Below are 115,343 nucleotides of genomic sequence, written 5' to 3'. Positions count from 1 at the left end.
GACGGTCTCGTCGCGGTCGAGCAGGTGTGCGTACCGGGTCACCTTCGCGTCGTCGCGCCGGATGCCCGGGAACGAGAGGGTGACGCCGCGAGCCTCGAACGGAGCGCCCGTCTCTTCGAGGTGGGCCGCAGCGAGCGGGGCGTCGAACTCGGGGAGGGTTTCGAAGCCGACGAGCAGCGTCTCTCGCGGATCGCTCGCGAGCCCGGGCGCGACACCGGCGGGGTAGCGGGCGGTGGGCTTGATCGCGCCGCTCGAGGTAGGGACAAGCGCGTTGGCGTCCGTGTGCTCGCCCGCGTAGGCATCCCCGACGATCGCGTCGAAGAAGAGCAGCGCCTCGCGAACCGCATCGCTACCCACGCGCTCGTAGGGGTGGCCCTCCGGGAGTGTCTCGAGTGTGTCGAAGGGGTCGGCGAGTGGTCCCTTTCCACTAGGCGCGTACCCGAGCACGTCGATGAGCCCGCTAGCGTGTCGAAGCGTGCTCTGCTTGTAGGTGAGCAGGCGAACCTGGACGCCCCGTTCGGCCGCGGCGAGGGCTGCCGTGGCGCCGGCGAGTCCGCCCCCGATGACGAGCACGTCGTCGGTGATAGCCATCTCAGCGATCACCTCCGTCCGGGTCTTCGCCGCGCCGCTGGAAGTCTCGAGGACCGCCGTCAGTCACTACGCCGCCGGTGGCCCCTCGAGCCGAGTCCGGCCGTCCGCGGTCGAACGCGCCGAAGTCGACAGACTGGTCGCCATCGACTCGAGCCGGATCGCCGTCAGCGTTGAACGTCGTCGCGTGGAGCGCGTAGGTGAGCATCGCCTGGGAGAGCTGTTCGCCCCAGAGGGCGTGGCGTTCGCCCTTCCAGCGCTCCTGGAAGAGTTCGTCGTAGGCGGCTCGTGCCGTCGGCTCGTCGTACTCGGGGTGGAGCTCGTTTGCCATGACGTGACAGCAGAAGCCGCCCTGGCAGTTGCCCATCGACGCCCGGGTCCGGATACGCACGGCGTTCAGGTCCGAGCCGGACTGCTCGATGGCGTCCTGGATCTCGGCTCGCGTGACCCCCTCGCAGTTGCAGACGACCGGGTTCGGGTCGGTGGTCCCGAGCACCTCCTGTGAACGACTCCCGAGGCGCTGTTTGCTCCGCCGGGCGATCGGCGAGCGCAGGCCGAAGTCGTCCATCGCGTCCTCGAGGGTCTCGAGGTTCTCGCTTCCCGGGAGCGGTTCGCTCGCAGTTTTGCAGGTAGCCCGATGGCCGAGCTTTTCGCAGACGTGATCGGAGATCTGCTCGGCCATCATTCGGTAGGTAGTGAACTTGCCGCCGACGATGCTGGTGATTCCCGAGACGCCATCGCGCTCGGCGTGGTCGAGGAGGAAGAAATCCCGGGTGATGTCTGTGGGATCTTCGGTCCCGGTTCCCGGCGGTTCGTACAGTGGTCGAACCCCCCAGAACGAGCGGATCGTGCGGGCCTCCGAGAGGATCGGCACCAGTTCCGAGAGGGTGTCGATCATCAGGTCGACCTCCCAGCCAGCCTCCGGGTAGTCGTCGGGGTCTTCGACTTCCTCGTCCGTGGTGCCGAGGATGGCCGTCGTCTCGTGGGGTACGACGATGTCGGCGTCGCCCTTCGGTCGACAGCGGTTGATGACCGTGTCGACCTGGCGGACGTTCATGATGGTCATGACGCCCTTCGAGGGGCGGACGGCGACCTCGAGGTCGGCCATCTCGCCGATCTGCCCGGCCCACGCGCCGGTCGCGTTGACGACGTACTCGGCGGTGATCTCCTCGGTCGTTCCGGGTGCCCGGTGAGTCCGCTTTCCGGGGCCGGAGTCGTGGCGAACCTCGACGCCGTAGACGTCGTCGCCCTCGCGGAGGAGGTCGATCACCTCGGCGTGGGTTTCGACGCGCGCCCCGTAAGATTCGGCGTCGATCGCGTTCGCGACGCAGAGCCTGAAGGGATCGATCGCACCGTCGGGCACCTGGATCGCCCGCTCGACGTCCTTCGCCAGGTAGGGTTCGATTTCGCGGGCTTCCCGCCCCGAGAGGGCGCGTGCGGGGATGTCACACGCCCTGCACCCGCGCAGTTTTTCCTGGAAGTAGTCGTCGGGATCCTCCGGTCGCTGGACGAACAGTCCGCCGGTCATCTCGACGCAGTGGCCGGCGATGTCGCGGAGGACCTCGTTCTCCTCGATGCACTCCTTCGCGCTGGCCTGGTCCGACACGGCGTAGCGGCCCCCGCTGTGGAGCAGGCCGTGCATCCGCCCGGTCGTCCCGTGTGTGAGGTTTCCTCGTTCGACGAGCGTCACCTCGAGGCCGCGCATCGCCAGGTCTCGGGCGATGCCACAGCCGGTGGAGCCGCCGCCGACGACGAGTACCTCCGTATCGTATGCCATCCGTTGACTCAACGACGTGGCGACGCGCCATTATTTTATCGGTGGTCAGCCAACACCCATAACAATCACCGTTTTTCCAGATAGTTAGTTGTCGTGTCAGGATCTCCCGTGGGTCAGTCGAGCACGGACGAGAAACGGCCCGTAAACTCGTCTACTCGACGTATATTGGTACGAATAGTTTGATTCGCAGAGTTTACCTCGAGAAATACATAAATTCAGAATTACATATTGGGCAATGTTTATACCGATCGTTGGTGTTGTTTATCAGTAATACCGGATCGACGGTAAAGATGTTCGCAACCGAGCGACACGACGGGTGACCACCAATGACAGACACATACGTCGGCGCAGTAGACCAGGGCACGACCGGCACGCGATTCATGGTGTTCGACCACAGCGGTCAGGTCGTCGCCAACGCGTACGAGAAACACGAACAGATCTACCCGGAACCCGGCTGGGTCGAACACGACCCGATGGAGATCTGGGAGAACACCAAGTCCGTGATCACGAGCGCGCTCGGCCAGGCCGGAATCAGCCCGGACCAGCTCGAGGCCATCGGCGTCACCAACCAGCGCGAGACGACGCTGCTCTGGGACGCGGAGTCCGGAAAACCGGTTCACAACGCGCTCGTCTGGCAGGATCGCCGGACGACCAGCCGCGTCGAACAACTCGAGGAAGACGGTCTGGTCGGAACGATTCGCGAGAAGACCGGCCTCGAGGCCGACGCCTACTTCTCGGCGACGAAAGCCGAGTGGCTCCTCGAAAATGCCGATCCGATCAAGATGGAGCGTACCCGGCCCGCGGACATCCAGGACCGCGCGGCCGAGGGCGACGTCCTCTTCGGGACCATCGACACCTGGCTGATCTACAACCTCACGGGCAACCACATCACCGAGGTCACGAACGCCTCGCGGACGATGCTCTACAACATCCACGACCTCGAGTGGGACGACGAGTTGCTCGAGGAGTTCGGCGTGTCCCGGGAGATGCTCCCCGAGGTTCGCCCCTCGAGCGACGAGGACACCTACGGGACGACCGACCCGGACGGCTTCCTCGAGGCCGAGATTCCAGTAGCGGGGGCGCTCGGCGATCAGCAGGCGGCACTGTTCGGCCAGACCTGTTTCGACGCCGGCGAGGCCAAGAACACCTACGGGACGGGGTCGTTCTTCCTCATGAACACCGGCGAGGAGGCCGTCGAGTCCGAGCACGGCCTGCTCACGACCATCGGCTTCCAGCGCTCCGGCGAACCCGTCCAGTACGCCCTCGAGGGCGCCATCTTCATCACCGGCGCGGCGATCGAGTGGCTCGAGGACATGACGCTGATCGACGACCCGGCCGAGACGGCGGAACTGGCCCGGAGCGTCGACTCGACCGACGGCGTCTACGTCGTCCCCGCGTTCACGGGTCTTGGCGCCCCGCACTGGGACCAACGCGCCCGCGGGACTATCGTCGGGTTGACCCGCGGTACCCGGAAGGAACACGTCGTCCGGGCGACCCTCGAGTCCATCGCGTACCAGACCCGGGACGTTGCCGAGGCGATGGAAGCCGACTCGGGCATCGAGATGCGCGACCTCAAGGTCGACGGCGGTGCGGTCAAGAACAACTACCTCTGCCAGCTCCAGTCGGACATCATCGGCTCGGAGATCTCCCGCCCCGTCGTCGACGAGACGACGGCCCTGGGGTCGGCCTACGCGGCCGGCCTGGCGGTCGGGTACTGGGACGACGTCGAGGGGCTGCGCGACAACTGGCAGGTCGATCGCGAGTTCAGCCCCGAGATGGATTCGGCACAAGCCGACCGCATGTACGGTCGCTGGAGTGACGCCATTGAGCGCTCCCTCGGCTGGGCCACCGACGATGACAGTGGCGGTGACGATGACGGTGACGGAGGCGACTGACCATGGTTCTCGGTGAACTCGTCGAGGCACTGCTCGACCTCGAGATGCTCATCGCCGCGTTCGGTGGCGGTGCGTTCGGGGCGGCCCTCGGGGCGCTCCCAGCGTTCATCTTTACGGGGTTCATGGTCATCGCGGGCGAAGCATCATGGTTGGTCAGCTCGGACGCCGTGGCGATTCGCAACAACGTCGCGTTCGGGCCGCCGTTCTCGCCGGCGATCAGCTTCGCCGGCGGGGCAGCCGCGACGGCCTACGCTGCTCGCCGGGGCTACATCGACACCGCATTCGACTACCACGAGGCGAAGAACATCGCCTACGCTCTCGGGACGAAACCCGACGTGCTCGCCGTGGGCGGGGCCTTTGGCGTCCTCGGGTACGTCCTTCAGGTGACCTCGGGGACGCTCGGGTTGCCCTGGGATCCCATCGCAATGGGGGTCGTCCTCTCGGCCCTGTTCCATCGACTGATCCTGGGCTACAGCATCATTGGAAAGGTTCGCGGTACGGGCTACTTCGACATGACGCCGTTCGAACGCGAGGAGACGCGCACGATTACCGACGGCGGCGAAGCGGAAGCGGGAGCAGAGACGGAACCGGAGGCGGCGGCAGCTGCCCAGAGTTCGCGTCTCGCCGTCGAACCGTGGCTCCCCCACCAGTACGAGTGGGACCACGTCGCCATGATCGGCCTGGCTGGCGGCCTCCTGGGCGGGTACACGGCGCTCGTCACCGAGAGCCCGTTCCTCGCGTTCGGTATTAGCGCCGCTTCCCTCGTCTTTCTCAACTGCGGCGTCGAGAAAATTCCGGTTACTCACCATATCACGCTCCCGTCCTCGACAGCCGCACTCGCGGTCGTCGCGAGCGGCGACGCGGTTCTCGCGGGGACCAGCAACGAAGTCGCCCTGATCGTCGCCGCCGTCTTCGGGATCGTCTGTGCGCTGTTCGGGGAAGCCTTCCAGCGGGTGTTCTACGCCCACGGCGACACCCACTGGGATCCGCCTGCAGCGGCCATCGTCTTCGGGACGATTCTGGTCGCCGTAGCGTACTTCCTCGGCATCTTCCCGACGACGGTCTGGGTCCCGACGCCCTGACCGCCGATCACCACCCCTTCTGAGTTACACGCGCAGCAGCGACCTCGAGTCCGTCCCACTCACTCCCGACTCGAGGAGTGCTGTTCGTCTCGACATCGCGCGCACCCAGCCGACTCTGCATGTAGCTGGAACGCAACCGTGTCCGACGCTACCGAAAACCGACTCCTTTAGGCCTCGCCTCGAGCACCGTTCGATATGACCGCCGATCCGCCGCTCGTCCTCGACATCGACGGCACGCTCACCCGCCCGGAGGGGTGGGGAATCGACCCCCGCATCTTCGACCCGCTGCTCGAGTGGGACGCCCCGGTCGTCGTCGCCACCGGAAAAGCGTTCCCGTACCCCGTCGCCCTCTGTCACTTCGCGGCGATCCCCGAACTCGTCGTCGCCGAGAACGGCGGTGTCGTCTACACCGGCGAGTCCGTCCACTACACCGCCGACCGCGCCGCGGCCCAGGCCGTCACGCAAGAATACCAGGAGGCCGGCTACGACCTCGGCTGGGGCCCCGAGGATACCGTCAACCGCTGGCGCGAGACCGAGGTCGCTGTCAATCACGATCAGCCCGAAGGACCTCTTCGAGAACTGGCCGCCGAACACGGCCTCGAGGTCCTCGACACCGGCTACGCCTACCACGTCGTCAGTCCGGAGACGAGCAAGGGCCGCGGCGTCGCCCGCCTGGCCGAACACGTCGGCTTCGCCCTCGAGAACGCCGTAGCCGTCGGCGACTCCGAGAACGACGTCTCGACGTTCGAGGCCGTGGGCCGAAGTTTCGCCGTCGCCAATGCGGACGATGCCGCGAAGGCGGCGGCCGACGAGGTGCTCGAGACGGCTCACGCCGACGGGACGCTGAGCGTGCTCGAGCGGGTTAGTGGACGTAGCGTGTGACTCGACCGCCGTTCGTAGAAACCGCTGGCACCACACCACACGCCTTTTACTCGCGGGCGTCCAATCGCGTTCCATCATGAGCAACGCCGCGGATTCCGGGCCCGACGCGTCGTCGGAGGACGGCGACGTGGACGTGAACGAGGACGGAGACGACGGTGGCGGACCGATGCAAGTCGACTCGCCGAACTACCACCACGAGAACCACACCGCCGCCCAGACCTGCGGGTGGACGGCCAACGCCCTCCGCGGCGAAGGCAAGTGCTACAAGAACATCTGGTACGGCATCGAATCCCACCGCTGCATCCAGATGACGCCCGTCGTCCGCTGTAACGAGCGCTGCGTCTTCTGCTGGCGCGACCACAACGGCCACGCCTACGAACTCGAGGGCGTCGAGTGGGACGACCCCGAAGCCGTCGTCGACGCCTCCATTCGCCTCCAGAAGAAGCTCCTCTCGGGCTTCGGCGGCAACGACCAGGTTCCCCGGTCCGTGTTCGAGGAGGCGATGGAACCCCGCCACGTCGCCATCAGCCTCGACGGCGAGCCGTCCTTGTATCCCTATCTCCCCGAGCTACTCGAGGCGTTCCACGACCGGGACGTCACGACGTTCCTCGTCTCGAACGGCACCCGCCCCGAAGTCCTGCGAGAGTGCGACCCGACGCAGCTGTACGTCAGCGTCGACGCCCCCGAACGCTGGACGTTCGACCAGGTCGTCAAGGCGATGGAGGACGACGCCTGGGAGCACCTCGTCGATACGATGGACGTACTCGCCGAAAAGGACGAGACGCGCACGGTCCTGCGGACGACGTTGATCGACGGCGAGAACATGCGCGACCCGGACTGGTATGCCGCCTTCTACCAGCGGGCCGACCCCGACTTCGTCGAACTCAAGGCGTACATGCACGTCGGGCACTCCCGCGGTCGGCTGGATCGGTCCTCGATGCCCGATCACGAGGACGTCGCCGACTTCGCTCGCGAGGTCGCCTCCTACATGCCCGAATTCACCGAGGTAAAGGAGGTTCCCGCCTCACGGGTCGCCCTGCTCTCGAAGACCGACGACACGTGGGTCCCGAAACTGAAGAAAGACAGTTCGTTCTGGGAGCGCGACCCCGTCTCGAGCGATTGAGTGAAGGAATCGATTAGGTGAGGGGACCGACGGGGTGACGGAACCGGCTGAGTGAAGAAGCCGTTGAGTGAAAGGGAGTCCCTTTGACGGCAATTATCACAACCGGTGAACCACCTGTCGGTGATGGGATTCCACCGTCTCGAGCCGGACGATCTCCGTCTCCGAATCGGTCTCGTGGGTGGATATCGAAAATGGGACAGACCGATCGATACATACCGATGGAGTCGAAACGCATTCTCGAGAGCGTCTCGGACCGTCGAGCGATAAACCGCCAACAACCCCATAACAGTTTTGGAATGTGTACCACATTCGGTACGCTTATGCCACGGAGGGGCGAACCGTCGCGTATGCACGAGACCGTATCGACCACCGTCGGGCACGACGAACTCGCCGTGCTCAAACTCCTCGCGCTCGACGGCGGTCTCGAGGGCGACCTCAAAATCTCCTGTTCGGCCCTCGCGGATCGACTCGAGGCGTCGAACCAGACTGCCTCTCGGCGCTTGCAGCGCCTCGAGAGCGCGGGCTACCTCGAGCGCGACACCGTTGCGGACGGCCAGTGGGTCGTCGTCACCGACGCGGGCGAGGGCGCGCTTCGCACCGAGTACGAGGAGTACAAACGGCTCTTCGAGGCCGACCCCGAGGTCGAACTCGAGGGCGTCGTGACCAGCGGCATGGGCGAGGGACGCCACTACATCTCACTGCCCGGCTACAGCCGCCAGTTCTCCGACCGCCTGGGCTACGAGCCCTTCCCCGGGACGCTCAACGTCGAACTCCACGACGAGAGCATGCGCCGGCGCCGGGCGATGGCTTCCCTCGAGTCGATCCCGATCGACGGCTGGGAGAACGACGAGCGCACGTACGGCCCCGCAGTCTGTCACCCCGCCACCGTCGAGACGGCCGACGGCGAGCGCTACGAGACTGCCCACGCAATCGCCCCCGAACGAACCCACCACGACGAGGACCAGCTCGAGTTGATCGCGCCCGCGAAACTGCGCGACGAACTCGACCTCGAGGACGACGACCACGTGACGATTACCGTCGGAGACCGCTAACATGAACGGATCAGACACCACCAACCCCCGCCAGGAACCGCTGACAACTGCCGCGAGCGTCGATGTCGCACTCGAGCGCCTGCAAGCTGGCGAGCCGATCCTCGTCCACGACGCGGCCGACCGCGAAGGCGAGACCGACCTGATCTACCACGCCGACGCCGTCACGCCCGAGGCCGTCTCCCGCCTGCGCAACGACGCTGGCGGCCTCGTCTGCGTCGCGTTCGAGGACGCGGTCGCCGACGCGTTCGACCTCCCGTTCTACGACGACGCCGTCGATCACCCGGCGACGGCCGGTCACGACCTGGGCTACGACGAGCGCTCGTCGTTCTCGCTGACGGTCAATCACCGGGACACCTACACCGGGATCACCGACAACGACCGGTCACTGACGATTCGGTCGCTCGGCGAGGCCGCCGCCGACCCGGACGAAACCGACTTCGCCGAGGCGTTTCGCGTCCCTGGTCACGTTCACCTGCTCCGGGCCGCCCCCGACCTCCTCGCACAACGCGAGGGCCACACCGAACTTGGCGTCGCGCTGGCACTCGAGGCCGACCTGTCGCCCGCCGTCGTCGTCTGTGAGATGCTCGACGACCGGACTGGCGAGGCGCTCGCGCCGGCGGACGCGCGAGCCTATGCCGACCGACACGAGTTCGTCTATCTCGAGGGGAGCGACGTGCTCGGATATCTCGACTAATCCCAGGATCTGTTTTTCTCGACTCTGCTCGAGGCATTTCTAGACCACTCTATACTCGAACACTGCCGACTCCCCCTCAAAAGGAGATGTGCGAGGTCGACGACGGCCCTTCACTACCACCGTCGTCTTCGGTCCCGTCTTCGCCCCCGTCTCCGCCGTCCTCGAGGCCACCCTCGTGGTCGAAGTGATATATCGAATCCGTCAGGTAGACCCGACCGTCCTCGACGCTCACGTCGACGCCGACGAGTCGCGTCCCGGCGGCTTCGCCGTTGTCGCACGCCCCCGAACAGGCGTCGTACATCGAGCCGTGTCGCGGACAGATAATCTCCTCGTCGCGCATCGCGACGCCGCGGCCGACGTCGAGTCGCTGCGGTTCGTGCATACAGCGGTTGATCCACCCCTCGACGCCGTCCTCACAGGGGACGAGGATTGCCTCCTCAGCCTCGCCGTAGCGGTCGCGAACCGTGAACAGCCACGACCGGGATTCCTGGACCGTCTCGAGCGTCGTGAGTTCCGTCCGGCCTGCCATGTATGGGCCGGTTCCGACGCGAGCGACAAAACGTCACCGTTAGGACACCGGAGCGGCGACGGGAGGTATGGACGTGCCGTGTGTCCGCGTTCGTCCCGAGCACGGCGAGACCGTTCGGAGTCGGCTCGCCGACGCGGACCTGATCGCCGACGAGTTCGAGATTACCGTCGAGGACGGCTGGCTCTACGTTCCCGTCGCGGTCCAGGGTGGGTACTCGAGCGAAACGGACGACGAGGGCGAAACGGACGGCGAAAGCGGACGCCCGGTAGACGCTCTGCTCTCGGATCTTGAGGATCTCGAGGATCTCGAGGTAGACTACGCGCTCGTCAACCACGACGTCCCCGCACGCGATACACAGACGATGCCCGCGGATCTCCTCGGCTTCGAACCCTCCTACGAACGACTGGGCGATACCGCGCTCCTCGAGGAGGACGACCCCGAACGGGCGCGGGAGATCGCCGACGCGATCGTCGCGTCCGACCTGCCGCTCGAGACGGTGCTGAACAAGGCTTCGAAGATCAAGGGCGAGGCCCGCGTGCGCGACTGGGACGTGGTCGCCGGTGAGGGGACGACCGTCGTTCACCGGGAGTACGGCTGTGAGTTCGCACTCGACCTCGCCTCGGTGTACTTCTCGCCGCGTCTCGCCACCGAGCGCCACCGGGTCGTCGAGCAGGCGAGCGAGGGCGAGCACGTCTTCGACATGTTCGCCGGCGTCGGCCCGTTCGTGATTCCATTCGCCAGACGTGGTGCCGAGTGTGTCGGCGTCGACGTCAACGACGTCGCGATCGAGTACCTCCGGGCAAACGCCGACCGAAACGGCGTCGCGGATCGGGTGACGGCAATCGCCGCGGACGTCCGTGAGGTCGCTCCCGACTACGAGGGCTGGGCCGACCGAATTGTGATGAACCTCCCCCACAGCGCGGACGCATTCCTCGAGTTCGCGGTGACGGTCGCGGGCGACGACTGCGTGCTCCACCTCTACGACATCCAGCACGAGGACGACCCCTTCGGACCGGGAGAGCGAGCGATCCGCGAGGCCGCCGAACCCGATTACGAGGTAACCGTCGAGACCCGGCGCGTCGTTCGATCCTACGCGCCTCACGAACTCAACGTCTGCCTGGATGTGCGCCTCGAGCGGCGGTGAGGTGATGGCCGAAATCCAGCCTCGGTGAGAGGAAAACGAGCCTGGCTCGAGGTGAGAGATTGAACTCGGCTCGAGCGACAGACTCGATTCGCAATCCTTATGCCGGCTATCGGTCCTACGTAGAAGTGGACGCAGACACCTGCGCCAGTATAGCTCAGCTGGCAGAGCGAATCCTTCGTAAGGATTAGGTCGAGGGTTCAAATCCCTCTACTGGCTCTTTTTGTTCGATCGTCAGACCGAACGAGCGACGGATTTGAATCGGGCGAGTGGGGCCGATCGGTGAACGTCCGTCGTCGTCCTATTCGCGAGGCCAGTGTCGCGCTCTCTTTCGATTTCCAGAGAAGGTCGTCCACGATTGACGCCTGCGAGTGTACGTCAACTCGAGTTTCAGAGTCAACGTGAGAGTCAGCAGTTTCACCCTCTTCTTTAGTGATAAATCACATGACAGTATATCAAATACACGAAAACGCTGGCGCAATAGGGTCGACGAACGGCAAGTTCGAGGCGTATTGCGCGTGTCCAGGTCCTCGAAGATGCTGACAGCGTTGATCGACTGACGACTGCATCGAGTCGCGACTGTCGAGTCCCGAGTTCGATGTTCGACGTCGCCTCGAGCCGTAGAAACGAGTGAGTTGGGGCCAAACCGGCCAGTTCAGTACTACACCGACGCTCGCATCGTCGTCAGGTACCCCGCCAGGTCGGTCGTCGTGACGATGCCGACGACGCCCTCGGCCTCGTCGACGACCGGCAGGTGGTGGACCCCATGTTCGAGCATCACGTTCGCCACCTCGGTGATCGGTTGTTGGGGCGAGACGGTCACGACGCTGGTCGTCATGTAGCGCTCGACGATCGTCTCCGCTTTTGGGAAACTCTCGGCGACGATGGTGACGAAGTCCGTCGTCGTCAGGATCCCCTCGAGGCGCCCGTCGTCGTCGACGACGACGAGCGAGCTGATGCCGTTCTCGAGCATCGTCTGGCCGGCGTCCTCGACGAGGGTGTCGGGTGCGACCGTTACGAGATCCGTACTCATCAACCTGGCAACGAAAATGTCGTCCATACGTTGTGGTATTGGAGTCCGGCTATAAATATTCTCACGCCACGAGATGACACCCCGGCACGCTCGAGAGCAGCCCCTTCCCATCCCTCCGCCACCGTTGTGTCAACCCCAGTGACGTCCCCTGTCGCACATCAGGCGTGGTGAACGTACCCTCGAGAACTAACCCGCTCGCGGTCCTCCGTTCCAATACGATGGCCACACCTGAACCGTCCGACTCGAGCGACGACGCGACACAACCGAGGCGACCACGCGTCGACGACACGACGGGATACGGCGTTGCGATGACGTTCGTCGCCGGCCTCTTGCTGGCGCTCGCGTACTACGGCTGGCTCGCGATTCGAGGACCACAGGGGCTCGGACAGGCCCTCCCCGAGCCGTTCTACCTGCTCGCGATCGCCCTGCTGTTCGTCGTCGAACTCCTCAACAGCCGCCGGGCCGGACTGGTCGTCGCCGTCGCCCGCGCCATGGCGGTCGCGGCACTCTACGGCGCCCTGTTCGTCCTCGCGGTCGAGGGCGGCGCGTACATCATGGACGACCCGGCGGTCTTCCTCGAGAACTTCGTCGGCGTCACCGTCGTCGCGATTTCGCTCGTCGCCGCCGCACTCGTGTACGTGGCATACCTGACGGTGCTCGAGACGGCGTGAGCCAGAGCGGCCAGTAACTGGCCACGTCGGGTACAGGTTTAAGTACCATACAGTCACTACTCCGTGGCATACCGCCATGCCGACACCCGAGTCCTCGACACTCGAGGGGACGCTCATCGCCCTCCCGTATCCCCGCCACGACCTCCTCGAGCGCGTCGCCGACGAGTACGCCGCGCTCGTCGAGTCCCACGGATCGAAGAACGTCTTCGTCCTCAAGCGCCACCCGGCGGGACTCGACCGCCTCGAGCGAGGACTTCTCGAGACGACGGACAGACCAAACGTATCCCAAAACGCCAGCGGTCCGCGAGTCGAATCGCTCCCCGAGCACGCCTCGAAGGTTCTCGAGACGTACGACCCGATGCTCGAGCGCCTCGAGTACGAGGAGCGGATCGAACTCATCTCGCTGGTCGTCGCCGGTGCGAGTCTCGACGTCCCGCCGTACCTCGAACGCGCGAGCGAGCACGACAGTTTCGCCCGCGACGTCGGACGACTGTTGCTCGAGGCGACCCGCCAACGGGTCGACGCTACAGGGGATCGAGACGGGGGCGCCATCCACCCCTGTCTCGCCTTCCTCTACGCGATGAACGACCGGTTCCACGACGAACTCGACTCTCGAGGCTTCGTCGAACGGGCTGACGTGGTCCCGCGAGTGGTCGACCTGCTCGAGGGCGACGCTGACGGCCTCCGCGAGCGGATCACGGACTCGTTCGACGCCGTTCTCGCCGTGCAGTTCGAGGAGTTTCGCCGCCTCGACAGGCGCTATCTCGCGGCGCTGACTGGGGACGCCGAACTCGTCTGCATCGGCCAGCGACACGCGAGCGTCGAGCGGACGCGAGTCGAACCCGGATCGCTCGAATCGATCGCGGACGGTCTCGAGGTCCGGCCGCCGACGCGACAACCCGAGTCGAAGCCAGCCCACGACGCGATCGCTCGAGCGCTGGCGACTGGAACGGGTGGCAGGAACGATCACGACCTGTATGCCGATGTGAACGAAAATGAGCACACGAACGCTCGAGCGTACCGACTCCGAACGGAAACCGCTCGAGCGCAGATGCGGTGGGTCGCCAGCGAAATCCAGTCGCTCCACGACCGACACGACTGGTCGTTCGACGAGTTCGCGGTCGCCGTCCCGCAAGCGGAACGCGTTCCCCGGACGCGACGGCTCCTTCGCGACGGGGGCGTTCCCACGGCTACGATCGGAACGCCCTCTCTGGCGGACGACCCCGCCGTCAGCGAACTCTACGCCGTCATCGAAGCGCACTGTACGCTCGAGCAGGGTAGCGATCCGGCCGAGATAGACGAAGTCGTCATCACCCGACTCGAGGCCCGAGTCGAGGGATTTTCTCCGCGAGACGTCGAAGCCGCCCACGGGCAGCCGGTGAGGACCGCACTCGAGTCGTGGATCCAGCGAACGAATATGAAGGCGCGCATCGCCCGCGACGAACCGTGGATCGACGCCCGCGAACAGTTCCAGAGTATCCGTCGCGTCCTCGAGATCGCCCGATTCGTCGAGCGAACGGACCTCGTCGCCCCCGACTGGCAGGGGCTGCGACGAATGCTCCAGCGAACGATCGAGTACGACGCCCCGCACGTCCACGCCATCGAGACGCGAGCGCCGGGCGGTGGGGTGACCGTCTGTCCGATCGACGAACTGGCGTACGACTCGCGGGAAGTCGTGTTCCTGCTAGATCTGATCGACGACACCTATCCCGGGACGCAGTTTCTCACGCCGCTGTTTCCGACGGCGTGGCTGCGCTCGATGCCATCTTATCCCGCCGTGACCGACCCCTCCGCATCGACGCTCGAGGAGACGTTCGCCCCGGTCACGGACGGGTCGGCCGTCGCCGATCGCTTCGAGACGTATCACGCCGAGCGGGCACGTCGACGGCTCGCCCTCGGTTCTCGGGCAACCCGGACCCGGCTCTACTGCTGTTCGTACGAGCGCGAAACCGAGGGCCTCCGGCGGACCCACGACGAGTCCCGATTCGTTCGGGAACTCGCGTCCACGCCAGGGATCGACCTCGAGCCTGTCGACGTGAAACGCCGAGACCACGTCGGCTACGGACGGCAACGAACCCTCGAGGCCGCTCTCGAGGTGCCCTGGGCCGGCCTCGAGACACTCCTGGGCCGTGCATCGATGGGCGAACCGGTCGACCTCGATGCGACGGCGGAGCGAATCCAGGAGCTCGCCCTCGCCCTGGAGCACGAAGACGTCGACGAGACGATCCGGGACGCCGTCTACACGCAGTTCGAGTTCGCAGCGGGCGAGGTGAACCGATGACGGGAAACTTCACCGAGGCCGACGCGAAGACGCCCCTGCCATCGCGCGCCGAGACCCAATCGATCTCGATCGACGGCGTTCGAACCCACCTCCGGTGTCCGCAACGGTACCGATACGCCCACGAGTACGGCCTGCAGACGGGCGACGACGAGCCGCAGGTAGCCCGACTCGAGTTACTCCGAACGGCCATCTGTGAGGCCCTTCGTGCGGGGGACGTCGACACCCTCGAGACGCGTTCCCTGGACCGGTTCGCCGACCGCTGGGCGGACTACGGCGAGGGGGTCCACTCACGCGCCCAGCGACGACACGAGCGTCGAGTGCTCGAGGCGGCGATCCGAGCGTACGTCGAGGTCATCGGTGCCGACCACGCCGAGTGTCTGTACGCCACCAGGGCGAGCGGCGTCGACGGCGAACTCGTCGGTCCGGACCTGCCGCTTCGATCGACGGTGTCGGCACCTCGAACGACGGCTGATGACGACGAAGCCTCCCCTCTTCAGATCGACGTGCCGATCGATTACGCCGTCCTCGAGGGGTCGTCCTTCGTTGGGGTTCGGTTCGTCCCGACCGCCGCTCACCTGAGGATACTTCGCTATCGATCCGCGTGGGACGGCGACGTCGCCGATCGGTTCGCCGGACACTTCGATCCGGACCGGGCCGAATTCGCCTCCGGACTGGTCGCCACCCTGCTCGAAACGGCTGCCGCTCTCGACGGATTACGGACGCTTCGTGACCGCCTGGACCTCGAGGACGCTCGCACCTGCCGGTACGTCCAGGTCCCGGTCCTCGACCGGAATCGGCTGACCGTCAACCCGCTTCGCGAGCGCGTCGAAACGAGCGTCGAGCCGGTGGACCTCACCGAACCCTACCTGGACCATCACACGTTCGGAATGACACACGAACACCGAAATCAGACGGTCGACGATCGGTTGCGACAGGTGGCAACCGCCGCCATCGCCGGCGTCGACGAGGAAGCGTTCGAGTCCCGCTGGGACCGGATCAAGCGTGACGTCTGCCCGACGTGTCCGTACGCCGTCTGCTGTACGAAGTACCTCTCGAGCGAGGTGGCCTTCGATGGATGACCATCGGCTCTCGAGGTCGACGCCGGGCCTAGCCCCGAAAGGGAACCAACCCGCCGTCATCGCGAGTGAGGCCGCGTGCACGTCCGTCGACGCTGGCGCCGGAACCGGGAAGACGACCACGATGCTGGCACGGATCGAACGGGCGCTCGAGAACGGCGACGTCGACCCCTCAGACGTGCTCGTCGTGACGTTTGCGAACGAGGCGGCCGCGAGCATTCGAGCGTCCATCGCCGAGCGACTCGAGCCGTCCGTCGCTGCGGCGATCGAGGTCCACACGTATCACTCGTTTTGCTACCGGCTGGTTCGAGAGTACGCCTACTATCTCGGGATCTCCCCGTCGTTCGAAGTCGTCACCGAGCGGAAGCGACGGCGGCTCCTCAACCGGCTCCTCGCCGAGTACGAGTACGACTTCGCGGCCGTCGACGTGGCGCCGACGAAATCGGCCACGCCGTCGACGCTTGCCGGATCGGTCGACCACTTCGTCTCGGTGATGAGTCGTGAGGAGATCGATCCGGATGCTCTGATCGACGCCCTGCCCGACGAGCGGACGCTCGACCTCCTCGAGGAACTGCTCCTGTGGCTTCGCGGCGAGGCGACGGAATCGCTGTCGTTCGACAACGAAGCGATTCGGTACTTCAACCGGGACGAACACATCACAAAAATTCGCGAGGCCCTCGTCGAGTACGGCACACTGTTGACGTTTTGTCGAGAGAAAATCGCCGAAGGGCCAGCGGCGTTTCGCGACGATCCGGTGGTGCGAGAGGTCGACGCCTACCTCCGCACGCTTCAGGCGTGCGTGACGAGAACGCGAGAAGCGATGTCGCTCGACGACCCGTCGACGAAGCACCTGCCACCTGTCCTCTTCGGCAACGAACTCTGGCGGGACGGGGCGAAGACGATCGAACAGACGCCGTTCGGCCGACTCGAGCACTACGTGGCCGTGCTCCGACAGGCCGGCCACTACGCCGAGATCTACGCCGACTATCGGACGAGGCTCGAGACCGACGGCGCGGTCGACTTCGACGAACTCGTTCGGACGGCGACGCGCCTGCTCGAAGACGAGGCTGTCACCGAGGAAATCGCCCAGCGGTGGAGCCACGTCTACTGCGACGAGTTCCAGGACACCGACGCGACCCAGTGGAAACTCGTCACCGAACTGACGCACGGCCCGGATCGACCCGATCTCCTCGCCATCGGGGACACGGACCAGGCGATCTACGGCTGGCGCGGGACCGACCCCAGGGGCCTCGACCGCCTCGGTGCGAACTACGACGACCACGAGTCGGTCGAACTCGAGTTGAACTTTCGGTCGAAACAGGAGATTCTGGATCTGACGAACCACTGCTCGTACGGCACCCAGCCCTCGAAGACGCTCCGGGAACACGGGCGGACGCGGGGGTCGTACGACGAGGCGAGCCCGCCCCACCGGGTGCTGAAAGTCGAGAGCGACGAACTCGAGTCGACGATACCCGAGCAGGTCGGGACGGCGATTTCACGACTCCTGAACGGCGACTGTGGATCCGTCCCGGAGCGAACGCTCGAAGACATCGCGGTCATCGTCCGGACGAACGCACAGGCGCGCAATATCGCTGTAGAACTCGAGCAACGCCAGATTCCCTGCGAGCGATCGGGCTCGGCGACAGGGTCCGTGTCGGAGGGGGCCCAGACGGTCCTCTCGTACCTCCGGGTGCTGGTCGATCACGACGCCGACACGCACCTTCGCCGAGTGCTTCTCGCGCGGTATCGAGTGTGTGAAGCCGATATCTCCCGTCTCCACCGCCGCAACCGTCGGCTGTACGACGCGCTGTTCGAAGCCGACCTCGAGGCCGAACCCTTCGACGAACCGGATCGACTCGAGCGGGCGCGTGCCGATCTCGAGGCGCTCGCGACGGCGAAGGATGCCTCCCCGATAGCGCCGTTTCTCCGACGGTTCCGGGAGCGGACGAACCTCGAGTGGTTTCTGGGTCCCGACGACAGCCAGACGTTCGAGCGGATCGAACGGTTCGTCGACGCCAGGACCGGCACCGACGTTCTCGAGTCGCTCTCGACCCGGTTCGTCGACGCGCTCGAGGCGGTGCTCGCGGGCGGCTCGGGCGACCGCCAGCAGGGAACCACGTCCGCGGACGCCGTCGACGTCATGACGGTACACCAAGCCAAGGGCCTCGAGTTCGACACGGTCCTCGCGCCGTACCTCTCGGACGAGGAGTGGTGCGTTCGGCGAGACTACGCCTACGGGGCCCGGTATCGCCTGCTCGCCGCGACGCTCGACCCGGCCGTCGACTCGCCGCTGTGTGCGAATCTCGCCGCGGAGCCGACGGCCGAATCCTGGCGCGTTCTCCACGTCGCGCTCACCCGGGCGGAAAACCACCTGCTCGTCTTCGGCTCGAACTACGACTACGAGGGCGGGGGCGGCGACCTCGCCGCCTCCGCGGCCGACGCGTGTCTCCCCTCTGCGATCGAGTGGTCGGTTACCGGCGAGCGGATGAACCTCTGGTCGGAACTGGTGACGGCGTTCGACCGGGTGCATGAAACGTACCCCGAAACGGTCGTCGACGTCACCGACTCGCTCGCCGAACCGTCGACGCACACCACCGGCGCAGTGGATTACCTCGGTAGCGACGGCCGCCGGATGCTCGAGACGGACGAGGCCCTCGACGTCGTCCACCGGCTCGGGCGACAGCTTCGGAACCGAACGCTGTTACCGGCTGCGGACGCTGCCCCGTCGGTCCCCGAACTCGACGTGCCGGCGGGGCGACGGGTCGGAGCGCTGGATATAGCGGCGTCGCGATTCGCCACGGACGCGTTCTCGAATTCGGGACGCGAACGGTTCCCCGAAGCACTCGAGCACAGTTACAGTGCGCTGGCGACCCACGACCAGTGTCCGCGAAGGCACTACCTCGAGTACGTCGTGGGGGCGCCCGACGATCCAGTCCCGGGTGACGATGGGCGACAGGAGATTGACTCGACCCCGGGCGACGGTCGATCGGGCCCCGAGTCGAACCCGCGACTCGTCGGCACGGTCTTTCACGCCGTGGCCGAGGAAGCGTTCTACCGGGAGTACTCGAGCCCCGAGGAGTGGCGTCAGGCGGCCACCAGACGGCTCACGGCTCGCGGACAACGAGGACACGAGAAGGCAGTCCACCGGTGTATCGATCGGTACTTCGACGCCAGCGAACCCGACCTCGAGGCGCCGGTTCACGCGTGGGACGAACTGGCCGCCGAACTGTCGTTTGCGGTCGACGACGTGCCCGGCGTCGACGGGTCGGTCGTCGGGTACGTGGATACGGTCCGACGGGCACCCAACGGACGGCTCGTCGTCCTCGACTACAAGGCGACGAGCGAGCGAATCGACCCCGAAGCGGCCCTCCAGCTTACGCTCTACGCCCGCGCCTGTGAACGCCGGCTCGGTGAGCCCGTCGACGCCGTCGGCTACGTGTACGTCGGACCCGTCGAGGGACCTCGGGTCGTCCTTCACTCCCGGTCGACGACGCCCGACTGGGAGGCGGTTCGACGGGGACTCGAGGCGCTGGATAGACCGACCTACGCCGAGACGACGCCGGGATCGCACTGCCGGAACTGTCCGCATCAGTCGCTCGGGTGCGCTCCCTCGCTAGACGAGACGTAGCGTGGTATCGAGACGAAAAACGACGTAGAAACGAATCGACGCCGCACGAAACCAGGTTCGATCGAGTGGTGCCGATTCGAGTGGTGCCGATTCGAGCGTAGCCGATTCGAGCGACCGCAACAATCGTCGGAGCCGTCCACCACCTGACCGCCGTGCTAGTGTTCGCGCGTCCCTCTCAATCGTCGCTCGTGGCGAACTCCGGTGATTCGGGTTCGGAACCCACCGCTGGTGATTCGGGAAGTTCGGCACGGACGTCGTCCCGCCCGTCCTCGGTGATCGCCTGGTGGTAGGCCTCGGGCATGACCTTCACGAACGACTCGAGGGTGCGCTCCCAGTTCGCCAGGAGGTCCCGCCCGCGCTCGGAACCGGTGTAGGCGACGTGGTTCTCGAGTAGGCGCTCGAGCATGGCCTCGTCGGCCTCGTCGAGGTCCTCGTGGAGCGAGACCATACCAGTGTTGGCCCTGCGCTCGAGTGCCGCGTCGGGGTCGAAGACGTACGCGACGCCGCCGGACATCCCCGCAGCGAAGTTGGTTCCGGTCTCGCCGAGGACGGCGACGACGCCACCGGTCATGTACTCACAGCCGTGGTCGCCGACGCCCTCGACGACGGCCTTGGCGCCCGAGTTGCGAACCGCGAAGCGCTCGCCGGCGACGCCGTTGACGTACAGTTCGCCGCCGGTCGCGCCGTAGAGGGCGACGTTGCCGATGGCGACGCTCTCGGTCGGTTCGTAGGCGGCCGTTTCGGGCGTCCGAACGGTGAGTTTCCCGCCCGAGAGGCCTTTGCCGACGTAGTCGTTCGCGCTGCCCTCGAGGTGGAACGAGAGGCCGTGGGCGAGGAACGCGCCGAAGCTCTGGCCGGCGGTGCCCTCGAGGTCCACGGTGAGGGTATCCTCGGGGAGGCCGGGTTCGCCGTAGCGGCTCGACACCCGGTTCGAGAGCATGGTGCCGACGGCACGGTCGACGTTCCTGATCTCGGTTTCGACGGTCTGGGGGGTCCGGTCCTCGATGGCCGCGCTGGCCTCCTCGATGAGGGTTCGGTCGAGCTGATCCTCGAGGCCGTGGTTCTGTTCCCGAGTTTTGGTCCGGACGTCGCCTTCGGGTTCGGCCAGGACGGCCGAGAGGTCGACGGTTCGGGCCTTCGGGTGGTCGACGTCCTCGCGCTGGGAGAGGACCTCGACGCGTCCGATCATCTCGTCCAGCGTTTCGAAGCCGAGTTCGGCCATGATCTCGCGCAGTTCCTGGGCGATGAACGTCATGAAGTTGATGACGTGCTCGGGTTCCCCGGGGAAGCGCTTGCGGAGGTCCTCGCGCTGGGTGGCGACGCCGACCGGGCAGGTGTTCTTGTGACACTGACGAGCCATGACGCAGCCCTCGGCGACGAGGGAGGCGGTGCCGAAGACGTACTCCTCGGCGCCGAGCAGGGCGGCGACGGCTACGTCACGTCCGGTCTTCATGCCGCCGTCTGCCGAGACGCGGATGCGATCCCGGAGGCCGGTGGCACACAGCATCTGGTTCGCCTCGGCCAGGCCGAGTTCCCACGGGAGGCCGGCGTGCTTGATCGAGGTCCGGGGCGAGGCGCCGGTGCCGCCGGAGTGGCCCGAGATGTGGACCACGTCGGCGTTGGCCTTCGCGACGCCCGCAGCGATGGTGCCGATACCCGCTTCTGAGACGAGTTTGACGTTGATGTCGGCGTCCTCATTGGCCGCTTTCAGGTCGAAGATCAGCTGTTTCAGATCCTCGATCGAGTAGATGTCGTGCAGCGGCGGCGGCGAGATGAGGCCGACGCCGGGCGTCGACTTGCGCACGCGAGCTATCATCTCGTTGACCTTCTGGCCGGGCAGGTGGCCGCCCTCGCCGGGCTTGCTCCCCTGGGCCATCTTGATCTGGAGTTCGTCCGCGCTCGAGAGGTACGTGCTGGTGACGCCGAAGCGACCCGAGGCGACCTGCTTGACGGTACACTCGCGCTCGGTGCCGAAGCGTTCGGGCGGTTCGCCGCCCTCGCCGGAGTTACTCTTCCCGCCGATACGGTTCATCGCGACGGAGTTGTTCTCGTGGGCCTCCGGCGAAAGGCTCCCGAGGCTCATCGCGGCCGTCGAGAACCGCCCGACGATGTCGGCGACGGGCTCGACGTCCTCGAGCGGGATGGACTCGCGGTCCGAGTCGAACTCGAGGAGTCCGCGGAGAGTGCGCAGGTCTGCGGACTGGTCGTTGATCCCCTCGGCGTACTCCCGGTAGCGCTCGTAGTCGCCGGAGCGAACGGCCTGCTGGAGCGTTCCCACGGACTGGGGATTCCACTGGTGGTGGATGCCGCCCGAGCGGTGCTCGAACTCGCCCTGGCGGTCGAGGGTCGCCTTGTCGTCGAAGGCGGTCGCGTGGCGCTCGAGGAGGTCCGCTTCGATTTCGGCGAGGCCGATCCCCTCGGTGCGGTTCTCGGTCCCCTCGAAGTACTCCTCGATCAGGCTCGAGTCGAGGCCGACGGCCTCGAAGATCTGGGCGCCCTGGTAGCTCTCGACCGTCGAGATGCCCATCTTGGCCATGATCTTCAGGAGGCCGTCCTCGAGCGCGCCGACGTAGGCGTCGATGGCCACGCTGGTGTCCGCGCCGTCGGAGCCGGCCGTGAGGTCCGCGATGGTCTGGTAGGCGAGGTAGGGATTGATCGCGTCGGCGCCGTAGCCGATCAGGGTCGCGACGTGGTGAACGGTTCGCGGGTCGGCCGACTCGAGGACGATCCCCGCATGGTTGCGCAGGCCGTTTCGCACGAGGTGGTGGTGAACGGCGCCCATCACGAGCAGGCTCGGGATCGCGACGCGGTCGTCGACGCCGCGGTCGGAGAGGATCACCACGTCGTTGCCGGCCTCGATCGTCGCGACGGCGTCCTCGCGAACGCGCTCGATGGCGGCCTCGAGCGCCTCGCCGTCGGGCTGGTCGGCAGCTTCTTTGCAATCGTAGGTGACGTCGACCGTCCCCGTCGTAATATCGTTCGTCTGGCAGTCGCGAATCGCCTCGAGTTCGGCGTCGGTGAGGACAGGCGAGTCGAGGACGAGCTGGCGGGCGTGTTCTGGCGACTCGGCGAGCAGGTTGCGCTGAAATCCCAGCCGGGACTCGAGCGAAGTGACCTGTTCCTCGCGGATGTAGTCGAGCGGCGGGTTCGTGACCTGGGCGAACAGCTGTTTGAAGTACGAGAACAGCGGCCGGTTGAACTCGGTGAGCACCGACAGCGGCGTGTCGTCGCCCATCGAGCCGATCGGGTCTTTCCCCTTCTGCATCATCGGCTCGATCAGGTTCTCGAGTTCGTCGTGGGTGTAGCCGAACGCGGCCTGGTGGGGGCGCAGTCTGTCGACGGCCTGGCGCGGTTCGGGGTCGGCCGTCTCGAGGAGGTCCTCGACGTGAACCTGTTCGCGGGCGAGCCACTCGCCGTAGCGGTCGTCGACGAGGCCGTCGAAGACCTCCTCGTCCGGAATGACCCGGCCCTCGTTCGGGTCGGCCAGGAACAGTTGACCGGGCTGGAGCCGCCCGCGCTCGGCGATCTTTTCGGAGGGCGTCTCGAGCGCGCCGGCCTCGCTGGCGGCGATCAGGCGGTTGTCGGTCGTCACGTCGTACCGACAGGGACGCAGACCGTTCCGGTCGAGAACGGCGCCGACGCGTTCACCGTCGGTCGCCGCGACGAGGGCTGGGCCGTCCCACGGCTCGACGAGCGAGGCGTGGAAGTCGTACCAGTCCTTTCGCGCCTGGTCCATCTGGTCGTCACCGCGCCAGGCCTCGGGAACGAGCATACGGAGAGCGTGGGGAAGGTCGCGCCCGTCCTGCACGAGCAGTTCCACGGCGTTGTCGACGCTCGCGGTGTCGGACTGGTTGGGGTCGTTGATGACGGGTTTGACGGCCTCCAGATCGGTTATGACCTCGCTCTCGAGGTCCGTCTCGCGGGCGCGCATCCAGTTGACGTTGCCCTGGATGGTGTTGAACTCGCCGTTGTGGACGACGTTGCGATAGGGGTGAGCGAGGTGCCACGCCCCGAGGGTGTTCGTCGAGAAGCGCTCGTGGACCATCACGAACGTCGACTCGAGGCGCTCGTCAACGAGGTCGGGGTAGTAGCTGGCGACCTGCTTGCCCTTGAGCAGGCCCTTGTAGACGAGCGTCTTCGAGTCCAGCGAGCAGACGTAGAATCGACCGGAACCGTCGACGTCGGCGTCCTCGACCGCGTTCTCGAGCGCGCGGCGAGCGACGTAGAGACGGCGGTCGAAGTCGTCCTCGGCCAGTTCGTCCGTCGACGAGACGAACACCTGCCAGACGTCGGGTTCGGACGCGAGGGCCGTCGCGCCCAGCTCGTCGTTGTTCGTCGGCACGTCCCGCCAGGCAAGGATTTCGAGTCCGTACTCGGCGAGAGCGTCCTCGACGAGGTCGATGAGCGCTTCGCGGGCGGCGTCGTCCTGTGGGAAGAAGATCGATCCGGCGGCATACTGCGACGGCAGGTCGACGTCGAGTTCGTCGCGGAAGAAGGCGTCGGGCATCTGGAGCACGATCCCCGCGCCGTCGCCGGTGTTCGCTTCGGCGCCGGTGGTGCCCCGATGCTCGAGGTTGACGAGGAGTTCGAGGCCGTCGGCGACGACGTCGTGGCTCGCTCCGCCGTCGAGGTCCATGACGACGCCGAGACCGCAGTTCGACCGTTCGTCTTCGGGGCTGGCGAGGCCCCGCTCGCCGTGAGACGAGTCACTGTGTGGCTGTGTCATACGCACCCGAGGTTTTCGCACCCACAAGAGGGTACCCCATTATGACTAAGGGTATTATAATGCCATATTAGGGAATTAAAACCGTAAGGGTGTACGAGAATACGAAAGCGTGTACTACGGGTGCAGGAGGGACAGTGAACGGCCGAGGAACCAGTGCACTGTCGGATCGCGATCACGTCGCTCTCGCTCGGTGAGAATCGTCGCCAGAAAGTGTCAGAGGCACGTAGTGTCCATCCGCTGGATGCACACCACGATAGGTAGTCACCGCTGGAACCATATGCACTATGGGGCTAAACGATTAGGTTCGGGTAAGTCACTCATTCACTCACACTCATTTACTCACTTGCTCACACTCACTCCCCCCATCAACTCGTGCGAAGACGAGGGCTCGAGGGCGCCGCTACGCGAACATACACGCACTGGAAGAACGGTTTCGAGACGAATAGGGAGGGGCGCTCGATCAGTAGGTTCTGGCGAAGTACGCCAGCTGATCGGCGTGTTCACCACAGACCGTACAGGCAGCGTCCTCGTCCTCGGGCGCGGCAGCCTCGCCGTCGGTCTCGGCGCTCTCCTCGGCGAGGGGTTGGAGGACGATCTCCGCGGAGACCTTCTCCTTGATGGCCTCCTCGCAGGCCTGGTCGCCACACCACGGGACCTTCACGTAGCCGCCGTGGCGCCCGATCGTCCCCATGATCTCCTCGGGACTGTCGGCCGTCCGCACGTTCGACTCGAGGGTCTCCCGGGCGGCCTCGTACAGTTTCTCGTAGATCGCGTCGAGGTGTTCGTCGACGGTCTCGGCGACGCCCTCGCGGTCGGCGACGGTCTTCTCGTTGTCCGGACGGTGGACCAGGGTGACCTCGCCGTCGTCGGCCTCGTTGGGGCCGATTTCGATCCGGAGGGGGACGCCCTCGAGTTCGTGTTCGTTGAACTTGAAGCCGGGATTGCGCTCGTCGCGGTCGTCGAGTTCGACGCGGACGCCCGCGGCCTCGAGGTCGTCGGCGACCTCGCTCGCGTAGCCGAGGACCTGCTCCTCGGTGTCTTCCTGCCAGATGGGGACGATGACGACCTGCGTGGGCGCGACCGTGGGGGGCAAGACGAGTCCCTGGTCGTCGGAGTGAGTCATGATGAGCGCCCCCAGCGCGCGCCAGGAGAGCCCCCACGAGGTCGTGTACGCCGTGCGCTCCTCCTCGTCCTCGTCCGCGAAGGTGATGTCGAACGCCTCCGCGAAGCTCTGGCCGAGGTGGTGGCTCGTCCCGCCCTGGACGGACTTGCCGTCGGGCATCAGACACTCGACCGTCGTCGTGGTGTCGGCCCCGGGGAACTTGTCGTGTTCGGGCTTTTTGCCCTTCAGGACGGGAATGGCGAACAGCTCCTCGTAGACGCGCTCGTACTGCTCGAGGCGGGTCCAGACTTCCTCCCAGGCCTCCTGGTTCGTCTCGTGGGCGGTGTGGCCTTCCTGCCAGAGGAACTCCTTCGTGCGGAAGAACGGCTTCGTGTCCGTCGCCTCCCATCGAACGACCGAGCACCACTGGTTGAGCCGCATGGGGAGGTCGCGGTGACTGCGCGTCCACTCGGCCATGAACGGCGCGATAATCGACTCGCTGGTGGGGCGGACGGCGAGGCGCTCCTCGAGCTCGTTGTGCCCGCCGTGGGTCACCCACGCCACCTCGGGGTCGAATCCTTCGACGATGTCCTTCTCGCGCTCGAGGTAGCTCTCGGGGATAAACAGGGGGAAGTACGCGTTCGTGACGCCGGTCTCCTTGAACCAGCCGTCGAGGGTGTCCTGGAGCGTCTCCCACAGCGCGTAGCCGCGGGGCTTCGTGACGATGAAGCCGCCCATGGGGGCGTAGTCTGCCAGGCCGGCCTTCTGTACGACCTCGGCGTACCACTCGCCGGGTCGATGATTCTTGGACTCGGTGATCCCGAGTTCCTGTGATTCGTCGCTCATACCTCAACAGTCTGCCAGCGCGCTCTTAAACGATGCGAAGGTACGGCGTCGGGTGACACGAGAACGGTAACCGCGTATCGACGCGGATGGCGAGCGAGTGCGGCCGCCGATCGACTGGTAGCGGGCCTGTACCGTCAACCCCGACGCCGAATACGACGGTACACGACCGGTGAGAAGCGAGGGACCAATCTGGTCGACGGTCGGCCGACGCCGTTACCGTCGGTTCGAACGCGCTCGAACACGCCGTGCTGTGCCATCTCGTAGAGGTGTCGCTGGACGGTTTCCGCCGACAGGTCGACGTCGACGGCGAGCGTCGTGGCCGTGTCGTCGATGCCTGTACTCGGGAGGCCCAGTTCGACGAACTGATCGAGGATGATTCGCTTACTTTCGTGAAGCGACGTGATCGTCTCGACGTGGACGCACCGGTCGGGCGTGGTTTCGATCGCCTCGTCGACGTGTTCGGAGCCGACACTCGTCGCCCCGTCGCGTTCAGCGAAAATCGCGGCGGCGTACAGCGCGGTGAGTGCTCGCGTCGCGTCGCCAGCCGCCCAGTCACTGATTTTGCGGGCAAACGCGTACTCGAACCCGTTCGAGGCGAGCGCAGCCGACGCCCGGGCGAAGAGAATGTCGAGGAGCGCTTCGGTAGAGTAGGCTGGAACTCGAATCGTGCGGTCGGCGGCCTCCAGCGGTCGTCGACCGACCGTAATCGTCGTCAGTGGTGCATTTGCGGGGAGTCGGCTCCGAATTGCCTCCACGTGCGATTCGTTGACGTGGTCGAGAGCGAGAACCGTTCGTTCAACGGCCGTTATCGCGTCCGCGATCCGCCGTTCGATCTCGTCGAAACCGATTCCGCGCTTCGGCGTCGGTTCGACGGTGAGCGCGTCGAGAATGTCTCGAAGGACGTCGAAGGCACTCGATCCGCGCGCGTTTACGTACACGAACTCCGTGCGTGGGACGACCGCCGTTCGGGTGGTTGTGACGATGGGCGTGTCGCCGGGGGAGAACCGTTCCCGAAGCAAGCGAAACAGGCTCGAGACGAGGACCGATTTGCCGGAGCCCGGTGGGCCGTATACCCGACAGGACGGTGGGAGCGACCCGTCGAACGCCGGCTCGAGTACGTCGAGCAGTCGCTCTGCAATCGCTCCGTGACCGGTGGGTTGATCGGGGTGGATCGCTGGATTCAGCGCGGCTTCGTCGACGAGTAGCCGGTTTCGATCGTCAGATATCCGACGGTCGATTCGTTCCCACAACTCCATTGATATCAGACAAAACCTGCATCAAGTAAGTGTTTCGGCTACTGCCTACTTCTTTACGAGTGACGGGTAACTATCGATCACGAAAAGGACTGTGAGAGTAGCAACGGGACGATTCGCCCCGAGTGTACGAATGTTCTGTACCCGGAATAGAATTGAGTTAACGCCAGTATAGATTGTGTCCGTACGAGGGAAACTGGATCATACAAAATGGACCGTAGGATGGTGCATATTTATTAGGTTCCATTATATTTACTGCCACTATGGCATCTAGCGACGAATCCCGGCGACGATTTTTGAAAGGGGCGGCGTGTGCGTGCTGTGGTGCAACGCTCGCCGGTTGCTTGAGTGGAAACGGCGACGAAAACGACGGCAACGGCAACGGCGACGGAAACGGAAACGACTCGAGCCAGGGCGACTACCCCGAATTCGACCCGCTCGACCCCGAATTCCCGCAGCTAACATCGACGCTGATGGAACACAGCTTCGAAACCGGGGCCCTCGAGGAACTCGAGAACTTCGAAGAACGAGACGAACCCGTCTACGGCAGTCCACCACGGGAAACGCCAGACGATGAGAGCGAGTGGATCGATCCCGACACGCTCGACTTCGCAATGGTCCCAACTGAGGACCCCACAGTCTTCGAAGGCGTGCTCGACCCGCTGCTCGAGAACATTGCTGAAGAGACGGGGAAAGAGGTCGTCAATAACCCGCTCCAGTCCTACGCGGCCCAGATCGAGACGATGCGCAACGAGCGCCTGCACGTCGCCGGGTTCTCAACCGGGTCGACGCCGTTCGCGGTCAACAACTCGGGCGCGGTCCCGTTCAGCATTCAGGTCGGCGAAGAGGAGTTCGGCTACCGGCTGTGGGTCATCACGCAGGCCGACAACGACGAGATCTACGAACTCGAGGACATGGCCGGCAAGAGCGTCGCCCACACCAGTCAGTCGTCGAACTCAGGTCATCTCGCGCCGAACGCACTCTTCACCGATGCTGGCGTGGTTCCCGGCGAGGACTACGAAATCGAGTTTTCCGGCAGTCACGAGAACAGCGCCGCGGGCATCTACCACGGCGACTACGACGTCGCGCCGATCTGTAGTACCTGCTACGCTCGCGTCGCGGAACGCGGCGATGTCGACGCTTCGGAGGTCAAGTGTATCTGGGCGAGTGCCCCGTTCCCGACGACCTCGTTCTGCTACCGCTACAACCTTCACCCCGACATCCAGGAGGGGATCAAGCGGGCGTTCCTCGAATACGACTACCAGGACACGGAAATCGCCGAGGAGTTCGAGGGGCGCGGGACGTGGGTGGAAATCGATTACGCGACCCACTACCACGACATCCTCGTCAACCACCAGGTCAACGGCGTCGACTACGAGGAAGACGAAGTCTAAAACCCGATGCTCAAAGTAGTCGATCTGGACAAGACGTATCCGACCGGAGATCACGCGCTGAAGCGCGCCTCGATGGAGGTTTCGGGGAACGAAGTCGTCGCTATCATCGGTCCCAGTGGAGCTGGGAAGAGTACGCTCATCCGGTGTATCAATCGACTGACGGAGCCGACCGATGGGGAGGTGTGGCTCGACGAGACCGAGTTGACCGGGCTGTCGAAGCGGGACCTGCGGGAGACACGCCGAGACATCGGGATGATCTTCCAGGAGTACGGACTCGTCGAACGCCTCACCGTCATGGAAAACGTCCTCTCCGGCCGACTCGGCTACCTCAGCAACTGGAACGCGTTTCGTCGAAATTTCCCCGAAAAAGACGTACAGTACGCGTACGAAACCCTCGACCGGGTCGGTCTCGCCGGCATGGAGGACAAGCGAGCGGACGAACTCTCAGGCGGCCAACGACAGCGCGTCGGGATCGCCCGCGCGGTCGTCCAGCGCCCGAAAATCATGCTCGCGGACGAACCGACGTCGAGCCTCGATCCGGACACGTCTCGAGCCGTCATGGACCTCCTGACGGAGATCGCCCGTGAGGAATCGATCCCGGTGCTCATCAACATCCACGAGGTCGAACTCGCGCTCGAGTACGCCGATCGCGTCGTCGGGCTCCACGACGGCGAGATCGTATTCCAGGGCGGTCCCGGAGCCGTCGACGAGGGCGCACGCGACGTCATCTATCGCGGTGAGAATGACGCCCACCGCGATGCTGACGGTCGGATCTCGAGCGAGCCGGGATCCGCAACCACTGACGAACACGCGCCGGACAAGAGCCCGACCAGAGACGTATGAGTAGCGGGACAAGCGGGGAGCGCAGCGAAGACCTGTACACCGACGGCGGCTACCCCGGCACGTGGGAGCGACCGACGGTGTTCTACAACGTCGCGGTGAAGTACGCCGTATACCTGGTGATTACCGGATTCGTCGTCTGGAGTCTCTGGGAGATGCGGGTCGGCATCGATCGGTTCGTGTCCGGGCTCGAGTCCGTTAGGACACTCGCCGAGGGGATGTACCCGCCAAACTTCGGACCGCGAAAGCGCGAACTTATCTACGGCGGAATGGTCGAGAGTATGGCGATGTCGATCGTCGCCACGTTCGTGGGCGTCATCGTCAGCATCCCGATCGCGGTGATGGCCGCCGAGAACCTCGTTCCGCGACCGGTCTACTACGTCGGGCGGGGAATCGTCTCGGTGTCGCGGGCGCTTCACGAGCTCGTGCTCGGCATCCTCGCGGTCATGGCCGTCGGAATCGGGCCGCTCGCCGGCGTTATCGCGCTGGTGTTCGCCACGCCGGGATTCTACGCGAAGTTGCTCGCCGAGGACCTGGAGGACATCGACGAAGGGCAACGCGACGCCATCAGGGCGGTCGGTGGGTCGCCGCTGCAGGTTCTCCTGTACGGCGTCTATCCTCAGGTGATCCCCCGAATCGCGGGCCTGGGTATCTACCGCTGGGACATCAACATTCGGGCGAGTACGATCATCGGAATCGTCGGCGCGGGCGGCATCGGGACGACGCTGCTCAACGCCTTCGATCGTTACGAGTTCGACTTCGCGCTTGCAATCATCATGGCCATCATCGCAGTCGTCCTCGTCGGAGAGGCCGTGAGCGTCTACATTCGGAGGCGGATACAATGACCGACCAATCGACGGTGACCGATACCTCGACGGAGTGGGATACCAGAGGTCGGAAGCGGCGATTCGCCCGTTACGTTGGATTGCTCACGACGTTCGTCGTCGTCGCAATCTCCTGGCGGGCGCTCAACGTCCGGTACGAGTACGTCGAGACGGCCCCGGAATCCGTCCGGGACCTTCTCAACCGGATGTATCCGCCGGACGCCGCGTACGCCAACGAAATCGTCGGTCCGCTCCTCGAGACAATCAACATCGCCGTGCTCGGGACGGGCCTTGCGATCCTGCTGGCGCTCCCCGTTGCGTTCATCGGCGCGGAGAACACCACGCCGAACCGGGCAACCTACCTGCTCGGGAAGTTCCTCATCGTCGCCTCGCGGTCAGTGAACGTCATCATCTGGGCAATCATCTTCGTATTCCTGTTCGGAACGAGCGCGCTCGCCGGCGTCCTGGCGGTCGGCTTCCGGTCGATCGGGTTCGTCGCCAAGCTCATCGCGGAGGAGATCGAGGAGATCAATCCGACGCAAGTTGAGGCCGTTCGCGCAACCGGCGCGAGCAGAACGCAGACGTTACTGTACGGGATCGTCCCGCAAGTGAAGCCGGCGTTCGTCGGGGTGTCCGTCTACCGCTGGGACATCAACGTCCGCTCGAGCACGATCATCGGCTTCGTCGGCGCGGGCGGCATCGGCATGGAACTCCAGAACAGCATCGACTTTCTCGACTGGCACCGCGTGCTGACGATTCTCATCGCCATCCTCGCGGTCGTCCTCGTCAGCGAACTGATCTCGGCGTACCTTCGGTCGAAGGTGCGCTGACCTCACTTTTACCTCCGCATGCATTACGACGGCATTATTTTCGACCTCGATGGGACCGTCTATCGGGGCGATCGACTCGTTCCTGGAGCCCCAGCCGCGGTCGAACGCGCTCGAGCAGCCGGTGCGAGCGTCCTGTTCCTCTCGAACAACCCCACGAAGCGGCCACCGGAGTACGCTGATCGATTGACCGAGTTCGGCATTCCGGCCGACGACGAGGACGTGCTCAACTCCGCGGCAATCACCGCGGAGTGGCTCGTAGCGAATCACCCGAATCGACCAGCACTGGTCGTCGGTGAACGCCCGCTCGTGGCCGAACTCGAGGACGCCGGCATCACCGTGACGCAAGATCCCCGGCGGACGGAGATCGTCGTCGTATCGATGGACCGGTCGTTCGACTACGAGACGCTCCAGCTAGCACTAGATGCCATCGACGACGAGACGCTGTTCGTCGCGACCAATCCCGACCGCACGTGTCCGGTCGAGGATGGGGAGATTCCCGACGCCGCCGGCATGATCGGCGCGATCGAGGGCGTTACCGGCCGATCGCTCGACCGCGTGCTCGGAAAGCCGTCGCCCACGGCGGTCGAGGTGGCGACGGCGAGGATGGACTGCGTCCCCGAACGGTGCCTGCTCGTCGGCGACCGGCTCGAGACCGACGTCGAGATGGGGGTCCGCTTGGGGATGGCGACGGCGCTCGTCCTCACGGGGGCGAGTGACAGGACGGACCTCTCGAGTGCACGGAACGAACCGACTCACGTCCTCGATTCGATTGCCGGCCTTCCGGAACTGCTCTCGGCAGACGGGTGACCCGCTCGGCCCGCGGCGGGAACCGCGAGGCCGTTTCATCCGGTTCTCTCGGCTTTATATAAACCCGTCACGAAGACGAGGTATGCGAGTCATCGAGGTCAACGAGTACGGTGATAGTGGCGTCCTCCAGACCGCCGAGCACGAGGTTCCGCAACCGGGCCCGGGGGAGGTCAGAATCGACGTCGAGGCCGCGGGCATCAACTTCGCGGACGTCATGCAGCGGCGCGGCGTGTATCCGGGTGGGCCGGAACCGCCGTATGTCCCCGGGATGGAAGCCGCCGGAACCGTCGACGCTACCGGCGAGGGGATCGACCTCGAGGAGGGCGACCGCGTGGTCGGCATGCTCGGCGGGGGCGGATATGCCGAGTACGCCACCGCCAACGCGCAGATGCTCTTACCCATCCCCGACGGAATGAGCTTCGAGGAAGCCGCCGGCTTCCCCGTCCAGTTCCTGACCGCCCACTCCTGCCTGTTCGAGTGGGGCGGCCTCGAGGAGGGCGAGTCCGTCCTCATCCAGGCCGCCGCGGGTGGCGTCGGCACGGCGGCCGTCCAGCTGGCCTCGCGGGCCGGCGCGGAGGTCTTCGGCACCGCGAGCATCGAGGAGAAACTCGAGCTGGCGGCCGACCTCGGGTGTGACCACCCGATCCAGTACACCGAAGTCGATTTCCGCGACCCCGTCGAGGAGGCCACCGACGGCGAGGGCGTCGACCTCGTCCTCGAGAGCGTCGGCGACGACGTGTTCGATCGGAGTCTCGACGCACTCGGACACTTCGGGCGGTTAGTCACCTACGGCGTGGCGAGCGGGGTTCCCGCGAGCGCCGAGAACCGGCGCCTGCTCTTCGAGAACAAGTCCGTCGTCGGGTTCCACCTCGGGCAGGCATCTCGACACGATCCGAAGCGGATCATGCAGGCGATTCCGGATCTAACCCAGGGGCTGGCCGACGGCGAACTCGAGGTGATCGTCGGCGAAACGTTCGCGCTCGAGGACGCGAGCGAGGCCCACCAGTTCATCGAGGACCGAAAGAGCGTGGGGAAGGTCGTGCTGATTCCCTGAGCAGTACGCAGTCGTCGACTCGAGGGGGCGCGTCGGCCGGTCGATCGATAGCCGAGTGATAGCTATTTTGCGCTGCTGGGTGGTTTGGTATGTATGCCCACAGAACGACCACGAGACACCCGTCATCGCGAGATCGACGCCATCGTGGAGGCGAAGGCGGGCGGCGTCGCGGAGACGAGAGACGAAGCCGACAAGTACACCGTCCTCGGGGCCGCCAGCCGACGCACGTTCGCGAACTGGCTGACACCGATCGAGGAGCACTTCGTCTGCCATCGAAACGATATTCCGGACGCCGACGCCGACGCGTGGACCGTCTCGCTCACCGGGGGGCTTAAGGGGACCCTTTCGATGACCGACATCAGGGAGAAGTATCCGACGGTCGCGGTCGCACACACGATGGAGTGTGCCGGCAACGGACGAGGCCAGCACCGACCGGAGACGGGAAGCGTTCAGTGGGACTGTGAGGCCGCGGCCACTGCCTTCTGGACGGGGACGCCAGTGAGTTTGATACTGCGCGAGTACGGCGTGACCGAATCCGAGGGACAGTGGCTCACCACCGTCGGTGGCGATCCGTCGGACGGCGACGACATCTTCGCCCGATCGATTCCGCTCGAGAAGGCCCTCGACGACTGCGTGCTGGCCTACGAGATGAACGGCGAGCCCTTGCCACGGGAGCACGGCTATCCCGTCCGCCTGATCGTTCCCGGCTGGTACGGCGTCAACAACGTCAAGTGGGTCGAGGAACTCCGCGTCATGGACTCGATGGTGACCGAGGGGAGCCTCGAGCGCCCCGGAGAGCACGCGTACTGGCAACAGCGTTCGTATCGCATCTATCCCAGTGGAAGCGAACCCGACGAGAACGAGACGGTCGAGACGTACGATACGTGGACCCAGCTCGAGGGCGCAGTCGAGTATCCGTACACGTTCGACGCGAACGTGATGTCGCTGATCGGCGCGCCATCCGGGGAGTCGCCCGCCGAGGTGCGACCGGACGAGTCGCTCAAGGTGCGCGGCGTCGCCTGGGCGGGAGACGATGGGGTCGACCGCGTCGAGGTCTCGACCGACGGCGGTGAGACCTGGGACGACGCGGAACTGTTCGGCCCCGACTACGCAGGCGCGTGGCGACTCTTCCGGTACGACTGGGACACCCGGCTGGGACGTCACACCCTGCTGTCGCGCGCGACCGACGACCTGGGCCGTCGACAGCCGTCACGAATATCCGACCCCGACGTCTGGCGAGACGCGCTCGAGAACGACGAGTATCCCTGGAACGAAGGAGGCTACGCCGCGAACGCGTACGAACCCAACGGCGTGGACGTCGAGGTCCGCGCCAGGGACGGCCGGGACGTCGGAGAGTGAGTCGCGTCGTTCGCGCCGACGCCGTCACTCCTCGAGCGACGCGCCACGCTCGAGGTCGTAGTCGACGAATTCGGCCTCGTCGAGCGGTCGTCCGCCTTCGAACGCGAACGTTCCCTCGACGGTGTCGCCCTCGAGCACCGCGGGTAGCCAGAGGTGATCGTCCTCCCACATGCGATCGTAGGGCACGTCGTCGACCGAAACCCACTCGGGGTGGGCTTCCTCGGTCGCCACCGGTTCGCCGTCGTAGACCTCGGTCCGGAACACGTGGCAGACGGTGTGGACCTCGCCGTCGAGCGTGAACGTGAGTTCGCCCGCCTTCTCGGTTGCCTCGAGCGGAATCTCGAGGCCAACTTCCTCGCGCACCTCGCGAACGGCGCACTCTCGCGGCGTCTCGCCGTCTTCGAGTTTGCCGCCGGGTCCGTTGTACCACCCCTCGCCGAGTCCGCGTCGCTTCTCGATGAGGAGCACGTCGTCGCCGTCCAGGACGAAACAGAGCGTCGCCTCGATCATGCTCGAGGATTCGACTGTGCGGACAAAACTGGTGTGGTCCGCCGCGGCCGAGGCTCCGTTTCACCCCAGCTACGTCTCTCGTTTCGATCCGCTCCACAAAATCGAAGGCCGGTGACAACAAACGGATCGAACGATGGCCACCGAAGCGACGTTTACCGTCCCCTCGAGTCAGTTCCCACTGGGGACCGTATTCGAGCAGCTGCCGGACGTGACAGTCACGCTGGAGCGGATCATCCCCGCCCAGGACGTGGTAATCCCCTACTTCTGGGTGCGAGGGACCGTCGTCGACGATATCGAGGAGGTATTTTCCGCACACCCCGGCGTCAGAAACATCCGTCTCGTCGATTCCGTCGCGGACGAGTATCTGCTGCGCGTCGAGTGGGCCGTCGAGTACTCGGGCGTGCTCAGCGTGCTCACAGAGACGGAGATACCGCTCATCGAAGCAGTCGGCACGAACCAGGAGTGGACGTTCGACGTTCGCGGCGACGACCGAAGCGACATCGCGTCCTTCCAGCGACGCTGTCGGGAGAGGGACGTACCGGTCACGCTGACGAGCCTTCACGCGTTGACGCCGGTCGAGTCGGACACCGAGGCGGCACTCACCGAATCCCAGCAGGAGGCGTTGGTGCTCGCCTTCGATCGCGGCTACTTCGAGATCCCCCGGGAGGTGACGATGGCGGAGGTCGGCGACGAACTCGGCATCTCCCAGCAGGCCGTTGCGTCTCGACTCCGTCGTGGAATAAAGCGCATTCTGGGGAGTACGCTCTCCGAGACGAGTCACGCGGATCGATAGATCGCCGATCGAATAAAAGGGTTTTGTATAACGCGAAGCAATCCTGATGGTCGTTCTCCGTCGACTACGCGAACGATGCCCTCCGGCAAACGCGAGCGCACGCTCGTCGAGTGTTCCGCCTGCGGAACCGCCTACGCGGCAATGAAGTGGTCCGACGGGACACTGCAACCGATCGGAACGAAGAACGGCTGCCGGTGCGGGTCGGCGGAGTTCCGCGAGGTTCGTTATCGAGAAACCACCCCTCAGGAGGAAGAAGCCGACTGACCGATTCGAAGCCGCGCGCTAGGCCTTCGCGTCGGCGCTCGAGTCCGCGTCCGTCCGGTCGAACAGGCGGTCGAGGCCGAGTGCGAGCGCGGCCGACAGGGTGGCCCCGACGAGGGCGAAACCGGCGAGCGCGACGAAGAAGGTCGCGAGGCCCGCCTCGCCGAGCAGGAAGCCGCCGATGGCGATGCTGGTCGCGCCGAACCCGAACTCGCCGAGGTAGGTGTAGCCGTAGGAGAGCCCACGGCTGTCGGCGGGCGTGTAGACGGCGACGGCGTTCTGGTAGAACGGCTGGATGGCGAACAGGACGAAGCCGAGGACGCCACAGAGAACGAGCAGGGCGCCCAGGCCGAGATCGACGACGGGGACGAACGCGAGCGCGAGGGCGGCCAGGACGGCGAAGAGCGCGGCCAGCCCGCGAGCCGCTGGAACGCGGTCCGTGAGCTTCCCGCCGGTATACTGGCCGGCCATGCCGACGACCAGCAGGCCGACGTAGACGTAGAAGCCGGGGTCGATGTCGTAGCGCTCGAGCGTCGGGAACAGGTCGAGTCCCTCGAGCGCCGGCAGGCCGGTCATGATCTCGGGCAGGTAGGTGAGCACGCCGCGGTAGTACAGCCCCTCGAAGGTGACGAGGACGAAGACGATGGCGAATGCGCTGGCGAAAAGCGCCCGGGAGTTGGCGAGAAACTCTGGCAGCGAGAGCGCCTCGTCCGGCCCGGCCTCGACGTCGTCCGCCACCGCGGCGGTCGCGTCGAAGTCCGCGCTGAGTCCATAGGCGACGGCGACGAAGCCGGGAATCGCGAGCAGAGCGGCGACCACGGGCCACTCGAGGACGATCAACAGCGTGGCGGCGACGAACGGCCCGAGGGCGATGCCGAAGTTGCCGGCGATACCGTGCCAGGCGAAGACGGTGCCGCGCTCCTCGACGCCCGTGCTGATGAGCGCGAGTCCGGCGGGGTGATAGACGCTAGCGGCGACGCCCCAGAGCAGGAGGCCGACGGCGACGGCGTAGATGGACTCCAGGACGGAGGCCGCCGCGAGGGTGACGAAGGCGAGGCTCATGCCGAGCAGACAGAGCAAGATGAGTCGCTTCGGGCCGTACCGGTCGGCGAGGACGCCGCCGGGAAGCGCGCCGATGCCGAAGGGAGCGTACCCCAGCGCGACGACGAACCCGACGAGGGTGACGCTCACGTCGAACTCGGCGAGCCAGACGACGAGGAAGATCGGGATCGAGGTCTCGAACCAGTGGACGAGGGCGTGGCCCGCCATAGTGAAGCCGGCGATCGAGCGATCGTTCGAATCGAGAGACATGCGAGACGGTGGTCAAACGGCTGGCGCCGGGGTACTTAGCGACTCGGAAATCGGCAGAGTGGCGGGGGACGGTCGCTGGCCGCGCTCGCGGTCCTCGAGAACTCGAGACGCTGCCCTCACCCGCACCCTTTTATCGGGTACCGATGTGTGACAGGGTATGGCGGATCGGACGATCGGCTACGCCGACGAAATGGACTACACGACCCTGGGCGAAACGGGACTCGAGGTCTCCCGTCTCTGCCTGGGCTGTATGAACTTCGGGAGCGCCGAGCCCTGGATGATCGACGACGAGGAGCAATCGATCGAGATCGTCGAGCGTGCGCTGGATCTCGGGATCAACTTCCTCGACACGGCCAACGTCTACTCCCGCGGGGAGAGCGAGGAACTCGTCGGCCGGGCGATCGAGCCCTACGACCGGGACGAACTCGTGATCGCGACGAAGGTTTTCGGGCGCATGGGCGACGGACCGAACCAGCAGGGTCTCTCGAGAAAGCACGTGTTCGACCAGTGTCGAGCGAGTCTCGAGCGCCTCGGGACCGACTACGTCGACCTCTACCAGATTCACCGCTGGGACGAGGAGACGCCCATCGAGGAGACCCTGCGCGCGCTCGACGCCCTGATCGACGAGGGGTCCGTTCGCTACGTCGGCGCGAGCACGATGACGGCCTACGAGTTCACGAAGGCGCTGTACACCGCCGACGTCGAGCACCTCGAGCGGTTCGTCTGCATGCAACCGGAGTACAACGCCGTGGATCGCCACGAGGAGGCGAATCTCCTTCCCGTATGCGCGGGCGAGGGGATAGGCGTCATTCCCTGGTCGCCGCTGGCCGGCGGCTTCCTGACCGGAAAGTACGACCGGGACGACGATCCGGAGGGAGACGTACGGGCCGCGACCGACGAGTATACGAGACGGCGCTTCACCGACGAGAACTGGGCCATCCTCGAGGTCATCGAGGAGCTCGCCGCAGAGAGGGACGCGACCCCCGCACAGGTATCGCTGGCCTGGCTCCTCCACAAGGACGTCGTCGACGCGCCGATCGTCGGCCCGCGGTCGCTCGACCACCTCGAGGAGAACGTCGGGGCCGTCGGGGTCGAGTTGACGGAGGGTGACCTCGAGCGGATCGAGGAGCCAATCGATCCGCGGTGGCCCGCGCCGGGGAAGAACTGACGAGACGGCCAGACGAGGCGAAGACGACACCGTCGACGAGTTCTGTAGTTCGGGTCGATGTTGGCGTGTCCCTTCCAGTAATTAATGTAACAAATATACTATGTCGGAATATATTTCCACTATCAATATATAGTCATACTATGGAACGACTAGAGTGGCTCCACTTCGGCATGCTCTTTCTCGGTCTTCTCCTCTTTTTCCGGCTATACTGAGCGGACTCGCTGCGGTAGAGTACGAAATTCACCTCGAAGAAACGGCTGCGGACAACGGAGTAGTCTCAGACGAGATGAATCGGTACGGAGTCGCTCAGTACGACGAACTATCGACCGAGCACCAGCGAATCGTCGACGGCTTGATCGAGGGAGAACAGTACCGATTCGACGACGAGATCGTCGCCATCGCGTGGGGTGACGGCCGCGTCGTCTCTCGAGACGGACAATACCACGTCATCCCTCGAGAGACAGTCGTCGACTGGACCAGTCCGAGTGGACTGCTCGCGCTGGCGTTCGGAGTCGGAGGGGCGGCGCTGATCGTGGAATCGATTCGCCGGCACCACTTTCCTCGATACCGTCCGTTCCGAGGGGCGAGGTAGCTCACCGGCTATTCGTTCTCGGACGGTGTACCGGCTATTCTTCCTCGAGCGACCCATCGTTCACGCCGACGGCCTGTGAGACGTCCACGTTCTCTGGCTCGTCCTGGCCGCCGACGACCAGCTCGCCGTCCTCGTTCTCCACGTAGACGTCGTCGGCGAACCCGCCCTCGGCATGGGGATGCTCAGGGTTCTCGAGGCGTTCAGGCGTCGACGGTGCCGCCGGAAGCCCACCGTCGGGCCTGAACTCGCCCAGCGGCTTGTCGATCGTGATCCCCCAGGTCGCGAAGAAGTCGTGGTACCGGTCGTAGTGGTCCTCGAGTTCGTCGGCGGGGAACTCCATCATCTCGGTCCAGCCGTGGTTGTAGAAGTCGAAGTTCGCCTGGATGTGCGTGATCTCGCGGGCCTCGGCCTCGGAGTACCCGGCACGAAGGGCCTCGAGGTAGCTGTCCATCGTCGCCTCGAAGAGGCCGTCGAGGTGGGCCTTGCGCTCGTTGGCGCGGGCCGGATCGGCCTTCCCCAGGAAGATTTTCGTGTGGAGGCGCACGAGACCCGAAATGGCCACCGAGCGAACGACTGGAGTCTCGAGGGCCTTTCGAGAGGCGAAGTGACGGGCGTTCTGGCGGAGTTTCATACTCGAGCGGACGGACTCGAGCCTAATGAGCGATGTGGAGTGGACGGATCGTCTAGCTATAGAAAGTATAGGATAGTCGATTCCTGGATGACGAACGAGCGACGCCCCCGGCGAGGCTACTCGACGATGGCATCACGAGATCGAGAGTAGTCCAGATAGCAACCGACTTTAACCCCCGTTACGAAATTTCCCGACATGACCGAGTACGTTATCATCGGGGATGGGATCTCCGGCAGTTCGGCCGCGGAGACACTCCGGGAGGAGGACCCGGAGTCGTCGATCACCGTCATCACCGATGAGGGCGAACCGCTGTACAATCGTATCCTGATCAAAGAACACGCCAAGGGCAAACTGCCCGAAGCGCCCATCTCGATTCACGACGAGGACTGGTACGACGAGCGCGACATCGACCTCTCGCTCAACACGCACGTGACGACGATCGACACCGACGAGAAGGTCGTCCGCACTCACGAGAAAGACGACGTTCCCTACGACAAACTGTTGATCGCGACGGGCGGAACGCCCACGCAGTTGCCCGTCGAAAACAGCGACGCCGAGGGCGTCCACCACTTCTGGACGTTCCAGGACGCCCGGAAGATCCGCGAGAGCGCCGAAGCGGCCGACGACGCCGTCATCGTCGGGGCCGGATTGTTGGGCATCGACTTCGCGGCAGTCTGTGGCTCCCAGGGCGTCGAGGGCAAGTTTCTGATGCGCGGCGACCGCTGGTGGCGCTACGCGCTCTCGGCCGATGGCGCCGAGATCATGCACGAGGGGATGCGAAGCGTGGGCGTCGAGCCGGTCTTCGACAGCGGCGTCAGCGAGTTCGAGGTCGACGACGACGGCCGCGTCGAGGCCGCCATCGGCGGCGACGGCAACCGCTACCCGTGTGACTTCGCCGGCGTCGCGATCGGCCTGACGTTCAACACCGAGTTCCTCCACGACACCGACATCGAACAGGACAACGGTATCGTCGTCGACGAATACATGCAGACGAACCTCGAGGACGTCTACGCGGCGGGCGATCTGACGCAGTTCTACGACGTCCTCCTGGGCGAGCAGGCCCAGAACGGCTCGTGGGGCTCGGCCAAAGAGCAGGGTCGAGTCGCGGGCATCAACATGGCCGCCGACGACGAGGCCGAGCCTTTCGAGTGGGTCTCCTCGTACTCGATTACACACTTCGACTTCCCGTTCCTCTCCTTCGGTCACCCCACCCTGGGCGACGAACACGCCGAACGCCGCTACTCCGACACCGAGTGGCGCCGCATCGCATTCAAGGACGGCAAGGTCGTCGGTGGCGTCCTCATCGGCGACCTCTCCGCTCAGAGCAAGCTCAAGCAACTCATGCGCCAGCAGCGTATCGTCGCCGACCAGGCCGAGGTCCTCCTCGAGAAGCAAGTCGACCTCGACGAACTCGCGCCGAGTCAGGATCAATAATCGGGCGGCCATCGTCGTCGTCGGAATTTTGCTGTTACGCTCCTTCATTGACACACCGTTCGGAAAGGATTGTGACCGTGTAAACTCGAGTTTCAGCCGTACTCGTCGCTGGTTCCACCGTGTTCGGTGCGCTTCAGACCACACGGAACGGTATCTCAAACGAAAACTCGTAATAGGTAAATATTCAGCAACGTTTTGAGCGGAGCCACAACACGGATAACGACCGCACTCACAGGAATATACGAAGAGACCTCCACCGAGACAGTGAGACAACTCATGGACTGGCACGTATCACTGTGGACGGCGCTTCTCGGTGTTACCGCGCTCGTCTCGTTCGCGTTTGCGGTGTACGTCTTCCGGAACTACTATCGACGAGACAACGTCGTCATCGTGGCCTTTTTCGGAATATCCACTGCGACCGTCTGGTGGTCGCTGACCTACGCGCTCCAGGTCTCGGCGACGACGGTATCGGCCAAATTGGCCTGGAATCGATTCGTCTGGATCGGCGTCGCCCTGATGATGGTCTCGTGGCCGCTCTTCGTACTCGTCTACACGGGGCATGAACGGTGGGCTCGTGGGAAACGCCTCGCCCTGCTCGCCGCGCTACCGACGGCGACGCTCCTGCTCGTGTTGGGTGGCAGGGCAGACCAGTTTTTGTACCTCGATCCATCCGTCGAGTACGCCGACGGACTCTACGTGCTCACGTTCACGCCAGGAGTATTCTTCCTGTTCGTACAGGCGTACTCCTACGCGATCAACGGCGTGACCTACGTGCTACTCTGGCGAACGATGAGGCGCCAGGCCGGGCCGGTTCGTCGCCAGGCGATACTCCTGTTGGTCGCGGGACTCATACCGGCCGTCGCCGCCATCGTCGGTATGACCGGGTGGATCACGCCGCTGTTTTTCGATCTCACGCCGATCGCGTTCCTGCTCACGACGCCCCTCGTCGCCTGGGCGTTGTTCAGCCACCGGCTGTTCGAAATCTCGCCGGTCGCCCGTGACGTGGTGTTCGAGAACCTGGCGGACGGTGTGGTCGTCCTCTCGGACGAAGGTACCGTTATCGACGCCAACGACCCCGCGCGGTCGCTGTTCGGCGATCGAATACTCGGAATCTCGCTCCCAGAGGCGTTCGAAGCGTATCCAGAGGTCGCCTCGGTCGTCGAGAACGACACCGAGGACGCGCGCGTAACGATCGAAACGAGCGAAGAAACGAAACGATTCGAGGTATCTGCGCTGGACGTGATGCCAGGAGGAACCGTTGCGACCGTCCTGCTGTTCGAGGACGTGACCGACGAGGAAACGCTCGAGCGACGGTACCAGAGCATGATCGAAAAGTCACCGAACGTGGTCGCGACCGTCGACGACGAGTGGACGTTTCGATACGTGAGTCCGTCCATCACGCGGGTGCTGGGCTACGAGCCGGCACAGCTCGTCGGACATTCGCTCCTCGAGTACGTCCATCCGGACGATCGAGCAGACGTACTCGAGTTGCGGACACAGTCTCGAGAGCAACCCAGCACCGATTCGATCGAACATCGGGTGAAACACGCCGACGGCACCTGGAACGTGTTCAAGACGACGACCGAACCGCTGTTCGACGGCGCCGGCGAGTTCGTCGTGACCTCGACGGACGTTACCGACGAGCGAATCTACGAACAGCGACTCCAGGTACTCAATCGCGTGCTTCGACACGACGTCAAAAACAACGTGAACATCATCACGGGCTACGCGGATCTGCTCGCAGATCACGTCGACGCGGGCGGCGAATCGTACCTCGAAACGATCGAGGAGAACGCGACGGCCCTCTCCGATCTCAGCGAACTGGCACGGGAGGTCGATATGGTGTTACACGGGAAGTCGGACCATCAGACGGTCGATATGGTGAACGCAGTCGATGCGGCGACCGAGCGGCTACAGCGGAGTTACGGCGACGCGACCGTTACCGTCGACATCGACGTCGACGAAGAGGCGCTCGCCCTGGTCAATCCCCTGTATCCGTCGGCGATCGACAATGTCCTCAAGAACGCAGTCGAGCACAGCGATCGGTCGACCCCGTCGATCGAAGTCACTGTCGACCGGACGGAAACGACCGTCGACGTCGTGATCGCCGACGACGGGCCGGGCATCCCGGCGGTCGAACGGGAGGTGCTGACTGCCGGACGGGAGACGTCGCTGGAGCACGCCAGCGGACTCGGGTTGTGGCTCGTGAACTGGATCGTTGCTCGATCCGGCGGAGAGGTCAAGTTCGCCGAGAACGAGCCTCGAGGAAGCATCGTTCGACTCCAGTTTCCGCGAGCGACCAAGGCAACGGCGAGCGCGCAAGCCAGTTGATTTCTCGAGGGCCGATTTGGACGTGGTTCGAACCAGGTCTCGCTCGAGGAGGAATCTCGACGACGAGTGATGGACAGTGGCGGAGCCTCGACGGTGGTACTGGACGGCAACGGGATGATCGGGGCGAAATCACGTCCACGGATCGACGCACCGTAGGTAAGCGGAACGAGTCGTTAGTGGGCGAACATATTGTTCCGCGCGATTCTTCCTGGAACCGAACGTTTATGACCGTCCGTGTGCATTGGTATCTTGGAACATGTCCTCCATCGACACGGAATCCCTCCAGCGGCAGTTGACCGTCCGGCGAACCGAATCGATCCCGGCATCGTCGCGAGTTCGCCACGTCGATCAGCTGAGTGAGGAGGCACTAACCCGGTTTCTCGAGGTTGTGGAAGCCGGTTCGACTGCCGTCCGCGAGGACATGGAGCTGGCCGATGACGACGTGATTATTCACACCGACTACTTCTGCGTGAGTTACGACTGAGCCCGGGCCGTTCCAGGTTACAGGTAGGGATTTCGAATCTGCCTACCTGCGGCTGGGTCGGCAATCCGTCTCTGGCCGGTGTACCATCGGCCTATCGCCGGGCGTATCGAAGCGGTTTTCCGGGGTGCGACGCAATCTAGGCGACATGAACGGCGGAAGCGACATGACGCTCGCGTTCGAACTCGAGGCCCTGCAGGCGCTCGCCTCGCCGGAGGCCGTCTTCGACGACGCCCGGGGCTGGAGTTCCTACGTCGGCGTCGTCTCCGAGGAGCCGACGTACGTGGTGACGAACTTCACCCGGAAGAACCGGGTTCGACAGGACTTCTTCTCCGGCCCCCGCGGCAAGGCCGAGAGCCTCGAGAGCGTCAAACGCCAATTCGACACGGAGCGACACGTCTTCGTCGGCGTCGGCGACGACGACGAGGCCCTCGCCGACGAGGTCGGCTGGGAGTTCCTCCACGTCGAAGACGCCGCGGAGGCGGCCGAGTGGACGCTGGCGACCGAGCCGGACGAAGCCGACGATCCGGACGAAGCGATTCGCGACGACTGGCCCTGAAATGGCCCAGCTCTCGGTACTGACGGCCATCGACGAGGCGTTCGAGCGCATCAGCGACCGCCGCGCCCTGACGGTGCTGGGCGGGCTGGTCGCCGTCCAGGCACTGATGCTGGTCGGCCTCCAGAGCCAGCTCGAGGCCCAGCGGGCGTTCATCGAGGACGAAGAGCTGTTCGTCCCGGGGTTCGAGACGCTTCCCGACGAGTTGCCCCTCGCGATCGAGCTCTCGGTCGGGCTGGCGACCGCGCTCTGGCTCGCCATGCTGGTGGCCTTCGTCGCGCTCTCTGTGGTCGCGTTCCGCGTCCTCTCCGAGCGGGCGGCACGAACGCGTAGGCGGGACGACACCGAAGACGTCGATGGTGAACCCGTCGAGGGTGAACCGCCGCTCGAGTCACCGACGACCGATGCGCCCCGGTGGAACGACGAACTCGACCGAGCGACGCTCTCGGCAGTTGTCGCCGCGTTCGGCGGGTCCCTGCTGGTGGGACTCGGTCTCGCACTGTTCGTCCTTCCTGGACTCGTTGCCGCCACGGCCCTCGCGTTTACCCACCCGTACCTCGCGACCGAGCGAGTCGGACCGATCGACGCGGCCCGCCGGAGCGTCGAGCTGACCCGCGGCTCCTGGCTTCGCGTCTTCGCCCTCCTCGTCGTTATCGTCCTGAGCTTCCTTACCGTGAGTTCACTGGGCGCCGTCGCCCTCGCCGCCCTCGAGTCAGCGCCTGTCGCAGGCGAACTCGCCAACGTCGCGTTCGGGTCACTGGCCTGGCTCTTCGCGCTGGCCCTGCTCGCGAGCGGGTTCGACCAGCTCGAGGCCCGCCGGGCCGAAGAGGACGAAAAGTGGGCGGGTATCGACGACGAGCTTTTACCATAGGCTCGAGACGGGGTCGTCTCGAGTCGTCGTCCTTATCACGACACCGGCCCAAACCCCGGCGATGGTCGACCCCGCGCCTCGCGTCCCGGGTGACGATACCAGCCGCCTCGAGCTACCCTGCGGAGAGTCCCTCGACCCCCACGAGATCGACCTCGGCATGCGCGAGTACAGCTGTTCGTGCGGTGATCGCCACGCCGTGGTCACCGACGTCCACCCACCCTCGCGGTTCGTCCCCGAATCGCTCGTCGCGGTCCTCCAGGAGACCGTCGACACGGCCGACGACTTCGACGAGTTCGGTACGCCCCACCTGCTCGGCATCGTCATGGAAGAGTTTCCCGACGAGGTCGTCGTCCACGACGCCTCCGATGACGGAGCCGTTGGGTACACGCTCCTGTGGGTGACCGACTTCGAGGCCCGACGGCTCCACGTCGTCGTCGTCGAACTGATCGTCGAGTTGATGGAACACGCGATCAGTCATGCCGACGATGGCGACGCGATCACCGAGTTCGAGACGCAGATGCTCGAGTTCGACGTCGAGTCGTTCGTCGATCAGTACCGGGACGTGCGGGACTTCGAGAGCGAGTACGACGCGCCGGTGTGACTGGCATCCGGTTTCGCTGAGACGCGTCGTCGTTTCTCCAAGTCGACACACACCAGGTCCGGTGAGTACTGTAGCCTCGTTTCTGCTACTGGACGGAACCGACGAAGGACAGACGGCGGCCATCTCGTCGAGTCGCCTCGCGACGGTCATCGAACGCGGCCATGGGAAGACAGCCGGTGACGGCCAGGGGAGTGCTATTCAGTATCGATCGGTGGTGCTCGATTCCCGTCCCCATTTTCGTCCTTATCGCCGCCGTCATCGACGCTACCTGCATCCTCTCCGAGCGAAACGTCGAATCGAGCGCCGCCAGCCTCGCTCTCCGTCACCGCCACCTCCCAGCCGTGAGCGTCCACGACCTCCGTCACGATCGCCAGGCCGAACCCCGTTCCCTCCGGGTGGGTGGTGTAGCCGGACTCGAGGACCGCCTCCCGTTCGTCCGACGGGATGCCTGGCCCGTCGTCGGCCACGTAGAAGCCGTCGTCACTCGCTCCGATCGTAACGTGTACGTCGGACCCGACGTGCTCGAGGGCGTTTCGAAAGAGGTTCTCGAACAGCGCGAGCAGTCGCGTCTCCTCGCCCGTCACGACCGGGAGCGAGCCGTCGACGTCGATGTCGAGCGCTGGATCGACCGTTCGACCGGCTCGACGAACCACCGTCTCGAGAGAGACCGGTTCGGTGTCGGTGAGTTGTCGCCCACTGCGAGCGAGCACGAGCACGTCGTCGATGATGTCGTCCATCCGCTCGAGCGCCCACTGCACTTCGTCGAGGTGGTCTCGGTGTCCCTCGTCTCGTTCGGCGGCGAGCATGTCGACGTGGCCGGTCGCGAGCGTCAACGGGTTTCTGAGGTCGTGTGAGACCGTTCCCGCGAACTCCTCTAAGCGTTCGTTCTGGCGCTCGAGTTCTCGTCGCTGGTGCTCGAGTTCGCTCTCTCGCTCGGCGCGCTCGAGGGCGGCTTCGACGTTCGCAGCGAGGATGTTCGCGAGCGCGAGCGATTCCTCGTCGAAGTCGTTTCGTTCGGTCGAGGAGACGAGGAGAACGCCGTACTCCCCCAGGGGGAGGTGAGCCTCACTTCGGATCGGCGTCTCAGGATTTCGAACGCCGCTTTCGTCCCGAATATCGTCGTGAGCCATCGGTTCGCCCGATTCGAACGCCGTCCAGGCCAGTCCACCGTCGCGTTCGATGGCGGGCGGTTCACCGAGGAGGCTGACGACGTCGTCCGATATCGCCTCCGGGACGAGGGCGTCGACCTCCGGATCGTACCGGTGGATGCCGGTGAGTGGATACTCAAGGATGTCGGTCGCGAGCGCACAACCGACCGTCGCGACTTCCTCGGCGTTCTTGGCTGCCATCAACCGCCGGGTACCGTCGTGGAGCGCACGGATCCGCTGTTCGCGCTCTTTTCGCTCGCCGATGTCCCGGATGACGCCGACGGTTCCGGCGAGTTCGTCGTCGTCGATCACCGGAGCAATGTTCGCTTCGGCGACGTGGTTCTGGTCGTTGGCGTCGGCGTATTCGAACTCGAACGTTCCCCACTGCCGGTCTTCTTCGAGAATCGCCTTAATCTCACGAATTCCTCGTTCGAGTGCCGGTTCTGGCATGAACGATCGAGCGTGGGCGCCGACGACCGATTGCCGAGACCGGCCGACCGCCTCGGCCATCGCGTCGTTTGCTACTGCTACGGTCCCGTCCGCGTCGAGGACGTACATCGGGTCCCCAACCGTCTCGACGAGCGTCCGGTACTCCTCGAGTTCCCGTTCGCGCCGTTTCCGTTCGGTGACGTCGGTGTAGATGATGTACTCGTAGATGGTGCCGTCGAGTTCGACGGCGAACCCCCTGAGGAGGAACTCCCGGGGACCGTCGACCGTGAGTCGCGTGACCTCCTCGGTGACGACTTCATCCAGGCCGACCGCGTCGTAGATCGGGACGGCGTCCTGACCCGCCGGGAGCAGCGACTCGCGAAGGATCTCGCCTTCAATCTCGTCCGCCTCGTACCCGAACAGGCGCTCGAAGCCGGGGTTGGCGGCGACGATCCGGTCCAGTCCCGGATCGCTGACGACGACGACGCCGTCGGGGACGTTCTCGAACAGCGCGCCGAATCGATCGCGTTCGCGACGGACCGCCTGTTCCGATCGAATGCGCGAGATCGCCGCGGAGACGTGTGCCGCGAGCAGCTCCGCCAGCGTGCGGTCGCGTTCGGTGAACGCCGCCGGGTCGCGTGAAGTGGCCTGGAGCACGCCGGAGGATCCGACGGGTACGCTGAGGCCGGAGCGAATCTCGTCGTCGACGGGATCGGCATCGTCGTCGGAGCCGATGTCGAGGTCGAGAGACGATTCGCCGGACCGGTAGGTTCGCCCGACGACCCCCTGGTCGGGTTCGAACGTCTCGGTGAGTTCGGCGACGATGGCGCCGTCGGCGGCTACCGGGCGCAACACGCCGTCTTCCTCGACGTACAGCGCGCTGTCGTCGCTCTCGAGGACGTGAATCATCGCCTCGACCGCGAGTCGGTAGACGGTTTCGGGGTCGCGACAGGCCTCGAACTCGAGGGCGACGTCGTGCATCGCGTCGACCCGGCGGAATCGGCCGTCGTCGCTCTCGGTCAGGATGGACTCGATGCGGCCACACAGGCGCTCGATGGCGTCCTCGGGGCCGTGGGGGCCGTCGAGACCGTCGCGAGTGGCGGGGACGTACGCCGTCACGTCCGCGTCGATCGCGCGACTCGCGAGTTCTTCGGAGCCGTGACGAGCGTACAGTACAATCGGAAGGGCGGGATAGGTTCGCCGGATCGTTTCGACGAGCGCGAGACCATCGGAATCGGGCAGTCGGTCGACGGTCACCACGCCGTCGACAGAGCGACTGCCAAGTGCTCGAACTGCGTCTGCAGCCGTCTCAGCCCTGTGAACGGACAGCCCTGAATACGACGACTCGAGGGCGTCGACGACTCGCGGCGCTCGGTCGGTCGGGTCGACGTAGACGAGCGACCCACCATCGAACGCTCGCTGCTCACCACCACTACCACCAGACATGTAGTTGGAGATAGATGAGGCGGTATTACTATAAGGTGTTCGGCCGTTTCGACGGCCTCGGCGACCGGGTGTGACGAGTCGGCCGTACGAAATTCGAAATTCTATTTCGAGAATCGCACTATTTCGTGGCGCTTATTACGATGTACACACTTCGGACGGACAACGAATGAGCACCGACCACGACACCGGGGACGACGGACGCACGATCCTGCTCATCGGCAGCGGGCCGATTCAGATCGGACAGGCCGCCGAATTCGACTACTCAGGCGCGCAGGCCTGCCGGGCCCTCCAGGAGGAAGGCGCGCGCGTCGTCCTCGTCAACTCGAACCCGGCGACGATCATGACCGATCCGGAGATGGCCGACAGAGTCTACCTCGAGCCGATCACGACCGACGCCATCGCCGAGATCATCCGGAAAGAGCGCCCGGACGGCGTCATCGCCGGCCTCGGCGGCCAGACGGGACTGAACGTCACGGCCGAACTCGCCGAGGAGGGCGTCCTCGAGGAGTACGACGTCGAGATCATGGGCACGCCGCTCGACACCATCTACGCCACGGAGGACCGCGACCTCTTCCGCCAGCGCATGGAGAGCATCGGCCAGCCGATGCCGCAGTCGACGACCATCTCGCTGGACTCGGGCGAGTCGGTAGCCGAGCTCACGGACGAGGACCTCCGCGAGCGCGTCGAGGACGCCGTCGACGCCGTCGGCGGCCTCCCGGTCATCGCCCGGACGACCTACACGCTGGGTGGCTCCGGATCGGGCGTCGTCGAGGAGATGGACGAACTCCTCGCTCGCGTGCGGAAAGGACTCCGCCTCTCGCGGAACAACGAGGTCCTCATCACGGAATCGATCGCCGGCTGGGTCGAACTCGAGTACGAGGTGATGCGCGACGCCGACGACTCGTGTATCATCATCTGCAACATGGAGAACCTCGACCCGATGGGCATTCACACCGGCGAATCGACCGTCGTCACGCCCTCGCAGGTCATCCCCGACGACGGTCACCAGGAGATGCGTACCGCAGCGCTCGACGTCATCCGCGAGCTCGGCATCCAGGGCGGGTGTAACATCCAGTTCGCCTGGCACGACGACGGCACGCCCGGCGGCGAGTACCGGGTCGTCGAGGTCAACCCCCGCGTCTCTCGCTCGTCGGCGCTCGCCTCGAAGGCGACGGGCTACCCCATCGCCCGCGTGACCGCGAAGGTCGCTCTCGGGAAACGGCTCCACGAGATCGAAAACGAAATCACCGGCCAGACGACCGCGGCGTTCGAGCCGGCCATCGACTACGTGGTCACCAAGGTGCCGCGCTGGCCCAAGGACAAGTTCGACGACGTCGACTTCGAACTCGGCACGGCGATGAAGTCGACCGGCGAGGCGATGGCAATCGGACGCACGTTCGAGGAATCGCTCCTCAAGGCGCTCCGTTCCTCGGAGTACGACCCTGCCGTCGACTGGGCCGACGTCTCCGACGAGGAACTCGAGGCCGACTATCTCGAGTCCCCGACGCCCGACCGCCCCTACGCCATCTTCGAGGCGTTCGAGCGCGGCTACACCGTCGAGGACGTCTGCGACCTGACGGGGATCTACGAGTGGTACGTCGAGCGCTTCGAGAACATCGCCGAGGCGTCGGTCGCCGCTTCCGAGGGCGACTTCACCGAGGCCGCCGAACTCGGCTTCACGAACCAGCAGGTCGCGGCCCGCGCGGGTGCCGAGGTAGGCGCGGTCGAGTCCGCCGCTCCCGAGCGCACCTTCAAGCAGGTCGACACCTGCGCCGGCGAGTTCGCCGCTTCGACGCCGTACTACTACTCCGCGCGGGACGCCCTCGAGTCCGGCTCCTCGCCAATCGCTCACGACGAGGTTCAGGTCGACACCGACGTCGAGAGCGTCGTCGTCGTCGGCGGCGGCCCGATCCGCATCGGGCAAGGCGTCGAGTTCGACTACTGCGCCGTCCACGCGGTACGTGCCCTGCGGGAACTGGGGATCGACGCTCACGTCGTCAACAATAACCCCGAAACCGTCTCGACGGACTACGACACCAGCGACGGCCTGTTCTTCGAGCCGATCACCGCCGAGGAGGTCGCCGACGTGGTCGAGACGACCGGCGCCGACGGCGTCATGGTCCAGTTCGGCGGCCAGACCTCCGTCGACATCGGGGAACCGCTCGAGGCCGAACTCGAGCGCCGCGGGCTCGATTGCTCGGTGATGGGCACCAGCGTCGAAGCGATGGACCTCGCGGAGGACCGCGACCGGTTTAACCAGCTCATGGACGACCTGGGCATCGCCCAGCCCGAGGGTGGCGCCGCCTACAGTCGCGACGAGGCGTTCGATCTGGCCCAGGACCTGGGCTACCCGGTCCTCGTGCGCCCCTCGTACGTCCTCGGCGGCCGCGCGATGCAGGTCGTCCACAGCGACGACGACCTCGAGACCTACATCGAAGAGGCCGTCCGCGTGAGCCCCGACAAGCCAATCCTCATCGACCAGTTCCTCGAAGGTGCGGTCGAACTCGACGTCGACGCCGTCTCGGACGGGGAGGACGTCCTCATCGGCGGCGTCATGGAACACGTCGAGAGCGCTGGGGTTCACTCCGGCGACTCCGCGTGTGCGATCCCGCCGCGCTCGCTCGACGACGAGACGATGGCTCGCGTCCGCGAGGTGACCGAGGAAATCGCGACCGCGCTCGAGACCGTCGGTCTGCTGAACGTTCAGTTAGCGGTCACCGGCGTCGGGACAGACGAGCCAACCGAGGTGTACGTCCTCGAGGCCAACCCCCGCTCGTCCCGTACGGTGCCGTTCGTCTCGAAGGCGACCGGCGTTCCGATCGCCAAACTCGCCGCGAAGGTGATGGCCGGCGAGACGCTCGCGGAGCAGGGCGTCGAGGAGCAGATTCCCGAGCACACGTCGATCAAGGAGGTCGTCCTGCCGTTCGACCGCCTGCCGGGAAGCGATCCGCGCCTCGGCCCGGAGATGAAGTCGACCGGCGAAGTGATGGGCACCGCGAGCGACTTCGCGACGGCCTACTGGAAGGGCCAGCAGGCTGCCGGCAACGCCGTCAGCGAGGGGGCCGCCGTGATCGATCTCGCGGTCGACGGCTTCGAGCAGTTCTTCGACGTTGCCGAATTCGAGGACGTCCCCGACGCGATCATGAAGGGCGAGGTCGACTTCGTCGTCAGCGACGACCGCGACGCCCTCGAGATGGCCGTCGAGGAGGACGTTCCGTACCTCTCGACGGAAGCCAGCGCTCGCGCGTACCTCGAGGCGCTCGAGGGATTCGACGGCGATCTCGACGTTGCGGCCGTGACCGACCGGCCACAGCGAGTGGCGAACTGGGGCTGCTGATCGGGCCGGTCTTGCCCTTAGTAAGGGGGTACTGCTAAGAGGTCACACACCACCGAAAGAATTCTGTCGGACGATTCGGTATCCGGGCTATGGACGACGTTCCCGAGGCCCGAGCGCTGTCGGTGTCAGCCGTCGACACGATTGTCCGGACGATCGACCCGACACTCGAGGTTCGAGACGCGACCGCCGTCGAACGCGGCTTCTGTTCGGTCTACCGGCTCGAAGTCGACGGCGACGACGGCTCGCGGGATCTGTTCTTGAAGTGTTCTCCCGACGGGCAGCCGTGGGGAATCCCCGACGAAGCGCGCGTCCAGGCCGTCCTCGACGCCCACACGACGATCCCGGTCCCCGAGGTTCTTGGCGTCGTGGACGACCACGAGACGCTCCCCGCTCCGTGTTACCTGATGGAGGCGCTGCCCGGCGAGGCGCTCCCCTACGAGGACGTGTGCCACCTCGAGGACGACGCCCTCTCGCAACTCGCGCGGGAGACGGGCGAGTACCTGGCCGAGTTACACGCGGTGCCGGCGGTCGAGCGGTTCGGCCACGTCCGTCGGGACGGGCCCGACCTGGTCGGGCAGCGACCCGAGTGCAAGCCGCCGGCCCTGACGGTTGGCGATCCGCGGGAGAGCTGGCCGACGTTTCTGCGAGCGTACGTCGATCGCGAACTCGAGCGCCACGCCGATTCCCGGTTTTCGGCACTCACGCCCGATATGCGGCAGTGGCTCGAGGCGAGAATCGACGCGCTGGAGGTGGAAGGACCGTTCGATCCCGTTCTGGGCCGCAACGACCACGGATTGCACAACCTCCTCGTCGACTCCGAGACGGGCGAGATCACCGCGATGCTCGACTGGGGCTACACCCTCGCCGTCCCGGCGGCGTTCGATTTCGAGTTCGCCGCCTACCTCTACAGCGGGGCCTTCCTGGCGGGGCTTCCCGACGTGTCGGACCGCCGCTCCCTCGTCCGCGAGGCGATGCTGTCGGGGTATCGAGCGGCGAGGCCGGATCGAACGGACGCGGTTTCGACCCCCGAACCGCTCTACGAACTGGTCGCGATGGTCCGCATCATGAACGACTTCGAGCACCTCGAGGTACCAGAAGGAAGCGAACTCGCGGTGATGGACCGCATCGAGGCGGACGCTCGAGCGATTCTCGAGAGCCAGAACAGAGGGTCTTCCTGACCGGTGTAACGTACAGAACGCACGCCGTCGTGGTCGTGATTGCCTGCGCACGCGGACGGCCGTTCCTCGTTAGTCTTCGACCTCGCTCCACGCCACTCCGAGCGCAACGCCGATTCCGACGCCGATGGCGATTCCCGCACCGATATTGTCCATCGCCACGCCAATGGAGACCCCGATTCCGACGCCCACCGCAATTCCCACGCCCAGTTTCGACTCGTCGTCGTTCGTTTCAATTCCCATACCGATACAGACGCCCGCCGGATTATTACCGTATCGCTCGCCCCATCTAGCAGCGGCGACGAGACACCACACTACTACGGCAGGTTCCCGATTATCGCCAGAAGTATCAAAACTACTTTGGCGAGCGACCCCGTACCATCTAGTGGTGATTGCAATGACGACGAGAGGCATCGATACGCCAACTGATCACCGATTCGACCTCGAAACCGACTTCGATCGCTACGACCTGCACCTCGCGAGTATCCCGCTCGCCTTCCTGGTCACCGCTGGGGCGAGTCTGTTGGCCGACATCGCACTCGAGTTCGCGCTCGTGATGGCCAGTCTGGTGGGTCTCGTGGCGATGCTCGACGGCATGGTGTTGCGGCCGCCGAACGGTCACGGCGGCGTCTGACGTCGGTTCGACTCGCGATATCGAAGGTGAAACGCGCGTGGGAGTCGAGAGGATCAAAGCTATAAAAAGTGTAGTAGTGAAACCGATGCTGAGCGACCGCTTCGAATACGACATCGATACGCGCGCCACCACTGATCGCGCCACCACTGATTTCGAAACGTACCACCTCTCGAGTCTCCACTCACCGAGGTCCGACACCCTAAAGCGGCCGCGCTCTGAGTGACGCGTATGGAATACCACGAGGCGGCGGACCTCCTCGTCGGCCTGCGTCGATTCCGTCCCAGTCCGGGCACGGAGTCGACCCGGGCGTTCCTCGAGCACCTCGGGGACCCACACGAGGACGTCTCGTTCGTGCAGGTCGCCGGGTCGAACGGAAAGGGCAGTACGGCGCGGATGCTCGAGTCGATCCTCCGGGAAGCGGGACTCACGGTCGGGCTCTTCACGTCCCCACACCTCGAGGACCTCCGCGAGCGAGTCCGCGTCGACGGACGGAAGATCCCGAAGGCCGCCGTTCGGGAGTTCGGCGAACGCACCGGCGAGTACCTGACCGCCCAGGCTGCCGAGGGCGCCTCGCCGACGTTCTTCGAGGCGATGACGACCCTCGCGTGCTGGCACTTCGGTCGGAACGACGTCGACGTCGCCGTCCTCGAGGTCGGCATCGGCGGCCGCTACGACGCCACCAGCGTGGTCGACCCCGTCGCCAGCGCGGTCACGAGCGTCAGCCTCGAGCACACGGGGATAATCGGCGACACAATTGAGGAGATCGCCGCGGACAAGGCCCAGGTCGCCCCTGCGGACGCCCCGCTGGTCACCGCCGCGACCGGGACGGCACTCGAAACGGTGCGGTCGGTCGCGGGTGAGGTGGTGACGGTGGGAACTGTCGAAGGCGGCGCTCTCGAGGGTGAGGGTGAACCGACCGACCGACCCGACGTCATCGTACGCTACGGAGGCCGAACGAACCACGCCGAGGCCGCCGTCTCGATCGACGGCGACGGATGGACCGTCGACGCCCGCCTCCCGGTACTGGGCGCCCATCAGGCCGAAAACGCCGGCATCGCCGCCGCGCTGGCCCGGCAGGTCGCCGACGTCTCGACGCGCGACCTCGAGCGCGGCCTCCGAAACGCCCACTGGCCGGGCCGATTCGAGGTCATGGGAACCGACCCTCTGGTCGTCCTGGACGGCGCACACAACCCGGGTGCCTGCGAGCGACTCGCCGAGACGCTCGCCTCGTTCGAATACGCCGATCTCCACCTCGTCGTCGGCGCGATGCACGACAAGGACCACCGCGAGATGGCCGCGGCGCTGCCGACTCCTGACCGGGTCACTGCCTGCGAACCAAGCCTCGAGCGCGCCGAGGACGCCGACGTGCTCGCGCGGGTCTTCGCAAACACCGGCGCCCCATCGATCGACACCGTATCGGCGGTCCCGGACGCCCTGAACGCGGCGCTCGAGGCGGCGGAACCCGACGACTGTGTGCTCGTCACCGGATCGCTGTTCGCCATCGCCGAAGCCCGTCGTCGGTGGACGCGAACGGCCGTCCCGAAACGGGTCCGGGACCATGGCGACGCCCGTGACGTGCTCGAGCACGCAGACGTCGACGCGGCGACGATCACCGACGTGACCGAGAGCGGCGTCCACCGCGTCGTCACGATGGCCCTGCCCCGCGACGGGGCGACCACGATCGAACGGGAACTCGTGCGAGTCGGTGGGGAGTGTTCGCTCTCACGCGTCCGAACCGCGGACGATCCGATTGAGGCCGTCCTGATGGGGACGCTCGCCCAGTTCGACCGCCTGACCACGACGCTCGCCGACCGATCGGACGGCCTGGCGTCGATCGCCCGCGATCTCCGGACGACTCTCGAGCTGGACGCCCCTGCAAACGGGCCGTCCGGATACCCCTGGGAGACCGATCCGTGTATCATGGGCATCCTGAACGTCACCCCCGACAGCTTCCACGACGGCGGTCGGTACGACGCCCTCGAGGACGCCCTCGCCCGCGCCGAGCGCATGGTCGACGCCGGCGCCGAAATCGTCGACGTAGGCGGGGAGTCGACCCGTCCCGGCGCCGACCCCGTCTCGGTCGACGACGAAATCGATCGCGTGGTGCCCGTGATCGAACGGCTGGCCGCAGGCGGGGACGTGGACGAGGGCAGGGACGGAGACGCGGACGGTAACGAGGATCAAGGCATCGACGCCCTGCTCTCGGTCGACACCCGGCGGGCCGCCGTCGCCGAGGCCGCCCTCGAGGCCGGCGCGGACGTCGTGAACGACGTCTCCGGGCTGGCTGACCCCGAGATGCGCTTCGTCGCCGCCGAGTACGACGCCCCCATCGTCCTCATGCACAGCATCGACGCGCCGGTCGTCCCGGATCGTGACGTCCAGTACGACGACGTCGTCGAGGACGTCATCGAGCAACTCACCGAGCGCGTGTTGCTGGCGGAGAAGGCCGGCCTCGAGCGCGACCAAATCCTCATCGATCCCGGACTCGGCTTCGCGAAGACGCCCGAGGAGAGCTTCGAACTCCTGGACCGACTCGAGGAGTTTCGCACCTTCGGCTGCCCCGTTCTCGTCGGCCACTCGCACAAGTCGATGTTCGAGCGCGTCGGTCGCGCCCACGGCGAACGCCTCGAGCCGACGATCGCGGCGACGGCCCTCGCGATCGATCGCGGCGCGGACGTCGTCCGCGTTCACGACGTCCCGGAGAATGTCGCGGCGATGAAGACGGCGCTGGCGGTTCGCGGTGACGGTGTCTCGAGCGACGGTTTTTGAGGACGAGAACTTCGGGATCGGGGTCGAAATCCGAACTGGAACGAAAGCAAAACCGGCTCACCTCGAGCGATCACTCCGCTCGAGCCACGGGAAGCGTAAACGAGAACGTCGCGCCCTCGCCGGGTTCGGACTCGACCCAGATCTCGCCACCGTGGCGTTCGACGATACGCTCACACAGCGCGAGCCCGATACCGGTGCCCGGATGTTCTTCGTGCGTATGTAGCCGCTGGAACACCTCGAAAATGCGCTCTGCATCCTCCCGATCGATCCCGACACCCTCGTCGCGAACCGAAAGCACCCAGTGCTCGCCCGTTCGCTCGGCAGTGACGTCGATCTGCGGTGGCTCCTCACCCCGGTACTCGATCGCGTTCGACAGGAGATTCTGGAACAGTTGTCGCAACTGGCTGGCGTCGCCGTTCACACGGGGCAGGTCGTCGGTCGCGATCTCGGCGTCGCTCTCTTCGATCCGCACCGTGAGATCCTCCCGGACGTCTTCGAGGACGCCGTTCAGGTCGACCGGTTCGAACGGATCGCCGCGCGTATCGACGCGCGAGTACTCGAGGAGTCCGTCGATCATCTCGCGCATGCGTTCGGCGCCGTCGACGGCGAATTCGAGAAACTCCTGCCCGTCCTCGTCGAAAGCGTCGTCGTACCGGTTCTCGAGCAACTGGAGATAGCTCGTGACCATCCGCAGGGGCTCCTGGAGGTCGTGACTGGCGGCGTAGGCGAACTGCTCGAGGCGCTCGTTCGACTCCTTGAGTTTTCGCTGGTACTCCCGGCGCTCGGTGATGTCGGTGAGCGTCACGACGGCGCGACTCACGTTCCCGTACTCGTCTCGCACCGGCTTGCCGTGTTCCATGATGATTCGCTGCTCGCCGTCGAACGCGTCGATCTCGTAGATGTTCGGCTCCGTGACTTCCTCGCCCTGGAGCACCTGGTACATCGTCCAGTCCTCGGGCCCGACCGGTTCGCCCGAGTCCGACCACACCGCAGGGTACTTCTCGTACTCCTCGACGGATTCGGCATCGAAGACATCGCCACCCCAGATGTCCCTGGCCGTGTCGTTCGCCCTGCGCAGCGATCCGTCCGCGTTCGCGACTACGGCGCCGACGGGCAGGACCTGAAACAGCGTCTCGAGTTCTCTCGACTGTTTTTCGACCTCGAGTTCGGCTCGCTTGCGTTCCGTGATGTCGGTGAGTGCGCCGGGGAACCGCTCGGCGTTACCGTCTTCGTCGCACTCGACGTGGCCGCGGGCGACGACCCACCGAAGTTCGTCGTCGGCGTCCCAGACGCGGTACTCCGCCTCGTACGACTCGCAGTGCTCGACGGCGTTCTCGATTTCCGCGGCGACGCGGTCGCGGTCGTCTTCGTGGATCGACGACAGCACCTGGTCGAGCGGGACGCCCTCGCGAGCGGCTTCCGGATCGACGCCGAACGTTCGAGCGAATGAGGCACCGGTGACGAACGAATCCTCGGAGACGTACCACTCCCAGGTGCCGACGGCGCCGGCTTCCGTCGCCGCCTCGAGTTGCGCCTTGGCAGCTTCCAGGTACTGCTCGCGCTCTTTGCGCTCGGTGACGTCCCGGAAGTACACCGACACGCCGGTCTCGGAGGGGTAGATGGTCGCTTCGACCCAGAATTCCAGGGGATCGAAGTAGAGTTCGTACCCCTGGGGTTCCTGGGTTTCCATCGCCGCCTGGAAGGCGTTCCACACGTCGTCGATTTCGGCCGCCTCCGGGTACAGTTCCCACAGCACTTCGCCGAGCAGTTCGTCCTCGGTCGCCTGGAGCAACTCTTCGGCCCGCTCGTTGGCGTGGGTGAACCGGAAGTCCTCGTCGAGGGCGTAGAACGCGTCGGTTACCCGTCCGAGAATCTCCTCGACTTCGCTCTCCGCGTTGCGCTGGTCGGTGACGTCCTCGACCACGAAGACGGCGCCGTCGAACTCGTCGTTCTCGTTCCACTGTGGCGCGCCGTTGACCGACAGCCACGTGCACGCTCCGGAGGGCCGACGACGGCCAACGATCTGATCGGCGACGGAGGTCTGTCGAGCGCAAACGCGGTCGAACGGAGACTCGCCTGGCTCGAGTCGTTCGCCAGTCTCGTCGACGAGGGTCCAGCGGGCATCGTCCGCGGAGACGAGGACGTCGCGAGGCCGTTCGAGGAGTTCCTCGGCACGCTCGTTCGCGAACGTCACCTCGCCGTTGGCGTCGACGACCGTGATCCCGTCATCGATCGCGTTCACCAGCGATCGACAGCGCTGACGGGCCGCAGCGCTGTCTTCGCCATCCCAGAACCCCGCGTCGACGTCCTCGACTCGCTCACTCATTAACGGCTACAGGGCATCGAGTTGGATAAGAGCCTCGGCAGGCGATCCAACTAGCCAATTAGAGCAGCCCGCGTGCGTCCTGGAGCTCCCGATAGGTCTCGAGGTACGTCTCCAGCACCGCCCCCCGATCCAGGTTCGCGAACGACTCGTCGTAGGTCCGGTGCTCGAGGTCGCCGGCCTCGAGGATGGCGTCGGCGAGCTCCTGTTCGCTCGTGGTCCGGAAGCCCCGCTCCCAGCCCTCGACGAGTTCGTGAGCCGCGGAGTCGGCGTGGTACTCGACGATGCCGACACAACCCGCCCCGAGCGCCCAGGCGAACTCGGTCGGGAAGACGCACTCGGTGGCGGTCTGGGCGAAGACGTGCGCGCTCCGGTAGGCCGCGATGCGCTCGTTCCGACTCGTTTCCCCGGCGAATGTCACCCGGTCGTCGATCCGCAGGTCCCGCGTGAGTTGCTCGTACATCCCTCGCTGCGGGCCGTCCCCGAGGACGAGGGTGTGCCAGTTTCGGTCCCGGAGTTCTGCGAGCCCGAGGAGCAGGCTCTCGAGGTTCGCCCCCTCGTCGAGTCGCCGGGCGTAGACGACGTCGACCCGGTCGCCCGGCGGCGTCGCCTCGATCCGCTCGAGGTCGATCGGGTTCGGGACGACGTCGACGCGTTCACCCGAAGCGCCTCGCTCTCTGACCCAGGTCCGGACCATCCGCGACGGTGTGACGATGCGGTCGGCGTTCCGGGCCGCGTAGCGATGGCCGCGGTCGTCCGGGATGCCGACGGCACCGTCGACGCCGATCCCCGCGCCGTACCACTCGAGGACCATCGGGGCTCGAGCCAGCGTCGCGCCCCAGTTGGCCGCCCGCGCCTGGCCCGCGGGGTCGGCACTAGCGTGAATCACGTCCGGGCCGATCGATCGGAGGACGAACGGGAGGCGAAGCAGGAACGACTGGCGCGCCTCGAGGCCGGTCGAGACGCCGTGGTAGACGACGTCGTCTCGCTCGAGCGTGGACGCCTCGCCTGGCCAGAACTGCGCGCAGCAGACGTGGATCTCGTGGCCGCGGTTGGTGAGGAGGTCGAGAACGGTCCGAAAGCGTTCGTTCGTCTCCGTCTCTCGGTGGTGGGCGGTTTCGAAGGAGACGAACGCGATTCGCATCTACGCTGTAGATGCCAGCGAGGGGGTAAAAATATAGGGTATTTGTGATGCCGACCGTCACTCGAGGGGTTCCGTCACCTCCCGCGACGAAACGAGAGAGATGGCCCTCACGAGCTTGCGGCGAAGCGAGAGAGCGGTCTACCACCTCCTGAGGCGAAACCAGACCAGCCACCGAACCCGTCGACGGCACCTCTTCTTCGCCATCGAGGCGGAGTGCAACGTCCGTCCACGGGCTCCTCGGAGACGACAGAAATACGTAATTACGTAGACGAACAGTTGTCGCCGTATATACTGGTGCATCCTCTCGTTCGTCTCGATGGTCACCGACGCGTCCGGCCGGGAAGCGGTCCTTCTCCCCGCAAAATTCAATCCTGCCTGCTACGCGTGCGTTCGCTCGCTCGCCGAGTGCGGCGTCCACACGATCGTCGCCTCGGAACACGAAGACGTCCCTGCTGGCGGATCGCGATTCTGTAACGAACAGATCCAGATCTGTTCCCCCGACGACGACCTCGTCGCGTACAAAGACGCACTGAAGGGAATCGCCGCTCGACCGGACGTCCGGGCGATCCTCCCGCTCCGCCCGGCCGATCCGTACGTGTTCGCGACCTACCGGGACGAGTTCGAACAATACGCGTCGGTGATCGCGCCGCCGACCGGGGCGCTCGAGGTCGTCAACGACCGGACGAAACTCTTCGACGCCGCTCGCGAGGCCGGCGTTCCGGTTCCCGAAACGCGATGTCTCGACGAGGTCGACCGATGGGACGACGCGTTCGTCATCAAATCCAGGTACAATCTTCTCACCGCGGAACTCACGCCGTCGCTCGCCTCGGATACGTCCGCGGTCGAAAAGGACGTGGTCTACGTCGAACCCGGAGACGAACCCGACAAAGCGGCGATTCGCGCCACCATGCGACACGAACCGATCGTCCAGGAGTACGTTCGACACGACGACCAGTACGTGTTCGGCGCGCTGTACGACCAGGGCGAGGCGGTCGCGACGTTCCAGCACCGACAGATTCGCGGAACCTCGTACACCGGCGGTGGCGGCGTCTATCGGGAGTCCATACACGATCCGAAACTGGAGGCCGTCGGCCGTACGCTACTGGATAGCCTCGACTGGCACGGCATCGCGTGCATCGAGTACGCGAAGGACGCCACCACCGGCGAGTACAAACTGCTCGAGATCAACCCGCGGTTCTGGCAATCGCTCCCCTGTGCGGTCCGGGCGGGCGCCGACTTTCCGGCGTACTACTGGCTGCAGGCGCTCGACCGGAAATCGTCGATCGACGCGAGGTACGAACGTGGCGTCAGGAGTCACTACCTCTACGGCGAAGTACACTACCTGCTCAGCCTCCGACGGGACGACCCGATACTCGTCGACCGTCCCCCGATTCTGGCCACGACGCGAGAGATTCTCGAGTCGTGCGTCCGGGCACCTCACTTCGACGTCTTCCGGTTTGGCGATCCCGTTCCGTTCTCGCGTGAACTCCGGCGGGTTCTTCAACACAGGATCGGGTAGGGGATCGAAGTGGGCGACGCGTTCGCCCTCTTCTCACGATTCGCCTTCCTCGACCCACAGGTGCACCCGGTACGCTGCGGACTCGATCGACGGCTCCGCAGGAGCGTCGTCGACGTACAGCAACCAGACGATGCGCACCTCGCCGTTCGCAGTCGGCTCGACGTCGTGAGCGAGACGCCACGTCTCGTCGTGATCGACCGTCGCCTCGAACCGCTCGAGCTCGCGCTGGTCGACGACGCGGGTTTCGTTTTCCGAGACGTCCATCTCCTGTTCGACGACGACGACCGTGTACGTCGTAGTCCGCTCTTCGTGGTTGTCTACCCCCACGACGACCTCCTGGCTCTCTCCTGGCGGGATCTCGAGTATCGGATCCGCATCGTCTTCGGAGAGAACGTATATCGTGGAGTACTCGTCGTCTTGTGGAAGTGCCGTGGCGGCGTATCCAACGCTCGCGATCACGAGCAGTATCGTGCAGATCAGGGTGACGTTCAGGATCGCTGAGCGGCGAGAATCAGAATCGAAAACCGACGTGCGAAGAGTGTCCATCCACTCGTCATATGGAACTCGAAACCGATCGGCCGGTGAGAGCGCCAGGCGTTCCCAGATTGCGCCGGCCGTGAGGGCGACGGTAACGACCGAGACGGCGACGAACGTCGGTCCAAATCGGAACGTCCCCTGAACAGTAATTAGGATGAAACCGATCATCGGGACGATAATGGCGCTCGAAGCGATTGAAAACGCGATGCGTTCCGGGCCGTCGATCGTTCCCCACCACGACCGGGGACGTTCGAGAATCGTCGTCGGCGACTGAACCCCGCCGTTGGCATCGTCGAACCGGTCTACTGGCCCGCGCTCTGGAAACACGAGAGCAACCAGCGCGTATCCTGGAGCGATGAGGACGAAGACGAGACCGAACGGAACACGAAGGGGCGTTTCCCGTATCACCGGGGCAAACACGACGACGTTCGTCAGGGCCGTGAGAGCGAGGACTCCCGTCAGGTCCGCCGGCAGTCGACGAACGTGGGGTCGGACGAGCGAGCGAATCATCCTCTCTGTCTCTTTCACGAACCGCGATTAAAATCGGATGGACGGTAGTCCAGACTGTCTGGATCCGATGATCGTTGGACCACTGAACGCTGTCGTGATACGTGATATAGCCGCGGCCCCACTGCAAGAAACCGTCCGTTTAGACCCGTCAACGGCAGGTAAACCGGGATTGACGACCAGCAATTTAAAGCAGTGGTCCTCGGTAGTTTGGGAAGAGACACTGTGACGACCCCCACAGACGGCCACGACCACTCGCACGTCCCTCGGTGGCAGGACGATACTGGTTCGTGCCCACGACGCCTGTCCGTCCCTCGCTGGCTTCAGATGGCACGGTCGTGCGTCGACGAAACCTCCCATTCGAACGAACCGACATCTCGCTCGAGTACTCCCACATGAGCCCGGAAGAGTACGATAGTACGCCGGATGCGTCGTCCGCTGCGTTCGATCAGGGCGGTGAAAAGCGGGCTTTCGAAGGAGGAACTGCTCCAGCCGACGGTGCCAGAACCTCCGTCGTTCGTGATCGGACGGTACGGTTCCCCGCCGGTGCTCGTACGACGCGCGAGCGACTCACGATAGCGGGATTCGTCGCCATCGGCGTGTTCTGTTTCGCTGCTGGGTTCGTCGTATCGACGGGTCGTGAAGTCCTCTTCTCGCTCGGCGGGATCGGGTTGTTCGCCAGCGTTCTAACGTACGGAGTGACGGGGACGCAGTCGATCGAGGCCAGAGATGGGGCCGAAGTGTACGAGACGTGTGCGGCCAACCTCGAGGCGATCACGGCGACGTTCGGTTCGAGCACCGAGCGAATTTACGTGCCGAACCCGGACGGTGTCGAATCCGGGGCTCGGCTATTCGTCCCGGCCGCCGTCGACGGCGGCGTCCAAGACGCGGCTGGATTCTCTATCGTCGACTCGGGGGAACGTGGATTCATCCTTGAGCCGACCGGGGCAGCGCTGTTCCGGGAGTTCGAACGGGCACTGGACGAACCGGTTGCGAACACCCCGGAACTACTGGCTGAACAGTTGATCGATTCGCTCGAACGCCGTTTCGAGTTCGTCACGGACGCCGACGCGAACGTGCGACCGGACGAGGGGGTAGTCACGATTACTATTTCGAGGAACGTCTTCGGGCCCTTAGATCAGTTCGACCACCCGGTCGCCTCCTTTCTCGCGGTAGGTCTCGCTGTCGGACTCGACCGCCGAATCTCGTTCGAGGCCTCCGCGCTAGCCGACGACGGAACGTGGGTCCTCGAGTATCGATAGAGATCGTTCGAAGCGATGACTGTTGCAGATTTCCAGTTGCTTCCAGCGAAGTGGTGCTGTGTCGAGTCTCACGTAATGAGACGAATCGAACCAGACGCGAGGTATCAATTCGCTTATCGATCGACGCTCGACGGGCGCTGACTACGGTGACAAGACGAACAGGCTGACGAAACGATAACAGAGAACTGCTGTGGCGCCCGCCAACAAGACCCTGGTGAGGACTCGAGGCCAACCGATCCAACGCGGTTGCACGTGTGACAGATTGAGCAGATTCGTCAGGATGGCGACGCCGAGTGCGGAGAACAAAATAAACAGGTCGTACGAGTAGAGTCCAGTCGCTGAGAGAACGAGCACCGTTCCCAGCAGCCACGAACACTGAACAAGGACGAACCGCATTCGGTGCGGTCTCATCTGTAGACGGGTCGAACGAGGAACGAAGTAAAAGCTATAGCGACAGTATTCGCGCCGCTTCTCGAGTAATCCACTATTGAACGTCCCCTCCCCCTCCCGTCTGCGCCGTATCCCCGTTCATCGAGACGTCTCCTGAACGTAGCAATCGAGTGCCGGTCGAAGAACAGATCCGAGCCTCGGTTATCGCCTGGTTCCATTTCGGCCCCATTGACGCTGAAACGGTAGAGTGGGGCCTTGGGTAATCAGATATTGTGAGACAAAATTTATCTGCTTCAATTCCGGAGGGATGTCACTATGTCGCGTAGTAGTGGACCCATCGCCTGTATGACGCTCGATCTCGAGGAAGATTGGTGTATCCCGGGCGACGAGAGTCCGAATCCGACGTTCGACCACGTAGACGACTATATTGCACTCATCGAGCAGCTGGACGTGCCGATTAGCGTGTTCGTTGTCGGGGTCACGATAGAGAATTATCCCGGTATCGTCGAGCGCCTTCGTTGGGAGCTAGACGCCGAATTCCACCTTCACTCGTATCAACACGACATGACGAAATCGTACGAATTCGAGACCGAAATCCAGCGAGGGGTAGCAGCGTTCGAGTCACACTTCGGTGAACCACCCCGCGGGTACCGGGCACCGCAGGGAAACATCGTCCAGGGCGAGTGGGCGGAACTCGAGCGGGCCGGCTTCGAGTTCAGTTCCAGCGTCTTCCCCTCCTATCGCCCCGGCGTGTACAACAATATCCGCGCCCCGCTCACCCCGTACGTCCCGACGGAAGTCGATCGACTCCTCGAGATTCCGTTTGCGGCCGTCCCTGGGCTCCGGATTCCGATTTCGCAGAACTATCTCAAACTCCTCGGGCGTCCGTATCTTTCTCTTTTGAAGCACGTGCCCCTTCCCACGCCGTTAGTGTACGACTCCCACCTGCAGGATTTCTGGAGGACCGAGTTTCACGACCACCTGCCACAACCAAAGCGCACGCTCATGACCCGGAACATGGATCGGTCCGTCGACATACTCACCGAGTTCGTCTCGACGCTGAGACGAAACGGGTACACGTTCGAGAAAGTGTCTGACCTCTACGAACCGGTAGCGTACGCATGGACGTAATTCTCTTCACGCAGGACGATCCCATCTACATGCCGCGGTACCTCGAGCCGGTGTTTTCCGAACGATCCGAGACTCTCTCGAAGGTCGTCCTCGCGCCGATGCAACGGTCGATGCTCGAGGAGGTTCGAGGCCGGTTCCAGATGTTCGGCCCGTCGGCCTTTTTTCGGTTTGGCCTCCGGTATGTAGCGGGGAAAATCGCTGCCAGATTGCCGACGGGACCAGTCTATCGGACCACGGGGCGATTTCACTCGGTCCGAACGCTCGCGGCGGCTTATGACATTCCGGTGGAAGAAGTGAACGACGTCAACGACGAAGCGTTCGTCGACCAGATCCGGGAATTGAAACCTGATCTCGTTCTTTCGATCGCCTGTGGTCAACGAATGGGTGAAGATCTTCTGGAAATTCCGGAGGAGGGCGCGATCAACGTCCACGGATCTCTCTTGCCGAAGTATCGCGGCCTCTCGACGTCGTTCTGGGTGCTCTATCACGGGGAAGACGAGAGTGGGGTCACCGCCCACTACATGACGCCGGAGTTCGATTCCGGCGAGATCATCGTACAACAGAAGTACGAGGTACTGCCCGATGACACGATGCACGACATCTATCTCAAACTGACAGAGGTTGGGCCGGACGTCGCGGTCGACGTCATCGATCAGGTCGCCGACGGAACCATCGAAACGAGGCCCAACGATCTCGAGGAGGGCGAGTACTACTCCCGTCCGACCCGGGACGACCGGCGGGAGTTTCGGCGTCGCGGGAATCGATTCATCTAGGTGGACTGGATCTTCAGACGGTGTTCGCCGGTCCCGAATACTGCCTCCCCCTCCCCCGGTTCGTCCTCGAACCGTGGTCGAAAACGTTACACTACTCTGAGGATTCGGACGAAGTTATTTCTGCCTCCCCGTGGGTCGTTGACCGACCGTAACGAAGCCCTATGTCCCTCACTGTAACGCGACTCGACAGCATCGAACAGGCCGATCGAAACCAGTGGAACCACGTCGTCGAGCAGGCCGATCTGGGTAGCGTCTTCCATCGTTACGGCTGGCTCCGGGCAGTCGAACGGGGTCAACCGCTCGAGCCACGTCATCTACTCGTCGAAAAGAAAGGTAACCCCATCGCCATGTCTCCGAACTTCGTCGGTTCGATCGGGTCGATCCCGGTTCGACGGCTCTACAGTATACGGCCCGGGTCGGGCGGCCCGGTCGCCATTGGCAACGAGGAAACCGCGCTCGATCTAATACTCGAATCGACGGCTCGCCTCTGTGACGGGTCGGTTCGATTTCACCAGATCAGTAACGTCGATTCGTCCTACGTTCGATACCACGACAGCTTCCTGGAGCACGGGTATAGCCTGCGAATTACTAACTGTGACATGCTCCTCGATACGTCGCGCAACTGGGACGCCCTCCTCGCAGAGATGGATAGCTCAAGGCGACGGGCGATCAGGCGAGGACACGATCACGACGGGGAGATCGTCGAGGAAGAACTGACCAGAGCAGTCCTAAGCGAGATGCACTCGAATTATACCGACGTCGCGGAACGCGTCGGCGGCGCCCGATTGACTCGAGCGTTCTTTCTCGAACTCCGTAACTTCCCCGAACGAATCAAGGTATTTTCGCTCCACGTCGATGGAGCGCGACGTGGACTGATGATGTTCGTGCTGGACGACGAACGGTCGACGCTTCATTACCTCTGTTCGGGCGTCACGGAGGACCACTTCGAGTACAACGCGTCGGAGTTGATCCACGAACACGCCATCAAGTGGGCCATCGAAAACGGCTACGAGACGTACAACTTCCGCGGAACGGAGCCCGACTTTCGAAACGGACTGTTTCGATTCAAGGAACGCTTCGCTACCCGCGCGGCCCCCTGTCTCACTTGGGAACGGGGGTATCCTCGGGCCGCCCTGGCGGCACTGAACGGCGGACGCGTCGCTCACCAGTGGTACACGTCCTCGACGCCAGTCACCCCCGAGACCGTGCGAGAGAGAACGACAGAAATCAAATCCAAAGTCGTCGGTCAGATTTTCTCGTGACCAGACTCCCGAGTAGCACGCGGCCACCGGGACGAACGCCCGTTCCTGACTAAGCTATGGGCAATTCGTTTTCATCCGCGGTCGTCTCGATCATCGTTTCGAAGATGTTCATGCTGCTCCTCGGAGTGGGATTCACACCGGTTCTCGTTCGCCTCCTCGGACCGGTCGAGTACGGTCGGTACGCGCTCGTCCTGTCCGTATACTCCGTCGTCGGGATCGTGCTGATCTCGGGGACGGGTGATACGGTTCGAAAGTACATCTCCGAACGATCGGATACGGAGTGGCAGGCCGCCATCTTCGGCTACGTGTTCAGAACTGCGTTCGTCGTCGGCCTTCTCGCCGCCGCGCTGTTCGCTCTGGCGGCGTACACGGGTCTCGCAGCATCCACGTTCGGACCGGCGTTCACGTCGCTCTTCTACGTACTCGGCGCGTATCTCGTTTTCAACCAACTGGCGACGCACGTCCTGTGGACGCTAATGGGACTCCAACTGGAGTCTCGCTCGGAACCGCTAAAAGTTGTCGACGAGACGCTATTCGTCGCGGTCGCGATCACGTTCGTGTACCTCGGTTACGGCGTCGAAGGCGTATTGCTCGGATCCATCGTCTCCAGCGCGTTCACCATCGTGGTCGGATTGGCCATCGTCAGTCGAGTGTTGCCTATCCGCCGCGCCCTCTTCCCGAGCGGCGTGAGCCTTCCGAAAGGGCAGATAATTACCTACACCGCGAGTACGATCGGTTTCTTCCTCTTTTTGACGTCCCTGTACCACGTCGACGTGCTCTTGCTCCAGCTCTGGCTGTCCGACGAGTTCGTGGGATACTACAAAGGTGCGCTAGTGATCGCCGAAGTCCTGTGGTTCGCACCGGTCGCCGTTCAGTACGCGCTCTTACAGCGTGTCTCGCATCTCTGGGAGCGCGGGGATATCGACGCTATCGAGCGGCAATCCCAGGTCGTTACGCGCTACGTGTTCCTGTTTACGACGTTGCTTGTACTCGGCCTCGCTGCGCTGGCGGCCGACTTCGTTCCACTCTACTTAGGCAAGTCGTTCCGGCCGGCGATCACGCCTCTGTTGTTGCTGCTCCCTGGCGTGCTCGGATTCGCGGTCGCGAGACCGTCCCTCGCCATCAACCAGGCCAGGCGATCGCTTCGTCCGCTCCTCGTCGCGACGGGCGCCAGCTCGCTGATCAATGTACTGTTGAACCTGCTGTTGATTCCAGGCTACGGAATGATCGGGGCCGCCATCGCGACGTCGATCGGCTACGGAAGCCTCGTCGTGTTCCAGACGGCCATCGCCCGCCGGTTGGGGTACCGACCGCTCGAGGGCATCCGCTGGGAAGCCACGTCCGTCACGATCATCGTGTCGGCCACGTCGATCTTTCTCGTCTCGTGGGCGATCGACTCATCGATCCTCTCGCTCGTGATCGTCCCGCCGTTCGGTGCGGTCGTGTTCGTCGTTGCCTCGGTCGCGACCGGTGCGATTACGAGTGATGACCTCGAGGAGATCGCTACCGCGACGGCGCTACCGAAAGCGGTCGAACGGCAGTTGCTCGAACTGGTCGAGCGGATTCCGACCCGCCACAAATGACGCGAATAGGCCGACGCATAGCGCGGCTAGTCTCCAGAAGCAGGGTTCGTCTTCCGAACCGACTTAAATCGATTAGCATATCAAATGAGCGGTTCACTCGATAACCGTTTTCTTAGCCTGGTGCGAGTTTCGTGACGAGTTCGTTTCGATCACGAAGCCTGAGATACAGCTGCACGGCGGCGGCCATTCCCTGACCGGATCGGTGCATCGTGTAGTACGTCCGGACGTTCGGATTGTACTTCGACTTCCACTCGTTGATTCGCGGGATGTTGGCGTCGACGATCTCGTACTCACTGACACCGCGTTTCATCGCGTCGGTGAGCATCCGCCACTCGAGGAGTTCGTTCGCTGGGAGAGACGTCCCGGGCTTCGTTCCACCTTGCCACCGGTGGGCCGTTTCGCCGTCCACGAGGAGAATCGTACCGGTGACAGGGTCTCCGTCGACGGAGAGCACGTACGGGTTCACGACACCTTCAGGAAGTCGTTCGTAGAGTTCGACCACGAACGACGGGGACATCGTCGCCGTTTTCCCTTGCTCTTCGAATCGGCTGACCACCTGCTCCATGATCCACCTGGCCGCGTCGACGCCGCCGACTGTCACCGTGTACTCGTCGTCGAGATGATTCCGGATGGTTCGACGCGTGGTTCGACTGAATCGACGGATCAACGTCTCTTCGTCGGTCTCGAGATCGACGACGTACGTGTAACTCGGGTGGACGTCGAATCCGTTCCACTTGAACGGACGCATGTCGTCGTACCGCCACGACGTTCGAATCGAAGTGTACGTCGGCTCGAGTTCGCGGTCGATCCACTCGAAACATCCATCGATGAACCGACTGTGGCGCTTCTCCCGTTTGCGTTGTTTGAGCTGGTCCATGTTGAGCAACGCGGGACCGAGAGCAGGTACGTGTAACCCGTGCGGTGGAGAGAACGCGAACGCGACGGGGCCCGTGTGACTTTCGAAAACAGGAAAGATTCCGATTGGTTCCTCGCCTTTGTATCCGACGAGAGGGTACAGCCTGGCGTCTGAGTACGCCGCCTGCGTTCTGAGCGCGTCGTACCGATGGAAGACCGATCCTTGCGGTGACCGCTCGACGTATTCGTTCCACGACTCTCGATCGGCGGGGTTCAATACCGAAATTCTGACACTCATCTCTAGTTTTCTCGAGACCGAACGGCGCTAGCCGAGTTGCCGATACGTGTGTCCGAGATAGCCTTTGTTATCCTACCGGTACGGGATCGGAATGAGCTATTACTCCAGCGTCGGAGGCGCATTGCCGTCCTCGTAGCCCTGGACTCGAGCAGCAGTTCTTTCGTCTTTCTTGCACTCGCGGACCGTGTCGGAAATCGTGCTGTAGAACGACACAGGTAGCGAATATTCAGTCGAAATATCGAATTGAACTGGTCATCTAGACACGCTTCTAAGAAATTGGTATCCCTCCGCGTGGCGTCTCGCGGATTATGAACCGCCGGAAGTACCTGACGGCAGTCGGTGGCCTTCCACCGACCCTCGCTGGCTACGTACTGTCCGTCCAGGGTGCAGAAATCGACGAGACGGGGAACGTACCGGCTCCCGACGCTGACGAGGCGACGATCGCTGATCACTGGCGACACGTTGACGTCGTCGACTACGGGGCCGATCCAACCGGCGAGGACGACGTCACGTCAGTTCTCGAGGAGATTATCGCCGAGGAAGGCGGCGACGAACTCCTGGTGCTCTTTCCGCCCGGGACGTACCGGATGGACGCCGGATTCGAACACGAATCGTTTCGAGACTTCGGATTACTCGGCTACAACGCGACGATCGAACCGTCCTCGGCGTTCGAGGGGGTCGGCGTCTACGATTCCAAGGTATTTGCGCTGGGGCCGTCCCGGTCGTACAGCGGACACAACGTCTACATCGGCGGCTTCGAGTTCGATTTCGGAAACGTGGAGGACGAAGACGGCGTCGCGGGTTCCGCCGTCGTCGCGTACGCGACCGGCGACGTGATCTTCGAACACCTCGTGACGATGGGACGGCCGACGAGCGGTCGGCGCATGATCGAACTGATGGGGATGGAAGACTCTCGCGGGCAAATCTACGACTGCGTCGTCGATGGGGGGCCAGGCGTGGGTGTGTACGTCGAGACGACCGACAACGCGGTCGCAACGATCACGCACAGTCTGGTCCGAAACTGCGCCGACAACGGATTCTACTGTTCGAACGGGTCGGTCGTCATCGAGAACTGTACGGCCATCGACAACGACATTTCGAACGTTCGAATCGGCGGCGTCGTTCGCGACAGCGTGGTCTGGGTCCGCGATTCCGAGCTGGCCGACGCCCGCGGCTACTGGCTTCGTGACGGCGACTGCTGGGTCGAAAACTGCTACGGATACAACGACGCCGAGGGGTCGCGGTCGGTGCTCGAGGTCGCGCCTTCCGGCGCGTCGGTGACGATAACCGGCTCCCGGTTCGGATCGGACGCGGATCGACGGGTCGCGGTCGTCAACGAGAACGGCGAAGGCGACGACGGTTTGGTGACGTTTCGAGACTGCACGTTCTTTGGCGAAAAGAACTCCAGCGTCACGGAAGACGCGATCACCGTGGCCAGGGACGAGACAGCATTTCTGGATTGTTTGTGTACGCTCACCGGTGACGTATATCCGATACGATTCAACGGGGGCGCCCAGAACTGTCGCGTGATCGGCGGTCGATACGAGTCCGTGCGCCCGATTCGTTTCGAATCGGGAAGGGGTGGTGTCGTCCGGGACGTCACCCTCGAGACCGGTGATTCGGGCGGACGACTGGAAATCGACGTGCCGGACGTCGTCGTCGAAAACGCTCCAGGGGACATTTCGACGGGAGTTCGAACGGTTGTGAACGGACTCGGTGACAACGGGTCGTCGAACCCAGCAGACGGCGGCGACTGGAACGAAAACGGCCGCGAAGGCGTCGTCGTCGCCTGGACGGACGCGGATTCCGACGAGGAGCGCCTCTCGATCTATCGAAGCGGTGACTGGTACTCCTGGGCGGTCGAGTAAGCGACCCACGTCGTCTGTGCTTCGAGGGGAAAGGGACGCTGTTTGTCGCTCCTCGAGACGAGAGAGCCGCACTACTGGTAGAACGTGACCGAACCGGAATCGTACACGCGGTTACGCTCTGCCAGGTTCTCGACCGGGATCTCGTCGTCGACGTACGTCGTGAACTGCAACGGACGGCGCTCGAGTTCGCCGTCTCGTAACAGTACGCTCTCTGCTTCTGCGAACATCGCGTTCTCCGCGCCGGCGTCGACCACGACGCACTCCGCGTCGAGCATTTCGCCCATGTATCGACACGACGGTCTATCGGTTTCGATTAGCCCGTCGTACATCGCGTCGATGTCTTCGTACGACTGGCGTTCCTGCTCGGTCAGGTAGTAGGTGTAGAACGGACGCTCGACGGCGGGGTTGTCCCTCGCGACGAAGTCGTTCGAGACCGCGGTGAAGCCGAAGAGCGATAGCAGGAGCACGAGAACGACGAAGAGTTTGAACCCGCCCCGCGAGAACAGCCGATACGCGCCGATGGCCCCCGTCAGCGCGAAGAACATGTACGTGTAGTGGACGAACCGATTGACGTTGATCCCGGCGAGGCCCTCGAGGAGGAGTGTGGGCCCCGGAACGGAGAGGGGAACGAGCAGCAGCGCGGAGATGCCGATGACTCCGGTGGCGATCCACTCGCGCGTGTCGTCCCGAAGCCACAGCAGTGCACCGAGGAGCATGAAGAAGATGAAAAACGAGTACGGGACGTAGTTTGCGACCTCTGCCCACGGGCTAGCCACGACTCCTTGCGGCGGCGGCTCGGTTCGTGACCCCGACGCGGCGCTAAACAGCGCCCCGATGATCGTTTCGACCAGGGGTTCGGCCGCGTACAGCCAGTAGGTGAGCGTCACCAGCCCCGTGGTTACCATCGTGAATGAGTCGACGGTCGGCGGTTGGGCCCCGACCGCAGACGAATGCCTGACGATTCGTTCGACCACGTAGACGATCGTCATGATGATGAACACGAACGGGATAGAGACCGGGTGGTAAACGACGATTGCAACGAGAAACACCAGACCAGCGAGGCGCATGCCGGGGGCCGTCCGGCCGAAGAGGGTGACGAGGAGCGCGAGAAATACGATGGAGGTGACGCTCCGCGGAATCGAGTACATTCCGTAGAAGGTGTAGAACGGATGAAATACCGTGAACAGCGCCGTCAGGAGCGCCACTCGTTCGTTCAGCGTGACTCGCCGTCCGAATCCGTACGCTGCGAGGACTCCGGCTCCGAACAGCACCCCACTGAGCACGTACACCGTTCGGGGGGACGTCAGGTAACCGCCCAACAGTTGGTGCGTCGTCGCCGCGTACACATGCCACAGCTGGAACGGTTCGTACAGTTCCATCGATACTGGCGCGCCGGTTTCGACGAGCGAATTGATCAGCGAGACATGGACGTTCAAGTCCGTGTTCCCAAAAAAGAAGTCGTACTTCAGGGTCACGCTGAACACGGTGAGCCCAAATGCGACGACCATGTGGTACAGACAGACCGGCGTGCGACCGGGGCCGAGATTAGGTAACCAGATCAACACGATGATCAGTCCGTACAGGACGGCGAGTCCGACGAAGAACGCGAGCGGACGAACGTCGTAAATAGCGAGCAAGACGACGAGGCTCGAGACGACGAGGTGAAAAACGATGGAGAACACTCGCCAGTCGACGGCGATCCACCCAACCGGCTCTCGGTAGTGACGCTTCCCTCCGCACCACAGTACGACGACGGCCAGCGTCATCGGCAGGGCCAGGTAGAGTCCCAGGATCGAGAGGTTCACGCGACCGATGATGTATGGGCCAGCGATGCCCAGGACGGCGAGGGGAATCAGAAGAACCTTCGAAACGAGGTAGCTGTGGTCGAACATCGTCTTCATGCATTATCACGCCCCTTCTGGTCGTCTCTCAGCGATTGCAGGCTGGCGGACTCTTCTCGAGGCACGTTCGAAAACCGCTTCCAGTTCCGGACGAATAGCCCGATAAAGGCACGCTCGAGACCGATGGAAGTACGCTCGAGACGTGCGACCCGGCTGACGTCCTCGTTGGAGCGGCCAGTGCAGGGTCCACGATCGACTCGCTGAGACCCGTCATCGTCGGTCCATGTCCCACTGAAGCCTGTCATCGTCGATCCTCTCCTACGTTCCGCGATCGACGGCCAGTTACGGACTCGACAGCGACCTCGAGTCGAGTCTCTACGTCGGGTACCCGTTCCATCGCGGCGACAGGTGGCATCAGCCAGGCGACGGGGTCGGTCCAGTCGAGACTCCACTTTGCACCGGGGGTCAGTACCGTCCTGAGAGCGGTTGAGATTTCGTTCCGGGTCGGTTGCTGAACGCAGTACTGGAGTTCACGAAGCGGAAATACCATCTCGTCAACCGTTCCGATTATCCTGACAGGGAGGTCGATGTCCAGGTCGAGAGCGGACGCGACCATCGTCGAGGCGAATCGGTAGCCGCGCTCGCTTGCCAGCGCGTACGACGCCCAGAATTTCGGGTTCACCTCCATGAGTACGAACGAACCGTTGGGACGGCGTTTGAACTCGACGAGCGCGATTCCGTGCCATCCCAGGTCCTGTAGCAAGGCCGTAGCTTGCGCCTCGAGGGAGGGGTTTCGGTAGGTTCGAAGGTGCGTCCCACTTCCGCCCCATCGAGGAACGGACCGCAGTTCCTCGTGACCGAGCCTGAGCACGACATCGTTTTCCGAACAGAGGACGCCGACCCCGTATGTCGACCTCGTCCCCTCGATTAGCTCTTGTACGAGCACGTCCCCACCCGGTGCGACCACCGCAATGCGATCGTAGGTCCGCCAGAAGCGAGCAGGATCGTCGACCCGAGCTGTCGTCTCGCCACCGCCGGATTCGTGTCTGGCCTTGAGAAACACGGGAAAGTTCAGTTGGTCGAGTGCACCCCTCGGCCGCCCGTTCGCGTCGATTTGCTCGACGACGCTCGAGTACTCCGCCGGAACGTCGATTCCGAGACGGGCCGCACGGTCAAGGACGGCGGACTTGTCGGCACCGGTACGGAGTGACTCGCTCGAGGGGAGAGAGGTAGAAACCGAGGAGGGAAGGATCGACCGAAGTCGATCGACCGCTATCGTCGATTGGTACCCGACCGGCAAGACGAAGTCCGGGCGATGGGTTCGAACCGCCGACTCGAGGGCGTCGGCATATCCCTCGTTCTCCGGCGGAGGAGCGAGGATCTTCTCGTCGCAGTATCTCGACCGGAGCAATCGGCTGTATCGCGTCGTTCCAACGCCGACGATCGTCGCACCGAGATCCTCGGAGAGTTCCTTCGCGACAGTCAGCGCAGTCGGGTAATCTCCATCGAGGAGGATGACCGTCGGATCGGCAGACATAGGTTTCGTAACCACCACCCTCCGTGAAAAGCCAACCGGTGGTACTCGATCATTACGTTCGATAACGCCTGTTTTCCCGTTCGAGTCGCTTCACTGACTGCGTGATTGACCGCGTAGCAACAAGCAATACCGTCACGATCACGAACCGAATACGCGAACGTCGTTCTTCCAGGGCTCGCTCCGGAGATCAGATCGGTCGGTTCACCGCTTCTGACTGCCAGTATCTTCTCCGAGCTCGAGTGTCTTTTGAAGTAGAAATTCTGATTCTGATTTATGAGATAAATGTACGATTTTCACACGATAAGGTTGATAACCGGAGGTTACTTCCCCGGTTTTGTATGCGAGGCAAGCAATCTGACGTTTCCGGCGACGAGCCCCGTGACGATACGCGGCGAACGAAACGGGGCACGCTCGGCCGACGCTCGTATCTCTCACTGCTCGGGGCAACGGCGACGGGCGCGTTGTTCTCGAACGCAGTTCGAGGGGAGGCGGGCGGCCCGAAGGCGACAGACCTCGAGTTCATCGACATCGATTACGGCGAGAGCTACGATGCCTCGTCGAGGTACAACGGTCTGGAAGACGTCTATCACGTGTGGAATCACCGCTCGGGAGCCGATCCGGAGATTGCGGTTGATCAGCCAGGACCCGGGGACCGGTGTCTCGCACACCACTTTCAGGGGAACCAGATGACTGCCAATACGGTCTACTCGTTTGCCGCTAATCACGACGACGTCGTAGAGGAAACGTACCAGCGGTTCCGGTTCCATCCAAACGGGATGACATTAGCGGACAGGGGGACCTTCCGGTTCTTCTGGGCAGGAATCCGGAACGGGCCGACCTCATCGGGCGGGACGACCCAGGAAGATATTCCGAACGGGAAGGACGGATGGTCCATTCGACTGGGATACGCCCGACGTGGCTCCCACGATCATCCCGACGAGTACCCGCTCTTCGTCTACGTCTACCACATGGATCAGGTTAACCCGGTCCCCGAATTGAACGTCACCGATACGGGCGTTCGGATGAACGAGTGGAACGATTTCCGGTGTCACCAGGTGCTGAATACGGTCGAGAACGGTCGGGCGAACGCCGACGGCGAAATCCGCGTCTGGGTGAACGGCGAACTGGCGTTCGAACGAACCGACTACCGGTGGACCACCGTTCCGGGACAGGGTATCGAGGAGGCCGGTCCCCACGGCTACTGGTGGGGATCGAACCAGAACGGTGAGACCGTGTACTTCGACGATCACCACATCGTCGTCGGCGGCGTTCCCGAGAATATCGTGTCGCTAACGCGGTCCTAAGCATCCGAAGGCGACATTCGATCCGCGCCTCGAGACTCTCAAAACGGGACGCCCGCCTGTCGAGTTCTCACTCGAGCATTTGCTCTGGTCCGTAGACGAACAACTGATCGCCGGATCCGTGAATCGAATCTGACGGTACTGAATACGCCTAGCTAACCAATTCGTTCATCTAGAAGGCGGGACCATTTTCCGAAGGCGAGCGAGGGCACAACAGCCAACCTGACAGTAACTCGCCGACGTATAAAGTTCCGGTATGTTCATGAGAGCGTTGAGGTCAGCATAGTTGGCTAGTCAAGTTGCATGGCACGTGAGCGCTCGAGACGAGCAATCGATAGCACACTGGAAAGCGGCAAAGAGAACGGAACGACGAACGACATCGAACGCAGAACGTATCTCAAGGTACTCGGCTCCACCGCGGTCGCTGGCGGGGCACTCCTGAGTTCGGGAACCGCCGCGGCCGATTCTCACGACCAGGATCTGATCGAGATCGATTACGACGATTACTACGATCCGTCGTCACAGTACAACGGCCTGGGCGACGTCTACGACGTGTGGAACCAGCGCTCGAGGACGAGCCCCGACATCACGTCAAGCACCTCCCGAACGGGAGAGACGAGTTGTGCACACTATCTCGACGGCGACCAGATGAGCGCGAACACGGTGTACCCGTTCGACAATCACTACGGCACGGAGGTCGACGAGCTGTACCAGCGGTTCTACGTCCATCCCAACGGGATGTGGCTCTCGGAGAACAACACGATGCGGTTCTTCTGGGCCGGATTACGGAGCGAGGGAGACCAGGACAGCGGAAACTTCGTCACGCCGCCCCCATTCACGGGCGAAGACGGGTGGTCGGTCCGGCTCGGCTTCACCCGTCGGGAGAACCACGACCACCCCGATACGTACACGTTCTTCGTCTACTCCTACGACGCGCGACTTACCGACAGCACGACCCCTTACCTCGAGTTTGGCAACCGGGTCCAGATGCCAATGAACGAGTGGGTGAAGATCGAAACCTACCAGAAGCTGAATACGTATACCTCGAGCGGATCGATGAACAACGACGGCGTCTTCCGCGCGTGGGTGAACGACGAACTCGCCTACGAGCGGGAGAACTTCGCATGGCGGTCCGCCGATGGGAACGGGATCCAGTACGCGGGTCCGCATGGGTACGACCTCTACCAGGACAACGATCCGTACACGATTTACTTCGACAATCACGTGATGCTGGTCAATGGGACCCGCGAGGACTGGCTAAACTACGACGGTGGGGAGAGCGGCGACGGCGGAGACGAGGAGGAGACAGACGACACCGGGGACCAAAACGAACTGGCGATTCTGACGGAATCCGGCGCCGACCGCGTGCGCTATCGGTTCGTCGCCGACGGTCCCGTCGCCGCCACAGACCTCGGCACCTCGCCTTCGGGCGGTTCAGTCTCGGCGAACGGCAACGACACGATCACCGAGCGTGAGGACGGCACCTACGAGGTCGAGGGGCTGACGGGCAACGGCTGGGGCGACGCGTTCGCCGTCGAGGGCGACATCGTCACCTTTGAGGCCGAGAACGCCGATTCCGACGCCGACCCCGCCTTCTGGCTCGAGTGGAACGGCGAGGAAGTCGCCGTCGACGAACTGATCGCTGACGAGGAAGAAGGAACAGAAGGCGATTCCAGCGGCGAGAACGAACTAGCGATCCTGACGGAACCCGGCGCCGACCGCGTGCGCTACCGATTCGTCGCCGACGGTTTGGTCACGGCCGCCGACTTCGGGACGTCGCCCTCCGGCAATCCGGTTTCGGCAAACAGCAACGACGCGATCACCGAGCGCGAGGACGGCACCTACGAGGTCGAGGGGCTGACGGGCAACGGCTGGGGCGACGGCTTCGTCGTTGAGGGTGACATCGTCACTTTCGAGGCCGAGAACGCCGATTCCGACGCCGACCCCGCCTTTTGGCTCGAGTGGAACGACGAAGAGATCACCGTCGACGACCTGACCGGTGGAGGCGAAGACACCGATCCGGAACCGGCCGAGTTCGCAATCTTGACCGAACCGGGGGCAGACCGCGTGCGCTACCGATTCATCGCTAACGGGCCTGTCACGGCCGCCGACCTCGGGACGTCGCCCTCCGGTAATTCGGTTTCGGCGAACGACAACGACACCATCACCTACCACGAGACCGGGTACTACGAGGTCGAGGGGCTGACGGGCAACGGCTGGGGCGACGGCTTCGTCGTTGAGGGTGACATCGTCACTTTCGAGGCCGAGAACGCCGATTCCGACGCCGACCCCGCCTTCTGGCTCGAGTGGAACGGCGAAGAAGTCGCCGTCGACGACCTCTAGGCGGCGCTCCAGAACGGAGAATCCGGTCGGTGCCATGGCCAGCGCCGGTGGGAGAACGACTCACCGCGGATAGGAAGCGATCCCGACGACCTCTGCAGTCACTGGCAGTAACCCTCGTTTCGAGAGTCGTCGTTCGATTTCGGAGAGTCCGTGTATCGCTCCCTCGAGATTGACGGGTGCGATCGCATCCAGGAGCGTACAGATCGGAGAGATTACGTAGAATCCGGTCAGATCGACCGTCTCGAACGACGATTCGAGCGTCGATCGAAGCGTGAACGGATTCAGTGGGACTTCGGCCTCGGTTCGCTTTCGCGTCTCGAGAAATCGACGTGCGAGCATGGCGAACGGGTTGTATCGCAACGGATCGAAGAAGAGGAACACCCCGTCAGGACTGAGGACGCGACAGATTTCGTTCAGGATTGCGTCTTTCCATTGCGGGAGGTGATGTAGGACAGCCGCGGCCAGGACGAAATCGATCGAGTCGTCGCGGACGGGTAACCGTTCGGCGTCGCCACAGAGCCATTCAATCCGGTCCCCGTTCTCCGCGTTCGATCCTCGTCGGAGTTCGTTGACAGAGATGTCCAGTGCGAGGGAATGTCGTGGCTCGTACCTGGTAGACTCGCGGAGCCACTCTCCTTGTCCCGCTCCGATCGACAGGACTGACGCGTTCGATGTCAGGTGTTTCGCCAGCGTCTCGCGAACGAGCCGTTGATGTCCAACATCCATGAGGTTATTGTACCCATCAGTAGATAGATAGTCAGCAATCCACTTACCCTCGTCGTCGTTATCGTTGTAACGATCCATCTCATCACGCTTTCTGTCCGTGAATATATCGGTATTCATTCGTCAGTCGTACCTCGTCTAACCTCATAAATTTCCCAAATCGTTCCACTCGAGCGTATATTTTGTAGTTCTTTCATGTATTGTCACTGAGAGCTACGGACGCTTTCGAACTGGCTTTCGTTCCAATTCGTTCAATTCGTCGACGTGCCGGAGAAACTCCGCACAGGGGCCGACCCAGGCGTTGCGCTCCTGGGCGTACTCGACGAGGTCGACATACAACTGGCGATACCCGCCGAATTCATCCTCGTTGAAAAATCGCGGGTGCCACAGTAACGTGGCGACGGCGGCGTTTCGCTCGGCCTCACGGAGCAGGTCATAGCCACGTTCCCGGGCCGACTCGAGGTCCGTTTCCGGCCCCAAAAGCGCGACCTCCATCGCGGTGAGCGGGAAGACCGCGAACTCGTCGTCGAACGGTCGCAGAAGACCGTACCCGTGGCGAAAGCCGACTTCGTCCGTCGAACCGAGACTGGCGTCGTACCGTAACCCGAGTTCACGGTGAATCTCCCACGTGTCCGGTCGGGTTAGTCGGAGATAGTGCTGTCTTCCGCCGACAATCTCGTGACCGAGAATCCGTTCCAGTTGTGATTTCTCCTCTCTCAACCGTGCCGGGTCGTCGGGAGACTCGTATGAACCGTGCAATCCGACTTCCCACCCGCCAGCGTATAGGTCACGAATGACGTCGACGATCGCCGGATCCATGATCTCGTATCGACCCACAAAGTGTTTCCAGTTCGCCGGTCGCAGCCACTCCCATGGCGATTTATCGCGGAACAGGTTCTGCTCGTTCAGAAAGAAGAACGTCGACCTGACGCCAAGATCGTCCTCAAGGGCCATGATCTCCTCGAACTGCCAGTACGGCCGCTCCCTCGAGAACAGGGACCGCAGTTGTGACGGATCTCGATTCACTATGGCATAGTACGGCGCCTGGTACGTCTTGTACGGACGGTCGACGTCGTGCGTGAGACAGACGGCGAACGGATGGTCATCGATCACGCTCGAGCACCTCAACGATGGATTCGGCCGCCCGCCCGTCGCCATATGGCGACGGCTTGTCCTCGAGCTGCCATTCTCGTTCCAGAGCTCGTTCAATCGCTCGTCGATCCGTGCCGACGAGTTCGTTCCAGCCGCACTCGACCGTCTCGCCCCACTCCGTCTCGTCCCGGAGCGTGACACAGGGAGTATCGAGGAAGAACGCCTCCTTCTGGACCCCGCCCGAGTCGGTCACCACGCGGTCGGCTGCGTCGAGTAACCGAACGAAGTCGAGGTACCCAATCGGTTCGGTGAGGTGCAGGTCGCGTCTCGCTCGTTCGAGGAGATCGTTGCGCTCGAATCGGTCGATCGTTCGAGGGTGTGCCGGGAATATGACCGGAATCGGCGACGTCGAGAGGGCGTGGACGATCGATCGCAGTCGGGACGGATCGTCCGTGTTTCGCTCGCGGTGGACGGTCGCCAGGACGTAGTTTCCAGGCGTCATCTCGAGTCGCTCGAGGATTCTCGAACGCTCAGTAGAGCGGTCGACGACCCGCAAGAGCACGTCGTACATCACGTCGCCGCTCCGATAGACGCCCTCCTCGAGGCCTTCGGCGGCGAGGTTTGCAACCGCTCTCGCCGTCGGTGCGAACAGCAGGTCTGCCGCGTGATCCGTCAGTCGTCGGTTCACCTCCTCGGGCATGTCGGTGAAACTCCGCAGACCGGCCTCGACGTGAGCGACCGTCGCGTCGACCTTCGAACCGACGATTGCCCCGGCGAGCGTCGAGTTCGTGTCACCGTAGAGGACGATTACGTCCGGCCCGACCTCGGCGACGACCGGTTCGAGGCCGTCGATCATCGCGGCCGTCTGCGCGCCGTGAGACGCCGAACCGACTCCAAGTTCGTAGGCGGGGTCGGGAATCTCGAGTTCTTCGAAGAAGACATCCGAGAGTTCGGCGTCGTAGTGTTGACCGGTATGGACGAGTTGCTCGTCGTGGCCCGCCGCGTTCAGCGCACGCGAAACGGCCGACGCCTTCACGAACTGTGGACGAGCGCCGACGACGGTGAGTACCTTCATCGACCAGCCTCCGTCTCGAGGTCGATCTCAGGTTTCCGACGCGGTTCACCCACCGCCTCGAGGATGGTATCGAGGAGATAGGCAGTAACGTCGATCTTGTCGTCGAGGAGTCGCCGTCGCTTTTGCCTCCAGCGCGCCTTGGCGTCGGGGTCGGTCGAGAGCTCGCGAGCGAGCGCCAGCATCTCCCGTTCGTCGGATAAAGAGTAGAGGAGGCCGTACGTGGACTCGAGTTCCACGAAGTTGCTCATGTCGCCGGCGCCGACGAAGGAGTTCGATCGGATCGCCGGCGTCCCCAGGATGGCCGCCTCCGTCGCCATCGTCTGGGAATCACCTATATAGAGGTCGGCGTAGTAAAGCAGGTCGTGAATCAACTCCGGCGGGACCGGGAGACGATAAGGCTCGAACTCCGGCGGTAGCGGATCCTCACTGGTGACGTACGCTCGTCCCTTCTCGGAGAGGAGGGAAAGCAATTCGCATTTCCCCTCGCGTGAGAACCCGCGATTACCGGTGTCATGGCCAGCGCTCCAGGACACGAACCGACAGACCGAATACCACTCGTGGGGGTCGACGCCGACGGCCCTGAGTCGATCGGGATCGGGGTCGAATCGATTCGGATGGAGGTACGCGAGTTCGTGGTACCCCGCGTACCGCTCCTGTTTCGCGCCGAGGTCGCGACCGTAGTTCTCCGGTGTACAGATCTTGGTCGCGAACGGATGGGTCAACCGCGCTTGCAACGTGGCGACCTCGCTGTCGTCGAAGAGGATCATCGGCGTCCCGTTCAGTCGAGCAGCGTGGGCGGCCGGCGGGATCGGTGAACTGACGACCACGTCCGGATCGATTCGCCGCGTGGCGCGGAGGGTTCTGATCTCGCGCTCGAGGAGTTCGAGAAACAGTCCGGCCACGTTCGATCGCTTCCGCGAGAGCGGAGTGTGGTCGATCCCGTACCGGTCGAGGAGCGTGACCGTGAGGTCCTTCTCCCGGGAAAACACGTGCGTTTCGTGGCCGAGGTCCTCGAGTTCTCGAATAGCGTGTTTGAACAGGTGAACCTGTGCCGGATGGCCGACGTCGAACAGGACGGTCGCCGTCATTCGTGGATCACCACCTCACGGTCTTCGTTTTCCTGCATGTCGAACACCATCGCGAACAGCAGGAACAGCCAGCCGATGAGAAACAGCTGGGTGCTCGCGAGGACGCGAACGAACAGCGATTCTCCGGATCGACCGCGGGAGATGAACGACCAGAGCACGCCGAGCGACCCGAGCGCGGACGCGCCCGCCCCGAAGAGGTAGAACAGGACGACCGGGTGGAAATCGAACCGGAGATACCGAGTTTCGAGCCGCCAGAGGAAGTTCCGAAGGAGCATTCCCGAGACGTTCCGGACGTACGTCGAGTAGACGATGCTCGACTGCTCGTCGCCGTAGACCGCAGGAATCGAAACGTCGGCGACACGGGTGCTTCTGGCGTTCAGCTTCACGAGGAGGTCGTTGCAGTAGCCGTAGTACTCGTACATCGACTCGAGGTCGACCGCCTCCAGTGCGTCCCTCGAGATTGCGGTATAGCCGTTCTGGGGATCGCTCAGCTTCCAGTATCCCGAAGCAATTTTCGTCAGCAGCGAGAGGAGCGCGTTGCCGCACAGTCGGAACCGCGGCATCGATCGCTGGTGGTCGGGAGCGAGCAGTCGATTCCCCTTCGCGTAGTCTGCGACTCCGTCGACGATCGGGTCGAGGAGCTTGGGCATCACCTCGAGATCCATCTGGCCGTCGCCGTCGACGGTGACGACAATGTCGAGTCGTCCGGCCCGCGCCGCTAGATAGCCGGTCTTGATCGCGCCGCCGGCACCGCGGTTCTCGCGATGATCGATCGGGACGACGCGGCCGATCGGCTCGTGAACAGTTGCTCTCGCTGCGAGCGCGGGGTTCTCTCCACCATCGGGTCGAATTCGTTCGACCCGATCTGTCACCGCCCCCTCTCTGTTGATCTGACGGCGAGCGTCCGACCGCGCTGCCTCGAGAATTGCCTCCCACGTGCCATCCGTGGAGCAGTCGTTCACGACGTACAGTCGGTCGACGAACGAGGGCATCTTTCTGATGACGTCGCCGATGAACCGTTCCTCGTTGTAGGCCGGAACGACGGCGGCGACAGAGTGGTCTCGGTACATTACAACCTCCAGTAGCGACAATCGTGCTCGCTCACCCGGTCCTCGAATTCTCCGTCGACGTCGACGAGGACGGGATTCTCGTTCATCTCGTCGAGTAACCCGTCGACATTGAGTTCGTCGAAGATATCGTGGGGTGTTCCGATCACGACGGCATCGATCCCCTCCCCGGACGGTTCGGGAACGGCGTCGATACCGAACCGCTCTCGGATCTCGGCGTCGGCTGCGTGCGGGTCGTACCCGACAACGGAGACGCCGTACTCGCGGAGATAGTCGATCACGCCGCCGATCGACGATCTGAGATCCGCCACGTTCGGCTTGTACGTCAGTCCGAGGATCAAAACGGTGCTGTGCTTGAGTACGTTCTCGGCGTCGTTCAGGGTCTTTACAGTCATTTCTCCGACGTGGGTTGGAACGTAGTCGTTGATCGCGCGCGCGGTTCGAACGAGTTCGAGTTTGAACCCGTTACGTTCGCTCTCGTAGGCGAGGTAGAACGGATCGACCGGGATACAGTGGCCGCCGACGAGGCCGGGTCGATAGTCGTGAAAGTTCCACTTCGTCTTCGCCGCGTCGAGCACGGCCTGCGTGTCGATCCCCAGGTGCGTACACGCTACCGCGAGTTCGTTTACCAGCGCGATGTTGAGGTCGCGCTGCGTATTCTCGACGCACTTCGCGGCTTCTGCGGTTTCGATCGTCGGCGCCTCGTGGACGCCCGCGTCGACGATCGAACCGTAGAGGTCGACGAGACTCGCACGCGATCGCTCGGTCAGCCCGCTCACGATTTTGACGACGTTGCGCAGACCGTGGTCGTCGTCGCCCGGGACGATTCGTTCGGGCGAATAGCCGACGCCGAAATCCTCGCCCGCCGTCATGTTCGAGCCCCGCTCGAGTGCCGGAACGAATAGCTCGCGAGTCGCCCCCGGATACACCGTCGACTCGAGGACGACGGTCGTCCCCGCGGTAAGGTATTCACCGACAGTCTCTCCCGCCCGTTCGACCAGGCTGAGGTCCGGTTTTTCGAGTTCGTCGACCGGGGTCGGCACCGCCACGACGACGTAATCGGCCGTCGATATCACGCTCGGGTCGGCCGTAAACTGTATCGAACTCTCGGCGATTGATCGATCGCTGACATCACCCGTCGGATCGATTCCGCGCTCGAGCGTTCGAATCTTGTCCGTATCGACGTCGTAGCCGCGGACGTCGTAGCCGACGCTATCGAACTCGCACGCGAGCGGGAGTCCGACGTAGCCGAGTCCGACGACGCAGATCCGGTTGGCAGATGGAGTGAAAGCAGTGCTCGCGTTCGCGGTATTGCTCACGAATCCCACCCCCGCTCCTCGCGAACCCCGCCACCGATTTCGTATACCCGCGAATCGATCGGGCCAGCGACGGTTCCGCGACCGTCGACGACGACCGGACGGTGGTCTCTACGATCACTGAGTTCGTTTTCACGGTCCGTTCCCAGGTCAGCCCACCGAATCTCCTCGAACTCCTCGTGCGGTGTGACGAGAATCACGCCGTCGATCGGGAGGTCGTACGCCGCCTCGAGCGCCACCCCTTCTAGATCGAACGCCTCGAGGTCGTCCGATTCGAGCATCGGATCGACGCCGTAGACCGTCGCACCGGCCGCGGAGAGTTCGGCGGCGATATCGATCGACGGCGAGGCCCTGGTCTCTTCGACACCCGGCCTGTACGTCAGTCCGAGCACCAGTACCGTCGCGTCCGACAGCGCCGTACCCTCGGCCTCGAGGCCGTCGCGCAGTTTTTCGACCGTGAACGCCGGCATCGAGTCGTTGACCGCTCGAGCGGTCTCGAGCAGCGGAGCCTCGGTCTCGAAGGGGTCGATCACGAAGTACGGGTAGAACGGGATGCAGTGGCCACCGACGCCGGGTCCCGGTTCGTGAATGTCACAGTAGGGCTGGGTGTTCGCGACGTCGATCGCCTCGCGGATGTCGATTCCGAACTCGTCGGTGAACGTCGCGAGTTCGTTCGCGAGCGCGATGTTGACGTCTCGGTACAGTCCCTCGAAGACCTTGACGCACTCGGCGGTGGTCGCGTCGGAGACCGCAATCACGCCCTCGTCGTTGATGGTCTCGTAGATCGCTCGCGCGGACGCGGTGCTCTCCGCGTCGACGCCGCCGACGACCTTCGGGTACGCGCCGCGGATGTCCTCGAGCGCCCGTCCCGACGACGTCCGTTCGGGACAAAAGGCCACGCCGAACGTCCCGCGGGAGAGTCCCGACGCCGCCTCGAGCGCCGGAAGCACCCGATCGCTGGTCGTCCGGGGTGGAACGGTACACTCGACGAGTACCAGGTCGCCCGGGTCCAGTCCGGTTCCGATCGCCTCGATCGCGGCGTCGAGGATCGAGAGGTCGGGCGCTCGCTCGTCCGTGATGGGCGTCGGCACGATGACGACGTGTACCGAGCATCGCCTCGCAGCCTCGCGAGGGTTCGTCGTCGCCTCGAGCGCACCGGCAGACACTCGTTCGGCGACCAACTCGTCCAGGCCGGGTTCCCGTTTGACGTGACAGTCTCCGGCCTGAATCGTCGCCACGACGTCGGGGTCGATATCGACCCCGAGGACGGTGCCGGTCGTCTCGGCGAACACTGCAGCGAGGGGGAGTCCCATCTTTCCGAGTCCGTAGACGGCGACGGGGATCGACCCCGAGACGAACGCGCGACGCAGTCGTTCGCTCGAGCGGCCGGTTCCGTACGGTCGGGTGCTGGCCGCTGTGGATTCCGTCGACGAGTCTCGGTCGTCTGCACGGTCGACCGTTCCGCCGTCGGCCTCGGTGACCTCGAGTCCGTCGGCCCCATCGACCGACCCGCCGTCGGTATCGATGGCCTCAGATCTGTCAGTATCGGCGACCTCGAGTCCGTCGGCCTCGTCGACCGGTCGTCGATCAGTCATCTGCCACCCTCACTCCGAGGTCAGATCGGTCGCCCATGGCCTGGGCTTCGATTTGGTGAGTCAACTCGAGCGCAGCCAGTCCGTCGTCGATGGTCACGGCCGGCGTCTCGTTCGACGCGACGGCCTCGACGAACGCCTCGAGTTCGTTCCGCAGCGGTTCCTCGTTCGGCACGTGCGGTCGTTCGACGACGCTCTCGTGCTGGAATCGAACGGTGCCGTCGCGTTCGGCGTACTTGGGGACCGAGTTGCGGTGAATCGCGATCGACTGGGCGATGTAATCGAGTTCGACGAGACACTCCCTGGCGGTCACGGTGAGTCGACGCACTTTTCGCTGGGTGAGTCGGCTGGCGGTGAGCGACGCCATGATCCCGGAGTCGAACTCGAGCAGCGCTGACGCGTGGCGATTGTCGTTTACGCCGGTGCTCTTGACGCTCGTCGGCGACTCGTCGAGCAACGAGAGCACGACGTCGACGTCGTGAATCATCAGGTCGAGGACGGCGCTGTCGTCGATTCGTCGGTTCGGCGGCGGTCCGAGCCGTTCTGCGTGTATACTGATGATCGAGAGATCCTCGACGATTTTGCGGAGCGTCACCACAGCCGGGTTGAACCGCTCGACGTGACCGACCTGTACTGGCACGTCGGCGCGGTTCGCTCTCGAACGGAGCCGTCGCCCCTCCTCGAGATTCGTGACGAGGGGTTTCTCGACGAGCATCGCGACGCCCGCCTCCAGACACTGCACGGCGACGTCGTAGTGATGCACGGTCGGGACGGCGATGGAAACGGCGTCAACTGATGCGAGCAACGACTCCAGGTCCATCGCGGTCGCGCCGTGTTCGTCGGCGACGCGAGCGGCGCGTTCGCCGTCGACGTCGAAGACGCCGACCAGATTCACCTCTGACAGTCCCGCGTAGACGCGCGCGTGCTGTTTCCCCATCGAGCCGACGCCGATTACGCCGACGTCTATCCGTCGTTCAGGTTGCATACGCGACGCTCACCCCCCTGGCGGACGCGACGACGGCGATCATGCAGCGTTCCCTCCTCGAAGCGACGCCGGAAGCGGTTCGTGTCTCGCCGGCACGCCGACGGCCAGCGTCTCCTCGGGGACGTCCGCCGAGACGACCGCACCCGCAGCGACGAACGAACCCCGTCCGACGGTCACACCGGGGAGGATCGTCGCGTTCGCGCCGACAGAGACGTGATCCTCGAGGGTCGGGCCCTCGAGTTCGACCTCCCGACGGAGTGGATAGGGATCGTTCGTCAGGACGGCGTTCGGACCGAGAAAAACGTGGTCTCCGATGGTAGTCTCCGCAGGTACGTAGACGCCGGTCTGCATGCTCACGTTCGAACCGACGGTCGACGTTCCGTCTATGGTCGCGTTCGTCCCGACGAGCACGTCGTCGCCGATTCGGGTTTGCTCACGTATCAGCGCGTAGTGACCAGTGGTGAATCGGTCGCCGATCAGGACGTCATCGTAGATAATCGTCCCCGTCCTGATCGTCGGATCGGCGCCGATGACCGGCGATCGCGTATCGTTGTCGTACTCGTATCCAATCGACGAACCGTCGGTTGATCCGCTCAGTAATTCGGTGTCTCTCATTCTTAACCCCTAACCCTGGATGAACACACGCTCTCAAAAGGGACCGCGACCGTTTCAGCCGTTAATTCACGGTCCGGGCCCTGCAACCGCTGTGTAGCCCGCGGAGCGACGGGCTCCGTTCGCTGGGAACGACGTCGTTGCTCGACGACGATTTCACGAGCTCGGCGATTCACAGAAACGGGTGAACACTACGACCAGAGACGGTCGCCCTCTCACCGCATCTCGGGTGCGAGTAAGGGGTTCTATCCTCGCCGTTTCACCCACATCGATGGACGGGGTTCGACTCACTCCGTTCAGTACTAGAACACTGGATCTGCGAGCAAACAGTCGTGACCCCGGTAATGAGAATTTATTCCACTGAAATTGAGTGATGCTGCTCAGCTCGAGAGCCTCTTCTCCTGGAAAGCTTCGACTGACCGGTTTCGTCGAGGACACAATGGTGGAACTGGACGGGACTGGGGACGCCGACACGCCCCGGGACTCGAGAATCCGAGTCGAAACCGTTACCATTTCGAATCGAGACTGGTGAGCCATGGGAACGTACGACATCGAGCGCTATCTCAACGTTCGAAGCGCCTACGGTGCCTCTCTCGGCCCGGAGGGCGACCGACTGGCGTTTCTGATGAACACCACTGGAACGCCCCAGGTCTGGACGCTCGAGGGGGCACAGGCGTGGCCCGAACAGCGAACGTTCTACGACGAACGAGTGACGTTCGCCTCCTGGTCGCCCGAGCGAGCGGAACTGGCGTTCGGCATGGACGAGGGCGGCAACGAGCGCGCGCAACTGTATCGACTCGACGCCGAGACGGGCGAGATCGCGAACCTGACCGGGATGCCGGAGGCGAAACACCGCTGGGGCGGCTGGAGCCACGACGGCGAACGGTTCGCATTTACCTCGAATCGCCGGGACGAGAGCGTCTTCGACGTGTACGTTCAGGGCCGAGCGGGCGCCGGCGACGACGCCGAACTCGTCGCCGAGGGCGAGGGCTGGCTCACGGTCGGCGGCTGGAGCCCCGACGACTCGCGGTTGCTGGTCTCGCAGGCGTACTCGAACTTCGATCAGGACCTCTACAGCCTCGAGGTCGAGACCGGCGAGATGACCCACCTCACCCCTCACGATGGCGACGTCCGCTACCAGAGCGCCTCCTGGGCGCCCGACGGCGAGGGACTCTACCTCGTGACCGACGAGGAGACCGACACGCTCGTGCTTGCCTATCTGGACCTCGAGACCCTCGAGGTCGAAACGATGGTCGAGGGAGATGGATGGAACGTCGATGGTCTCGCTCTGGACGACGAGACCGGCCGATTCGTCTACTCGCGAAACGTGGAGGGCTACACGGAGCTCACCGCGGGCGAACTCGCAGGCGATGACCCGACGGCGTTCGAGACGTTCCCCGAACCCGATCTGCCGGGCGGACTCTCGGGCGGCGTGAGCTTCGGCCCGGACGCCGAAGTCTTCGCCTGCTCGACGACTGGCGATGCCGTCAACGCGAACGTCTTCGTCGTCGACGTCGAATCCGGGGATAGCGAGCAGTGGACGCTCGCTCCAACCGCAGGAATCCCGCCCGAGACCTTCCGGTCCTCGAAACTCGTTCACGTCGAGAGCTTCGACGGCCTCGAGGTGCCCGGATTCCTGACGCTCCCGGCGGGGTCGGCGGAGTCGCTCGAGGGCGTTGGGGATGGGAACGGAACCGTCGACGACGGCTACCCCGTCATCGTCGACATCCACGGCGGCCCCGAGAGCCAGCGCCGGCCCTCGTTCTCGAGCGTCAAGCAGTACTTCCTGAACCGGGGCTACGCCTACTTCGAGCCGAACGTCCGGGGCTCTTCGGGGTACGGGAGCGAGTACGCCAGCCTGGACGACGTCGAGAAGCGGATGGACTCCGTCGCCGACGTCGCCGCCTGCGTCGAGTGGCTTGCCGGCCACGAAGCGATCGACCCCGACCGCGTCGTCGCCATGGGCGGCTCCTACGGCGGGTTCATGGTACTGGCCTCGCTCACCGAGTATCCGGAGCTCTGGGCCGCCGGCGTCGACGTCGTCGGCATCGCCAACTTCGTCACCTTCCTCGAGAACACGGGCGACTGGCGCCGGAAGCTCCGCGAGGCCGAATACGGCTCGTTGGCCGAGGATCGCGAGTTCCTCGAGTCGATCTCCCCGATCAACACCGTCGAAAACATCGAGGCCCCGCTGTTCGTCCTCCACGGCGAGAACGATCCCCGCGTTCCGGTCGGCGAGGCCGAACAGATCGTCGAAGAGGCCCGCGAGCAGGGCGTCCCCGTCCGCAAGCTGATCTTCGAGGACGAGGGCCACGGCTTCAGCAAACTCGAGAACCGAATCGAGGCCTACTCGGCGATCGCGGAGTTCCTCGAGGAGCACGTCTAACGCTTAACTCCGCCTCCAAGCGCCGGAAGCTATTTATTTTCCTGGTTAGACATCACGAATATCTCATGGCAAAGCGGGCGGTCACGTGGTTGATCGAAGAGGACGATAAATGACTGCCGTCGCGATTCTCGTTGGTGGACTTCTTGTCGTCGGTATTGGCCTCTCGATCGTCACCGCCGGTATCGGATGGGGCGTCTGTAAACGGTTCATCGCACCCGTGACAGCCTCCGACCTCGCGACGAGACGGATACAGTGGTACCTCATCGGGGCGGGCGCTCCCCTCGTGTGTTTCGCTGTTGCCGGTAGCTTCACCGCACTCGTACTCGTCGACGACGTGTTGACCGGGGTTTTCGTCACTGGTGTGGTCGGTATCCTGGGACTCGGTATCGGCGTCGCTGTCGTCCTCCCGCTATCCACGTTCGATCTGCTGGGGTCGACCGAGTACGGGAACTTCAGACGAGCTGCGATCTCGACGGGTACCCACGGCGCATTCGTTTGCGCTAGCATTCCCTTCGTATTCACCCTCGTACGCACGTCGCCCTCCGAGGCAGTCCCTCTCGGCGTCACCGCTACGCTCGCGTACTTCGCGATCGGCCCGTGGCTCGTCGATCGACTGAACGACACGGCTGAACTCCCCTCCGGGGTCGCAGATCGCTGTGAACAGCTCGCAGCAGCGGCCGACGTCGACGTCCGGTTTCGGCTCGTCGACGACGATCCGAACGCGTTCGCATCCGGAATCATTCCCGGTCCGCGAACGGTTTTCGTGTCCGACTCCCTGATAACCGAACTGGAGCCGACGGAGTTCGAGGCCGTCGTCGTCCACGAACTGGGGCACGTCCGACACCGGCACCTGGAACGACGAGCGCTCTGGCACGCTGCTATAGCGGCGGCCATTTTGCTCACGTTCGTTTACTCGTTCCTGTTCGTCCCCGTCGTCTTTCTCCTCCTTTATGCCGGGATTATAGAGAACGCGCCCACGAGTACGAGGCCGACGCGTTCGCCGCGGCGACGACGAGTGCGAGTGCGATGAGAGACGCACTCGAACGGATCGCGTCTCTCGGGCACGTGCCCCGCAACTCGAGCCGGACGTTCGACTTCCTCGTCGGAAACCACTCCATCGACCGCCGTGTCGAGCGACTCGACGCGATGGTCGGGTGAGCCACACTCGGTTCGACGTCGAGAACGTTCCGTTCCTCGACAGTACGTTCAAGTCAGTGAGTGTCGTTGCTCCCGGCAGATGCGCCGATTGCGGGTCGCCGCCGGCTTCGCGGTTGCCCTCCTGGTCACCGGGATACTTGTCTACGGCACCGGCTGGGAGGCCGTGGTCTCGAGTATCCGTCGCGCCGATCCGATTCTCGTCGCCGGTGGCGCGGTTGCCGGAGCGACGATGCTCGCGCTGCGCGCCCTGATCGTCTACCGACTGCTCGGTCCGATCGAGGGATCGGCCGGCGGAACCGCGTTCGTCGGTGCGTTCCTCGCGGGGTACTTCTCTCGGAGCGTCGTACCGTGGGGGCAGTCCGTCGGCGTCGCCGTAACCGCGTACCTGCTCGCGGGGTCGTCCGAGTCACCGTTCGAGGACAACGCCGCCGTCATCAGCGTGGCCGAGGTACTCGTCTTCCTCACGTCCGTCGTCGTGGTCGTCGTCGGCCTCGTCGGGATAGTGGCGAACGGTTCCGTCGACGTCTCCTCGAGCGTGACCGCTGGGTCGCTCCCGTCGAACCGTCTCAAGACCGGCCTCCTGGGGGCACTGTTCGCAGCCGTTCTCGTCGCCGCCTCGGCCGTCTCCGTCACCCGCGACGGCGTCGCGCGGACGATCCTGTTCGGGATTACCGCTCGGCTCGAGGGAGCGCTGGCCAGGCTGCCCGGCGTCGAGCGCCCCGCCGTTCGAACCCGCGTCCGTGGGTTCCTCTCGACGATCGACGACGTCGCGGCGGATCGGTCGGTCCTGCTGGGCGCGGTGACGGTCGCGCTGGCGAGCTGGATCTTCAATGCGCTTGCGCTGTTCCTCTCGCTGGTCGCCCTCGGCGTCGACGCGCCGTTCGCGGTCGCGCTTCTCTGTGTACCACTGTCGACGGTAGCAGCTGTGGTTCCGCTTCCGGGCGGGATGGGCGGTGTCGAGGTGTTCCTGGCCGGGCTACTGGTCGCGACGACCGCGGTCTCGGGCGACGTCGCGACCGCCGCTGCCCTGCTCTACCGGCTGTGTACCTACTGGGTTCACGTCGGTCTCGGCGGAATCGGTGCCACGTACGTGTCGGCCACCGGCGTCGGGCTGGTTCGCGTCGACGGGTGATCCCGTTCAGCCGACGACGCCAATTCAGTCGATGACGCCGGTCTTCACCGCAACCTCTCGAGCCGCTCGCTCGTCCATCCCGTCACCGAGAATCGTGTACCGGTCGCGGATGGCGTGACAGGTCGTCAACGCCTCGATCACGGTTTCGTCGTCGATGCCGAGATCGGCGGCCGTGGTCGGCGCGTCGATGCTCGCCAGCGCGTCTCGAATTTCGGTCCAGATGCCCGACTCGCCCTCGTGCAGGTAGGCCGTCATGATCGACCCGACGCCGACCTGGTGACCGTGGAGGGCTACGCCGGGCGCGAGGCGATCCAGTTGGTGAGAAAAGAGGTGCTCGGCGCCGCTGGCCGGCCGGGAGGAACTTGCGATGGACATCGCCACCCCCGAGGACATGAGCGCCTTGGTGACGATCCAGGCGGACTCCTCGAGGCCGGGACGGATCATGTCGGCGTTGCCGACGAGGATTTCCGCGGTCATCTCCGCGAGGGCGGCCGCGTACTCGGAGTACTCGACGTTCTTGAGTCGGTGGGCGAGTCGCCAATCCATCACCGCGGTGTAGTTAGAGATGATGTCGGCACAGCCCGCGGTCGTCAGCTCCCAGGGTGCGTTCGCCAGAATCCCGGTGTCGGCGATCACGGCGAGCGGCGGTTCGGCGGCGACGCTGTGGCGCGTGTTGCCGTCCGGAACCGAGCCGCGGTTGCTGACGATGCCGTCGTGACTCGCGGCCGTCGGCACCGAGAGGAAGCCGGTGTCGAGGTGGTCGGTCGCCATCTTGGCGATGTCGATGGCCTTCCCGCCGCCGACGCCGATCAGGTACGCGGCATCCGCCTCCTCGGCGGCGTCGATGACCGACTCGACGGCCTCGAAACTCGCCTCCTCGACGGTGACGATGGCGGGTTCGATACCGCGTTCCTCGAAGTCTTCGGCGATCGGTTCGGCCGCGAGTTTTCGCGGCGTTGGACTCGTGACGAGCAGTGGGCGCCCCTCGAGGTGGAGGTCGTCGACGACGCTCACGGTCTCGGCGAGGACGTCGTGGCCGACGACGACGTTCCGCGGGAGGCGGATCCACGTCGACTTCTCGAACATAGGTGAGAGGAGGCGGGGAACGATATAAAGGCGTTCCCGTCGATCGAGGGGTGGCGGTTCCTCGAGACGAGGGAGCTCGAGGAAAAGGAGTTCGAATCATCCTCGGTGGTACCATCGGACGAGTCCGGCGGGCCTCACCTCGCGGGTTGCGCTTTTTGCGGCGGGGACAATCCGGACAACTGCGGAATCGAGAGATCCACTCGCCGGAGTAACTGCGCGTTAATCGCGACGATCACGGTACTGAGCGACATGAGCAAGGCACCGACGGCGGGGGAGAGGAGGATTCCAACCGGCGCGAGAACGCCGGCCGCGAGCGGAATCGCGAAGACGTTGTACCCTGCGGCCCAGACCAGGTTCTCCTGCATCTTCCGGTAACTCGCTCGGCTCAGTTTGACGAGTCGAGGCACGTCCATCGGGTTGTTCTGTACGAGAACGATGTCCGCCGACTGGACGGCGACGTCGGTCCCCGATCCGATGGCAATCCCGACGTCGGCTCGGGTCAGCGCGGGGGCGTCGTTGACGCCGTCGCCGACCATCGCCACCAGTTTGTCCTGGTCCTGCAGTTCGGTCACCTTCTCGTCTTTGTCCTCGGGCAGCACCTCGGCGAAGACCGTCTCGATGCCGAGTTCGTCTGCGACGGCCGCGGCGACGTCCTCGCTGTCGCCGGTCAGCATCGCCACCTCGATGCCGAGGTCGTGAAGCGCGTCGACGACCCGATAGCTCTCCTCGCGGATCACGTCCGCGAGGGCGAAGGCGGCGATCGGCGTCGCCTGGCCGTTTGTAACTCGTTCAGCATCTACCTGCTCGCCGGCGTCACTCGAGTTACCCGAATCGCTCGAGTCGTCCCTTCGGTCGTCCCCGCGAACGAGGTAAACCACGGTTCGCGCGTTTTCCCCGGCCCGATCCGCGAACGCCGCCAGTTCCGGGGGAACCTCGGCCTCGAGGTGAGAGAGGAGGTTCGGTCCGCCGACGTAGACCGCGCCGCCGTCGACGGTCGCTCGCACCCCACGGCCCTTGAGCGCCTCGAAGTCCGAGACGTTCGGTGGCTTCAGACCGCGGTCGGCCGCGGCCTCACGCATCGCCTGGGCGATCATGTGCTCCGAATCGCTCTCAACGGCGGCCGCGAGCGCGAGCGCCTCGTCCTCGTCCACGCGGTCGACCGTCGCGACGTCGACGACGCCCTGTTCGCCCGCCGTGAGCGTCCCCGTTTTGTCGAAGACGATCGTATCCAGGTCCCGTGCCCGTTCCATGGCGATCCGGTCCCGGATCAGCATTCCATTGCGCGCGGCGAGGGACGTGTTGATCGCGACGACGAGCGGGATGGCGAGCCCGAGAGCGTGCGGACAGGCGATCACCAGGACGGTCACCACGCGCTCGATGACTGTAACGTCGAACTGGGCGGCGACGGTCCAGGCGACGGCCGTCACCACCGCGGCGGCCAGGGCGACGTAGAACAACCAGCCTGCTGCCCTGTCGGCGAGCATCTGCGTTCGAGACTCGCTCTGCTGGGCCTCTTCCACGAGACGCATGATCCCCGCCAGCGTCGTTTCCTCGCCCGTCGCGCTGATCCGAACGCGAAGGCTTCCGTCGCCGTTGATCGTGCCGCCGATCACCTCGTCACCGGGGTCCTTCGAAACCGGTTTCGACTCGCCGGTGATCATCGACTCGTTCACGTCCGAGTCGCCCTCCTCGACGACGCCGTCGGCGGGGACGTTCGCTCCGGGGCGGACGAGGGCGAGGTCGCCCTCCGACAGGTCGCTGACGGGGACCTCCTCAGTTTCACCGTCCTCGGTGATGCGCTCTGCGGTATCAGGGAGGAGTTTCGCTAACTCGTCGAGCGCGCTCGAGGCCCGCCGAACCGACCGCATCTCGATCCAGTGACCGAGCAACATGATGTCGATAAGCGTCACCAGTTCCCAGAAGAACGCCGACTGAGTGGGGAAGACGACGCTCGCCAGGCTGTAGACGAACGCGACGGTGATCGCCATCGAGATGAGCGTCATCATCCCCGGCGACCGGTCCTCGAGTTCGGGGGCGGCCATCCGCAGGAAGGGAACGCCACCGTAAGCGAAGACGATGACCGCGAAGACGGGATTGATCCACTCGCTTCCGGGAAACGCCGGAACCGAGAAGCCGAGCCACGATTGCAGGGTCTCGCTGTACAGGAGAACGGGAATCGAAAGCAGCGTCGAGACGAAGAACCGCCGGCGGAACATCTGCTCGTGGCCCTCGTGCATGCCACTGTGGTCGTGGCCGCCACCTTCGTGGCCATCGGAATTGCCGACTCCATGGCCGCCGTGGTCGCCGTGTCCAACCCCGCGTTCGTACCGGTCGTCGACCTCCCGTCTCGCTTCGTCGGCGTCTTCGGCTTCCTCTTCGAGCATGGACTTTTCCACGCGGGGTTCCGACCGATCGTCCTCGGCGTCGATTTCCCGATCCTCGGCCGTGTCGGGGTCGTGACGGTGGCTGTGGTCGTGGCCACGATGGCCGCCGTCGGGTCCCTCACCGTCGGCATCTCTGTGATCGTCCATCTCGTTGCTTCGTCACACGACACCGCGAGTCAAGAAGGGACACCCCGCTCGAGGCGGCGGCGCACACAGAGCAGATCCGTTCCGAACGTCTCAGATCGTGTCGAGAATCCCGAGCACACGTTCCTCGGCGTCCCTACCCGGATCGTACTCGCTCCCGTCCCGGTCGCTCGCCTCGTGTTCCTCGAGCGTTCGCGCCATCGCCTCCTCGAGCGGGGTCGACTCCCAGCCGAGGCCGGCGAGTTTCGCAGTCGAGAGGACGTGCGGGTAGTCGCGGTAGAGGACGTAGTCGTCCGTCGAGAGGCCGCCGGCCTCGAGTTCGCGCGGGCCGGCGTGGACGACCTCGACGTCCCTGTCTGCGGCGTCGGCGATCAGGTCGACCATCTCCTCGAGCGTGACGATCCGGCGGTCGCCGACGTTGTAGAACTCGCCTGGCTCGCCTCGCTCGGCGACGGTCCGGAGGGCGCTGGCGACGTCCTCGACGTAGGCGCGGTGCCAGACGTTGGTGCCGTCGCCGGGGACGATCACGCGGTCGTACTCGAGGACGCGGTCGAGCCAGAAGTCGAGTCGTTCGGTGTAGTCGTGGGGGCCGTAGACGATGCAGGGCCGGACGGACATGGCATTGACTCCGCGGTCGGCCGCGGCGACGATCGCGCGGTCACCCTCGGCCTTCCGGTTGCCATACGTGTCGTTCGACTCGTCGGTCGCCTGCTCGGGGCTGCAGGGTCGCATCGGGGTCTCGTCCTCCCGCTTGGGAATCTCCTCGCGGCCGTAGGCGTCTCCGCTCGAGATGTAGACGTAGGCGTCGACGTCGGCGAAGATTTCGGTCGCTGCGCGCACGTCCCGCGGGTAGTAGGCCACGCAGTCGAAGACGGCGTCCGGATCGACGTCGGCCGCGGCCGCCTCGAGCGCCGAGTCGTTCGTCCGGTCGCCCTGGACGTGGGCGACCCGGTCGTCTCCGGCGAAGGGGTCGTCGTGATTCCCGCGGTTGAAGAGGGTGACGTCGTAGTCGTGTGCGAGGAGGTCGTCGACGAGGTGGCGGCCGATGAATCGCGTGCCGCCGATGACGAGTGCAGTGTCCATACCGAACGCTCGCTCGAGAGGGTCAAAACGGTGGCGGAGGCGGCGAGAGAGACGTTCGGCTGGCCGTCACACGTGTGAGTTACTCGAGTGGAATCGACCCACACTCGAGGCCGACGCACGAGCAATCGCCAACGTTCATTACGAAGGGCTTCGTCCCCCTGGGTATGGGATTTGACGAGATGGACGTCGACACGATCTGGATGGACGGCGAGTTCGTCGACTGGGAGGACGCACAGACCCACGTCCTCACGCACGGACTCCACTACGGGACCGGCGTCTTCGAGGGGGCGCGCTGTTACGACACCGAGAACGGGCCCGCGCTCTTTCGCTGGGAGGAACACGTCGATCGCCTCTTTCAGTCCTGCAAGCCCTACGAGATGGAAATCGGTCACTCCTACGAGGAACTGACCGAAGCCACGAAGGAACTCATCCGCCGCCAGGACCTCTCGTCGTGTTACATCCGCCCGCTCGTCTACTACGGCTACGAGAGTCTCGGCGTCAGCCCCGGGGACTGTCCGACGAAGACGACCATCGCCGCCTGGCCCTGGGGCGCCTACCTCGGCGAGGACGCCATCGAGAACGGCATCGACGTGAAAGTCTCCTCCTGGCGCAAGCACGCCTCGAGCCAGATTCCGACGAACGCCAAGACGACGGGGTTGTACGTCAACAGCCTGCTGGCCGGCGAGGAGGCCCGCCGCAACGGGTTCGCCGAAGCCATCGTCCTCAACAAGGAGGGCAACGTCGCGGAGGGCCCCGGCGAGAACCTCTTCCTCGTGCGGGACGGCGAAATCTTTACGCCCGGCCTCTCCGAGTCGATCCTCGACGGCATCACCCGCAACGCGGTCATCCGGATCGCCCGCGACCTGGGCTACACCGTCCACGACACCGTCTCCATCTCGCGAGGCGAACTCAACACGGCCGACGAACTCTTCTTCACCGGCTCGGCCGCGGAAGTGACCCCGATCAAGCGCGTCGACAACGTCACGATCGGCGAGGGGACCCGCGGGCCGATCACCGAGGAGATCCAGCAGACGTTCTTCGACGTCGTCGAGCGCCGGACCGACGAGTACGAGGAGTGGTTCGACTACGTCGAGGCGTAACTCGCACTCAGTTTTTCGAGTTGCGCGGTTCGCATCTCCCGAGACACTCACTCGAGACACTCACTCGAGCCCCTCGCTCCCGAGAAACGCGTCGAACGCATTCGTCGGTTCGTCCACATCAGCGGCGGCAGCGTCGCCGTACGTGTAGAAGTAGCCGTTCTCGTCCTCGGCAATTCGGGCCTCGAGGTACGACTGGGCGGCCCGCCGCGAGAGAACGCCCATCTCGACGACGTCGGCGAGGGCGGTCTTCGTGGCGCGAAACCAGGTCCGGACGGTGAGGTCGCGCTCGCCCGGTTCGACGGCGACGAGCGCCCCACGGCCCTGCTCGCGGCCGTCGCCCCACTCGAGCCAGCAGACGCGGTAGGCGCGGATCTCGTACTCGGGTGAAACCAAAATCAGCGCCTCGTATCCGCAGGGATCGAGGTAGTCGGTGAGGACGCTGTCTAGGGCGACGGAGTCCGCGAGGAGGTCGGAGTCGATTCGCCCGCCTGCGAGCGGCGCGTCGACGGAGAGGGACTCGAGGACGCTGAGTTCGTCGCCGCCCCAGTGGCTGTACCGGAGGTCGTAGAGTCGGTCGGGGCGACGGTAGGCGATTAACGCTCTATGCCCCATCGTGCCACCTCGGTCGGTGCCGCTTGATCGGCCGTCGACCGAGACGAGCAGCGACCCGACGGACGGCTCGGATACGCGAACGGGAGTGCATCACCCCTTTTGGCCGCGGACTGGTACTTGAACTCGCGGGTCGTCAGCGGGTGATCGACGATTCGAGGGTCGGCCGACCCGACGTCCCAATGACCCGCCGATCCAGCAATTCGACGAATCAGCGGTCCAACGATCTGATAATCCACCGATCCCACAGCCCGCCGGGCGTAAGGCCAAAACCCTCCCAACCCGTACTCTCGATGAATGGCATACGACGCAGTCGTCTTCGACAACGACGGCGTGTTGACGACCCCGACCAGCTACGAAGCGCTCACGCGAGCGATGACCATCGCGTTCGAACGCCACGGCATCGACGACCCCGCCCAGGACGACCTCGAGACCCTGATCTCCCCGACGATCGACGAACTCGAGGCCGTCACCGACCGGTACGACCTCGAGCCGGAGTCACTCTGGGCCGCCCGCGAACGGGCGGCGATCGAGGTCCAGCACGAGGAACTCCTGAACGGGAACAAGACGCTCTACGACGACGTGTCGACGCTCGAGACGCTCAACGCCCCGATGGCCATCGTGAGCAACAACCAGCACGAGACCATCGAGAACATCGTCGACCACTTCGAACTCGAGGCGTTCGACCCGTACTACGGTCGCGAGCCGACCGTCGACGGCATCAGGCGGAAGAAGCCCACGCCGTACTACCTCGAGCGAGCGATCGACGACCTGGCGTGTGCGAACCCGCTGTACGTTGGTGACAGCTGGGTCGACGTCGCCGTGGCGGAGGCCATCGACATCGACTCGGCGTTCATCCGTCGGTCCCACCGCGAGGACTACGCGTTCGCCGACTTCGGCTACGACGGCGAGCCCACCCACGAGATCACGTCCCTCGAGGCGTTATCGCGGCTCGAGCCGTCGTCCTGACGGCTCGACAGGCTAGTGTTCGCGGTGTGTCGACTCACTACAACCACGTTCAGGCGGTCGCCCGAACCCGCCGCTCCGCTCGATCCCTGAGCGCCCGGTTCATCGCGCGGAAGCCCCGTTCGATCCGGCGTCGGTGAAACAGCACTGGAACCAGCGCTCCTCGAAACGTCTCCCGCTGAAGCAGCCGCGTTCGTCGCCCGCCGTCGATTGGCTCGAGGTGGAACTCGTGGTAGCCGTCGAATGCGAACGGGACTCCCAGCCGGCCGAGCCAGACGAGTCGGCGGTTCGTCTCGACCGTGAGCACCGTCGTCCTGATCGTCCGGGTCCGACCACCCGGTAACTGGACGCGGATCGTCAGTCGCTCCCCCTCGACGGGGAGCCCCTCGACGGAGCGGAGAAACGGGTTCCACTCGGGATAGGCGTCGAACTCGAGGAGGACCTGCCAGACGGTCTCCGGTGGCGCATCGATCGTCTCGAACACCTCGAGTTGTTCCATGCTAGCAGCGAACGTGACGAAAGGCAAAGCGCCTGTCGGTCCTGTGGGTACGTTCACCCGCTCGCCACCTGTCATCCCACCACCCGCCACCCCACCACAACCCCCATTACCGCGCAGTCCCGAGAGCCGAATATGACGCGTTCGTCGCGCACGATTTCGCGCCGATCCTTCGTCCGTAGCGCCGTCGCCATCGGCGGCGCGAGTGCCCTCTCCGCCTGTCTGGATCGGGAGAACGGGAATGCGGACGCTACGCCTCAAGGCGTCGACGCCGACGGCCTCGAGGAACTCCCCGAGCGCCAGCACGCCTGGACGGCCGCCCAGCGGACCGACGAGCACGGCAACCCGCTCGTCCCCGAACACCACGTCGCCCTCCACTTCTCGTACGTCGGCGGCGGTCCGACCGACGAGGAGCGCGAGCAGGTCGAGACGACGTTCGAAACCCTCGAGCGAGCCTACGCCCGAAGCAACGAGGGCTTGCTGTTCACCGTCGGCTACGGCCCCGCCTACTTCGACCGGTTCGACGAGGCCCTGCCAGAGAGCGTCGACCTCCCGGAGCCGAAGGCGCTCGCACCCATCGAGACGCCCGAGTTCGATAGCTACGACGCCATGATCCACCTCGCCAGCGACCACGGGTCGGTCGTGTTAAGCGCCGAGGAAGCGCTCACTGGCGAACTCGAGTCGATCAACGGCGTCGACGTCGAGGCCACGCTCGAGGGCGTCCTCGAGATCGAGGAACGCCGAACCGGGTTCACGGGCACTGGATTACCCGCCGAAAATCAGGACGGCGTTCGCGGGATTCCCGACAGCGAACCCGTCTCCGAGGACGCTCCGATGTTCATGGGCTTCAAATCCGGGTTCAAGAAGAACCAGGCCTCTGAGGACCGCGTGACGATCCAGGAGGGGCCGTTCGCCGAGGGCACCACGACACACCTCTCTCGAATTCGCCTCTCGCTCGACCAGTGGTACGAACAGGACAGTCGAACGATCCGCGAACGAAAGATGTTCTGCCCGGCCCACGCCGACGAGGGGAAAATCGAGGGTCCCGGCGACAACCTCGGCGACTCGAGTCAGCTGGGCGAGTGCCCGTCGCACACGCTTGAGGACGCCCGCGAGTACGGGACCGTGGGCCACTCCCAGAAGTCGGCGCGTGCCCGCGAGAACGACGAACCGATCATCCTTCGCCGGGACTTCAACTCGACGGACGACGACGAGGCGGGACTGCACTTCCTCTCCCACCAGCGTCGCATCGAGGACTTCGTGAAGACGCGCGAGGCGATGAACGGGACCGACGTCGCCGAGCAGTCGGCAATCGGCGCGCGGACGAACAACGGCATCCTCCAGTACATGACCGTTCGGCGCCGGGCGAACTACCTGGTTCCACCACGCCGGCACCGGGCGTTACCCACGCCGCGACCCGAGTAGGGACTTACAGTCGACGACGGTAGCGAAAACCAGACGATCCAGTCTCTCGAGTCACGTCTGCACGTAGTCTCTCGAGACGGCTTCGCTCGCGTCGACTGCGGAACGCCCCGCTCGAGAATATCTGGAGAATGAACTGAGACGGGTCCTCGAAAAAGCCTCGAACGCGAAAACAAACTCAGTCGGGGGTCCGCCCGCCGCCTACATCAGGTAGAACAGCGGGAACAGGAACACCCAGACGATGTCGACGAAGTGCCAGTAGAGCCCGAAGTACTCGACCGGCCGGTGATCCTCGAGGTAGGCGTCGACCGTGGCCACGCGGTAGATCATGAAGCCGGCGACGAGCAGCCCCAGGATCACGTGCAGGGCGTGCAGGCCCGTCGTGACGTAGTAGATCGAGTACTCGAGGCCGCTGAACCAGTAGTCGCCGTGGGAGAACTTCTCGCTCCACTCCCAACCCTTGACGCCCATGAACGTCAGGCCGAGCAGGACCGTCGCGCTCATCGTCGCGAGCAGGCCCTTCTTGTTCCTGCGTTCGGCCATCACCAGCGCCAGGATAACCGTGAAACTCGAGGTCAACAGGATGTAGGTGTTGACGAGTCCGGCCATGGGGATCGCGTCGAACTCCCAGTTAGACCACCCCATGTGGATGCGCATGAACACGAACGCGCCGATGGCCGCGCCGAAGACGACCACGTCCGACGCCAAGAAGAACCAGACGCCGAGTTTCGTGTTGTTGACGCCCTCGAACGGCCAGCGCTCGGCGACGTCCATCACCGGGGGGTTGAACTGCTCCATGCCGAAGTTCCAGAGGGTGTAGCCGAGCATCCCCACGCCGAGTACGATCAGTGCCGGAGAGAGCATGCTCGGGTCCTGTGCGGAGACGTCGGCTCCGTTCGCTGCGGCGAATTCGGCGACGTATGGCGTCAGCCCGGCCAGCCCGAGGAAGAAGACGGCCAGCGAGAGCCCGACGCCGAACGGCCAGATGCTGGCGTGGTCGGCGTGTTCTTCCTCGTGAGTGTGCTGGGTCGTTGCCGGCGTCGCGTGCCCCCGGCCCGTTTCGGGAACGGCGACGGTCCCGCCGTCGGTCGCGGCGCCCGAGTCGTCGTCGACGAACTCGAGGCGACCGCTCGCGTAACTCGGACGACCCGACCAGTTCTCGAGCGGCGGCGGGGACGGAATCGCCCACTCGGCCGTACGGGAGAACTCCCACGGGTTGTCCGGCGCATCCGGGCCGGAGACCAGACTCTTGCCCAGGATGTAGAACATGAGCAGGAACGACGCGCCGAAGATGAACGCGCCGATCGTCGCGAGCTGGTGGTAGATCTCCAGCCCCTCACCGAAGTGGAAGACGCGTCGAGGGGTCTCCCAGGCGAGGAACATCGGGAAGTAGAGCAGGTTGAACCCGAAGAAGTAGATCGCGAAGTGGATCTTCCCGAGGGTCTCGTTGTACATCTTCCCGCTGATCTTCGGCCACCAGTAGTAGATACCGGCGACCAGCGCGGTCACGCCCGAGACCATCACGTAGTGGAAGTGAGCGACGACCCAGTAGGTGCCGCGGAACTCGTAGTCGAGCACGACGGCCCCGAGGAACACTCCGGTGATGCCGCCCAGGATGAACAGCAAGAGCGCACCCAGGCTAAACAGGAACGGCGTGGTGAACCGCACCCGGCCCTTGACCATCGTGTAGATCAGCGCGAAGACCATCAGGTCGAACGGCAACGAGATACCGATCGTGGTGGCCATGAACAGCGTCTTGATCTCGAGGTTGATCGTCGTCAGGAACATGTGGTGCATCCAGACCAGGAAGGACTGCACCGCGACGAGGACCATCGCGATGATGACCCACTTCCGACCGACGAGACGCCGACCACAGAAGGTCTGGAACGTCTCGAACATGATCCCCAGCGCGGGGAAGAAGACGATGTACACTTCGGGGTGGCCGAAGAACCAGAAGACGTGGGCCCAGAGCAGACTCGAGCCCTGGTCCGTCGCGAAGTACTGGGTCAGGAAGATGCGATCGATACCAAGCAACAGCAACGCGGCGAGCAGGGCCGCGAACGCGAACAGCATCATCCAGACCGTCAGGAGCCACGACCAGGTGAACATCGGCATGTTCCACAGGCCGAGGCCTTCCGCGCGCGAGCGGTGGATCGTCGTGAGGAAGTTGACGGTCCCCAGCGTGATCGACATCACGAACAGCATCAACGCGAGGATGGTTGCAGTCCCGCCGGTGGTCGCCTCCACGGCGGGGGTGTACGTCGGCACGTTCAGTGGCGCGTACATCGTCCAGCCGCCCTCGAACGTCCCGCCCTGGAAGAACGAGATCATGAACATCGCCCCCGAGAACAGGTAGAACCAGTAGCTAAGGGCGTTCAGACGGGGGAACGCGAGGTCTTTCGCCCCGATTTGCAGCGGGACGAAGTAGTTCGCGAAGCCCGAGGCGATGGGCGAGAGGAACCAGAACACCATCAATAACCCGTGGGCGGTCACCGCCTGGTTGTAGGAGCTGTCGGTGAGGAGACCGGCACCACCGCTCTGCCAGAGGTGCGCTCGGAACAGGAGCGCCATCAACCCTCCGAAGAGCAAGAAGAACAGGGCCGTCGCCATGTAGAGAATCCCGACGTCCTTATGGTTCGTCGTGACCAGCCATCGCTTGACGGACGTCATCGGTGGGAAGTCATCGGACATCAGTTCTCACCTCCGCTGTCTTCGGATTCGTTTCCGTTTCCGTTTCCGTTTCCATTTTCATCTTCACTGCTGGATTCGTCCTCGCCGTCTCCGCCGTCGGATCCGCCGAGCTGGAGCGATTCTTCGGGACCGTCGACGATCTCGAAGTCGTCCTCCGTGGTCTCGAAGGAGCCGTCGGTCGACTCGACGATCACGGTGTAGGTGTCACCCTGCTCGACGCTGATCTCGAGGGCGCCCTCGTCGTCGAAGTCCTCGCCAGTGTAGGTGCCGACGGTTTCGCCGTCGGGATCCTGGACCGTGACCTCGACGTTCTCGGTGTCGTTCACCGTCTCACCCTCGCTATCCTCGAGAGTTAGCGTGAGCGTGAGCTGATCTTGGACCCACTGATCGTAGTCCTCCTGGCTCATCACGGTGAGCGTGCCCTCCATACTGGAGTGGCCGGGGCCACAAAGTTCGAAGCACTCGATCAGGTACTCGCCTTCCTCGTCGGCCTGGAACCACGTCTGGTCGGACTCGCCCGGAATTGCGTCGGCTTTCACCCGTTGTGAAGTGATGCCGAACGAGTGCCACACGTCGACTGACGTCACATCGACCCAGACTGGTGTCCCCGCGGGGACGACGAGTTCGTTGCTGGACTCGACGCCGTTCTCGTAGTAGAACGACCAGCTAAAGGTCTGGCCTTCCACGTCGACCTCGAGGGCGTCCTCGCCGGGGCCCTCGGGTCCGCTCTCGACGTCGATCAACATGCCGTACGACCAGAGCGTGAGCGAGATGACGATGAGCGCACTCAGGAAAAACGACACGAAGAGCTTCTTCCCGCCGCTCCCACCGGTCGGAAGTTCGCCGAGGGTCGGCAGGTCCTCGTCCGAGTGACGCTCCCCGTCGTCACGGTATTTGTACGCATTGTACAGGATGTACGCTACGACGATGATGCCGACGATCGTCCCTAATCCCAGGAACACGAGGAAGAGCTCCTGGAAGATATCGACACGCGTCATCTGCGTCTGAAGTGGAGTGGAGATTGTGTTCACCTCAATTATACGGGTCTCTTAGTTGGGGGGTCATTGCCGCGTACACTTATCTATTTGGAAACGCCCGACAGCGACCGTGATCGGGCGCCAGCCACGATCGTCGTGGTCGACGTCGAAGTGTCGCGAAACCCCGGTGTATGCCCTTACGTAGATCGATTGACTCGGGTACCTTCTGTCTATCGTTCTCGCGGTCTCATCGTCGGTACAAGGGGCCATTATCGGCACCACATTCGAAGTGCACTCGAGCAATCCTCGATTATCGGACGTGGGCCATCAGTCGGGATCGGGAATCCGATTTCAGCGGTAGCGTTTAGGCCTCTGCCGCCCAAGAAACGGTATGCCAGAAGAGGAACTCTTTACCTTCGAACCGTCGCCGACCGACTCGAGAGCGGCGACGACCTCGTCCTCGAGAGCGGAAGCGAATCGGTCATGATAGAACTGCCGAACCGGCCGACGTTCGAGGTGAAAGCCGAGCGAGAGACGTCGCGATCGGGCGGCCCAGCCGAGTTCAGCGTCGAGTTCGAACTCGAGTGGGACGAAGGTGACGGCGAGAACGGCAGCGGTGACTCGCTCTTGATTTCCTGATCGGTGCACCGGATCGCTTGATCGCTGGACCACTGGACCGCTGGCGCTATATCGCGACGACCCAGATCATCGCATCCTCCGGGCACGCGAACACCTCACGGAGGAGGCTCTCACAGAACTGGGCGATTCGGTTGGGATCGGCCTTCGCGCTCACGCGCACGTTGGTCCCTTCGGCGCCGTCCGGCTGCGTCAACTCGTCGATTTTGAACGCCGGGTACTCAGGGAGGAGGTTTTTCAACCGTTCCAGTTCGGCGTCCGTACAGTCGAGGCTCACGACCCCATCGGCGAACTGGATCCACGGAATTCCCAGGTCGGGGTCCGGCGCATCGTCGCGCTCGAGGACGGCTTCGTCCACTTCGATCGTCAGGAACGGGCTTGCCCGCTCGCGGTGGGCGACGATAGCGTCGACGATCAGGCGTCGCCGTTCCTGTGGGTCGGCAGCCGAGAATCGGGTCATACCCGGACGATTGTGCACCATTCTTTAAGCCTTTATGCGCCGGGGCAGAAGGACGGGGTATGGCACAGCCACGGATTCTCATCCTCGGTGCCCCCGGGGCGGGGAAAGGGACCCAGAGCGCAAAGATCGCTGAGCACTTCGACGTCGAACACATCACCACGGGCGACGCCCTTCGGTCGAACAAGCAGATGGACATCTCCCACCTCGACCTCGAGTACGACACCCCGGCCGAGTACATGGACCAAGGCGAACTCGTCCCCGACGAAGTCGTCAACGCCATCGTCGACGAGGCGCTCTCGTCGGCCGACGGGTTCATCCTCGACGGCTACCCGCGCAACCTCGAGCAGGTCGAGGCACTCGAGGAGATGACCGACCTGGACGTCGTTCTGGCGCTCGACGTAAGCGAGGAGGAACTCGTCCACCGCCTGACGGGCCGACGGATGGACCCCGAGACGGGCGACATCTACCACGTGGAGTACAACCCGCCGGAGGATCCGGAGGTCGAGGAGCGACTCGAGCAGCGCGAGGACGACACCGAGGAGACGGTGCGCGAGCGGCTTCGGGTGTATCATGAGAATACTGAGTCGGTGCTCGAGTATTACGACGAGGAGGGGTCGCTCGAGCGCGTCGACGGCGAGCAGGCGCCCGACGAGGTGTGGGAGGACGTGAAGGCGACGATCGAAGCAAACGCGTAACGGATCGACTCGAGCGGCTATGAGCTTTCTTCTGCAATCTCGACGTTCCAGTGATCGACGGCGATAGCATAGTCGTTCGACCCACCGACGACGGAGTAGTCGGCGTGGACCTCGAACCGTGTGTTAGCCTGGACGACGTCCTCTGCAATCCCGTCGAAAATATCCATGAGGTCCTCCGCGTTGTCTGCGTGTCTATACTCGCCGCCAGTCGTATGGGCAACCTCCCTCAGTAATTCCTCGTCTGCCCCATCTCCAAGCCCGATTGAGTAAATCGTAATGCCCGCATTGGCGGCGTCTTCAGCAGCTGCTATCGTTTGGCGGTCTACAGCGGCTGAATTTCCGTTTCCTACGTCGTTGTACCCGTCACTTAGGAGTACCAGAATACGGTCTGCGTCTCTGTCGTTCGTCTCGAGTTCGTTTAGCCCGGTCTCGAGGCCGGCAGCCATGTTCGTACCGCCTTCGTGGTTGTTTTCGACGCTGGTGTTGACCGACTCGAAGTCAGTCGAAAGGTGATGGCGAAGGATCCCCTCTGTATTGAATTCGACGACCGCCGCACGATCACTCTCTTCGAGCGACTCCGTGGCGTTCAACTGCCCGATGAACGAACGAGTTGCGTCGACGCGAAGGCCATCGGGATCGTATCCTGGGTGAAACCAACCTATTTCGGGGGACCAGTGCGGCCCCATCGAGCCCGATCGATCCAGGACGAACCCGACGTCGATCGGGTTCCTGGTCGTCACGTTCTCGAACTCGAGCGTCCGGTTCTCCTCCGGAATCGGGACGTCGGTCCGAAGTGATCGATCGAAGTGTACCTCCAGGTCAGAACCGCCGTCGGCGTTCCCCGGTCCGCCGATCCCTTCGAACGTCCCGCTCACGATGGCGCCGTAGATGTCGGTCCCGTCCTCGATCTCGAGGGAACCGTCACCCGGCGTGTAGACGACGCCCTGGACTGTGCTCGCGACGGCGACGTCAGTTTCGCTCGTCCCGTACACCCAGAACTGCGACGCCCGATCGTCCGGAACCGTCACGGACTCGAGGTCGATTGCGGAGCCGCTGGCATAGATACTGACCTGTCCCGGGCCGACGACGGTGACGTCCTTGAGAGAGACGTCGCCGTCGACAGCAACGTAGACGTCGCCACTGGTCGTGTCGAATTCGATACCTTCACGAGTGAAGTCGCCGTCTACAGAGTACGCTCCAGCGTCGATGTCGCCGTCCGCGTTCCCCTCGAGTTTCGTCTCGTTTTTGAGCAGTGACATCGTGCGCGCAATCTCGTCGTCGATCGGATCGATGGAGTCGAACCCGTCCGCCAACTTCGCGGTCGGAACGTCGATGCTCGCCGGCGAACGATCCTCCCCGACGTACAACGCGGCCGGTGAGACGTCCGCCTCCGGCTGGATCCGAATGTCGCCGTTCACCACGGGAAACCCGGTTATCTCGGCCTGTTGAATCCAGAGCGTATCGACGTCCGCAACGAACAGATCGTCGGTTACGTTACCCGAATCGGCGTACGATCCCACGCGTCCATCGTAGGAGTCGACGGCGAGAGATTCGTGGGTCCCCAACTGGACCGTCTCGTCCGACACGTAGAGGCCGCCGTAGATCGTGGGGTCGACGCCAAGATAGTCGTCGATGGGCCGATCGACGTCGACCGTGGCGAGCACCGACACCGTCCCCATCGATTCGTCGTGGCAGATGACGTTTTCGTCGCCCGCGTTCTCGAGCGAGCAATCCTCGGCTGCGGCATCTTCCACGTCGGTCGCTTCGAACTCCTCGCTCAGGAAGTCGTACCAGCCGTCGTGGTAGGTCTCGTCGGTAATCTCGAGTTGGACGTACCGGACGAACCCCAGATCAGACACACAATCACTCGTCCCCGTTTCGCTCCGTGTCGCCGTCATCGAGTGCTCACCGACTCCGACGTCGCCCTGCAAATCCGGGACGGAGAACTCGAGGTACTGCGTCCCGCGGTCGTCGGCGACGTACCGAAGGTCTGGTTTCGACTGCATGACGGTTCCGTCGTCGGTGTGTCTCCAGGTTCCTCCCGCCTGTTTGGCGAGTCGCTTCCCGTCGGATTCGTACTCGAGCGTGCCGAGTGTGACTTCGTCGAGCACCGTACACGACTGTCGGAATCGATTGGCTGCAGTCAGCGATGCTGTTCCGGAATCCGTCAGTTGGTAGGTTCCGTCTTCCCCGTCTGGAATCGTGACAGCCGCCGAATCCGAACTCGAGTGCAGCAACGTCGTCAGTTCGTGATCGAACGTGGCGAACGTCTGTCCGGTTCGTTCGTCGCCGAGATCTCCCTCGAGCGCGTCTATCGCGACCATTCCGGTCACCGCAACCAACGCGGCTCCAATGAATACCATTCCAAACAGCAAAACGATGCCAACGAGTGGGGCGTCTCCCCGGTCGGCTGTCCCACCAGCCATATATGCACCAACCATATTGCTGTATTCAAGAAAGACACATTATAAAAAACCACCAGATATTGACGGTGAATACCCCTACCCGAAGGTCCAGGTGGCGGAAATCGGCAGACGGATCGCCGTCCCGACCACTGCCTTCAGAGCGGATAGGGCAGCTTGAAACTCCCGCATGGGCGGATAGGAGACGTTGAAGCGGTGCAGGCGCTGCTACTACATCGACAAACGTCTCATCGCCCGTGAGCCGCCGGTGTTCGAGCGGGCCGACCCCAAACCGTCCACGACCGTCTCGCCACCGAAGATAAACACTTGTATACCGAAGGTGACCTAGCCCAAAACAGATGACGCGCACAGCGGAGAAAATAGGCGCCCTCGTCCGCGAGGATTCGTCGTTCGAGGAGGCACTCGAGGCGATCCGCCGGAAGGCCGACGAGAACGGCGGTGAGGTCGAGTGGGCGGACGTCCGCGACGACCTGTCGAGCGGCCAGTGGGGTCGACTCATCGAGAAGGGGATCCTCGTCGACGGCCAGGACGGGTTCGAGATCGCCGATCGGTCGGCGTTCGACGACGCCCTCGACGGCGACGGTGAGGACGGCGGCCTGGCCGACGACCTTCCCGAGATCGACGCCGAGGAATCGAAGTGGTCGCAGTGGGACAAGATCGCAGGAGTGACCGCGCTGCTCTTTATGGTAGGCTACTGGTTTACCTCCGTCAGAGATGCCGTCGGCGGCGTACTCGACGTCGCCCTCGGGCCGCTGGCGACGAGCATGCCCTTCTACACCGTGATCCTCGCCATCGCGATCATGACGGGCCTGTACTCGACGCTCCTGCAGGCGAACCTGATGAACATGGAGCGGATGGGGAAGTACCAGGAGCGCATGAAGGCCATGCAGGACAAGCGCTCCGAGGTTCAGGATCGCAAGAAAGAAGCCGAGAAGCGGGGCGCGAGCGAAGCCGAAATCGAGAAACTCGACAACGAGCTCCAGCAGGTGCAAGAAGAGCAGATGGAAGCGATGGCCGACAACCTCGGGATGTTCAAAGAGCAGTTCCGCCCGATGGTCTGGATCATGCTCTTTACGATTCCGCTGTTCCTGTGGATGTACTACCGGATCCACGGTACCGGCCCCCAGACCATCGAGCAGACCGTGGTCATGCCGATGGTCGGCGAAGTCGAGTGGCAGGAGGGCGTTATCGGTCCCATGCGCGCGTGGATCGTCTGGTACTTCCTGTGCTCGATGGGGTTCGTCCAGCTGTTACGCAAGGCGCTCAACATCGACATGTCTCCCGACACGAGTTGAGCGAGGCTGTTTTTACGGTTCGACGTCGGAGACACGCACCCGGTTTACCGACGACCCCTCTCGAGCGATTCAAAACCCCTTTGAGGTGGCCCCGCGCACTTCGAGTATGTTACTGACCGTCTCCGGACCGCCGGGCGGAGGAAAGACGACGAACGCGGCGTTGCTGGCCGAGGAGTTCGGCCTCGAGCACGTCAGCGGTGGCGATATATTCCGCCAGCTGGCCGACGAACGCGGCTACACCCCCCTCGAGTTCAACAAACTCGCCGAGGAGAACGACGAAATCGACCGCGACCTCGACCGGCGACTGCGCGAGATCGCCGTCGAGCGCAACGACGTCGTTCTCGAGTCCCGACTGGCCGGCTGGCTCGCGGCCGAGCAGGCCGATCTGAAGTTCTGGCTCGACGCGCCGCTGTCGGTTCGAGGCGAGCGAATCGCCGACCGCGAGGACAAATCCCCGGAGCGAGCGACGGAGGAGACGCGCGCTCGGGAAGCCAGCGAGATCGGACGATACCGTGAGTACTACGGGATCGAGTTCGGCGACCTGAGCATCTACGACCTCTCGATGAACACGTCACGCTGGAGCCCCGAGGCCGTCGCCGATACGCTCGTGACGGCCGTCGAGGCGTACGATCCGGCCGCCGACGAGGGGAAAACGCCCGTCGACGTCGACTACGAGTTCTGATGATTCGTCGCGGTCCCCCCGAGGAACGGTCGCCCGCCGACCTCCTGCAATTCGGCGTCGTCAACCTCGACAAGCCGCCGGGGCCGTCCTCCCACCAGGTCAGCGGCTGGCTGCGCGACGCCGTCGCCGAGACCCTCGAGGCGGCCGGCGAAGAGCCAATCGATCGAGCCTCCCACGCCGGGACGCTCGACCCGAAGGTCACGGGCTGTCTGCCGATCATGCTCGGCCACGCGACCCGGCTGGCGCCGGTGTTCCTCGAGGGCCACAAGGAGTACGTGGCCGTCCTCGAGTGTCACGCCCCGGTCCCACACGACGGCGAGTCCGTCGTCGAAGAGTTCGAGGGGCCGATCTACCAGAAGCCGCCGCGAAAGAGCGCCGTCTCGCGGCGGGTCCGCGTGCGCGAGATTTACGACCTCGAGGTGCTCGAAACGAGCGATCGGCAGGTCCTCCTACGAATTCGTTGTGAGAGCGGCACCTACGTCCGCAAACTCTGTCACGACCTCGGCCTCGCGCTGGGGACTGGCGGACACATGGGCCACCTTCGCCGGACGGCGACGACGCCGTTCGACGACCGAACGCTTCACTCGGCCCGAGACTTCCTCGATGCGCTCGCGTTCTGGCTCGAGGACGACGACCCCGACCCACTCCTGGATGTGGTCGAACCGGCCGAGCGTATTCTCACGGACGTCCCCCGTGTCACCATCGCCTCCAGTGCCGCCGAGTCGGTCGCCACCGGGGCGCCGGTGTACGCGCCGGGCGTGCTCGAGGTCGACGACGGCGCCGTAGATGCCGCGAACCGAGGCGACGCCCCGCTCGTCGCCTGCTACACGCCCGATGGCGCAGCGATCTGTCTCGGTCGACTCGTCGGCGATCCGGAGGCTGAGTCGGGAACCGTGGTCTCGCTCGAGCGCGTGCTCGTGTAGTCCTCACCACGGTAGTCCTCTAGCGGCTCCCTTCAAACCGCAACCCGGCCGTAAACGCCAGTCAGCCCTCGTGTGCGAGCGAGAGTACCGTGGCTTCGCCCGAAACGACCACGTCGTCCTCGACGTGGGCCACCGTTTCGACGCGATAGCGGTCGTCGCCCAGGTCCTCGAGCACTTCAGCAGTCGCAGTAACCGTTTGGTCCGGGTACACCGGCGCCTCGAACGAGAGGTCCTGGGAGAGGTAGACGACGTCGCCGGGGAGGGAAGCGAGGGCGCTCGAGATGAGGCCCGCCGCGAGCATGCCGTGGGCGACGGGGCCGTCGAAGAGGCCCTCCGCGGCGTACTCGGGATCGAGGTGAAGCGGGTTCTCGTCGCCGGTGAGGTCGGCGAAGCGCTCGATGTGGTCGGTCGTGATTCGCTGGCTGACCTCGCTCCGGTCGCCGGGGCTGGCAGTCGACATACGTCTTCTTTCGTCGCGACCCGCGTGTAGTCGCGGGTTGATACTCGAACGTCGGAGTACTTGAGCGCGGACGGAAACTAGACTAGTATGACTCGAGCGACCAACGGCGACGTGGAACTCGCCTACGAGGTCGGCGGACGCCCCGGTGGGGAGCCCGTCGTCTTCGTCGAGGGACTCGGCTACGGCCGGTGGATGTGGCGCTGGCAGCGCGACGCGCTGGCCGACGAGTATCGAACGATCCTGTGGGACAACCGCGGCACAGGCGACTCCGACACCCCGGAGGGACCCTATACGATCGAGGAGATGGCGGGCGACCTCGAGGCCGTGCTCGCCGACGCGGGCGTCGACCGCGCCCACTTGATCGGAGCGAGCATGGGCGGGATGATCGCCCAGCGCTACGCCCTCGAGTACGACCGCGCGGCAACCCTCTCTTTGCTCTGTACCACCCCCGGCGGCCCGGAGGCGGTGCCGGTGCCCGAGGAGACGCAGGCGGCGATATTCGCGGTTCCGGAGGACGGCGACGAGCGCGAGCGGATTCGTCATCGAATGGCCCCCGCAGTTTCGGACACGTTCTTCGAGGAGAACCCCGACGTGACCGAGGACATCGTCGACTGGCGCCTCGAGAGCGACGCGAGCGACGCGGCCAGGAAGGCCCAGGCGGCGGGCGTGGCCGAGTTCGACGTGGCGGACGAGGTGTCGGCGCTCGATGTGCCAGTAGTGATCCTTCACGGGAGCGACGACCGGGTCGTCCCCGTCGAGAACGGCCGTCTGCTCGAGAACCTGATCCCGCACGCCCGACTCGAGGTCTGTGACGGCGGTCATCACCTCTTCTTCGTCGAGCGGTCCGACTGGGTGAACGACCGGGTGTTCGACTTCCTCGATGCGAACCCCATCGGGGCAGATCTCGAGGCCGGGGGCGAATCCACGGCAGAAGCCGCACTCGAGGCCGGTGATCGCGAGTGAACTGGAGCGACGACGACTACGGCTGGGTCGGCGACTGGACCGCCAGGCGGGCGTCGCTCTCGCCCGACCGGACGGCGATCGTCGACGCCACCGACGACGCGCGAGCCACGTACGCGGACCTCGAGTCGCGGGCGAATCGCACGGCTCGACTACTCGAGGATTACGACGTGTGCGAGGGATCCC

General features: G+C 64.1%; 93 protein-coding genes and 1 tRNA gene (2 of these 94 running past the window's edge). 56 read left to right on the top strand and 38 right to left on the bottom strand.

What is annotated here, in order from left to right:
* Together glpB and glpA are read right to left on the bottom strand one after the other, a co-directional pair.
* Window positions 1-591: the beginning of a glycerol-3-phosphate dehydrogenase subunit GlpB gene (gene glpB, locus J1N60_RS10660; RefSeq protein ID WP_312907302.1), read on the bottom strand. It extends 720 nt beyond the left edge of the window; only the first 591 of its 1,311 coding nucleotides appear in the window; its start codon is at window positions 589-591; its stop codon lies off the left edge, out of view.
* Between the two features lies 1 nt (window position 592).
* A complete protein-coding gene (gene glpA, locus J1N60_RS10655; RefSeq protein WP_312907300.1) occupies window positions 593-2,365 on the bottom strand; it encodes an anaerobic glycerol-3-phosphate dehydrogenase subunit GlpA in 1,773 nt (590 codons plus the stop codon).
* 326 nt (window positions 2,366-2,691) lie between these two features.
* Between glpA and glpK the strand changes: the two genes are divergently transcribed.
* The 6 genes from glpK to ribB all read left to right on the top strand — a co-directional run bounded on the left by glpK (window position 2,692) and on the right by ribB (window position 9,093).
* On the top strand, window positions 2,692-4,260 hold the full coding sequence (gene glpK / locus J1N60_RS10650) for a glycerol kinase GlpK (protein ID WP_312907299.1): 1,569 nt from the start codon (window positions 2,692-2,694) through the stop codon (window positions 4,258-4,260).
* Between the two features lie 2 nt (window positions 4,261-4,262).
* Complete coding sequence (locus J1N60_RS10645; protein ID WP_312907297.1) at window positions 4,263-5,342, top strand: DUF7973 family transport facilitator; 1,080 nt, start codon at window positions 4,263-4,265, stop codon at window positions 5,340-5,342.
* Between the two features lie 195 nt (window positions 5,343-5,537).
* Window positions 5,538-6,224 (top strand): HAD-IIB family hydrolase, encoded by a 687-nt coding sequence (locus J1N60_RS10640; RefSeq protein WP_312907295.1) that lies wholly within the window; start codon window positions 5,538-5,540, stop codon window positions 6,222-6,224.
* Window positions 6,225-6,300: 76 nt separating this feature from the next.
* Window positions 6,301-7,347: a 4-demethylwyosine synthase TYW1 gene (gene twy1, locus J1N60_RS10635; RefSeq protein WP_312907293.1), complete on the top strand. Its 1,047-nt coding sequence runs from the start codon at window positions 6,301-6,303 to the stop codon at window positions 7,345-7,347.
* 347 nt (window positions 7,348-7,694) lie between these two features.
* A complete protein-coding gene (locus J1N60_RS10630) occupies window positions 7,695-8,399 on the top strand; it encodes a DUF120 domain-containing protein (protein WP_312907291.1) in 705 nt (234 codons plus the stop codon).
* A 1-nt stretch (window position 8,400) separates the two neighbouring features.
* Window positions 8,401-9,093 carry a 3,4-dihydroxy-2-butanone-4-phosphate synthase gene (gene ribB, locus J1N60_RS10625; RefSeq protein WP_312907289.1) on the top strand — a complete coding sequence of 231 codons (693 nt, stop codon included), beginning with the start codon at window positions 8,401-8,403 and terminating at the stop codon, window positions 9,091-9,093.
* 76 nt (window positions 9,094-9,169) lie between these two features.
* On the opposite strand, the gene J1N60_RS10620 is transcribed toward ribB, so the two are convergent.
* Complete coding sequence (locus J1N60_RS10620) at window positions 9,170-9,622, bottom strand: Rieske (2Fe-2S) protein (RefSeq protein ID WP_312907287.1); 453 nt, start codon at window positions 9,620-9,622, stop codon at window positions 9,170-9,172.
* Window positions 9,623-9,689: 67 nt separating this feature from the next.
* Between J1N60_RS10620 and J1N60_RS10615 the strand changes: the two genes are divergently transcribed.
* Together J1N60_RS10615 and J1N60_RS10610 are read left to right on the top strand one after the other, a co-directional pair.
* Entirely contained in the window at window positions 9,690-10,766 is a 1,077-nt protein-coding gene (locus tag J1N60_RS10615; protein WP_312907286.1) for a class I SAM-dependent methyltransferase, read from the top strand.
* A gap of 143 nt (window positions 10,767-10,909) precedes the next feature.
* Window positions 10,910-10,982 (top strand) — tRNA-Thr (locus tag J1N60_RS10610).
* A 442-nt stretch (window positions 10,983-11,424) separates the two neighbouring features.
* On the opposite strand, the gene J1N60_RS10605 is transcribed toward J1N60_RS10610, so the two are convergent.
* Window positions 11,425-11,823 (bottom strand): CBS domain-containing protein, encoded by a 399-nt coding sequence (locus J1N60_RS10605; protein ID WP_312907284.1) that lies wholly within the window; start codon window positions 11,821-11,823, stop codon window positions 11,425-11,427.
* A 191-nt stretch (window positions 11,824-12,014) separates the two neighbouring features.
* On the opposite strand from J1N60_RS10605, the gene J1N60_RS10600 reads away from it, so the two are divergent.
* From J1N60_RS10600 to J1N60_RS10585, 4 genes are all read left to right on the top strand, one after another.
* Window positions 12,015-12,467 (top strand): hypothetical protein, encoded by a 453-nt coding sequence (locus J1N60_RS10600; RefSeq protein WP_312907282.1) that lies wholly within the window; start codon window positions 12,015-12,017, stop codon window positions 12,465-12,467.
* 76 nt (window positions 12,468-12,543) lie between these two features.
* A complete protein-coding gene (locus tag J1N60_RS10595; RefSeq protein ID WP_312907280.1) occupies window positions 12,544-14,748 on the top strand; it encodes a hypothetical protein in 2,205 nt (734 codons plus the stop codon).
* On the top strand, window positions 14,745-15,827 hold the full coding sequence (locus tag J1N60_RS10590; RefSeq protein WP_312907278.1) for a hypothetical protein: 1,083 nt from the start codon (window positions 14,745-14,747) through the stop codon (window positions 15,825-15,827). The genes J1N60_RS10595 and J1N60_RS10590 overlap by 4 nt, the downstream gene beginning before the upstream one ends.
* Window positions 15,820-19,452 carry a UvrD-helicase domain-containing protein gene (locus J1N60_RS10585; protein ID WP_312907277.1) on the top strand — a complete coding sequence of 1,211 codons (3,633 nt, stop codon included), beginning with the start codon at window positions 15,820-15,822 and terminating at the stop codon, window positions 19,450-19,452. The genes J1N60_RS10590 and J1N60_RS10585 overlap by 8 nt, the downstream gene beginning before the upstream one ends.
* Window positions 19,453-19,627: 175 nt before the next feature.
* Here J1N60_RS10585 and gltB read toward each other — a convergent pair whose 3' ends face one another.
* From gltB to J1N60_RS10570, 3 genes are all read right to left on the bottom strand, one after another.
* Entirely contained in the window at window positions 19,628-24,178 is a 4,551-nt protein-coding gene (gltB, locus tag J1N60_RS10580) for a glutamate synthase large subunit (protein ID WP_312907276.1), read from the bottom strand.
* A 460-nt stretch (window positions 24,179-24,638) separates the two neighbouring features.
* Window positions 24,639-26,126, bottom strand: a complete 1,488-nt coding sequence (gene proS / locus J1N60_RS10575; protein ID WP_312907274.1) for a proline--tRNA ligase — start codon at window positions 26,124-26,126, stop codon at window positions 24,639-24,641.
* Window positions 26,127-26,260: 134 nt separating this feature from the next.
* Complete coding sequence (locus J1N60_RS10570; protein ID WP_312907272.1) at window positions 26,261-27,382, bottom strand: Cdc6/Cdc18 family protein; 1,122 nt, start codon at window positions 27,380-27,382, stop codon at window positions 26,261-26,263.
* A 260-nt stretch (window positions 27,383-27,642) separates the two neighbouring features.
* On the opposite strand from J1N60_RS10570, the gene phnD reads away from it, so the two are divergent.
* From phnD to J1N60_RS10535, 7 genes are all read left to right on the top strand, one after another.
* Complete coding sequence (gene phnD, locus J1N60_RS10565) at window positions 27,643-28,773, top strand: phosphate/phosphite/phosphonate ABC transporter substrate-binding protein (RefSeq protein WP_312907270.1); 1,131 nt, start codon at window positions 27,643-27,645, stop codon at window positions 28,771-28,773.
* A gap of 6 nt (window positions 28,774-28,779) precedes the next feature.
* Window positions 28,780-29,616, top strand: coding sequence for a phosphonate ABC transporter ATP-binding protein (gene phnC / locus J1N60_RS10560; protein WP_312907268.1), 837 nt, complete (start codon window positions 28,780-28,782; stop codon window positions 29,614-29,616).
* A complete protein-coding gene (phnE, locus tag J1N60_RS10555; protein ID WP_312907266.1) occupies window positions 29,613-30,458 on the top strand; it encodes a phosphonate ABC transporter, permease protein PhnE in 846 nt (281 codons plus the stop codon). The genes phnC and phnE (J1N60_RS10555) overlap by 4 nt, the downstream gene beginning before the upstream one ends.
* Window positions 30,455-31,267 (top strand): phosphonate ABC transporter, permease protein PhnE, encoded by an 813-nt coding sequence (gene phnE / locus J1N60_RS10550; protein ID WP_312907264.1) that lies wholly within the window; start codon window positions 30,455-30,457, stop codon window positions 31,265-31,267. Before phnE (J1N60_RS10555) ends, phnE (J1N60_RS10550) begins: the two co-directional genes overlap by 4 nt.
* Before the next feature lie 18 nt (window positions 31,268-31,285).
* Window positions 31,286-32,074, top strand: coding sequence for an HAD-IIA family hydrolase (locus tag J1N60_RS10545; protein ID WP_312907262.1), 789 nt, complete (start codon window positions 31,286-31,288; stop codon window positions 32,072-32,074).
* Between the two features lie 82 nt (window positions 32,075-32,156).
* Window positions 32,157-33,128 (top strand): quinone oxidoreductase family protein, encoded by a 972-nt coding sequence (locus J1N60_RS10540; protein ID WP_312907260.1) that lies wholly within the window; start codon window positions 32,157-32,159, stop codon window positions 33,126-33,128.
* 93 nt (window positions 33,129-33,221) lie between these two features.
* A complete protein-coding gene (locus J1N60_RS10535) occupies window positions 33,222-34,487 on the top strand; it encodes a sulfite oxidase (RefSeq protein ID WP_312907258.1) in 1,266 nt (421 codons plus the stop codon).
* Window positions 34,488-34,511: 24 nt separating this feature from the next.
* On the opposite strand, the gene J1N60_RS10530 is transcribed toward J1N60_RS10535, so the two are convergent.
* Complete coding sequence (locus tag J1N60_RS10530; protein WP_312907256.1) at window positions 34,512-34,997, bottom strand: 8-oxo-dGTP diphosphatase; 486 nt, start codon at window positions 34,995-34,997, stop codon at window positions 34,512-34,514.
* 133 nt (window positions 34,998-35,130) lie between these two features.
* Between J1N60_RS10530 and J1N60_RS10525 the strand changes: the two genes are divergently transcribed.
* Both J1N60_RS10525 and J1N60_RS10520 read left to right on the top strand, forming a co-directional pair.
* A complete protein-coding gene (locus J1N60_RS10525) occupies window positions 35,131-35,790 on the top strand; it encodes a helix-turn-helix domain-containing protein (RefSeq protein WP_312907254.1) in 660 nt (219 codons plus the stop codon).
* 75 nt (window positions 35,791-35,865) lie between these two features.
* Window positions 35,866-36,054 (top strand): hypothetical protein, encoded by a 189-nt coding sequence (locus J1N60_RS10520; RefSeq protein WP_312907252.1) that lies wholly within the window; start codon window positions 35,866-35,868, stop codon window positions 36,052-36,054.
* An 18-nt stretch (window positions 36,055-36,072) separates the two neighbouring features.
* Here J1N60_RS10520 and J1N60_RS10515 read toward each other — a convergent pair whose 3' ends face one another.
* Window positions 36,073-37,362 (bottom strand): MFS transporter, encoded by a 1,290-nt coding sequence (locus J1N60_RS10515; protein ID WP_312907250.1) that lies wholly within the window; start codon window positions 37,360-37,362, stop codon window positions 36,073-36,075.
* Window positions 37,363-37,552: 190 nt separating this feature from the next.
* Between J1N60_RS10515 and J1N60_RS10510 the strand changes: the two genes are divergently transcribed.
* Together J1N60_RS10510 and J1N60_RS10505 are read left to right on the top strand one after the other, a co-directional pair.
* Entirely contained in the window at window positions 37,553-38,530 is a 978-nt protein-coding gene (locus J1N60_RS10510; protein ID WP_312912577.1) for an aldo/keto reductase, read from the top strand.
* Between the two features lie 286 nt (window positions 38,531-38,816).
* Window positions 38,817-39,122, top strand: a complete 306-nt coding sequence (locus J1N60_RS10505) for a DUF7979 domain-containing protein (protein WP_312907248.1) — start codon at window positions 38,817-38,819, stop codon at window positions 39,120-39,122.
* A 34-nt stretch (window positions 39,123-39,156) separates the two neighbouring features.
* Here J1N60_RS10505 and J1N60_RS10500 read toward each other — a convergent pair whose 3' ends face one another.
* Window positions 39,157-39,753, bottom strand: a complete 597-nt coding sequence (locus J1N60_RS10500; protein ID WP_312907246.1) for a DUF6149 family protein — start codon at window positions 39,751-39,753, stop codon at window positions 39,157-39,159.
* A gap of 195 nt (window positions 39,754-39,948) precedes the next feature.
* Here J1N60_RS10500 and J1N60_RS10495 point away from each other — a divergent pair, with 195 nt between their 5' ends.
* From J1N60_RS10495 to J1N60_RS10470, 6 genes are all read left to right on the top strand, one after another.
* Complete coding sequence (locus J1N60_RS10495) at window positions 39,949-41,187, top strand: NAD(P)/FAD-dependent oxidoreductase (RefSeq protein WP_312907244.1); 1,239 nt, start codon at window positions 39,949-39,951, stop codon at window positions 41,185-41,187.
* 276 nt (window positions 41,188-41,463) lie between these two features.
* Window positions 41,464-43,518 (top strand): histidine kinase N-terminal 7TM domain-containing protein, encoded by a 2,055-nt coding sequence (locus J1N60_RS10490; RefSeq protein ID WP_312907242.1) that lies wholly within the window; start codon window positions 41,464-41,466, stop codon window positions 43,516-43,518.
* 256 nt (window positions 43,519-43,774) lie between these two features.
* Complete coding sequence (locus J1N60_RS10485; protein WP_312907240.1) at window positions 43,775-44,002, top strand: DUF7979 domain-containing protein; 228 nt, start codon at window positions 43,775-43,777, stop codon at window positions 44,000-44,002.
* A 145-nt stretch (window positions 44,003-44,147) separates the two neighbouring features.
* The gene (locus J1N60_RS10480) at window positions 44,148-44,558 is read left to right on the top strand and encodes a DUF7124 domain-containing protein (RefSeq protein WP_312907238.1); all 411 of its coding nucleotides are present in this window, start codon (window positions 44,148-44,150) and stop codon (window positions 44,556-44,558) included.
* Window position 44,559: 1 nt separating this feature from the next.
* Entirely contained in the window at window positions 44,560-45,426 is an 867-nt protein-coding gene (locus tag J1N60_RS10475; protein ID WP_312907236.1) for a DUF7847 domain-containing protein, read from the top strand.
* 61 nt (window positions 45,427-45,487) lie between these two features.
* The gene (locus J1N60_RS10470; RefSeq protein ID WP_312907234.1) at window positions 45,488-46,027 is read left to right on the top strand and encodes a DUF5815 family protein; all 540 of its coding nucleotides are present in this window, start codon (window positions 45,488-45,490) and stop codon (window positions 46,025-46,027) included.
* 194 nt (window positions 46,028-46,221) lie between these two features.
* Here J1N60_RS10470 and J1N60_RS10465 read toward each other — a convergent pair whose 3' ends face one another.
* Complete coding sequence (locus J1N60_RS10465; protein WP_312907232.1) at window positions 46,222-49,050, bottom strand: PAS domain S-box protein; 2,829 nt, start codon at window positions 49,048-49,050, stop codon at window positions 46,222-46,224.
* A gap of 166 nt (window positions 49,051-49,216) precedes the next feature.
* Between J1N60_RS10465 and carB the strand changes: the two genes are divergently transcribed.
* Both carB and J1N60_RS10455 read left to right on the top strand, forming a co-directional pair.
* Complete coding sequence (gene carB, locus J1N60_RS10460; protein ID WP_312907230.1) at window positions 49,217-52,387, top strand: carbamoyl-phosphate synthase large subunit; 3,171 nt, start codon at window positions 49,217-49,219, stop codon at window positions 52,385-52,387.
* An 89-nt stretch (window positions 52,388-52,476) separates the two neighbouring features.
* Window positions 52,477-53,565 carry a phosphotransferase family protein gene (locus J1N60_RS10455; RefSeq protein WP_312907228.1) on the top strand — a complete coding sequence of 363 codons (1,089 nt, stop codon included), beginning with the start codon at window positions 52,477-52,479 and terminating at the stop codon, window positions 53,563-53,565.
* Between the two features lie 69 nt (window positions 53,566-53,634).
* Here the strand turns inward: J1N60_RS10455 and J1N60_RS10450 are convergent, their stop codons facing one another.
* Window positions 53,635-53,805 carry a glycine zipper domain-containing protein gene (locus J1N60_RS10450; RefSeq protein WP_312907226.1) on the bottom strand — a complete coding sequence of 57 codons (171 nt, stop codon included), beginning with the start codon at window positions 53,803-53,805 and terminating at the stop codon, window positions 53,635-53,637.
* A 154-nt stretch (window positions 53,806-53,959) separates the two neighbouring features.
* Between J1N60_RS10450 and J1N60_RS10445 the strand changes: the two genes are divergently transcribed.
* Both J1N60_RS10445 and folP read left to right on the top strand, forming a co-directional pair.
* Window positions 53,960-54,196: a DUF8015 family protein gene (locus J1N60_RS10445; RefSeq protein ID WP_312907224.1), complete on the top strand. Its 237-nt coding sequence runs from the start codon at window positions 53,960-53,962 to the stop codon at window positions 54,194-54,196.
* Window positions 54,197-54,424: 228 nt separating this feature from the next.
* Complete coding sequence (gene folP / locus J1N60_RS10440; protein ID WP_312907222.1) at window positions 54,425-56,965, top strand: dihydropteroate synthase; 2,541 nt, start codon at window positions 54,425-54,427, stop codon at window positions 56,963-56,965.
* A 70-nt stretch (window positions 56,966-57,035) separates the two neighbouring features.
* On the opposite strand, the gene J1N60_RS10435 is transcribed toward folP, so the two are convergent.
* Complete coding sequence (locus J1N60_RS10435; RefSeq protein ID WP_312907220.1) at window positions 57,036-59,291, bottom strand: PAS domain-containing sensor histidine kinase; 2,256 nt, start codon at window positions 59,289-59,291, stop codon at window positions 57,036-57,038.
* Window positions 59,292-59,349: 58 nt separating this feature from the next.
* Window positions 59,350-60,432 carry a glycosyltransferase family 4 protein gene (locus tag J1N60_RS10430; RefSeq protein ID WP_312907218.1) on the bottom strand — a complete coding sequence of 361 codons (1,083 nt, stop codon included), beginning with the start codon at window positions 60,430-60,432 and terminating at the stop codon, window positions 59,350-59,352.
* A gap of 316 nt (window positions 60,433-60,748) precedes the next feature.
* On the opposite strand from J1N60_RS10430, the gene J1N60_RS10425 reads away from it, so the two are divergent.
* Window positions 60,749-61,951, top strand: a complete 1,203-nt coding sequence (locus J1N60_RS10425) for a carboxylate--amine ligase (protein WP_312907216.1) — start codon at window positions 60,749-60,751, stop codon at window positions 61,949-61,951.
* A 33-nt stretch (window positions 61,952-61,984) separates the two neighbouring features.
* Here J1N60_RS10425 and J1N60_RS10420 read toward each other — a convergent pair whose 3' ends face one another.
* Window positions 61,985-62,998, bottom strand: coding sequence for a DUF1616 domain-containing protein (locus J1N60_RS10420; protein WP_312907214.1), 1,014 nt, complete (start codon window positions 62,996-62,998; stop codon window positions 61,985-61,987).
* A gap of 287 nt (window positions 62,999-63,285) precedes the next feature.
* Between J1N60_RS10420 and J1N60_RS10415 the strand changes: the two genes are divergently transcribed.
* A complete protein-coding gene (locus J1N60_RS10415) occupies window positions 63,286-64,257 on the top strand; it encodes a DUF7982 domain-containing protein (RefSeq protein WP_312907212.1) in 972 nt (323 codons plus the stop codon).
* Between the two features lie 141 nt (window positions 64,258-64,398).
* Here J1N60_RS10415 and J1N60_RS20770 read toward each other — a convergent pair whose 3' ends face one another.
* Window positions 64,399-64,653 carry a DUF8044 family membrane protein gene (locus tag J1N60_RS20770; protein ID WP_484551594.1) on the bottom strand — a complete coding sequence of 85 codons (255 nt, stop codon included), beginning with the start codon at window positions 64,651-64,653 and terminating at the stop codon, window positions 64,399-64,401.
* 309 nt (window positions 64,654-64,962) lie between these two features.
* Between J1N60_RS20770 and J1N60_RS10410 the strand changes: the two genes are divergently transcribed.
* From J1N60_RS10410 to J1N60_RS10395, 4 genes are all read left to right on the top strand, one after another.
* Entirely contained in the window at window positions 64,963-65,778 is an 816-nt protein-coding gene (locus tag J1N60_RS10410) for a polysaccharide deacetylase family protein (RefSeq protein WP_312907210.1), read from the top strand.
* On the top strand, window positions 65,769-66,551 hold the full coding sequence (locus J1N60_RS10405; protein ID WP_312907208.1) for a methionyl-tRNA formyltransferase: 783 nt from the start codon (window positions 65,769-65,771) through the stop codon (window positions 66,549-66,551). Before J1N60_RS10410 ends, J1N60_RS10405 begins: the two co-directional genes overlap by 10 nt.
* A 161-nt stretch (window positions 66,552-66,712) precedes the next feature.
* Window positions 66,713-67,813, top strand: a complete 1,101-nt coding sequence (locus J1N60_RS10400; RefSeq protein ID WP_312907206.1) for a peptidoglycan bridge formation glycyltransferase FemA/FemB family protein — start codon at window positions 66,713-66,715, stop codon at window positions 67,811-67,813.
* Between the two features lie 56 nt (window positions 67,814-67,869).
* The gene (locus J1N60_RS10395) at window positions 67,870-69,396 is read left to right on the top strand and encodes a lipopolysaccharide biosynthesis protein (protein ID WP_312907204.1); all 1,527 of its coding nucleotides are present in this window, start codon (window positions 67,870-67,872) and stop codon (window positions 69,394-69,396) included.
* Between the two features lie 112 nt (window positions 69,397-69,508).
* Here J1N60_RS10395 and J1N60_RS10390 read toward each other — a convergent pair whose 3' ends face one another.
* Window positions 69,509-70,549 (bottom strand): GNAT family N-acetyltransferase, encoded by a 1,041-nt coding sequence (locus J1N60_RS10390; RefSeq protein ID WP_312907202.1) that lies wholly within the window; start codon window positions 70,547-70,549, stop codon window positions 69,509-69,511.
* A 308-nt stretch (window positions 70,550-70,857) separates the two neighbouring features.
* On the opposite strand from J1N60_RS10390, the gene J1N60_RS10385 reads away from it, so the two are divergent.
* Window positions 70,858-72,417 carry a glycosyl hydrolase family 28-related protein gene (locus tag J1N60_RS10385; protein ID WP_312907200.1) on the top strand — a complete coding sequence of 520 codons (1,560 nt, stop codon included), beginning with the start codon at window positions 70,858-70,860 and terminating at the stop codon, window positions 72,415-72,417.
* 71 nt (window positions 72,418-72,488) lie between these two features.
* On the opposite strand, the gene J1N60_RS10380 is transcribed toward J1N60_RS10385, so the two are convergent.
* On the bottom strand, window positions 72,489-74,318 hold the full coding sequence (locus J1N60_RS10380; protein ID WP_312907198.1) for a hypothetical protein: 1,830 nt from the start codon (window positions 74,316-74,318) through the stop codon (window positions 72,489-72,491).
* A 241-nt stretch (window positions 74,319-74,559) separates the two neighbouring features.
* Complete coding sequence (locus J1N60_RS10375) at window positions 74,560-75,795, bottom strand: carboxylate--amine ligase (protein WP_312907196.1); 1,236 nt, start codon at window positions 75,793-75,795, stop codon at window positions 74,560-74,562.
* 338 nt (window positions 75,796-76,133) lie between these two features.
* On the opposite strand from J1N60_RS10375, the gene J1N60_RS10370 reads away from it, so the two are divergent.
* Both J1N60_RS10370 and J1N60_RS10365 read left to right on the top strand, forming a co-directional pair.
* Entirely contained in the window at window positions 76,134-77,099 is a 966-nt protein-coding gene (locus J1N60_RS10370; protein ID WP_312907194.1) for a hypothetical protein, read from the top strand.
* Between the two features lie 300 nt (window positions 77,100-77,399).
* Complete coding sequence (locus J1N60_RS10365) at window positions 77,400-79,439, top strand: hypothetical protein (protein ID WP_312907192.1); 2,040 nt, start codon at window positions 77,400-77,402, stop codon at window positions 79,437-79,439.
* 60 nt (window positions 79,440-79,499) lie between these two features.
* On the opposite strand, the gene J1N60_RS10360 is transcribed toward J1N60_RS10365, so the two are convergent.
* From J1N60_RS10360 to J1N60_RS10320, 9 genes are all read right to left on the bottom strand, one after another.
* Window positions 79,500-80,243 carry a class I SAM-dependent methyltransferase gene (locus tag J1N60_RS10360; protein ID WP_312907190.1) on the bottom strand — a complete coding sequence of 248 codons (744 nt, stop codon included), beginning with the start codon at window positions 80,241-80,243 and terminating at the stop codon, window positions 79,500-79,502.
* A 132-nt stretch (window positions 80,244-80,375) separates the two neighbouring features.
* On the bottom strand, window positions 80,376-81,275 hold the full coding sequence (locus J1N60_RS10355) for a polysaccharide deacetylase family protein (RefSeq protein WP_312907188.1): 900 nt from the start codon (window positions 81,273-81,275) through the stop codon (window positions 80,376-80,378).
* Window positions 81,265-82,329, bottom strand: coding sequence for a non-hydrolyzing UDP-N-acetylglucosamine 2-epimerase (wecB, locus tag J1N60_RS10350; RefSeq protein ID WP_312907187.1), 1,065 nt, complete (start codon window positions 82,327-82,329; stop codon window positions 81,265-81,267). Before wecB ends, J1N60_RS10355 begins: the two co-directional genes overlap by 11 nt.
* Window positions 82,326-83,417 (bottom strand): hypothetical protein, encoded by a 1,092-nt coding sequence (locus tag J1N60_RS10345; protein ID WP_312907186.1) that lies wholly within the window; start codon window positions 83,415-83,417, stop codon window positions 82,326-82,328. Before J1N60_RS10345 ends, wecB begins: the two co-directional genes overlap by 4 nt.
* A complete protein-coding gene (locus J1N60_RS10340; protein ID WP_312907184.1) occupies window positions 83,414-84,487 on the bottom strand; it encodes a glycosyltransferase family 2 protein in 1,074 nt (357 codons plus the stop codon). Before J1N60_RS10340 ends, J1N60_RS10345 begins: the two co-directional genes overlap by 4 nt.
* Window positions 84,487-85,803 carry a nucleotide sugar dehydrogenase gene (locus J1N60_RS10335; RefSeq protein ID WP_312907182.1) on the bottom strand — a complete coding sequence of 439 codons (1,317 nt, stop codon included), beginning with the start codon at window positions 85,801-85,803 and terminating at the stop codon, window positions 84,487-84,489. Before J1N60_RS10335 ends, J1N60_RS10340 begins: the two co-directional genes overlap by 1 nt.
* Complete coding sequence (locus tag J1N60_RS10330) at window positions 85,800-87,395, bottom strand: nucleotide sugar dehydrogenase (protein ID WP_312907181.1); 1,596 nt, start codon at window positions 87,393-87,395, stop codon at window positions 85,800-85,802. Before J1N60_RS10330 ends, J1N60_RS10335 begins: the two co-directional genes overlap by 4 nt.
* A complete protein-coding gene (locus tag J1N60_RS10325) occupies window positions 87,388-88,377 on the bottom strand; it encodes a Gfo/Idh/MocA family oxidoreductase (RefSeq protein ID WP_312907180.1) in 990 nt (329 codons plus the stop codon). Before J1N60_RS10325 ends, J1N60_RS10330 begins: the two co-directional genes overlap by 8 nt.
* A gap of 39 nt (window positions 88,378-88,416) precedes the next feature.
* Window positions 88,417-88,992, bottom strand: a complete 576-nt coding sequence (locus tag J1N60_RS10320) for an acyltransferase (RefSeq protein ID WP_312907178.1) — start codon at window positions 88,990-88,992, stop codon at window positions 88,417-88,419.
* Window positions 88,993-89,524: 532 nt separating this feature from the next.
* Here J1N60_RS10320 and J1N60_RS10315 point away from each other — a divergent pair.
* From J1N60_RS10315 to J1N60_RS10300, 4 genes are all read left to right on the top strand, one after another.
* Complete coding sequence (locus J1N60_RS10315) at window positions 89,525-91,375, top strand: S9 family peptidase (RefSeq protein WP_312907176.1); 1,851 nt, start codon at window positions 89,525-89,527, stop codon at window positions 91,373-91,375.
* Between the two features lie 109 nt (window positions 91,376-91,484).
* Window positions 91,485-92,405 (top strand): M48 family metallopeptidase, encoded by a 921-nt coding sequence (locus J1N60_RS10310; protein WP_312907174.1) that lies wholly within the window; start codon window positions 91,485-91,487, stop codon window positions 92,403-92,405.
* Window positions 92,402-92,533, top strand: a complete 132-nt coding sequence (locus tag J1N60_RS10305; RefSeq protein WP_312907172.1) for a hypothetical protein — start codon at window positions 92,402-92,404, stop codon at window positions 92,531-92,533. Before J1N60_RS10310 ends, J1N60_RS10305 begins: the two co-directional genes overlap by 4 nt.
* Window positions 92,534-92,612: 79 nt before the next feature.
* Window positions 92,613-93,665, top strand: coding sequence for a flippase-like domain-containing protein (locus J1N60_RS10300; RefSeq protein WP_312907170.1), 1,053 nt, complete (start codon window positions 92,613-92,615; stop codon window positions 93,663-93,665).
* Window positions 93,666-93,689: 24 nt separating this feature from the next.
* Here J1N60_RS10300 and J1N60_RS10295 read toward each other — a convergent pair whose 3' ends face one another.
* From J1N60_RS10295 to J1N60_RS10285, 3 genes are all read right to left on the bottom strand, one after another.
* A complete protein-coding gene (locus J1N60_RS10295) occupies window positions 93,690-94,751 on the bottom strand; it encodes an NAD(P)-dependent glycerol-1-phosphate dehydrogenase (protein WP_312907168.1) in 1,062 nt (353 codons plus the stop codon).
* Window positions 94,752-94,885: 134 nt separating this feature from the next.
* Window positions 94,886-96,988: a heavy metal translocating P-type ATPase gene (locus J1N60_RS10290; RefSeq protein WP_425499351.1), complete on the bottom strand. Its 2,103-nt coding sequence runs from the start codon at window positions 96,986-96,988 to the stop codon at window positions 94,886-94,888.
* A gap of 384 nt (window positions 96,989-97,372) precedes the next feature.
* Window positions 97,373-98,362, bottom strand: a complete 990-nt coding sequence (locus tag J1N60_RS10285) for an NAD-dependent epimerase/dehydratase family protein (protein ID WP_312907165.1) — start codon at window positions 98,360-98,362, stop codon at window positions 97,373-97,375.
* 164 nt (window positions 98,363-98,526) lie between these two features.
* Between J1N60_RS10285 and J1N60_RS10280 the strand changes: the two genes are divergently transcribed.
* On the top strand, window positions 98,527-99,462 hold the full coding sequence (locus tag J1N60_RS10280; protein WP_312907163.1) for a branched-chain amino acid transaminase: 936 nt from the start codon (window positions 98,527-98,529) through the stop codon (window positions 99,460-99,462).
* Between the two features lie 60 nt (window positions 99,463-99,522).
* Here J1N60_RS10280 and J1N60_RS10275 read toward each other — a convergent pair whose 3' ends face one another.
* Window positions 99,523-100,074, bottom strand: coding sequence for a DUF6735 family protein (locus J1N60_RS10275; RefSeq protein ID WP_312907162.1), 552 nt, complete (start codon window positions 100,072-100,074; stop codon window positions 99,523-99,525).
* Between the two features lie 294 nt (window positions 100,075-100,368).
* Here J1N60_RS10275 and J1N60_RS10270 point away from each other — a divergent pair, with 294 nt between their 5' ends.
* Window positions 100,369-101,040 (top strand): HAD family hydrolase, encoded by a 672-nt coding sequence (locus J1N60_RS10270; protein ID WP_312907160.1) that lies wholly within the window; start codon window positions 100,369-100,371, stop codon window positions 101,038-101,040.
* Window positions 101,041-101,089: 49 nt separating this feature from the next.
* Here the strand turns inward: J1N60_RS10270 and J1N60_RS10265 are convergent, their stop codons facing one another.
* A complete protein-coding gene (locus J1N60_RS10265; RefSeq protein ID WP_312907158.1) occupies window positions 101,090-101,536 on the bottom strand; it encodes an SRPBCC domain-containing protein in 447 nt (148 codons plus the stop codon).
* Window positions 101,537-101,668: 132 nt separating this feature from the next.
* Here J1N60_RS10265 and J1N60_RS10260 point away from each other — a divergent pair, with 132 nt between their 5' ends.
* Window positions 101,669-102,958 carry a DUF7405 family protein gene (locus J1N60_RS10260; RefSeq protein WP_312907156.1) on the top strand — a complete coding sequence of 430 codons (1,290 nt, stop codon included), beginning with the start codon at window positions 101,669-101,671 and terminating at the stop codon, window positions 102,956-102,958.
* A gap of 198 nt (window positions 102,959-103,156) precedes the next feature.
* On the opposite strand, the gene J1N60_RS10255 is transcribed toward J1N60_RS10260, so the two are convergent.
* Both J1N60_RS10255 and coxB read right to left on the bottom strand, forming a co-directional pair.
* Window positions 103,157-105,646 (bottom strand): cbb3-type cytochrome c oxidase subunit I, encoded by a 2,490-nt coding sequence (locus J1N60_RS10255; RefSeq protein ID WP_312907154.1) that lies wholly within the window; start codon window positions 105,644-105,646, stop codon window positions 103,157-103,159.
* A complete protein-coding gene (gene coxB / locus J1N60_RS10250; RefSeq protein ID WP_312907152.1) occupies window positions 105,646-106,644 on the bottom strand; it encodes a cytochrome c oxidase subunit II in 999 nt (332 codons plus the stop codon). Before coxB ends, J1N60_RS10255 begins: the two co-directional genes overlap by 1 nt.
* A gap of 351 nt (window positions 106,645-106,995) precedes the next feature.
* Here coxB and J1N60_RS10245 point away from each other — a divergent pair, with 351 nt between their 5' ends.
* Window positions 106,996-107,262, top strand: a complete 267-nt coding sequence (locus J1N60_RS10245) for an amphi-Trp domain-containing protein (protein ID WP_312912576.1) — start codon at window positions 106,996-106,998, stop codon at window positions 107,260-107,262.
* Between the two features lie 46 nt (window positions 107,263-107,308).
* Here the strand turns inward: J1N60_RS10245 and J1N60_RS10240 are convergent, their stop codons facing one another.
* Window positions 107,309-107,719 carry a DUF7975 family protein gene (locus tag J1N60_RS10240; protein WP_312907150.1) on the bottom strand — a complete coding sequence of 137 codons (411 nt, stop codon included), beginning with the start codon at window positions 107,717-107,719 and terminating at the stop codon, window positions 107,309-107,311.
* A gap of 59 nt (window positions 107,720-107,778) precedes the next feature.
* Between J1N60_RS10240 and J1N60_RS10235 the strand changes: the two genes are divergently transcribed.
* On the top strand, window positions 107,779-108,414 hold the full coding sequence (locus tag J1N60_RS10235) for an adenylate kinase (protein WP_312907148.1): 636 nt from the start codon (window positions 107,779-107,781) through the stop codon (window positions 108,412-108,414).
* 17 nt (window positions 108,415-108,431) lie between these two features.
* Here the strand turns inward: J1N60_RS10235 and J1N60_RS10230 are convergent, their stop codons facing one another.
* A complete protein-coding gene (locus tag J1N60_RS10230) occupies window positions 108,432-110,777 on the bottom strand; it encodes a vWA domain-containing protein (protein WP_425499284.1) in 2,346 nt (781 codons plus the stop codon).
* Between the two features lie 398 nt (window positions 110,778-111,175).
* Between J1N60_RS10230 and J1N60_RS10225 the strand changes: the two genes are divergently transcribed.
* The 3 genes from J1N60_RS10225 to J1N60_RS10215 all read left to right on the top strand — a co-directional run bounded on the left by J1N60_RS10225 (window position 111,176) and on the right by J1N60_RS10215 (window position 113,737).
* Window positions 111,176-112,132, top strand: a complete 957-nt coding sequence (locus tag J1N60_RS10225) for a DUF106 domain-containing protein (protein WP_312907144.1) — start codon at window positions 111,176-111,178, stop codon at window positions 112,130-112,132.
* 106 nt (window positions 112,133-112,238) lie between these two features.
* Complete coding sequence (gene cmk / locus J1N60_RS10220; protein WP_312907142.1) at window positions 112,239-112,814, top strand: (d)CMP kinase; 576 nt, start codon at window positions 112,239-112,241, stop codon at window positions 112,812-112,814.
* Window positions 112,814-113,737, top strand: coding sequence for an RNA-guided pseudouridylation complex pseudouridine synthase subunit Cbf5 (locus tag J1N60_RS10215; RefSeq protein ID WP_312907140.1), 924 nt, complete (start codon window positions 112,814-112,816; stop codon window positions 113,735-113,737). The genes cmk and J1N60_RS10215 overlap by 1 nt, the downstream gene beginning before the upstream one ends.
* Before the next feature lie 61 nt (window positions 113,738-113,798).
* Here the strand turns inward: J1N60_RS10215 and J1N60_RS10210 are convergent, their stop codons facing one another.
* On the bottom strand, window positions 113,799-114,197 hold the full coding sequence (locus tag J1N60_RS10210) for a MaoC family dehydratase (RefSeq protein ID WP_312907138.1): 399 nt from the start codon (window positions 114,195-114,197) through the stop codon (window positions 113,799-113,801).
* Window positions 114,198-114,284: 87 nt separating this feature from the next.
* On the opposite strand from J1N60_RS10210, the gene J1N60_RS10205 reads away from it, so the two are divergent.
* Both J1N60_RS10205 and J1N60_RS10200 read left to right on the top strand, forming a co-directional pair.
* Window positions 114,285-115,160, top strand: coding sequence for an alpha/beta fold hydrolase (locus tag J1N60_RS10205; RefSeq protein ID WP_312907137.1), 876 nt, complete (start codon window positions 114,285-114,287; stop codon window positions 115,158-115,160).
* Window positions 115,157-115,343, top strand: the beginning of a protein-coding gene (locus tag J1N60_RS10200; RefSeq protein WP_312907135.1) for an AMP-binding protein. Its footprint extends 1,517 nt past the window's final position; only the first 187 of its 1,704 coding nucleotides appear in the window; its start codon is at window positions 115,157-115,159; its stop codon lies beyond the right edge, outside the window. Before J1N60_RS10205 ends, J1N60_RS10200 begins: the two co-directional genes overlap by 4 nt.

The sequence above is a fragment of the Natronosalvus caseinilyticus genome (genome assembly GCF_017357105.1).
In the GTDB taxonomy this organism is placed as follows: domain Archaea; phylum Halobacteriota; class Halobacteria; order Halobacteriales; family Natrialbaceae; genus Natronosalvus; species Natronosalvus caseinilyticus.
Note: the sequence above shows the minus strand (reverse complement) of the source record. Positions and strands in the feature narration are given on the sequence as shown.

Excerpts from the sequence above, each read along its gene's own strand:
- glpA (WP_312907300.1), bottom strand. The coding sequence starts at position 2,365 with ATGGCATACGATACGGAGGTACTCGTCGTCGGCGGCGGCTCCACCGGC.
- glpK (WP_312907299.1), top strand. The coding sequence starts at position 2,692 with ATGACAGACACATACGTCGGCGCAGTAGACCAGGGCACGACCGGCACG.
- J1N60_RS10645 (WP_312907297.1), top strand. The coding sequence starts at position 4,263 with ATGGTTCTCGGTGAACTCGTCGAGGCACTGCTCGACCTCGAGATGCTC.
- J1N60_RS10640 (WP_312907295.1), top strand. The coding sequence starts at position 5,538 with ATGACCGCCGATCCGCCGCTCGTCCTCGACATCGACGGCACGCTCACC.
- twy1 (WP_312907293.1), top strand. The coding sequence starts at position 6,301 with ATGAGCAACGCCGCGGATTCCGGGCCCGACGCGTCGTCGGAGGACGGC.
- J1N60_RS10630 (WP_312907291.1), top strand. The coding sequence starts at position 7,695 with ATGCACGAGACCGTATCGACCACCGTCGGGCACGACGAACTCGCCGTG.
- ribB (WP_312907289.1), top strand. The coding sequence starts at position 8,401 with ATGAACGGATCAGACACCACCAACCCCCGCCAGGAACCGCTGACAACT.
- J1N60_RS10620 (WP_312907287.1), bottom strand. The coding sequence starts at position 9,622 with ATGGCAGGCCGGACGGAACTCACGACGCTCGAGACGGTCCAGGAATCC.
- J1N60_RS10615 (WP_312907286.1), top strand. The coding sequence starts at position 9,690 with ATGGACGTGCCGTGTGTCCGCGTTCGTCCCGAGCACGGCGAGACCGTT.
- J1N60_RS10605 (WP_312907284.1), bottom strand. The coding sequence starts at position 11,823 with ATGGACGACATTTTCGTTGCCAGGTTGATGAGTACGGATCTCGTAACG.
- J1N60_RS10600 (WP_312907282.1), top strand. The coding sequence starts at position 12,015 with ATGGCCACACCTGAACCGTCCGACTCGAGCGACGACGCGACACAACCG.
- J1N60_RS10595 (WP_312907280.1), top strand. The coding sequence starts at position 12,544 with ATGCCGACACCCGAGTCCTCGACACTCGAGGGGACGCTCATCGCCCTC.
- J1N60_RS10590 (WP_312907278.1), top strand. The coding sequence starts at position 14,745 with ATGACGGGAAACTTCACCGAGGCCGACGCGAAGACGCCCCTGCCATCG.
- J1N60_RS10585 (WP_312907277.1), top strand. The coding sequence starts at position 15,820 with ATGGATGACCATCGGCTCTCGAGGTCGACGCCGGGCCTAGCCCCGAAA.
- gltB (WP_312907276.1), bottom strand. The coding sequence starts at position 24,178 with ATGACACAGCCACACAGTGACTCGTCTCACGGCGAGCGGGGCCTCGCC.
- proS (WP_312907274.1), bottom strand. The coding sequence starts at position 26,126 with ATGAGCGACGAATCACAGGAACTCGGGATCACCGAGTCCAAGAATCAT.
- J1N60_RS10570 (WP_312907272.1), bottom strand. The coding sequence starts at position 27,382 with ATGGAGTTGTGGGAACGAATCGACCGTCGGATATCTGACGATCGAAAC.
- phnD (WP_312907270.1), top strand. The coding sequence starts at position 27,643 with ATGGCATCTAGCGACGAATCCCGGCGACGATTTTTGAAAGGGGCGGCG.
- phnC (WP_312907268.1), top strand. The coding sequence starts at position 28,780 with ATGCTCAAAGTAGTCGATCTGGACAAGACGTATCCGACCGGAGATCAC.
- phnE (WP_312907266.1), top strand. The coding sequence starts at position 29,613 with ATGAGTAGCGGGACAAGCGGGGAGCGCAGCGAAGACCTGTACACCGAC.
- phnE (WP_312907264.1), top strand. The coding sequence starts at position 30,455 with ATGACCGACCAATCGACGGTGACCGATACCTCGACGGAGTGGGATACC.
- J1N60_RS10545 (WP_312907262.1), top strand. The coding sequence starts at position 31,286 with ATGCATTACGACGGCATTATTTTCGACCTCGATGGGACCGTCTATCGG.
- J1N60_RS10540 (WP_312907260.1), top strand. The coding sequence starts at position 32,157 with ATGCGAGTCATCGAGGTCAACGAGTACGGTGATAGTGGCGTCCTCCAG.
- J1N60_RS10535 (WP_312907258.1), top strand. The coding sequence starts at position 33,222 with ATGCCCACAGAACGACCACGAGACACCCGTCATCGCGAGATCGACGCC.
- J1N60_RS10530 (WP_312907256.1), bottom strand. The coding sequence starts at position 34,997 with ATGATCGAGGCGACGCTCTGTTTCGTCCTGGACGGCGACGACGTGCTC.
- J1N60_RS10525 (WP_312907254.1), top strand. The coding sequence starts at position 35,131 with ATGGCCACCGAAGCGACGTTTACCGTCCCCTCGAGTCAGTTCCCACTG.
- J1N60_RS10520 (WP_312907252.1), top strand. The coding sequence starts at position 35,866 with ATGCCCTCCGGCAAACGCGAGCGCACGCTCGTCGAGTGTTCCGCCTGC.
- J1N60_RS10515 (WP_312907250.1), bottom strand. The coding sequence starts at position 37,362 with ATGTCTCTCGATTCGAACGATCGCTCGATCGCCGGCTTCACTATGGCG.
- J1N60_RS10510 (WP_312912577.1), top strand. The coding sequence starts at position 37,553 with ATGGACTACACGACCCTGGGCGAAACGGGACTCGAGGTCTCCCGTCTC.
- J1N60_RS10505 (WP_312907248.1), top strand. The coding sequence starts at position 38,817 with ATGAATCGGTACGGAGTCGCTCAGTACGACGAACTATCGACCGAGCAC.
- J1N60_RS10500 (WP_312907246.1), bottom strand. The coding sequence starts at position 39,753 with ATGAAACTCCGCCAGAACGCCCGTCACTTCGCCTCTCGAAAGGCCCTC.
- J1N60_RS10495 (WP_312907244.1), top strand. The coding sequence starts at position 39,949 with ATGACCGAGTACGTTATCATCGGGGATGGGATCTCCGGCAGTTCGGCC.
- J1N60_RS10490 (WP_312907242.1), top strand. The coding sequence starts at position 41,464 with ATGGACTGGCACGTATCACTGTGGACGGCGCTTCTCGGTGTTACCGCG.
- J1N60_RS10485 (WP_312907240.1), top strand. The coding sequence starts at position 43,775 with ATGTCCTCCATCGACACGGAATCCCTCCAGCGGCAGTTGACCGTCCGG.
- J1N60_RS10480 (WP_312907238.1), top strand. The coding sequence starts at position 44,148 with ATGAACGGCGGAAGCGACATGACGCTCGCGTTCGAACTCGAGGCCCTG.
- J1N60_RS10475 (WP_312907236.1), top strand. The coding sequence starts at position 44,560 with ATGGCCCAGCTCTCGGTACTGACGGCCATCGACGAGGCGTTCGAGCGC.
- J1N60_RS10470 (WP_312907234.1), top strand. The coding sequence starts at position 45,488 with ATGGTCGACCCCGCGCCTCGCGTCCCGGGTGACGATACCAGCCGCCTC.
- J1N60_RS10465 (WP_312907232.1), bottom strand. The coding sequence starts at position 49,050 with ATGTCTGGTGGTAGTGGTGGTGAGCAGCGAGCGTTCGATGGTGGGTCG.
- carB (WP_312907230.1), top strand. The coding sequence starts at position 49,217 with ATGAGCACCGACCACGACACCGGGGACGACGGACGCACGATCCTGCTC.
- J1N60_RS10455 (WP_312907228.1), top strand. The coding sequence starts at position 52,477 with ATGGACGACGTTCCCGAGGCCCGAGCGCTGTCGGTGTCAGCCGTCGAC.
- J1N60_RS10450 (WP_312907226.1), bottom strand. The coding sequence starts at position 53,805 with ATGGGAATTGAAACGAACGACGACGAGTCGAAACTGGGCGTGGGAATT.
- J1N60_RS10445 (WP_312907224.1), top strand. The coding sequence starts at position 53,960 with ATGACGACGAGAGGCATCGATACGCCAACTGATCACCGATTCGACCTC.
- folP (WP_312907222.1), top strand. The coding sequence starts at position 54,425 with ATGGAATACCACGAGGCGGCGGACCTCCTCGTCGGCCTGCGTCGATTC.
- J1N60_RS10435 (WP_312907220.1), bottom strand. The coding sequence starts at position 59,291 with ATGAGTGAGCGAGTCGAGGACGTCGACGCGGGGTTCTGGGATGGCGAA.
- J1N60_RS10430 (WP_312907218.1), bottom strand. The coding sequence starts at position 60,432 with ATGCGAATCGCGTTCGTCTCCTTCGAAACCGCCCACCACCGAGAGACG.
- J1N60_RS10425 (WP_312907216.1), top strand. The coding sequence starts at position 60,749 with ATGGTCACCGACGCGTCCGGCCGGGAAGCGGTCCTTCTCCCCGCAAAA.
- J1N60_RS10420 (WP_312907214.1), bottom strand. The coding sequence starts at position 62,998 with ATGATTCGCTCGCTCGTCCGACCCCACGTTCGTCGACTGCCGGCGGAC.
- J1N60_RS20770 (WP_484551594.1), bottom strand. The coding sequence starts at position 64,653 with ATGCGGTTCGTCCTTGTTCAGTGTTCGTGGCTGCTGGGAACGGTGCTC.
- J1N60_RS10410 (WP_312907210.1), top strand. The coding sequence starts at position 64,963 with ATGTCGCGTAGTAGTGGACCCATCGCCTGTATGACGCTCGATCTCGAG.
- J1N60_RS10405 (WP_312907208.1), top strand. The coding sequence starts at position 65,769 with ATGGACGTAATTCTCTTCACGCAGGACGATCCCATCTACATGCCGCGG.
- J1N60_RS10400 (WP_312907206.1), top strand. The coding sequence starts at position 66,713 with ATGTCCCTCACTGTAACGCGACTCGACAGCATCGAACAGGCCGATCGA.
- J1N60_RS10395 (WP_312907204.1), top strand. The coding sequence starts at position 67,870 with ATGGGCAATTCGTTTTCATCCGCGGTCGTCTCGATCATCGTTTCGAAG.
- J1N60_RS10390 (WP_312907202.1), bottom strand. The coding sequence starts at position 70,549 with ATGAGTGTCAGAATTTCGGTATTGAACCCCGCCGATCGAGAGTCGTGG.
- J1N60_RS10385 (WP_312907200.1), top strand. The coding sequence starts at position 70,858 with ATGAACCGCCGGAAGTACCTGACGGCAGTCGGTGGCCTTCCACCGACC.
- J1N60_RS10380 (WP_312907198.1), bottom strand. The coding sequence starts at position 74,318 with ATGAAGACGATGTTCGACCACAGCTACCTCGTTTCGAAGGTTCTTCTG.
- J1N60_RS10375 (WP_312907196.1), bottom strand. The coding sequence starts at position 75,795 with ATGTCTGCCGATCCGACGGTCATCCTCCTCGATGGAGATTACCCGACT.
- J1N60_RS10370 (WP_312907194.1), top strand. The coding sequence starts at position 76,134 with ATGCGAGGCAAGCAATCTGACGTTTCCGGCGACGAGCCCCGTGACGAT.
- J1N60_RS10365 (WP_312907192.1), top strand. The coding sequence starts at position 77,400 with ATGGCACGTGAGCGCTCGAGACGAGCAATCGATAGCACACTGGAAAGC.
- J1N60_RS10360 (WP_312907190.1), bottom strand. The coding sequence starts at position 80,243 with ATGGATCGTTACAACGATAACGACGACGAGGGTAAGTGGATTGCTGAC.
- wecB (WP_312907187.1), bottom strand. The coding sequence starts at position 82,329 with ATGAAGGTACTCACCGTCGTCGGCGCTCGTCCACAGTTCGTGAAGGCG.
- J1N60_RS10345 (WP_312907186.1), bottom strand. The coding sequence starts at position 83,417 with ATGACGGCGACCGTCCTGTTCGACGTCGGCCATCCGGCACAGGTTCAC.
- J1N60_RS10340 (WP_312907184.1), bottom strand. The coding sequence starts at position 84,487 with ATGTACCGAGACCACTCTGTCGCCGCCGTCGTTCCGGCCTACAACGAG.
- J1N60_RS10330 (WP_312907181.1), bottom strand. The coding sequence starts at position 87,395 with ATGACTGATCGACGACCGGTCGACGAGGCCGACGGACTCGAGGTCGCC.
- J1N60_RS10325 (WP_312907180.1), bottom strand. The coding sequence starts at position 88,377 with ATGCAACCTGAACGACGGATAGACGTCGGCGTAATCGGCGTCGGCTCG.
- J1N60_RS10320 (WP_312907178.1), bottom strand. The coding sequence starts at position 88,992 with ATGAGAGACACCGAATTACTGAGCGGATCAACCGACGGTTCGTCGATT.
- J1N60_RS10315 (WP_312907176.1), top strand. The coding sequence starts at position 89,525 with ATGGGAACGTACGACATCGAGCGCTATCTCAACGTTCGAAGCGCCTAC.
- J1N60_RS10310 (WP_312907174.1), top strand. The coding sequence starts at position 91,485 with ATGACTGCCGTCGCGATTCTCGTTGGTGGACTTCTTGTCGTCGGTATT.
- J1N60_RS10305 (WP_312907172.1), top strand. The coding sequence starts at position 92,402 with ATGAGAGACGCACTCGAACGGATCGCGTCTCTCGGGCACGTGCCCCGC.
- J1N60_RS10300 (WP_312907170.1), top strand. The coding sequence starts at position 92,613 with ATGCGCCGATTGCGGGTCGCCGCCGGCTTCGCGGTTGCCCTCCTGGTC.
- J1N60_RS10295 (WP_312907168.1), bottom strand. The coding sequence starts at position 94,751 with ATGTTCGAGAAGTCGACGTGGATCCGCCTCCCGCGGAACGTCGTCGTC.
- J1N60_RS10290 (WP_425499351.1), bottom strand. The coding sequence starts at position 96,988 with ATGCACGAGGGCCACGAGCAGATGTTCCGCCGGCGGTTCTTCGTCTCG.
- J1N60_RS10285 (WP_312907165.1), bottom strand. The coding sequence starts at position 98,362 with ATGGACACTGCACTCGTCATCGGCGGCACGCGATTCATCGGCCGCCAC.
- J1N60_RS10280 (WP_312907163.1), top strand. The coding sequence starts at position 98,527 with ATGGGATTTGACGAGATGGACGTCGACACGATCTGGATGGACGGCGAG.
- J1N60_RS10275 (WP_312907162.1), bottom strand. The coding sequence starts at position 100,074 with ATGGGGCATAGAGCGTTAATCGCCTACCGTCGCCCCGACCGACTCTAC.
- J1N60_RS10270 (WP_312907160.1), top strand. The coding sequence starts at position 100,369 with ATGGCATACGACGCAGTCGTCTTCGACAACGACGGCGTGTTGACGACC.
- J1N60_RS10265 (WP_312907158.1), bottom strand. The coding sequence starts at position 101,536 with ATGGAACAACTCGAGGTGTTCGAGACGATCGATGCGCCACCGGAGACC.
- J1N60_RS10260 (WP_312907156.1), top strand. The coding sequence starts at position 101,669 with ATGACGCGTTCGTCGCGCACGATTTCGCGCCGATCCTTCGTCCGTAGC.
- J1N60_RS10255 (WP_312907154.1), bottom strand. The coding sequence starts at position 105,646 with ATGTCCGATGACTTCCCACCGATGACGTCCGTCAAGCGATGGCTGGTC.
- coxB (WP_312907152.1), bottom strand. The coding sequence starts at position 106,644 with ATGACGCGTGTCGATATCTTCCAGGAGCTCTTCCTCGTGTTCCTGGGA.
- J1N60_RS10240 (WP_312907150.1), bottom strand. The coding sequence starts at position 107,719 with ATGACCCGATTCTCGGCTGCCGACCCACAGGAACGGCGACGCCTGATC.
- J1N60_RS10235 (WP_312907148.1), top strand. The coding sequence starts at position 107,779 with ATGGCACAGCCACGGATTCTCATCCTCGGTGCCCCCGGGGCGGGGAAA.
- J1N60_RS10230 (WP_425499284.1), bottom strand. The coding sequence starts at position 110,777 with ATGGTATTCATTGGAGCCGCGTTGGTTGCGGTGACCGGAATGGTCGCG.
- J1N60_RS10225 (WP_312907144.1), top strand. The coding sequence starts at position 111,176 with ATGACGCGCACAGCGGAGAAAATAGGCGCCCTCGTCCGCGAGGATTCG.
- cmk (WP_312907142.1), top strand. The coding sequence starts at position 112,239 with ATGTTACTGACCGTCTCCGGACCGCCGGGCGGAGGAAAGACGACGAAC.
- J1N60_RS10215 (WP_312907140.1), top strand. The coding sequence starts at position 112,814 with ATGATTCGTCGCGGTCCCCCCGAGGAACGGTCGCCCGCCGACCTCCTG.
- J1N60_RS10210 (WP_312907138.1), bottom strand. The coding sequence starts at position 114,197 with ATGTCGACTGCCAGCCCCGGCGACCGGAGCGAGGTCAGCCAGCGAATC.
- J1N60_RS10205 (WP_312907137.1), top strand. The coding sequence starts at position 114,285 with ATGACTCGAGCGACCAACGGCGACGTGGAACTCGCCTACGAGGTCGGC.